The organism is Gibbsiella greigii (assembly GCF_039540155.1).
GTDB classification, from domain to species: Bacteria; Pseudomonadota; Gammaproteobacteria; order Enterobacterales; family Enterobacteriaceae; genus Gibbsiella; species Gibbsiella quercinecans.
This window is the reverse complement of record NZ_BAABEM010000010.1, coordinates 1-114,145: the sequence shown is the minus strand read 5'-3', so window position 1 is coordinate 114,145 and position 114,145 is coordinate 1. Positions and strand designations below refer to the sequence as shown.

Below are 114,145 nucleotides of genomic sequence, written 5' to 3'. Positions count from 1 at the left end.
CTGTATGCGCCAGAGGATCTGGTTCTGGCTCAGGCCGCAGATAGCCGCTGCTTCCAACTGCCCGGCGCTGATGGCGGCGAAGCCGCTTTTTAGTATCTGCGACTGGTATGCCGCAGTGTTGAGCGTCAAGGCCAGCACTGCGGCAAAAAAACCGGAAATATCCAGCCCCAATTGGCCCGGCAGGTAAAAACACAGCAGTAACTGCGCCAGCACCGGCGTGCCGCGAAACAGGCTCACCCATCCCTGGGCAATAATGCGCCAGAGCCGGCGCTGGCTGGCAGACATTCGCCACACGCCAATGCCGACGAAAAACCCGGCAATCATCGCCACCAAGCAAAGCGTGGCGGTGGTGACGGCGCCATTAGCCAGCATGGGCAACCACGCGATGAACTGTGTGATAAAGGTCGGCATTTAACGGCGTCTCACAGGTTAGGCGCGGGCATGGCGTCTGCCGGCACGGCCATGGTGAAGCCAAACCATTTCTGTTGCAGGGCCTGCATCGTGCCGTCGCGGTTTGCTTCCGCGATGCCATCGCTGAACAGCTTCACCAGCGAAGCGCTGTCTTCATCCTTGCGCCCTACCCAGCCAAAATAGGTGGTTGGGCCGAGCATGGTCGGCAGGGTCGCGAATACTCCCGGGCGGGATTTGATTAACGGGCCAAGGTTTGAGAGCGACTGGGCCACGCCATCCAGACGCTTGGCGGCAAGATCGGCATAGGCTTCATCGAAGGCGACGTACTGTTTGATCTCTTTAATGCCCGGTTTCCCGTCCGCCTTCAGTGAATTATCGAAGGCCTGCAGGATTTGCAACTGCCCGGAACCGGTTTGCGAGCCAATGACTTTACCGCTCAGATCGGCGGTTGTACCGATAGACGCATCGTCCGCGCGTTTGAGCAGCGCCACCGTGGATTCGGCAATCGGCGTGGTAAAGGCGAAGCGGGCGATGCGCTGTTTATTCACGGTGACGGCGGTGACGACGAAATCAAATTTTTTCGCATCCAGGCCAGGGAGGATCCCCTGGAAAGGCAGATCCAGCTGCTTCACGGCCACGCCCGGCAGCCGTTTTGCCAAAATGTGGTTCATCAAATCCACGTCATAGCCAATGATTTTGCCGTTTTCGACATACTCGAATGGCGCGTAGCGCGCCTCGGTGGCGACCGTAATCACTTTGGCGTCTTTGATGCGTTGCAGCAGATCGGCGCTGTGGGCCGCGGCGGAAAAAACGCCGGCGGTTATCAGGGCAGTCCAGCACAGGGGGGCGGCAAAAAGGCGTAGTTTCATGATTGGCTCTCTGAAAGTGTTTTGAATTTAAGTAAAGTTACTTGAACAAAATGATATGAGCATGAATCATGCCAACAGTGCTAACAGGCGGTATGTGCATTTAATTTGTTTTAAAAACAGATTATTACGGTATTTTTTTGTCTTGTTTGCTTTGTGCGTCTGGCGGGGATAGCGGTGTAAAGTGCGGTTATGCCGCACAACGGTAATGCATGTCGCTGCACGAATTTTGTGCATATACAGGTTGCCGGGGCCAGGCACTAAAGAGTGCACAAGCCGCCGGAGCTGGAACCGAGGGGGATCGCCAACGATCAGGGGGCGATGCGTATCACCACTTTGCCAAAAGGCCCGCGATCCAAATGCTGGAATGCGGCGGGAACGTCGTGAAAGCCATAAACGTGGTCTATGACCGGCCGAATGCCTTTGTGCGCAAAGGCATCCATCATTTTTTCAAATGCACGCCGGTGGCCAACGGAAATACCCTGAATAACGGCGCGCCGCAGCATCAGCGGCACGGCAGACAACGTTATATCGGGGCCGTTCAGGAAACCAATCTGGGCGATATGGCCGCCACCGGCCAGCGCGCTGACCGACTGGGTAAGGTTTTCCCCGCCGATGGTTTCAATAATATGCTCGGCGCCCCTGCCGCCGGTTAATGCCAGGACAGCTTGCGCCCATGCTGGCTGTTCCACGGTATTGATGGTCTCGCAATGCGCCAGCGTTTTAATGCGCGCCAACTTTTGTGCACTGCGAGAAGTCACAATCACCCTGGCGCCGAAGGCCCGGGCGATCTGCAGGGCAAACAGCGATACGCCGCCAGTGCCTTGGGTGACGACCGTTTGCCCTGTTTCGAGCCGCCCGGTTTCGATCAGAGCGAACCAGGCCGTCAGGCCGGCGATCGGTAGGGTGGCGGCTTCTTCATTCGTTAATGTGGGGGCTACCGCTACGGCGGCGTGCTCTTCCAGCAAGACGTATTCGGCCAGCATCCCGGGCAAGGGGCCCCCCAGGGAAAGGCCGTGGCGCAGCATCTCCGCGGGCGGTTCGCCGTCAACCCACTGAACCCAGAAATTACCGGATACCCGATCACCCTGTTTAAATCGCGTGACGTCACTGCCCACCGCCACCACGGTGCCCGCCATGTCCGAGGTCGGTACAAAGGGCATGGGCGGCTTTTCAGGCAGCAGTTCGCCTTCTATCACCAATTTATCGCGATAGTTCAGCGCGACGGCCGCCACTTTCACCAGCAACTGATGGTTCGCGGGGGTGGGGATGGGCACTTCAACCTGTTGCAGTTGGCCTATGCCAAATTGCTGCAATTGCCACTGTTTCATGGTGTTAGTCATGATGATACCTCCATTGTGAGCCGTATCGATCATGTTACTGGCGATGTTTTATCCTGTATCGCGATATGATGGCGCATCATTTCCGCCATAGAGTCTGTAATGCGATGAAGAATGGCCTTCACTCCCGGTTGCAGGATATCTCCGCGTTTGTTCATACCGTAGAAGCCGGCAGTTTTACCGCCGCTGCGGCGCGGATGGGGGTATCGACATCCGCGCCGGGCAAAAGCGTGGCGCGCCTGGAAGCGCGGCTGGGGATAAAGCTCCTGAACCGAACAACGCGCAGCCTGAACCTGACCCAAGAGGGGCATGATTATTATCACAGTTGCCTGCGGGTGCTGGACGAGCTCAACGCGGCGGAATCCAGGCTTGCCTCGACAACCCGCCGGGTTACAGGCCGGGTGCGGATAAACTTGCCGGTGTCTTTTGGCCGGCTGCGCATTATGCCGGTGTTGAAAGCGGTGGCGAAGCAATACCCGGATCTGGAAATGGATGTCGCTTTTACCGATCGCAGAATTGATCTGGTCGAGGAGCGGGTTGATTTGGCCGTGCGGCTTGGCGATCCGGGGAACTCCGCCAGCCTGAATGCCCGCAGCCTGGGCTTCCAGCATTCGGTTATCTGCGCGGCGCCTGAATATTTGCTCACGCACGGCCTGCCGCATTCGGTGGAGGATCTGGGCCGTCATCGCTGCCTGGGGTTCGCCAGGCAAGGGCGGGCGCTCCCCTGGCTGATGGGCCCGGCGGGGCTGGTTAAAGCTTACGATCTGCCCTATCGGCATATCATCAGTAATGGCGAAGCCTTGCTGGATGCGGCAATCAGCGGCATGGGGGTGGCCTGTTTGGCGACGTGGCTGGCGGCAGAAGCAATACATCGTGGGGAATTAAAGGTGCTCCCGGTTGCCACGCCGCCAAACGATGTCCCCATTACCGCGCTTTGGCCGCGCTCGCGCGAGCTGGCGCCAAAGGTGAGGGTGGTGGTGGATGCGCTGATGGCGGCTTTGCTGCCGGTAGCGCCGTGGGATCATTTGTTGACGGGTAAAGCAGAAGATCCTTTGTGAGGATCTTCTTTGGGAGGGATAAAGGGGTGTTCATACCGCCGTTGCGGGCCAGCAACCGGAGCCACGGTTAGCGTGACAGCTGCCTTGCCACCGCCGGCAACGCTTTTTTGGCGTCGTGCGGGAAACAGATTGCCGCAGCCAGGCTTATTGCCGAAACGGCAAACATATAATACGCAGGTGCAGGGGCGCCCCAACCATGCGACAACCAGGCAACAATAAACGGTGAGAAACCGCCGAAGGTCATGGTGGCCAGGTTATAGCTAATGGATAAAGAGGTCACCCTGTTCTCAACCGGGAACAGTAATGTCAGCATGGTCGGCATTGTTGCGAACTGCGCCGCCAGGCATAGCCCCAGAACTGACTGCATAACGAGCATATGGCTAATTGTTGGCGAATGAATCACCCAGGTAAACAGCGGCAACACCATAACAAAATAGCCGATGGTTGAGATGAGAAAGACAAACTTCCGCCCTATTTTATCTGCCAGGATGCCGAACAGAGGGATGATAGCGGCCATCAGGCTGACGATGCAGATTTGGATCGTCAGCACGCTGGTTATCGGCATCCCCAACTGTTTGCTGGCAAAGCTCGGCATATTAATCAATAAAACGTAGAAGCCCACCGTACCGCTCACCACCAGGCAAAACCCAAGGATGATCTTTCTAAAATCCAACCCCGTTTTATTGCCAGGCTGTTTTTTCTCGGCTTGTTGATTAATAAACTCGTCAGATTCAGAGAGATTATTTCTTATCCATAGCCCGACCGGGCAGATAACCAGGCCGACGGCGAACGCAATTCGCCAGCCCCAGCTTTCCAGGCTGTCGCTAAACACTTTGAAGATAATCATAGAGATAATTGACGCCAGCACCACCGCTAGGCATTGGCCAAATAGCTGCCAGGAACCATAAAAAGTTTTCTTGTTATCGTCCGAACCTTCCACCAGATATGACGTTGAGCTGGCATATTCGCCACCGGTGGCAAACCCCTGGATAAGGCGCGCGATCACGATCAATATGGGGGCGGTGATACCTATATGGTGGTAAGACGGTGTTACCACAAAAATCGTCACCGCAATAAACATCAGCCAGATAATCAATTGTAGGGCTTTCTTTCTGCCATATTTATCCGCATAGACGCCAATGACTAGCCCCCCGATTGGCCGGGTGAAGAAGCCAACGCCAAATGTTGCCAATGAGATCAGCAGTGAGCTGTATTCGTCATGGGCTGGAAAAAACTGCTTGGAGATAACGGCAGCGAAAAAACCATAAATAAGGAAGTCATACCATTCGAGTATATTACCAATGGTACCCGCTATAATTTTCTTATGGCTGCTCATTTTCATCCCCCTCGGGTGAATAAACTAAAGTAAATAGTGAGTTAATTCGCTTTCTTTGATCGCGCCAGGTTTGTTTTTCGCGGTCCATTGCGTGGCTTTTTCATAAGCATGAGCCAGACGAAGCACAGCCATATCACACTGGGGCTTCCCTATTATCTGGATGCCTGTTGGTAACCCTGATTCATTAAACCCGGCCGGGACATTGGCAACGGGGCAGCCAGAAAGGCTGCCTAATATCGTTACCTCCATCCAGCGGTGATACGTATCCATTGCCCGGCCTGATATTGCTTCAGGCCAATGACTCTTTTTATCGAAGGGGAAAACCTGCGCGCTGGGCAATATCAGGTAGTCCACTTCCTCAAAAAGCCTAATAAGCTTCTTATAAAGCAGGGTTCTTACCGCCGAGGCTTGCATCAGTTGCATTGCGCTTAACCCTAAGCCATTTTCTATTTCCCAGATGGCTTCAGGCTTAAGCCATTTCCGTTTTTCGGGGGAGGAATAAAGAGGCTCAAGGCTGTGCGCGACGGAAGTATGCCGGAGGGTACGCCACGCATTCCATACCGTTTCAAAATCGATATCTATGGCGACCTGGTTAACTTCACAGCCGAGTGCTGAAAATGTATTTAGCGCTTTTTCACACAGGGGAAGAATACCGTCTTCGAAGGGTAAATGGCCCTGTAGATCCCCAAGCCAGCCGATCCGCTGGTGAGTACAGTCAATGGCCAGCGATTCGGTAAATTGATCGCCAGCGCCGGTAAGCGAAAGCGGCGCGCGGTCGTCCCGGCCGGCCTGCGTGGCCAACAGCAGGGCGACGTCCTTGACGCAGCGCCCCATCGGGCCTTCATACGCCATCTGGTTAATGAACAGTTCGTTGCTTTCCGTAAAGGGAACACGGCCCAGGGATGGGCGAAAACCCATCACGTTATTGAAGGCGGCAGGGTTGCGTAAAGAGCCCATCATGTCGCTGCCATCCGCTACCGGGAGCAGATACAGCGCCAGGGCAGCGGCAGCGCCGCCGCTGCTGCCCCCGGCGGTGAGCTGATGGTTATACGCGTTGCCCGTGGCACCGAAAACCGAATTATAAGTCTGGGAGCCAAGCCCAAATTCAGGCGTGTTGGTTTTGCCGATGATGATGGCGCCGGCTTGTTTGATTCTTTCCACTATTAATGAGTCCCTGTCGGGAACATCATTTGCGAAAATTTGTGAACCCCGGGTGGTGGCAATACCTTGTGTTAATGCCAGATCTTTAACGGCAAAAGGTATGCCGTGCAGCCAGCCCTGATAATCCCCTTTCGCTAATGCAATATCCTTTTTTTGCGCCTCTTTAAGTAGCTGGCTTTTATCCCGCATGCTGACGATGGCATTAACGCGAGAGTTAAAAGATTCAATATGGTCGAGATAGATTTCCATGACTTCACGGCAGGATATTTCTTTATTCCTGATCAGGCGTGAAAGTTGATGGGCCTCGAGAAGAACAATACTTTTTTTATCAAACATAGCTTGGCCTTCTATTTTTCTTCATTTAATACAATGCGGCCAATAACCTGGAATTTTTTATTATCAAAAAGCTTGAACCAGGTTGCTATAGCCGCACCAATGACAAAACTGGATAACACAATCCACGGTATGGCTTTATAGAACAGTGTATTTGCCGCTGAACCTGCTGCGAAATCCATATTGGCAAAAAGCAGATAGACGACGTACACCATGCCTATTCCACCCATTAACGGTGCCAGGAACGTTTTAAACCAGTGGCTGTGTTTACGGTTTTCTGCATTCGCGTGGAAATAGAAAATCACGGCAAAGGCGCACAGTGCCTGAACGATCATGATCCCCATGGTGCCGAGTATGGCCAGCAGTGTGTAAATATCTGCATAAGGGTCTTTTCCTGCCAGCAGGAAAAGAACGATGATCGTGCAGGCAATCAGGGTCTGAACCGTTGAGGCTACGTGGGGTGAACCATGTTTGGGATGAGTAAGGCCCAGGGTTTTACCCGATAACGGGAACAGGTTTTCCCGGCCCAGGGCATAGATATAGCGTGCGGCACAGTTGTGGAACGCCATCCCGCAAGCGAAGGAACCGGTGATCACCAAAATTTTGAATACCGCCACCGCCCATTCGCCCAGATATTGGCGCGCCGGGCCGTAGAAGATTTCTGCGGCCTTGTTGGGATCTTGCGCCAGCGCGATGGCTTTTTCTGGCCCAGTTCCGGCAATGGCCATCCAGGAGATGAATACATAGAAAAGCCCAATGCCAATCACGGCCAGCAATGTCGCCAGCGGAATGATTTTCTTTGGGTTTTTGGACTCTTCGCCATACATCGCCGAGGATTCAAAGCCCACCCAGGACCAAAAGGCGAAAAACAGGCCAATGCCCGCGTTAGCACCCGGCACGCCCAGTGCAGGAGTAAAGGCGTGCAACGGGTTGATCGACTCAGGGACGAAGCCCCGCGGCCCACCGCCATGCACCAACACTGCGCAGGCGACCACGGTAAGAATGATAATTTCCAGCACCAGGCAACAACCCAGCACTTTCGACGTAAGTGAAATATCAAAATAACTGAGCACGCCGTTGGCAATCAGCATGCCCAACGCAAAGACAATCCAGTGGATATGCATACCGGAAAGCCCGTGGATTAAGTCTTCGCAGAAGAAGGCGAAAATCCCAACTAGCGCGGCCTCAAACACAATATAGGTCAGTGTGACCGCAACCCCGGCCGCCATACCGATGATGCGCCCCAGCCCATGAGAGATGAAGCCATAAAATGCGCCGGTGGCGGTAATGTACTTCGCCATCTGGGCATACCCGATGGCAAACAGTGCCAGGATGATGGTCGCCACCAAGAAACCCGCTGGCGCATACTGCCCGTTACCGCTACCTACCGCGATGGGCACATTACCCAGCATGGCGGTAATCGGCGCGGCGGTCGCTACCGTCATAAACAGTACGCCGGTTAACCCTACGGCGTTTGGGCGCAGGCGCTGGATCGTCGATGTGCCGGTTTCATCTCCGGCAGGGTTAGTAATGATCTGATTACTCATGTTATTACCGCTCCGTCAGGAAATGCAGGAAGATGATTCGGGGAGGATCTGACCGCCATCCACAATCAGCGTTTGCCCGGTGATGTACCCGGCTGCCTGAGAGGCAAAAAACAGCGCGGCGGCGGCAATGTCGTCAACGCTGCCCAGGCGCTGCAGCGGGACAGATTTCGCCATGGTGGCAATGTAGTCGTCCCCCATGCCCGCCAGCCCTTCAGTGATAATGTTGCCGGGAAGAATGGCATTGACGGTGATGTTATCTTTGGCCAGTTCCAGTGCGGCAGTGCGCATGAAACCCAGTTGCGACGCTTTGCTCGAGGCATAGTGCGCCCAGCCGGGGTAGCCGGTGACAGGGCCAGTGATGGAAGAGGTAAGGATAATGCGGCCATGGCTGGCTTGTTTTAACCACGGGATTGCTGCCTGTACGCACAGGAATGTGCCTTTGCTGTTTACCGCATGCACATCATCCCAGTCACTTTCCGTCATATCGCTCAGAGCAGCCGAAGGAAAGACGCCCGCGTTGCAGCATAGCACGGCCAAACCGCCGTGTTGTTCCGCGCAAAGACCAACGGTCTCTTTCACCTGTTGAGCAATGCTGACGTCACAGACGTAGCCCTTTATAGTCAACCCTTGTGCGCTGGCCCTGGTGATAGCGGCTTCCAGCTTGGCGGCATTTCTGGCGGTGATCGCAACATTGGCGCCATGGCGAGCAAAATTTAGTGCTAGCCCCAGCCCAATGCCGCTGCTGCCACCGGTGATCAGTATGCTTTTACCTTCTATATCTTCGTACATGTGTTTCTCCCCGCTTATGCCATGAATCGTCAACACACCAGTTTTTCGCCGATGCCGTCTGGAAACGAGCCACTATTTCGACAAAGAATAAGCATGTAAATGTTGAGTGATCAACATTATTTTGTTGATTTTTCCACTAAATAAAATGCTTCTTTATGGTGAGCGATTGTGGTGCAGGTGTTAATTGTTTAGCTGATTGATATTTAGGATTATTATTTTGTTTTTTTTGACGTTTTTTAGGTGGATTTCCCTCTGTAAGCGGAGTGTGCCCTGTTACGGGGCATTTGGCTGTTGGTTTTAATGTTTTTCTGTTAATTTATTGAAAATAAAAACTAATATTGTGTGGTTTTATCGGCGGGTAAATATTTTTATCTTTAATCTTGCAAAAAAGACGATGCCAACATAAAAATGTTGTACTTATGTCATTTTTTGGATACTTGCGATGCTTTATCACGATATGTACATAGAGAAAATCGGTGGGTTATTACGCGCTGCACTGCCCCGTTGGGGCGTGAGTGAAAGATCGGAACTGTCGTTGCTCACTTTTTCGGAGAACGCCACTTTTCTGGTCACCGACGTGGCAACCAAACGCCGTTTGGTTTTGCGCGTACATCGCCCGAATTATTGCCGTCACGCGGAAATTATTTCGGAGCTGGATTGGCTGCTCTCCCTGAAAACCAGCGGCGTTATCAACGTTGCGGCACCGATTCCACAGCTTAACGGAGAGCGGGTAGCGCGGCTGGAAGATGAGGCGTCCGTGACTTTTGTTGTTGCGTTTGAATTTATTGCCGGTGCTGAACCGGATAGCGCATGCGATTTGTCTTCCTGGTATCGCAGGCTTGGGCAAATCGCCGCTCGCCTGCATCTGCACAGCCTCGGTTGGCAAAGGCCGCCGGCATTCACCCGCAAGATCTGGACGTTTGACACCATCATCGGCAAACAGGCGCTCTGGGGAGACTGGCGTAGCCTGAGCCAGTTTGCACCGGAAGACATCTCGCTTTTGGAACAAACTGAGAAATTGCTCAAAGCGCAGCTCGACGAATATGGTTGTTCCCCAGAGCGCTTCGGGCTGGTTCATTGTGATATGCGCCTAGCTAACCTGCTGGTGGATGGTGAGAAAATGACCGTTATCGACTTTGACGATTGCGGTATTTGTTGGTTTGGCTGGGATTTTGCGACCGCGGTGAGTTTTATTGAAGACGACCCGTTACTGGGCAATTACCAGGCCGCGTGGCTGGAGGGGTATCGCAGCTTCCGCCCGCTTAGCCGGCAGGATGAGGCTATGTTACCCGTGTTAGTGATGTTGCGCCGCCTTCAGCTCAGCGCCTGGATAGCCAGCCACGCGGAGACACCCACGGCGCAGCAACTGGCTGCCAATTACCCCGCAGGGACCGTGGCGCTGGCCAGGCAATATCTGCGTGAACATGCAATGAACGCAGCCCGGGCTGTGGCGCAGGAGAATCCGCAATGAAAGAAAAAAAACAAATTCTTGGCCTGAACCGCTTTGAGAAAAGCGATGGTGTAGCGCTGGATGCCGGGTTGGCCAATCAGATCGTTCGCCGTCAAAACACGCAGGGCGCTTCTTCGGTGTTGTTCTATCAGCAGCCGATTGAAATGGTCAGTGCGCGCGGTGTCTGGATGTATGACGCCGCAGGCGACAGCTATTTGGATATGTATAACAACGTGCCGAGCGTTGGCCATTGCCATCCGAAGGTGGTTGAAGCCATGTCCAGGCAGGCTGGCCTGCTCAATACCAACACCCGCTATTTGTTCCCGGTGCTGGAGCGTTATTCAGAAACCTTGCTGGCCACTTTCCCCGCGCCGCTCACCAATGTGGTGTTCACCTGTACTGGCAGCGAAAGCAATGATATTGCCCTGCGCATTGCCAGAATGGCAACCGGCAAACAGGGGATTATCGTCACTGAGAGCGCCTATCACGGCAATACAACGGCGGTGATGGAGGTTTCGCCATCAGGGCAGAAGCGGCAACAGTTGCCGCCTTATGTCCGCACCGTTCCTGCGCCTGATGCAAACACCCTGCAGCCAGGCCAGCAGGTGGCGGAGGTCTTTGCCGGAGCGGTGCAAGCGGCGATGGATTCGCTGGCCGCAGAAGGCTTTGGCTGTGCGGCCTTACTGGTGGACACCATTTTTTCAAGCGATGGCGTGTACGCCGATCCGGCCGGTTTTCTCGGTCTGGCCGTGGCACGCGTGCGGGCGGGCGGTGGCTTGTTCATTGCCGATGAGGTTCAGCCTGGTTTTGGCCGCACGGGGACGCATTACTGGTGCTTCCAGCGCCACGAATTGGTGCCGGATATCGTCACACTGGGCAAGCCAATGGGGAATGGTTTCCCGATGGCTGCCGTTATTACACGGCCAGATCTGCTCGACAGGTTTAGCCAGGAAACTGAATACTTCAACACCTTTGGCGGTAACCCAGTGGCGGCGGCGGTTGGCCTGGCTGTGTTGCAGGTTATCCAGGAAGAAGAGTTGCTTGCCAACGTCGAGCACTGTGGTCACTATCTCCGCGCCGGGCTGCGCAGCCTTGCCGACCAATACCCGGCAATCAGCGATGTGCGTGGCGCGGGGTTGTTCAATGCGGTTGAATTCCGGCAGTTGGGCAGCAAGGAACCGGATACGGCGCTGACGCAGCGGGTGATCAATGAACTGAAAGGTGAAGGCATCTTGATTGGTGCGGCAGGTGCGTATGGCAACAGTTTGAAGATCCGGCCTCCGCTGTGTTTTAGCACCAGTAATGCAGACTTCTTTATCGATAAATTCGCAACCGTTATGAGCCGGTGCCGGCGGCGTTAACCTGTGTGGCCGGGTGCAACAATCAGCGCTTGGCGTTTTGTTGCACCGCCCAGCCAGATATACTGGGGCACCGGTGATGTTCTTTCAGGAGAGGTGGCAGTTAATGTCAAAAAGAAAAACAGTACGTCAGCAGAACATACTGAGTGAAATCAGTGAGTCTCCCAGCTTACGTATTGTCGATCTGGCGCGGGCTCATCAGGTTTCTACAGAAACGATTCGGCGCGATCTGGATGAACTCACTCAAAAAGGTTTATTGAACCGCACCTATGGCGGCGCCGTGCGGGCAATGAACACCGAACCTACCGTGACAGAACGCCACCGTCTGTTTACTCAAGAGCGTGAACACATTGCCCGGGAAGCGGTGCGGCATCTGAGCGATGGCAAAATGTTTATGATTGGTTCGGGGGCGACGACGGTGCACGTGGCCAGGCGTATGGCGACCGATCTGCGGGATATCACGGTGATCACCCACTCGTTCGGTGTCGCCACCGTGCTGTCGATGAACCCTACGATCAGGGTTATCGTGGCGCCGGGAGATTACATCGCTTCCGAAGGGGCCATGGCGGGCGCGCAAACACTGAACTTCCTGCACCAGTACTCGGCAGATTATGCCATCATCGGGGCCAGCGGTGTGACGGATGGCGGGCCAAGTGAAGCGTTAATTGATTGCGGTATGATTTATAACACCATGATTCAACGATCAAACAAGAGCATGATTGTGGTGGACCACTCAAAATTCGATATGGTATTTCCTTCCAATTACGCCTCCTGGCAGGCCATTGATCGTATCGTCACGGACAGCCTGCCCGCGGATCACATACTCAATACCTTAAAAAAAGAAAACGTGGATATTTCCGTGTGTGAGTGAAGCGCGGCTGGTGGTTGGAAGAAGGGAATGCGGCACAAAGGGCGCTCTGTGCCGCATTTTTCTATCGCATTTGGCGATCGTCTATGTATTTGCGCTTATCCGAGGCCGGCGGGAAATACTGATACAGCCAGGTTTCGCTGATGGCCTCTCCCTGGCAGCGCAGGAACATGCGCATCTCCACCGGATCGGTGGCGTCTGAGGTTGGGTACCAGTCGAACAGGATGCGGTAACCGTCGAACGGCTCTACGTACAGGATCTCGATCTGTTTCGCTTCGCCGCTGGAAAGGGTAATTACCGGTTCAATTCCCTTCGGCGCCGCGGCTTTCAAATCGCCGCCGATAAAATCAATGGCGAAACGGCGCGACCATTGCTGCGGGAAATGTTCGCCCGGCGCCCAGCCTTCCGGGAAGCTGCCCATGCCGGTACGGGTGGCGTAGACTCGCGCCAGCGGCGTGTGCACCGGCGGCAGGCCGCTCCAGTACAGGCGATATTGGAAATTGAGGGTGTCGCCTGCCTTGACGGGGTTTTCCGGCTGCCAGAAACAGACGATGTTATCCAGTGTCTCGCCGGTGGTGGGGATCTCCATCAGCGAAACTGAGCCTTTGCCCCAGTTGTTGCGCGGCTCCACCCACAGGCTCGGGCGTTTATTGTACCAGCCCATCACGTCCTGATAGCTGTTGAAATCGTGATCCAACTGCAACAGGCCGAACCCTTTCGGATTGTCATCAGCAAACGCATTGAACTGGAGGCGCTGCGGGTTATTCAGCGGCCGGCAGATCCATTCGCCGTTGCCGCGCCACATGGCCAGGCGATCGGAATCATGGATTTGCGGATGAATGGTATCGCACATCCGCCGTTCGTTGGTGCCGCAACTAAACATGCTGGTCATCGGCGCCACGCCCAACTGCTGAATATCCTTGCGGGTGTACAGATGGTTTTCGATGTCCATCACCACCCGTTTGGCTTCGCAATGGATGGTGAATTTGTACGCGCCGGCGATGCTGGGGCTGTCTAGCAACGCATAGACCACAAACGTGGTGTCGCTGGCTTTCGGCGTTTCAAACCAGAAGGCGGTGAAATCCGGGAATTCCTCTTGGGTGTTGGTGTACGTATCAACCGCCAGCCCGCGCGCAGACAAACCGTACTGCCCAGTCTCGTCTACCGCGCGGAAGTAGCTGGCACCAAGGAAGGAGAGCACGTCGCGGCGAAACAGCTCAGGCGATTTAAACACTTTAAAACCCGCGAACCCCAGATCGGACTGCCCCTCCAACTGGTGGGTATCAATGCCGGCGTCGTGGTAGTTGAACAACTCTGGGCGGAAGTGGATTTCCTGCGCCTGGCGGGTTTTCGGATCGAGGGAGTACATCCGCACCCGGCGCTGGAACCCCATGCCGACGTGGAAGAATTGCACGTCCAGTTGGCGGCTATCGATGCCGTTCCACAGAGAGTGGCCGGCGTCGTACTGGATGCTGTTATAAGCCTGGGGCGTCAGGCTAGCCAGCGCCGTCGGCACCGGCTTCGCTGCGCCGCTCCATGGTTTTTGCGCCAGCTCGCGGGCCATGTTCTGAAGTGTGGAAAAATCAAAGGCCGTGGCGCGGCCATCGGCAATGCCGTCTTGGCCCCAGGCCGAGCGGGTAAACAGGGTTGCGAGTGTGGGAGTTCCGCAGGTAGCGGCAAGGGCGAAGGAAGCTTGGATAAAACGTCTGCGGTTCATGCCAGAAAAGTATCCTTTCATGTCGATGAATTTTTCCTCGCTTGCGCTAAGGCTGCGGGGAACAGAGTACAACCAAAAGTACACACTCTATTCAATAATGACGGTGAATTCTATTCTCACGGCGGTCAGGCGAGATTATTAAGACTAGGGAGCAATCCGCTTCGAAAGGGCAAGGCCCGGCGGTTTTCAGGATGGGAGGCTGGCGTTAAGCCGCCAGCGGGAATTGGGCACCGCACTGGCGATGAGAGTATTAGTTTGCTGGCGGCAACCCCATTTGTGCTATTTCGTTGGCATGATTTCTGTTCAGGTTTATCTGGCACTGATCAATGTAGGACTGATAATCGTAGGAATCTTCGTCCAGTTCAGTAGCCACAGACAGGCAGAGTTCATCCCGGTAGGCTTTCCATTTTTTTTGCGCATCCAGAAAACGGCGGCTGTATACGTTGCCGGCTGTTTCCGGGCTGTCTTCTTTGCCATTGAAGGGGCCAACATTGTTGGCCTTGATGCGCTTAACGGTTTCGGCTATGAGCGCATCCAGCTTTTTGCTGCTGGCGTCTTTTTGGGCCGACAAGCAGTTATAGGCAGCAGGGATGCTTTCATTTTGTTTAAAACAGGCGTCGCGCTCCGGCCCAGTGGAAAGCTCTGCATGTGCCGCTATAGGTGCCATCAGGGCGCTAAGGATGATGAGGACTTTTTTCACTGAAGATACCTTATTCTGTTTCTGTGGCTTTCAAATGACATGTAGGTGGGGGTGTTTCTGATATGAGCAATCAGGGCATTCTTTCCCTCAATAGAGGCTTGAAACAGCGCTCTGGCATTGTGCACGCCTTGATAAAAAATATCGATTATTACGTCCCTGATTTTTTGGTCTAGCTGTTCCCAGGCAGGCGCGTTTGGGATGGTGTGGGATATTCGCCCGTAGAGGTTTCGTGCTTCATTGAGTTTTACCTGATAGGCAAGTTCAAACAAACGGATTTGTTGCTCGTGAGTGATTTCACCTACAAGAGGGCCATAGACTTTCACGAATTGTTCTGCTTGGCGCCCTTTTAGGTGCGCTGCTTTCGAACATATTGCAGCTTTATATTCCTCAATGCCCGCTTGCTTGAGAGTGGTAAAAATCTCGCCACTGCTACGGTTCCCCATATCGTAACCGCGACCAAGTGTTACCCCTGAAGAGTTCGTAGGCGGCCACTGCAATATCCGAGAAAAATTGGGATAGCGCTTCTGGCGGAATGGCGCCACAGCGGTGATATAGTCCACGCCCTCTGCATCGAACGTGATTTGGCCTTGCTGAACCCGCAATGGCCCGCCGCTGTGTTTTGGCCGCCAGTGTGGAGCGCTGGCTTCGTTAAGCGCCTGCATAAACCAAGTATCAGTAGGCTGAATCAGGCCATTCGGTGACATGTTTAACAGGCGCTGATACCAGCGTATTGCCTCGGTGGTGGCTGTGTCGCAGCGACCATTTATGACTAACGTTTGTCCGGTGGCCAACTGATAACCAGCACGGTAGCTGTCAACGAAGTTGACACCCTTATTCGTTTTTATGCTGCCGTTTTCAGCCCAGTTTCTGGCTTCTCCGGATTCAACATCACCACCTCGACTCGCTGCCATTGACGGCATGAGGTTGACCATCGTTCCGGTCGGGCTTTTTGAGCCGTCTCATATAAGGCTTTTCGTTTTGCCAGCAGGCTTATATCTTCCCCTTGATGCCGTTGGTCCGGGGTCACATAACCGATGGCGCTATGCCGGTGCTCTTCGTTATACCACTGCCTGAACGCCTCGACCCAACGCCGCGCTTCATCCAGATCCAGGAAGCCTGATGACGGCCATGCCGGAACATATTTTAGCGTCCTGAACAGCGACTCCACATAGGGATTATCGTTGCTGACTCGTGGGCGACTGTGCGAGCCGGTGATATTCAGTTCTTCCAGTTTCGCTTTCAACGTCTGGGATTTCATTGGCGCACCATTGTCGGCATGCGGCACTAACGGATATCGGTAGCACCCTTCACGTAATACCGTGCGGTGCAGGAGCACGGCGGCCTGCTCGCCGTTTTCCTCTTCATGAACCTCATAACCGACGATTTTTCGGCTAAAAATATCTTCTATCAGATACAGATAAAAATAGCGGCCACGAACCCGTGAGGCTAACCAGGTGACGTCCCACGTCCACACCTGACGTGGCCCGAGAGCCTGATAGCTGGTCGGTTTCTTCACTTTCAGCGGTGCCCGGCTGCGGCCTTGATGATGTACCTGCCCGTGTCGCCGGAGCACCCGATAAAACGTCGACTCACTGGCCTGGTAGATGCCCTTGTCCGCCAGCCGTGGCACGATCTGTGCCGGTGGCAAGCTGGCATATTCCGGCTCGTTACATACCGCGATTATCTGGCGCTCTTCCTCAGCCATCAGTTTATTGGCTGGTACCGGACGCGCTGCCGTGGGGCGACGGTCTTCAGCCAGGCCGCGCCAGCGCCGCCAGGTGCTCAGGCTGACCCCCACTTCCCGGCAAGCGGAGAGCAGACGTGCGCCGGCGCGCATGGCTTCACCTGTCCATTGGATAAGCTGCGTGCGTTCATGCGCAGGGGTCAGCCGTCCTCGTCCTCCACACCGTAATAGTGATTCAGCTTTTTTCGCAAGACCAGCAACGCTGCCGCCTCGGCCAGGGCCTTTTCTTTGCGCGCCAATTCGCGCTCCAGCCCTTTGATTTTCTTTTGGGCCTGCTTTTGCGACTGGCGGGTATCAGCTTGTGGCGTCTGGAGAAAAGCCTGTTTCCACTGGGCGATTTGTTCAGGATAAAGGCCTTTGCGACGGCAGTATTCACTCAGTTCGGCTTCACTGAGTGTGGCGGTTTCGACGATGACCGCAAAGCGCGCTTCTGTCGACCAAAGGTCGGTGGTTTTGTTAGCTCCGGGCACCGGTTTTCCCTCCTGCCTGGCCTGGGTTCGCCAATGATAAAGGGTAGCTTCCGATATCCCTTCCTGTTGTGCAAGTGCGGTAACGGTCATGTTGTAGGGCGGCAGTAATTTGGCCAAAACGGCGGCTTTACGTTCCGGTGAATAGCGTTTCATAACAGGCTCCGTTGCCCCCATAGAGATTTTCAGTATGGGGTGTCAACCATCCTGCCAGAGGAGGTAATAACAAAAACGCCCTGAAAACAGGGCGTTGTGGCAGTCGGTGGTAGATCTGAATGTGGAGTAAGTGCTTAAATATTTTGATTTTATTGTATTTTTATTAATATTTCTTTCTATTAAGTACACACATAAGTACACGAGAAACGAATGTGTTCAATGAGTTGGGGCGAAATTGTCCATCAGCTCTTGTTAGTGTTGTTTTAAAAAATCGATTCAATAAGACAAACTAACAACTGCAGGCTGTTGGCATACTTTACACTTCGCAACTTTAAGCGAAGGTTCGATAAGGCCGCCTCCTTCCCATTCGGTATGAAAATGCTGGAAAGATCGCCCACTTTGCCAATGGGAGCCGCTCCATTAAATACCGGGACTAAACAGTTCAATGGTACAAAAAACAGTTACGGGACACAGCCTAGTATTGGCAGAGTTTCTACTATCACACAATTCGGACATTGTAGTGTATATGTCGTTTTATCTATGATTCCCAAAATGTCTTCCTCAGCCCGTAGTTTGATGATCACAGAGGTAGAACAGTGTTCAACGAATTCAGTTAGTTTGCTCCACCAAATTTCGTAGGTGTTGCGCTAATTGGCCAACGGTTTTCTCTCCCGTCGCAGCCTCTACCGTTAAGTTTTCCAGCGTGTTGTCAGTATCACGGATCCTGATATCGTTGCTGTAGAGAAAAGTCATGGTAACAAAAAATGCCGTGCGCTTATTTCCATCATTAAAAATGTGCCCACGGGCGATAGCAACCCAGTAAGTGGCGGCAAGTTCAAAAACATCTGAAACGCTTTCATCGTGTGTGCGGTTTTGCACTCGGTAAAAAAGAGTGCTCAATAATTGCCCCATGAGAAGGCGGTTATCGGGCTGGGGATGACCGATCTTCCCGGCGATCTAGGTGACTAACAGCGCTGTGTAAATATTCGGCAGTATAACAAACCGCTATCGTCGGATTTTACAGTCTTAGTTGCGCACATGCCGCCGCAATCCGTCGTCCTGCCTCAATCACGGTGGCGGTATCCGTGGCAATCGACAGGCGGAAGTAGGGCGATAGCCCGTAGGCGCTGCCTGCCACCCCCGAGACCCCGTTTTCCCGCAGGTAATCCAAGACATCGGTTTCATGCTCAATTTTCGCCCCGTCAGGACGGTAGCGCCCGATAAGCCCGGCGCAACGGGTGAAGACGAAAAACCCGCCCTGCGGCGGCGCCAGCTCAAGGCCATCGATACCGGCAAGAATACTGACCAACTCATCACGACGGTGTTGATAGGTTGCCACCTGCGGCGCAAGGAAATTCAGCTCGCCACGCCAGGCGGCCAGCGCCGCGGCCTGGCTGACCGAACTGGCGCCGGAGCTGATCTGCGACTGGACAACGGTCATCGCGGTAATAAGCGCTCGTGGCCCGGCACCGAAGCCAATGCGCCAGCCGGTCATGGCATAGGTTTTCGAGACGCCACCCACCAGCAAAGTTCGGTCCTGCAAATCGGCGGCGACGTTAAGTAAATTACGCCGCTCGCGGCCGTCGAAAAGAATATGCTCGTAGAGATCGTCGAGCATCACCAGCACCTGCGGGTGTTGTCGCAGCACATCCGCCAGCGCGGTTAACTCTGCCGCGGAGTAGACCGCGCCGTCCGGATTGCCGGGATGGTTGAGCACCAGCCAGCGCGTGCGTGGCGTAATGCTTGCCGCTAACTGCGCCGGCTGCAGTTTGTAGCCTTGCTCCAGATGACACTCCACCAGCACCGGTGTGCCGCCGTTAAAGCGCACGCTGTCCGGAAAGGTCGGCCAGTATGGGGCCGGCACAATCACTTCATCGCCGTCGTTCAGCGTGGCCGCAAAGGCATTAAAGATAACCTGCTTGGCGCCGTTGGCGATGATGAGGTTCTCTACCCCGAAGCGCAGTTGGTTTTCCTGCTGCAGCTTATTGCGCACCGCTTCCAGCAGCGCCCGGGTCCCTTGGGTTGCCGTGTATTTGGTTTCCCCGCGGGCGATGGCTTCATATGCCGCCTGCTTAATATGTTCTGGCGTATCGAAATCCGGTTCGCCGGTGGTGAGATCGAGAATATCGACCCCCGCTTTTTTTAGATCGTTGGTGCGTTGTTTCGCCGCCGCATTGGCCGAAAGCGAAACGCGCTGCACGCGCTGTGAGAGAGAAATGGTCATCCTGTTATCCTTGCGGGCCGATCGCCGGCAGGCCCAGATTTTCGCGTAGCGTGGTGAACTCATACTCATCGCGGAACAGGCCGCGGTGCCTCAGTTCGGGGAGCACAAGCTCAACAAATAGGGAAAGCTGCTCCGGCATAAAGGCAGGCATAATATTGAAACCGTCCGCGCCGCTTTGTTCCAGCCAGTGCTGGAAATCATCGGCGATATCCTCCGCGGTTCCCACCAGCACGCGGTGGCCCCGTGAACCGGCCGCAATCGCCGCCAGCTCGCGCAGGGTCAGATTTTCGCGATACGCCAGATCGGTCAGCAGTTTCACCCGGCTTTGATTCCCTTCCCCCGCCGGCACTTCCGGCACTGGGCCGTCGAGCGGGAACTGGCTGAGATCCATATTGAAGCGGGTGGAAAGCTGACAAATGCCGTTATCGATATCCACCAGGCTATTCAGCTCGCGCCACGTCGCGCGCGCTTCTTCTCGCGTGCGGCCGACAATAGGCATCACCCCCGGCAGGATAAGCACATGATCCGGATTGCGCCCCGCCTCCTGCACCTGCTGTTTCTGCGAACGGTAAAACGCTTGCGCTTCTTCTAGGGTGGCGGCGGCGGTAAAGACCACTTCGGCCGTTCGCGCCGCCAGTTTCTGCCCGTCGGCGGAGGAGCCGGCTTCGATAATCACCGGTCGCCCCTGTGGGGAACGCGTAATATTCAGCGGCCCCTGCACCTGGAAATATTTGCCTCGGTGGTTCACCGGCTGAATCTTCTCGTCCACAAAATAGCGCCCGCTCTCCCTATCCGGCTGCACCGCCCCTTCCTGCCATCCCTCCCACAATTTGAAGGCTACCTCGAGGAATTCATGCGCTACCGCGTAGCGCTCGGCGTGCATTGGCATATTTTCCCGACTGAAATTACGCGCCACGTCGGTGGAAAAGGAGGTCACCACGTTCCACGCGGCGCGGCCGTGGCTGATATGGTCGAGGGATGAAAAGCTACGCGCCAGATTAAACGGATCGCTGAACGTGGTGGAGGCCGTCGCGGCAAGACCGATATGGCGCGTCTGCACCGCCAGCGCCGCCAGCAGCGTCAGCGGTTCAAGGCGCGCCATGGTAGACGGTAGACGGTACACGCTGGTCGCCAGCGCATCGCCGATAAAGAACATATCGAACTTGCCTTCTTCGGCCTTTTTCGCGATCCACGTCAGCCATTCAATGTCGGTCGGCGATCCCAGCGTATCGGTTAAGCGCCAGCCGCTGACGTGGTGGCCGAGCGGCTGTACGAACAAGCCAAGGCGCAACTGCCGGGAAGTGGGGTGGCTCATCGTCTCTCCTTCTCAAAAAGTGTTTTTTTCGATCGTCAGCAGCGCATGTTCGAGATCTACAGCCGCGGTGGAGAATGGCAGATTCAGCGCCGCTTTCGCCGGAAACTTCACTTCGCGGGCAATGACGGCAAGGGCTTCCGCGCGGCTGCCCCCTATATCGGGCAGCGCCAGCGGCGCCCCGTAGCGACGGAGCAACGCCAGCAGTTCCGCTTCCGGCTGACCGTCGCGGCTTTCCAGCAGGGACTGGACCAGCAGGCCGAAACCGACTTTCTCACCGTGCAGCCAGCCGTGCAGTTCCGGCTGATGGGTCAAGCGGTTGTGGATCGCGTGCGCCACGCCCGGCGCCGGGTTCTCATCGCGCATACTGTTCGCCATCCCGGCGATCGCAATATTGGCATCGATCGTTTTGATCAGCGCCGGGGTGACCTCCTGGCGCTCATTGTCCCTTACCGCCTGCTCGCCGTACTTTTCGAAGATATCCACCGCCAGCCGCGCCGCTTGTACTTTCAGATTGAGCGCCAGGCTGTCGTCGCTTTTCTGCTGGTACGGACGGAATTCATACCATTTAGCCAGCGCATCGACGATCCCCGCTCTGAGATAACGCGCGTCGCTATGCGCAATCACTTCGCTATCGACCAGTACCATCAGTGGCATCAGCGACAGCGATTGGCTGCGGACGTGCCCGCCGTGCTCGTTATAGATAATACTGATCGGCGACCAGGCCGCGCAGGTCGCGGCTACCGTCGGTAGCGTCACTAGCGCGACATCCGCCAGCTGGCTGGCGATGGCTTTGCTGCAATCGAGTACCCGTCCGCCGCCAATCCCCAGTACAAGCGTCGCGTTTTGTCTGCGAACGCTGGCCAGGTTCGTCATAATCGCCGTATCGGTGCATTCCGTGGTCAGAAAATTCGTCTGCCAGACGATCCCTGCGTCACGCAGGCTGTTCTCCAGCTGCGGATTAACCGCTTTCCATGCCTGTGGACTGGTGATTATCGCGATGTCGGTCGCATGCTTGTGGAGAAGTTCCCCCACGCGGGCGCACAGCCCGGGCTGGTGATGATAGTTTTGCGGTGATTTAATAGCGAACACGTTAATAGCCTGTTTTCCGGTAAAAAAAGGGTATATCGCACTTTTTCCAGCACTTCTCCCGGAATAAATGAGAAATGGGTACCTGGATATATTTAAAGGGTTATTCCTCCATCGTACGAGAATGAAAAAAAGAAACAAAGCGCTGATTCGCAATCCTTATTCACTAATTCGCAATAGGATAGAAGAAATTTAGCTATCCCAATTAAAAATCTTGCATTATGCGCAGGATCAAAGAAATGATATGCCTGAATAGGGCTAATTTAATTTAACAATACCTAGCCACCTGGCAATGAAAATATTCAGGCGGTAATGCTTATTGTTAAAAAGTTAATTATCCCTTTAAATAACGAGATTATTATGGCGGCACATCCAATAGATTTTCTTTTACTGGGTAATAATTTTGGTACCGCGGAAATGCGGGAAATCTGGTCAGAGAAAAACCGTCTGGCCCAGCAAATACACGTTGAGGTGGCGCTGGCATTAGCCGAAGGTGAGCTTGGCGTAATCCCTGAGCAGGCAGCCCTCTCTATTGGTGAACTGGCTGACGCCGACAAGCTCAACATTGAAGAGATCGCTGCCTCCGGCACGCAGATGAAACATTCGCTGATGCCGGTCTTGACCGCGCTACAGCAGCAGTGCGGCGCCGCCGGCGAATACATCCATTATGGCGTCACGACACAGGATATCGTCGATACTGCCACCGTTTTACAGCTTAAACAAACTCTGGACGTTGTGGCGCGCGATAGCATCGCGGTGGCTAACGCGCTGAAAAAACTGGCCCACGAACACCAATACACGCTGATGGCCGGGCGCACGCATGGTATGCAGGCGCTGCCCACGACATTTGGCTTTAAGGCCGCGGTGTGGCTGGATGAGTTTATCCGCCATCTCGATCGCCTTGCGGCCATCAGGCCCCGGCTACAAACCGGCAATCTTAGCGGCGCCATAGGCACATACGCTGCGCTTGGCGAGATCGGCCCCGAAGTTGAGCGCCGAGCGTTGACGCGCCTGAACCTCAATTCGCCGACCATCAGCTGGCAGTCCGCCCGTGACCGCTTTTCGGAATATGCTTCGCTGGCGGCGCTTATCAGCGGCACCTTGGGCAAAATCGGTAACGAACTGTATAACCTGATGCGTACCGAAATTAACGAGATTGAGGAGCCGTTCAGCGCCGGTAAAATCGGTTCGACGACCATGCCGCACAAGCGTAATCCAGCGGCGATTGAGGGGTTGGCCAGCCTGACCGCTCCGCTGCTGCACAGCGTGGCCCTGATCCATCAGTCCATGCACGTTGAGCACGAGCGGGATGCGATGAGCTGGCGTGCCGAGTGGGTTGCGTTGCCGGAAATCTCTGTTTATCTCTCGGCGCAGTTGCAAAATGCCCATGCCATTTTATCTGGACTGACGGTGAACAAAGCCCGGATGGCGGCCAATCTGCAGATACAGGACGGCCTGCTGTTATCCGAAAAAGTGATGTTTGAGGTCGGTAAAAAACTCGGCAAGCAGAGCGCCCATCGCCTGGTTTACGACTGCGCCATGCAGGCCTTTGAACAGCAGTTATCTTTTAAAACCGTCCTGCTCGCCCATCCTGTTCTGGCCGCCAGTATCAGCGAAGAGGACCTGCAAAGCTGGCTGGACCCGGCAAACTATATCGGCTGTGCGCCGCAGAAGGTCGATGACGTTATCCGATTTGCCGAACGGTCCGGGCATTTATTTCCACCGGAGACGCACGCGTTATGACCCACCATTTCCGCCGGCTGACGCTGGACGACAGGCATGATTATCTGGCGCTGATGCTTGCCGCCTATGCGCCGATTAAGACGCTGGGCATTCATTTTGATGCCGCCACCGCCGATCTGGCGCAGGTGACTCAACACGTTACAGACCACGCGGTATTTGCCTTGTTTTACGACGAGCGGATGGTCTCCTCGGTTACCCTGCGTTTCCCGTGGGGAGTCCTGCCTGGGCCGTTTAACCTGCCGCATATCGGTTGGTTCGGCACGCACCCGGAGTTCAAAGGACAGAATCTTGGCGGGAAACTGCTGAGCTGGCTGGAACAGACCATCCTGCTGGGGGAACTGAAAGCGCCCGCCTATTCGCTCGGCACCGCGATCAACCATCCGTGGCTGCGCGATTTCTACCACAAGCTGGGGTTCGTCCCGATGTATCAAACCGATCTCGGCAAAGGCCATATCACGCTGTATATGAAAAAAGTTCTCGATGAATCAAAGCATGCCCGCTGGCTTGAACGACAGCCGCCAACAGGAGTTTGACATGCCCGATATCGCTATCCCTTTGGAACACCCGTCTCTGGCGACATTCCTGCAGGATTTTCGCCACCATCTGCATCGCCACCCGGAACTTTCTAATCAGGAATTTCAGACCACGGCGGACATCAAAGCCACGCTGGAAAAACAGCAGATCCGCATCCTCAATTTGCCGCTGAAAACCGGGCTGGTCGCTGAGATTGGTGGCTACCAACCCGGTGCGGTGGTGGTGCTGCGCGCTGACATCGACGCCCTGCCGATTGAAGAAAAATCCGGGGTGGATTACACCTCGCAGACGCCGGGGGTGATGCACGCCTGCGGTCATGATTTCCATACCTCCGCGGCGTTAGGGGCGGCTATTTTACTCAAAGCGCAGGAAGAGACGCTTGCCGGCACCGTGCGCATCCTGTTCCAGGCCGCGGAAGAGACCGGCCATGGCGCGCCGGCGCTGATAGCCACCGGCGCGCTGGACGACGCCGCCGTGATTTTCGGCATCCATAACGATCCGTCGCTCCCCGTTGGTACGCTCGGCAGCAAGGACGGCGCCCTGACCGCCGGCGTGGATCGTTTCGCCATCACCCTATCCGGCACCGGCAGCCACGCCGCCCGGCCGCATGAAGGCAACGATCCGATTATCATCGCCGGGCAGGTTATCAGCGCATTGCAGACGCTGATTGCCCGCAATGTGCCCTCTGACCATAACGCCGTGGTCTCCATCACCCAGGTGCACAGCGGAAGCACCTGGAACGTGATCCCCGATAGGGCCTGGCTGGAAGGAACGGTGCGCACCTTCAATCAGGCGACACGCGAACTGATCGAACGCCGCTTCCGTCAGGTGCTGCGGGGCATCGCGGAAGCCTTCGATGCGCAAATCGATCTTGACTGGCAGCCCGGCCCGCCTTCGGTGGTCAATACCGCCCGATGGGTGGATTTCGCCCTCGTCCAGGGCACGGCTTCCGGCTTTGAAGCGCGCCGCGTCGAGGCCAGCCCGATTGGCGAGGACTTTGCCTTTTACCAACAGAAACTCCCCGGTGCGTTCATTATGATCGGCTCCGGCGGCCCCTTCGCCCTGCATCATCCTGAGTTCCGTGTTGACGATCGCGCGCTGTTCCCGACCGCGAACTATCTTGCGCAGCTTGGCGCGCAGGCGCTGGAGACACTCCGCCAGCAGGAAACAGGAAAATAGCCTATGACCTTAACGCAGGCGCTGGCCGCCCTGATTGTTGATACATTGCCTTCTGCCAACGCGCGGGAGAAGGCCCGCGTGGGATTGCTGGATTTTCTCGCCGTCACGCTGCCGGTGACGCGTGGGGATATCGACGATTCCGGGCTGAAAAGTTTGCGCCAGGTTTTCCGGGCGGACGATGCCCAAAGCCGTGCGCTGCGGCTCGGTTATGCCGGTCATGCGCTGGATTTTGATGATTTTCATCCCGATTTTCGCGGCCATCCCTCTACCGTCATCCTGCCTGCGCTGCTGGCGCTGGCGGCTGAACGACAGGATATCGACGGCGATCGGTTTCTCAATGCTTATGCCATCGGGGTGGAAGCCGCCGGGCGCCTCGGGCTGGCAGCCGGGCCGCAGCATTACACTCTCGGCTTTCATAGCACCGCGACGCTCGGCACGATCGCAGCGGCGGCGGCCTGCGCGCGGCTGGTCGGGGCTGATAAACAGGACACCGCCGTCATTCTGGGGATCGCCGCCACTCAGGCCGCAGGGCTACGGGCGCAGTTTGGCAGCGCGGTCAAACCGCTCCACGTCGGCCTGGCGGCGCAGGCTGCGGTGAGCGCCACGCTGCTGGCGCTGGCGGGGTTTCACGGCCAGGCTGATAAGGTGCTGGACGCTTTTCTCGCCGCGTACTGCGCCGGCGCGCAGCAAACGGAAAAGCTAACTGCCGGCTGGGGTGCGCCGTGGCGCATTGTTCACCCTGGGCTGGAATTCAAACCCTGGCCTACCTGCGGCGGAACGCACGGCGCCGCCGATGCCGCGCGCGCTATTCGCCGGGCATGGCTGCAACGGGGAGAAAGCGTCGCGGCGCTGAAGCAACAGGTGGAAAGGATCGAAGTCGCTTTCCCGCCCGGCGGCGATATTGCGGCCTCGGTGCGCCAGCCGGCCAACGGCATCGAAGCCCGCTTCAGCCTGGAATATGTGATTGCCGCCAGCCTGCTACGGGAGACACTCCTGCTGGCGGACTTTTCGCAAGGGGGGCTGGATCCAGAGATTGCGGCGCTGGCGCAGACCGTTATCCGCTGCCCTGATGTGACCGCACCGCCGGACGAACTGAATCCGGCGGCCCGTTTTCACCAGGTCACGATCTTTCTGCGCGGTGGCGAAAGGTTGCAAAAGCGTTTTACCCGCCAGCAAAGCCTGGCCATTCCTTTTGACTTAGCGGGCAAAGTTCGTACCTGTTTATCTCACGCCACAGACGCGCAGCGGGAAGACATTGTTGCGCTGAGCCGGCTGGAAAGCCGTGATAGTTTGCTACGGCTGGGTGAATTACTTTTTACAGAACGGTAGACAGGAACTCCCGGACGCGGACGTTTTCGGCATCATCCAGCACCGTTTTGCTCGGCCCTGAGGCGACGATTTTTCCACCCTCCATAAAGACGATATTGTCCGCGACTTCTCGGGCAAAACCGATTTCGTGGGTGACGATAACCATCGTTATCCCCGAATGGGCCAGCTTTTTAATCACCTGCAGCACTTCGCCCACCAGCTCCGGATCCAGCGCGGAGGTGGGTTCATCAAATAGCATCACCGCTGGATCCATCGCCAGCGCGCGGGCGATCGCTACGCGTTGCTGCTGCCCGCCGGAAAGCTGCTGCGGCCAGTCGTCCTCGCGGTTGGCCAGCCCGACCTGCTGCAGTAGTGCGCGGGCCCTGCTCAGAACTTGCTGACGGTCTTGTCTTTTCACCCGCAGCGGCGCATCGGTAATGTTTTGCAGCACAGTACGGTGCGGAAACAGATTAAATTGCTGGAACACCATGCCAGTGCGGCTACGTTGTTCGGCGATTTTCCGGCTGCTCAGCTCATATAGCGCATTGCCTTTTTGCTGATAGCCCACCAGTTCGCCGCCGATGCGGATCGTGCCGCCGTCCAGCTTTTCCAGGTGGTTGATGCAGCGCAGCAACGTGGATTTGCCCGAACCGGAAGGCCCGAGGATCACGGTCACCGAACCGGCCGGAATATCGAGATTGATTTCATCAAGAACTGTATTTCCCGCAAAACGTTTTGTGACTTTACGAAATTCAATCGCCTCACCCATGGCTGGTTTCTCCTGAATTAAGCCTGACGGCGACGGTAGGCGGCCGGGATTTGCGTTTTGCCTTGCGATTGCGGTTGACGCTGCGGCTGAAATAACGTTCGACGTAATACTGAATCACCGAAAGCAGCGAGGTCAGCAGCAGATACCACAATGTGGCGACCAGCAGCAGCGGGATCACTTCATAGGTCCGCTGATAGATAATCTGCGCGGAAAACAGTACGTCCTGCAGCGATATTACCGACACCACCGCCGTAGTTTTCAACTGACCAATTACCTCATTGCCGGCCGGAGGCAGGATGGCGCGCATCGCCTGCGGTAACACGGTGTGGCGGAAGATCTGCGCCGGGCGGTAGCCGAGCGCCCGCGCGGCTTCCACCTGGCCGACGCCGACGCTCTGAATACCGGCGCGAATGATTTCCGCCGCATACGCCGACTGGTGCATCACCAGCGCAATCACCGCCGCGCTGAACGGGCTGATGAGCGAATTGGCAGATGCGCTCCAGATTTCTCCTACCCATGGCAGCGAGAGTGAAATGGTTGGGTAGAGCGCAGCGATGTTGTACCAGAGGAACAGCTGAACCAGCATCGGTACGCCGCGGAAAAACCAGGTGTACCCCCAACTGACGGCTACCAGCACCGGATTGGCGGAGAGGCGCATCAGCGCCAGCACGGTGCCGCCAGCAAAACCGAAGATCACCGAAATGGCCGTGAGCTGTAAAGTCATCAGCACGCCCTGAAGTATCGACGGCCCGGTAAAGTTTTCGGCGATCGTCGACCATTCAAAACGCGGGTTGTGAAGCATGGAGTTCGCGATAGCCAGCAGCGCCAGCACCACGATCAGGGCGCTGAACCAGCGCCCGATATATCTTTTACTGACGATCCGCAGCGCCTCCGGCTGCCGATCGCGGGTATCGCTGCTCATCCGAAAATCTCTTCGTTACGTTTTGACTCTTTGACAGCGCCGAACCCGATTGACCATTTGTCGAGAATCTTCTGATACGTACCGTCTTTAATCAGCGAGTTGATTGAGGCCTGGATCGCCTCTTCCAGCGGCGACTGTTTCTGCAGCGCGATGGAGACCGGTGCGTCATTAACGTGAATCGTTCCGCTCAGCGCCAGCGCTTTCACCTGGCTTACCTGATAGGTCAGGCCTTCATATGGGCCAAAGAACATCGGCACCCGGCCGCTGACCACCGCCTGGACACCGGATGGGCGATCGGGGAAGACGGCGATTTTAATCGGCTGTTTGCCGGCATCCGTGCAGGCTTTGCTGGCCGCTTCGAGCCGGGCGATTTGCGTGGTGCCTGCGCCGGCGCCGATTTCCGCGCCGCAGACCGCGTTAAAAGAGGTGAACGGTGCGACATTGGCGTCTTTACGCGAGATCACGCCAAGACGCGAGGCGTCGTAATAGCTGACGAAATCAACCTGTTCAAGGCGCTTTTTGGTGGCGTTGATGTTGGCCAGCGCCACGTCGTAGCGCCCAGATTTGAGGCCGGGGATAATGTTGTCGAAACCGCCGGTATCCTGCCAGCGAACCGCCACCCCGAGACGCGCGGCGACGGCATTCATCAGATCGATCTCGCGGCCGGCCAGCGTTTTATTGTCTTCCTGAAAAAAGGTGGTCGGCGGCGTATTGGGGTTCGTCCCTGCCACGATATACCCGCGTTTTATAATGTCCGCCGGCAGCTTGCTTTTCAGCGCTTCATCCGCGGTCACTTGAAACGTCGTATAAGAGGGTACATTTTGCTCGGCAGCCCAGACGGTAGATAAATTCCCAGCAATCAGCGCCGGGAGCAGTAATTTGAATAACTTCATGGCGAGACCTATTCGTGGTTGCAAAATCCTGGAGAAAAACCGCGCTAACGTCGCGGCTAAAGAGACAAGGCCGTACCGTTTTTATTTGATGCTTAAAGTTACGCCTGGCCTGCCTTAGAACTAATTCTGCAAGGACTGACCTTTTACTGACAAATGACAAAATAAGCTAAGGATTTCACAAATATGGCTAATGAGCCCATTGGGCCTCATTAGCCATATTTTTCCGAAAAATGTTAGCAGCTTTGGAATTGTGGGCGCTCCCCAACTTGGACGGAGGAAAATTGATGAAACTTTTTTGTGAACCTGTTTAGGATTTTGGCGCAGTAAATTGTCAGTGTTACACCACTGCTGCAAGCAGCACTTCACGTTGCCACGACCTTCAAGGCAAGGCTCAGAGTACAATCAATGTGGTCGATTTCCAACCTCAGCGAAAATCGGCTTAACGAGGTCTGCCAGTTTTACAATGCGCTTCCCGCTTTTCCTCAAAGTAATCATACTGATCGTCAAAACTTTCAACGCCTTTCAGCTTAATCGTTTTAACGATCAGATTGTCTTCCTAAGGTATCCCGCCTGCGCCCGTCAATCGTGGCTTGCGCGAAAAAGCAGTAGACGTTGATGGAAAAAATTCCATGAAAACATGGTGTTGTGGCGGCTGGTGGGATTATGTCTGTGATTGCGGTGGTTTACTATCCGATGTACTACCCGTTTGGAGTAGGATATTTATAGGCCTGTAGAGTCGTTATCTGGCTTCATGGGTTAAGGAATTTAATTGGCGTCTGGCTTCAATTCGCTCTGATGGTCGACTCAGTGCCAGGAGCGGACGTAAAAACTGCCTGTGCTAATTATTAGGTAATAAATCGCATTTTATTATCCCCTTTACATATTCAGAAGGCTTATTCAAAAGATCCAATTGATGTAGATAATTAGTGGTTGAAAAGATGGCAGGAATGACGGAAGAATATGCCAATATTGCTGAGGTTTAAATGGATTGAGGGGCAAGAAATGGGATCGTCTGAAACAGTAAAGAAAATCGTTATGTTGACCATTGTGGTCAGTCTGGCCGCGGGATGCGCGCCGTTACATCCTTCCGGCTGCCATAAGACCACAGCAACGGGTAATTGTAGTTCAGGACGTTGGGATGATCAGGATAAATGGGGTTCACAAGCGCGGGCAATTAGGGAGGCAATAAATGCCAAACTTGATGAACCGAAAAACTGGAAAGGGAAGAAATGCAGGTTGCATATGGAATTTTCTCAGGATGGAACGGCTTTAAAAATATCAACCAGCAACGGCAACAAAGCCTATTGCGAAGCGATAAAATCAGCAGCCCATAAAGCCAAATTCCCCGCCTTCAACAATCCGGAGGTCTATAGAGATTTTCAAAAATCCGGCTTCGACATGCGCGGTTAACCACCCTATGACTATCTAAACGCCGGCTTCTCGCTCAGAGCCGACAGTGGGCTGGTCATTGCCGGAAGCGGGCATGACTAACACTACGGTTAAAACGCGGGGGAGCATATCAGATCTATGCGTCAACCCTTATGCCACACCGCTTTCCGGCGCGACCTGTCATCTGACGCACCTTTCCTGCGCCAATTCTCATCAACCACTTGCCAAAGGAGAGCTGAACCGATAACTGAGGCAGGTTTTTAGCCTGAGGGGATTGCGCTGCTGATGCAGGCGGCTACACTGAGATCAGGTGCCTGATCAACGAGCTGTTGTCCTACGCTGAAAATAGCTTTAACTAATCACTATCCCCCTGTTTACTCAAGTTATTTTATCGACACCATATGAGTTCCCCGAACGCTTACTTTACGCCTGATGCGTATTTATGTTTATGTGGTTTACATTACTGTTAATATTATTATTGTCTTATGGTTCATAATGACTATTTTCTGACAGGCTTGGATGAATCATATTAATTTCATTTATTCTTGCATTATTCATGTTGAGAAAACATGCTAACAATATTTCCCCATATTCGTGAGTATCCTGAGCACCGGTACTAACTATCTGACAATATTGATTTCGATAAGATAACCATTTTTTTTGGTTATCAGTAAAAAAACTAATCATGTCATTTTTTTGATCTTCTGTACCATTTTTCCATTTTGAAATGTTGAATGATTTAATTTCATTTATTTTTTTATTATAATTATCAGTAACAGCACTATCTGACTTATCTTTTAAATCGGAAAAGCATTCATCACTATCATCGCCGTATTTTTTTTGACAACTTTCTATTTGCGCATTGTAAGTTATATCCGTCGTCTTCTTCCCATGTGACGGAGACACCATCAGGAGGGAAAGAAATACTAAATTAAAATACTTAATGTTTATCATTGTAGTGCCCTTACTCTTATATTCAATCGTCGCTTATCACCCATTTGTGCAGGGTCATTTTTAATAAAGTTTATCATGTCGCTTTTGGTTGCACCATTAGCTATGATTTTTGCCATTTCACCAGTGGATACGACACCTTGGTATATAGAATCTATATAAACTTCAGCAATTTTGGGATCTATGTTTTCCCACTTGACGGGATCGCTTACATTTTTAATATGTCTGTTATAAACACCTCTGGCATATTGTTTTTTATCACTATAAGTAATCTCGAATAGTTTTATTTGCTGTTCGTAAGTTATTTCGCCAACCAGGCGCCCATATGCTTTTACAAAATTTTCTGCTTGCCGGCCTTTTAAGTAAGCTGCTTTAGAACAAATTACCGCTTTGTATTCTTCGATGCCCGCATGCTTTAACGTTGTATAAATCTCACCAGGGCTACGCTCTTTCATGTCATATCCCCTACCAAGCGTTACACCTGAACGGTATGTTGGTGGCATTTGAAGTACTCGGGAGAAGTTAGGCATACGTTGGGCCTGGGCAAAAGGTTCTACAGCAGTGAGATAGTCTTGCCCTTCCGCATCAAAAGTAACCTGACCTTCCCATACATGTAGTGGCCCAACAGTATGAGGCCTCCATTGTGGCGGGAGAGCCTTGCTGAACATGGTAAAAAACCAGATCTCCTGGGGATGAACTAAACCAGAAGGTGACATGTTCAGTAAGCGTTGATACCAGATAATCGCTGCCTGCGTCTCCAGATCACAACGGCCTGTCGCACGAAGATGGTTTCCGTCGATGTGGTTATATCCGGCATGAATAATCAGCTGTTGGAATGTTTTTACATCTTCGGGATTGTTATTGCCACATGCTCCAATAGAACCACTAGGGCGAAACACCCGTGGGGGATGGTACGACACATTAATACTCCTTTTTTCGTTACCGAGTAACAGGCGCTACCCTGTTTCGCGGTTTCCCCTGTTAGTTTCACCTAGATACTGACGGCAGATGCTATGTACTGACATTCTGCCGTCAGTATCGTAGCGCGGGCAAAGTTGCTTGTTGCTGATATAGCATTACGTCAGGTAATGCTAATGACTGGCAGAAAATCATACCTAAACGCTCAGAAAAACTTACAACAGTCATCGATACCTTATCAAGGTGATCTTCTTACCTAGCGGTGCATCTGCTGCGGCGAGGGTGTTTGCCTGTGTTTCAGCTAGGCATACCCACCACTACGTAGGCATCCAATACCCGGTCCAGGCTTTCACTGAGAATTCCGCCTGATGCTGTTGCACAAATGCATACTTCACTTTCAGGCGTGTAATTTTTGTTGCCTGCTGCTCATGTAGTGACTTGTAAATCTAGGGGATTGCTCACCCGGCAGTGGGTTTAGGTTGTATGTGGTGGCCGCCGATACAAAAACGCCCTGAAAACAGGGCGTTGTGGCAGTCGGTGGAACAGAGTGGAAATTATTCGATATTTTGGATCTGTTCGCGCATCTGCTCAATCAGCACCTTCAGCTCAATCGCTGAGGTGGTGACGTCGGCATTAATCGATTTAGACGCCAGGGTGTTCGATTCGCGGTTGAATTCCTGCATCATGAAGTCGAGGCGGCGGCCGACGGCTTCTTTCTTTTTCAGGATGTTGTGCGTTTCTTTTACGTGCGCTTCCAGGCGGTCCAGCTCTTCGGCAACGTCGATCCGTTGCGCCATCAGCACCAGCTCTTGTTCCAGGCGGGTGTTTTCCAACTGAACCTGCGCTTCTTCCAGCTTGCTTACCAAGCGTTCGCGCTGCCACTGCATCACGTTTGGCATTTGGGCGCGCACTTTGGCCACTTCCGCCAGCACGCCATCCAGCCGCTGCTCAATCAGCGTTTTCAGCGCGGTGCCTTCGCTTTCACGGGCGGCGATAAAGTCATCCAGGGCGCCGTCCAGCGCCTGCATCAGATCGGCGCTGATGGCATCCAGATCCTGTTCCTGGGCAGACATCACGCCCGGCCAGCGCAACACGTCGATGGGATTGATTTCCCCTTCGTCGCTTTGCATTTTCACCCAGTTGGCGGCTTCCACCAGCTGTTTTGCCAGTTTCTCGTTCAGAATGAGTGAGCTTTGCGCGCTGGGATCCAGATCAAAACGCAGGTTGCATTCAACCTTGCCGCGGGTTAAACGGGCGCGGATGCGTTCGCGGATCACCGGCTCCAGGCTGCGGAACTGCTCCGGCAGGCGGATATAGGTTTCAAGATAGCGTTGGTTAACGGAACGCAGCTCCCAAGCTGCGCTGCCCCATTCACCCTTGATTTCACGCCGGGCGTAGGCTGTCATGCTGCGGATCATCGTGCGTACCCGTAAAGTCAGTTAAAGATGACTCGATTATAGCGTTGTGCCGGCGGGCAGGATAGGCATAACGTCGTGAAGCTCGTATAATGCGCAGCCAATCATAGATGAATGAGAAGCCGGAGAAACCCATGCGCCCAGCAGGCAGAGCAGCACAACAAGTTCGCCCCCTGACATTAACCCGTCACTATACGAAACACGCTGAAGGTTCAGTGCTGGTTGAGTTTGGCGATACCAAAGTCTTGTGCACCGCCACCGTGGAAGAGGGCGTTCCCCGTTTCCTGAAAGGCCAGGGCCAGGGTTGGATCACCGCGGAATACGGCATGCTGCCGCGTTCCACCCATAGCCGTAACGCCCGCGAAGCGGCCAGGGGCAAGCAGGGCGGCCGCACGCTGGAAATCCAGCGCCTGATCGCCCGTTCACTGCGCGCCGCGGTGGATCTGAAAAAACTGGGTGAATACACCATCACCCTTGATTGCGACGTTTTGCAGGCAGACGGCGGCACCCGCACCGCGTCCATTTCCGGGGCCTGCGTGGCACTGGCGGATGCGCTCAATACCCTGGTTGCCAACGGCAAGCTGAAAGCGAACCCGATGAAAGGGCTAGTGGCGGCGGTTTCCGTCGGCATCGTCGGCGGCGAAGCGGTTTGCGATCTGGAATACGTGGAAGACTCCGCGGCAGAAACCGATATGAACGTGGTGATGATGGAAGATGGCCGGATGATTGAAGTGCAGGGCACAGCAGAAGGCGAACCGTTCAGCCATGAAGAGCTGTTAGCCTTATTGGCACTGGCCCGGGGCGGTATCGAAACCATTTTCCAGGCGCAGAAAGCCGCGTTGGCAGAGTAATTTTTAAGGCGGCTGAGAAGTCGCCTTTTTTGTGCCCGGCCTTCGGGCAGCGTACGCGTAATAATCAGACGAGGAGATGCAGTAATGAAAGCCTACCAGCGCCAGTTTATCGAGTTCGCGCTTAACAAACAGGTTTTGAAGTTCGGTGAATTCACGCTGAAATCCGGCCGCACCAGCCCGTATTTCTTTAACGCCGGCCTGTTTAATACCGGGCGCGATCTTGCGTTGTTAGGGCGTTTCTATGCTGAGGCGCTGGTGGATTCCGGCATTGATTTCGATCTGCTGTTCGGCCCGGCGTATAAGGGCATCCCGATCGCCACCACCACCGCGGTGGCATTGGCGGAGCACCACGAGCGCGACGTGCCTTACTGCTTCAACCGCAAAGAGGCCAAAACCCATGGCGAAGGCGGTAACCTAGTGGGCAGCCCGCTGCAGGGCCGGGTAATGCTGGTGGACGATGTGATCACCGCCGGCACCGCTATCCGTGAATCGATGGAGATCATCAATGCCAGCGGCGCCAGCCTGGCCGGGGTGCTGATATCGCTCGATCGCCAGGAACGTGGCCTGGGCGAGATTTCCGCGATTCAGGAAGTGGAACGTGATTATCACTGCAAAGTGATTTCCATCGTCACGCTGGAAGATCTGATTACTTACCTGGAAGAGAAGCCGCAGATGGCGGATCGCCTGGCGGCGGTGCGTGCCTATCGCCAACAGTACGGCGTGTAAAACCATTACGCCGGGCTTGGCCCGGCGTAATATTATTGCAACTGCGTTGCCAGCAGCGCCCAGCGGCCGTCGAAATCTTGCGTCGGGCGGTAGCGGAACTCCGAGCGCACATAGCGCGAAAGCATGCCCTCACAGAAAGCCAGCAGTTGGCTTGCCAGCAGCGTCTCATCGGTGATAAAGCCTTTTCCTTCCCGCAGCTTGCGTTCCTTTAATACCTGGCGAAGCTGGGCTTCTATCCGCTCAAACAGCTGGTTGATGCGGCCCTGCAAGCGATCCTGTTCGAACATCAGCGCGTGGCCCGTCATAATGCGGGTCAGGCCGGGGTTGCGTTCAGCGAAGCCCAGAATCAGCAACAGAATCAGGCGCAGGCGGTTCAACGTCTCTTTCTCATCCTGCAGGATCAGGTTGATGCGCGTGATCAGGCTGTCTTCAATAAACTCGATCAGGCTGTCAAACATACGTGTCTTGCTGGGAAAATGCCGATAAAGTGCGGCTTCAGAGACACCGACGTTTGCCGCGAGTTTGGCTGTGGTAATACGCTGGCTGCCATCGCTGGATTCCAGCATCTGGGCCAGTGCCTGCAATATCTCCTCGCGCCGATTCCTTTTGGTATTTTCTTTTTCTGCCATGTCAGATTAGACCCTTGCTAAAACAGCTTAGACTTCCAAACCCAGGCACCGGCCGCTGCAGGGGAACCCTGAGCAGCTTATATAATTGCTTTTGACGGTGTAGGGGCTGCGGCCTGTTGGCCTGTTTTTCCGCGCTATCTGGCGTGCGGTGTTTTTATTACCGGATAAACCCTACCGTGGGGCACAGCCCTGCGCCCTGGGGATAGGGATTTGCAGCATTCCCTGCCTTTTCACTGCTGGGCGTGTCAGAGGCGGCCAGAGTGGCCGAAGCCGCCTTCGCCACGTTCACTGTCGCCAAATTCCTCAACCAGGTTGAATTCGGCCTGCACCACGGGCACGAAGACCATCTGTGCGATGCGCTCACCCGGCTGGATGGTAAAGGCCGTCTGCCCACGGTTCCAGACGGAAACCATCAGTTGGCCCTGGTAGTCGGAATCGATCAGGCCGACCAGGTTGCCCAACACCACGCCGTGTTTGTGGCCAAGGCCGGAGCGCGGCAAGATCACCGCCGCCAAGCTAGCGTCGGCGATGTGGATTGCCAGGCCGGTAGGCAGCAGCGTCGTGGCGCCAGGGGCCAGCTCAACGGCGTTGTCCAGACAGGCGCGAAGATCAAGACCGGCTGAACCTGGTGTGGCGTAAGTCGGTAAAGGGAAATCCTGACCGATACGCGGGTCGAGAATCTTAACGTCGATTTTTTTCATCATAGCGGCTGACTATCTCGTCTATTAAACGTTGGCCAAGGAGCGCCTTATCGCTGAGCGCCAGGCGTTTGTCCCCATCATGCCAAAAAAGGTGCAGTGCGTTGGTATCGCTGTTGAAACCGTGCCCTGCAAGCGTTACATCATTGGCGCAAATTAAATCCAGTTTTTTACGCGCCAGTTTTTGCCGCGCGTATTCTTCCACATTCTGGGTTTCGGCGGCAAACCCGACGACAAACGGACGATTTTTCACCATCGCGGCGACGCCGGCGACAATGTCGGGGTTTTTTACCATTCTCAGGGTGATTTCATCACCCTGTTTTTTTATTTTTTCGTCGGCAATCTGTTCAGCGCGGTAATCCGCCACGGCGGCACAGGAGATAAAAATATCTTGGGCCGCGGCCTGCGCCTGCACCGCCTGCTGCATTTCCAGCGCACTGGTGACGTCGACGCGGGTTACCTTCGGCGGCGTCGGCTGATTGACCGGCCCGGCGATCAGCGTCACCTGCGCACCGCGCGCGGCGGCGGCGCGCGCAATGGCAAACCCCATTTTGCCTGAGCTGTGGTTGCTGATGAAACGCACGGGATCCAGCGCTTCGCGCGTCGGGCCGGCGGTAATCATCACCTTAAGATGTTGCAAATCTTGTGGCGCAGCAAAGTAATTGTGCGCCAGCTCGACGATAGCCAGCGGATCCAGCATGCGGCCGGGGCCGACATCGCCGCAGGCCTGGCTGCCGCTGTCCGGGCCCCACAGCATCATGCCGCGCGCCTGCAGGGTTGCCAGGTTCGCCTGGGTTGCCGCTGCGCGGTACATCTGTTGGTTCATAGCCGGGGCTGCGGCGATGGGCGCATCGGTCGCCAGGCAAACGGTGGTGAGCAGATCGTTAGCCATGCCGGCGGCGGCCCGCGCCAGCAGATCGGCCGTGGCCGGAGCCAGAATAACCAGATCCGCCCATTTCCCAAGCTCAATGTGGCCCATTGCGGCTTCCGCCGCGGGATCGAGCAGATCGTCCGCCACCGGGAACCCGGAAACGGCCTGTAGCGTCAACGGTGTGATAAAGGCTTTTGCCGCACTGGTCATGACCACCCGCACGTCGGCGCCCCTGTCGCGCAGGCGGCGCACCAGCTCCGGGCATTTGTAGGCGGCGATACCGCCGCTGATGCCAAGCACAATATGTTTGCCGGAAAGTCCCGTCATCATCATTGTCCGATTGAAAGCTGAAAGATGCGGCATTTTAGCATAACCGCCAGCCAGGTGAGCGCTTCGTCCGTGCCCCGCAGCAGATTGCGAACAACTCCGCAATGTTATCAATCACCTGTCGTGCCATCACGGCCGGTGTGGCATGCTCCAGCATATTCAGGGAGGGACGATGAACAGCCAGGAAATCTCGCCGTGGCCAGGGAATCTGGCGCCACGGGAAAAATTATTACGCGATGGCGCTGCGGCGCTTTCGGATGCCGAACTGCTGGCCATTTTTTTACGCACCGGCTTGCCGGGCCTGCATGTTATCCGTTTGGCAGAGCAACTGCTGGCGCAGTTTGGTTCGTTGCATGGCCTTTTGGCCGCCGACTTTGCGCAGTTCAGCAGCCATAAAGGGCTGGGCGCCGCCACCTATGCCCAGTTGCAGGCGGTTTCGGAGCTGGCGTTCCGATTTTTCTCCGGCCATCTGGCGCAGGAAAATGCCATGCTGAACCCAAAAGTGACCCAGCACTATCTGCATAGCTTGCTGGCTCACCACGAACGGGAGGTTTTTCTTGTGCTGTTTTTGGACAATCAGCACCGGGTTATTCGCCACCAGGAGATGTTTGTTGGTACTATCAGCAGCGTCGTCGTACACCCGAGAGAAATTGTGCGTGCTGCGCTGAAGGCTAATGCAGCCGCCATCATTCTGGCGCATAATCACCCCTCGGGTAAGGCTGAGCCCAGTCGTGCCGATCGTCTGATTACCGAGCAAGTAGTGAATGCATGCAGGTTATTGGAGATCCGCGTGCTCGATCATTTGGTTATCGGCCGGGGGGAATGCGCTTCTTTTGCCGAGCGCGGATGGCTTTAAGCAACTTTTTCGCGATCCTTGAGGGATCTTTAGCTGTTCGGGACTTGAGCACTTACGCTTCAGAGCGTATACTACGCCACCTTTGAGAATCTTGGGTTTGGCGTTAAGAGCCTATCTCAGCAGGTTTCTAACCTGGTGTGCGGTTTCTGACCTGATGACGAGAGTCTCCTCAGTAGGAAGTTTGCTGAGATGGGCTCTAAAGCCTGACGAGGCGGCCATACCCTATACGAAGCTCGAGCTGATTTGATTTTTGGAGAATAGACATGTCCCGAGTCTGCCAAGTTACTGGCAAGCGCCCGGTGAGCGGTAACAACCGTTCCCACGCACTGAACGCGACCAAACGCCGTTTTCTGCCTAACCTGCACTCTCACCGTTTTTGGGTTGAGGGCGAGAAGCGCTTTGTAACTCTGCGCGTATCTGCTAAAGGTATGCGTGTTATTGATAAGAAGGGTATCGAAGCGGTCCTGGCCGATCTGCGTGCCCGTGGTGAGAAGTATTAAGGAACTGAATCATGGCTAAAGGTGTTCGCGAGAAGATCAAGCTGGTTTCTTCTGCTGGTACTGGTCACTTCTATACCACTACGAAGAACAAGCGTACTAAGCCGGAAAAACTGGAACTGAAGAAATTCGATCCAGTTGTCCGTCAACACGTGATCTACAAAGAAGCTAAAATCAAGTAATTTTAGTGGATTAAGTAAAACCCGGCTTCGGCCGGGTTTTTTGTATTATAGCCAATGGGTTCCCGATGCGGGCCGGCGTGAGCCCATTGGCTATAAGATGACGGGGAGCGCAGCATGCCTGAATTACCAGAAGTTGAAACCAGCCGCCGTGGCATCGAACCTTATCTTGTCGGCCACAGTATTCAATACGCCGTGGTGCGCAATGCCCGTTTGCGCTGGCCGGTGTCGTCGCAGATCCAGGCGCTGAGCGATCGCCCGGTGCGCAGCGTGCAGCGCCGCGCCAAATATCTGCTGATCGAGCTGGATACGGGCTGGATTATCGTGCACCTGGGCATGTCGGGCAGCCTGCGGATGCTGGCGGAGGAAACCGAAGCTGGCAAGCACGATCATGTCGATCTGGTGATGAGCAACGGTATGATCTTGCGCTATACGGATCCGCGCCGTTTCGGCGCCTGGCTGTGGTGTGAGGATCTTGCCGCCAGCAACGTGTTGGCTCACCTTGGGCCGGAACCGCTGAGTGAAGTCTTCAATGGTCGTTATCTGTTTGATAAATCGCGTAATAAACGCACGTTAATCAAACCCTGGCTAATGGATAATAAGCTGGTGGTGGGTGTGGGGAATATTTATGCCAGTGAATCCCTGTTCAGCGCCGGGATCATGCCCGATCGGCCGGCGGCCTCGCTGAGCCAGGCTGAAGCGGATCTGCTGGTGGCGACCATCAAAGCGGTGCTGTTGCGTTCGATTGAACAAGGGGGCACTACGCTGCGCGATTTCCTGCAGTCGGACGGCAAGCCCGGCTATTTTGCGCAGGAACTGCAGGTGTATGGCCGGGCAGGGGAGCCATGCCGGGCGTGCGGCGCGCCGATAGAGGCGGCGAAACACGGGCAGCGCAGCACCTTTTTTTGCCGCCGCTGCCAGCGTTAATTACTGCTCGGCGAGTTTCTTCAGTAGCGCCTGGGTGACGGCATCCGGCAGGAACGGGGCGATGTCGCCGCCGTGGCGCGCCACTTCCTTCACCAGTGAAGAAGAGATAAACGACCACTCCTCGGAAGGCATCATAAAGACGCTTTCCAGCGTCGGCATCAGGTGGCGGTTCATGTTCGCTAACTGCAACTCATACTCAAAGTCGGATACCGCGCGCAGGCCGCGCACCAAGATATTGGCGTTCTGATGGGCGGCAAAATGGGCCATCAGCTCACTGAACCCCACCACTTCCACATTTTTCAGGTGCGAGGTGACGGCGGCCGCCATCGCCACACGTTCATCCAGCGAAAATAACGGCTTTTTCCCCGGGCTGGCGGCAATGGCCAGCACGACGTGATCGAACATCAATGACGCACGCGTCACCAAATCCAGGTGGCCGTTGGTCATGGGATCGAACGTTCCGGGATAGATGGCTTTTCTGGTCATGGTTTATTTCTCTGAATAATGGCGGTTCATGGCCCACAGCGCGGCGTACTTGTTAAACGTATACTGCGCGTTGACGACGGCCAGCAATAGCCCCTGTTTGCCGTCCAGGAACCCTGCGCGCAGCAGCCAGGTTTTGCAGAAGGCGCCCAGCGTGTGGGTCAGGATGGAAAGATATCCGCAGCGCTTACCGGCCTGATGGCGCTGAGTGGCCCACTCCTGAGCATAGTGCAATTGTTTACGCTGGAAAGCGAAAAAATCCCGGCAGGTCAGGTGCAGCAGATCGCCATGCAGCGCGATCGCTTTCGCGCCGTTGGTATTCAATGACTCATGCACCAGATCATCGTTATAGCGGTAGCGCTGCCTGGCGTATAAGCGGTTGACGCGGTCCGGGTACCAACCGCTGTGGCGCATGAAGCGGCCCAGGAACAGGTTGCGGCGGCCAAGGCTGTAAACGGCGTTGTCGTCGGGCGCCGTGAGCACCTGCTCGATGGCCTGGCGCAGCTCCGGCGTCACCCGTTCGTCGGCGTCGATCATTAACACGTAATCGCAGTTGGCGTGGCTTTGCGCCCGTTGGCGCTGTTTGCCGAAGCCCTGCCAGTCGGTATGGGTGAAGACCTGGGCGCCCAGGTCAGCCGCGAGGGCGGCCGTGCCGTCCGTGCTGCCGGAGTCCAGCACGATGATCTCATCGGCCCAGGCGACTGAAGCCAGGCACTCGGCGAGCAGGCCGGCTTCGTTTTTGGCGATCATCACCACCGACAGGGTTTTACGCTGGCGCATTTATTGGCTCCGTGGCGGCAGGTGGGGCTCCAGCAATTGCAGCAGGCGCTGCAACGCCCCCTGGTTCTGATACAGCACTTCCACCGCATGCCGGCCATAATAGCGGCGGTAGTCTTCATCGGTCAGCAGGGTGCCGATTTCCCTGACCAGGGCGTCGGCGTCGTTGACGGTGATTAACCCTTCGGCTTCAGCCAGCTTGCTGCAGATATCCTTGAAGTTAAAGGTATGCGGCCCCATCAACACCGGGATGGCGTGGGCGGCGGCTTCCAACGGGTTATGCCCGCCGCGTTCCACCAGGCTGCCGCCAACGAAGGCCAGATCGGCAATGCCGTACAGCAACATCAGTTCGCCCATGGTATCGCCGATCACCACTTGCGTGCTGCCGGTCGGCACATCGCCGCTGCTGCGGGTGATGTAGCTAAAGCCGGCTTTCTGCGCCAGCTCTTTGGCGGTTTGGAAGCGCTCCGGGTGGCGCGGCACTAGGATCAGCAGCAAATCCGGATGTTTTTCCAGCAGTTTGCCATGTGCTTCCAGCAGGATGGCCTCTTCGCCTTCATGCGTGCTGGTGGCGATCCAAACCGGCCGGTGCGGCGCCCATTGGCGGCGCAGCGTCAGCGCACGGGCCGCCAGCTCCGGGGTTACCGAGATATCAAACTTTAGGCTGCCGGTTATCGCCAGCTGCGAGCGTTTCAGGCCCAATGCCAGAAAGCGATCGCCATCCTCCTGATTCTGTGCGGCAATCAGGGTGATACGGCGCAGCATATCACGCATGAAGCCGCCGATTTTCTGGTAGCCGGCGGCGGAGCGCGCAGAAAGCCGCGCATTGGCGATCACCAGGGGGATTTGGCGCTGATGCAGTGCATTAATCAGGTTCGGCCACAGCTCGGTTTCCATGATGATGACCAACTTCGGGTTCACCTGATCGAGAAAGCGGCGCATTGAGCCGGGCAGATCATAGGGCAGATAAACGTGGTGAACATCTTTGCCAAAGGCCGACTGTACCCGTTCTGAACCTGTCGGGGTCATCGTGGTCACAGTAATCGGCAAATGGGGGTAGCGGTGGCGCAGCGCGCGCACTAATGGGATCGCGGCGAGGGTTTCACCAACGGAAACAGAATGCAGCATGATACCGCCAGGCGCGACTTTCCCGGCGCAGAAGCCGTAGCGTTCGGCCCAGCGCTTGCGATAGGCTGGCGCTTTACGGCTGCGCAATAATAAACGTAGCCAGATCAGGGGTTGGATAAGGTAGAGTAATACCTGATATAAACGCAGTAACATTCTATCAATTTCATTTATATGGGTTATTCAGAATAGTATCATATCTGTATGGGAAAGGGCGCTACTTTGGTAGTCCGGGTGTCAGTTTCAGGCAACAGGCGGGGGTTTCGCCTAAAGGTTTGGCATGAAGAATATTTTAATTATTCGCCGCGATAATATTGGCGATCTTGTTTGTACGACACCGTTAATCGAAGGGCTAAAAATAGCCTATCCAGAGGCCAAGCTTTATCTGTTGATCAATAAAGTCAGCCAGGACGTGGTGAAAAACAACCCGCATCTTGAACAGGTCTTTATCTATAAAAAAGCCAAACATAAAGCCAAAAATGAAACCTCGCTCGGGGTGTATTGGCAGCGGCTGATGATTTTTCTGCGGCTGCGGAAAATAACCTTTGATGCGGCGATCCTGGCAAACCCGGTGCCGTGTAAATACAGCCTGCGGCTCGCCAAAATGGCGGGGGCCAAACATATTATCGGCGCCGATCTGGGTAATGGCGACATCGATCGCCCATTCACCGCGGCTGATTTTCACGGCCAGCATCAGGTCGAGCGAACCTTCAGCTATCTTTCGGCGCTAACTGATAACCCTCCGCCGATACCCGATGTGCGGGTTTATTTAACGGATGAAGAGCTCCGGCAGGCGGCGCAAAGGGTGCAGGCACTGTTGCCCGGCGCGCAGCGGATTTTTGCCGTGCACATCAGCAGCCGCAGCCCCAAGCGGCGTTGGCCGGTCGAGCGCTATGCTGAAATCATTCGCCGCCTGGCGGAAAACGGCGTTTCGGCGCTGATTTTCTGGTCGCCGCAGGGCACGCTGGCCCCCGATGATATCGGCGATCAAAAACGCGCCGAGCAATTGCTGGCGCAGTGCCAGGGGGCGCCGGTTGCTCTGTACCCCACGGCATCCGTGCGTGAGCTGTTGGCGGGTTTTGACCGGTGCGAAGTGGTGTTATGCAGCGACGGCGGGCAAATGCACCTGGCTTCGGCGTTGAATAAAACGCAGGTGGTGCTGTTCGGTGATACCGACCAGGCCGCCTGGCACCCGTGGTCGGGGGAGTACCACATCTTGCAGACGCCTTCTGGCGATTGCATTGATGTTTTGGTGGAAGACGTCTGGCAGAAAATGCAGCAGTTGCATTAGCCGATGCCCCGGTGGGGCATCGTGCCGCCGGTTAGCAATCTTTCAGCGCAAGGTATTGGCGGCATATAGCGTCCAGGCCATAGCTCATTAAGTGTGGCCGATTAATCGGCGGCGGGTCGCGGTAGATGGCCGCCATTTTCTCCCCGAGCGACTGTTCATTCAGTTCGGCCAGCGCCAATCCCATGCCGGCTTTTTCCAGGATTTCGGCCGGCCCGCCCGGGCAGCGGGTGCTGACCACCGGTGTGCCGCACAGCAGCGCTTCCACCAGCACGTTACCAAACCCTTCGCTATCGGAGCTAAGCACCAGCAACGCCGCCTGTTTGATGTACGGGAAGGGGTTAGCCTGGAAGCCAAGGAACAGCACGCGTTCGGCAATGCCCAACTGTTCGGCCAACTGCCGGGCCTCCGCGATCCGGCTGTCGCTTCCGGTGCCGATCAACACTAGCGGCGCCTGGATGCCCGACAGCGCATAGGCTTTCAGCAGGCGATCATGGCGCTTTTGCGGGTGGAAACGCCCAACGTGCACCAGATAGTCTTTCCCGGCCAGATCGCAAGGGGCGGCTGCCAGCCGTTCAATCTCGGCAATATCAAACGGGTTGTTGATTACCGCCAACTGCTTGGGCTGAATCGCCAGGTTTTGCCGCAGATCATCCTCCACCGCCTGGGAAACAGTCACGATATTCTGCCGTTGGTAAACCCGGGCAATCTTGCGCTGTTTCAACCAACGATCCAGCCCCTTGCGGTGGCTAAGATAGGAAGTGGAAAGAATACCGTGGATGCAGAACCACAGCCGATCGGGCGCCAGCACGCGGCTGCGCCGGACGATACGGTCGGTTTTATGCAGGTTGGAAAACACCAGGTCGTAAGCGCCATGCTGTTGTTCCTGCGCCATCACGGCGCGGTCAAGCTGCGCGGCGCGGCGTGAAAGTTCGGTCAGTTTGCGCCAGGGTTTGCGGCAGCGATCGGCCACCACCTGGTAATGGATGCCTTGCGGTATCGCGTAATTGCAGACGTCGCTCAGGGAGATCAGGCTGATGCTATGGCCCATGTTCAGCATGCCCTGGCACAGGGTCAGCACCACCTTTTCGGCACCGCCGCCCGGCAGGCCATCGATAATCATCAGGATACGCATAATCAGTCCAGCAAGCGGTTATAAAGTGAAATCAGCTGTTGCGACAGGTGCGCCGGCGTGGCCGACATAATGCGCAGCCGCGCCGCTTCACCCATGGTTGAGCCCAGCGCCTGCGGGGGCAAGACGTGGATGGCGTCGGTCAGCGCGTTGACGTCCAGCGCGTCGGCGACAAAGCCGTTTTGCCCCGGGGTGATGAACTCCGCGCCGCCGCAGGTGGTGCTGGTGATCACCGGCAAGCCGCACGACATGGCTTCCAGAATCACGTTGGGGAACGGATCGTACAGCGTCGGCAGCAGCAAGGCGTCCGCCGCCTGATAAAATGGCAGCGTTTGTTGCTGCACGCCCATAAAGCGCACGCGCTCGCCGCAGCCCAGCGATTGCGCCAATGCCCGATAACGTTTTTCGGCCTTGTCTTTGCCCACCACCAGCAGGTAGCTATGGGTGGGGGCGATGGCGCGGATTGCCGCCGCCAGGCCTTTGCGTTCGAAGCCGGAGCCGACGAAAATCAGGCAGTGCGCCGCCTGTGGGATCTGATACTGCTGGCGCAGCTGGTGGCGTAACGCCTCGCTGGCCGGCAGAAACTTTTGGTTATCAATAGCATTGTAGATCACGGTGATCTTGTCGGCCGGCACGCCAAAATCGGCGATGATCTCTTGTTTGATCATCTCGGCGTTGCAGATCACCGCTTTTAGCTCAGGGGCGGCGTACATGGCGCGTTCGGCGCACATGACATAGCGGTGAAAACGGTTGGAGAACAGAAATTTGCGCCGCCATTCAGGCAGCAGGCGCGCGCGCTGCAGCAGCCAGCGGCGGTGCACACCGTCGCCTGCGCGGTAGATATCGCAGCCTGGAATGCGTTCATGGCTTTGCACCAGATCGAACTTTTCCGTCTGCCATAGCATGCGTGCCGCTTCGGCAAACCCACGTTCCCGGCTGATACGGCCGAATTTCATCGGGTCGCACAAGTGGATATGCCAGTTGGGGTTGGCATCACCCTGCCATTCACGGGTGATGACGTTCAGTTCAAGGTCTTGCTGTTCCAGCGCTTCCAGAGCGCGGGAAACAAAACGTTCGGCACCGCCGTCCGGGCGGTATTTTTGGCGCACTATCGCTAAACGACATGCTTTCATAGGAGCTGGCTCCGCGCGGCGGCGATCACCGCGTCTGCAGGAATAAGGTCGAGGTAACGCTGTTCGGTGCCGGTATCAATATCATCCGGATCGGGCAGGGGGCCGTAATCGCCGGCCCAGATAACCTGGCCGATCGCCTGCCAGGGGCGCCAAAAGGTCAGCTTTGACGGGCCGAACAGCGCGATACAAGGGGTTTGCAGCGCGGCGGCCATATGCATCGGCACGGAATCCACGCCGATAAACAGGCGGGCATGGTCAATCAGCGCGGCAAGCTGGCGCAGGGTCAAACGGCCGGCCAGGGAAACTACGCCCTGGGCCGGGCAGTGCGCCAAAATCTGCTCGACCATCTTTTGCTCTTTGGTATCGGGCCCGGCGGTGAGCACCAGCGTGTGGCCGTCGGCCTGCAGCGCGCTGATAGTTGCCGCCATTTTTTCTTCGCTCCAACATTTGAAGAACCAGCGGGAGGTGGGCTGCACCACGATATAGTCGCCGTTGACCCCCTGTTCCCGCAGCAGCAATTCGCTGGCCTGCCAATCTTGCGGCGTGTAGCTCATGGTGACCTGCTGGCTGGTGGTGGCCAGCCCCAATGGTTGCAGCAGCGAGAGGTTTTGTTCCACGGTGTGCATGGCGCCGTGCCCGTCGACCGGCACCAGTTGGGTGTGGCAGTGGCGCCAGAGGAAGCCGCGCCGTTTAGGGAAGTCAAACCCAAGGCGGATACGTGCTCCTGTCATCCGTGTGACGATGGCGCTGCGCCATTGGTCAGCCAGGTTGACGACCAGATCGTAACGCTGCGCCCGCAGTTGGCGAATCAGCCGCCATTCGTGGCCCAGATGGGCTTTGGCGCCCAGCTTTTTCCATTGGCGATCAATGGCGAATACCGTTGATAGTGCCGGGTTGCTGGCCAGCATATCCTGCGTTTCCTTATACAACAGCACGTCGATTTTCGCCTGGGGATAGTTGGCCCGCAGGGTATTGATCACCGGCGTGGTCAACAGCATATCGCCGTGGTGGCGTAATTTTATCAATAAGATACGTTGTATGGATGCTGCTGGAACTGGGGCTGGCGCTTTATTCATGATGGGCTGTTTTCCGTATGACCAACCGTTGATTCTAAAGGACGTGATAGCATGTGGCTACTATTGCCCGGTTTTCTTGCTGCGCCGTGAAAAAAAGCGCGCCGCGGGGTGACAAACGCCGGCCCACGTTGTCCAATGCTGGTAGCAAAGTCGTTTGCCCTGAACAAACGGGCTGCGTAACATATGCACTCTGTTGATATCAGGCTAGATATTTATGACCAAACCGGCGTTTCTCATCACGATTGATACCGAAGGCGATAACCTGTGGCAAAACCACGATCGCATTTCAACTGAAAATACGCGTTTTCTGCCGCGCTTCCAGGCGTTGTGCGAGAAGTATGCGTTCAAGCCGGTTTATCTCACCAATTACGAGATGGCATCGGATGCCGGTTATGTCGAGTTTGCCCGCGATGTCATCGCGCGCGGCACCGGCGAAGTGGGCATGCACCTGCATGCCTGGAACAGCCCGCCGTTGGCGCCGTTGACCGAAGACGATTGGCGCTATAAACCGTATCTGATTGAATACCCGGCAGAGCAAATCCGCGCCAAGGTCGATCACATGACCAAGCTGCTGGAAGATGCGTTCCAGACCAAGATGCTTAGCCACCGCGCCGGGCGCTGGGCGTTTAACGAATATTACGCGCAGCTGCTGTTGGAATATGGCTACCGGGTAGACTGCTCGGTCACGCCGCGCGTCAACTGGCAGTATTCGCCCGGTAACCCGCAGGGCAACGGCGGCACCGATTACCGCCACTTCCCGGCGCACGCTTATTTTATCGATCCGCAAAACATCGCCCGCCCAGGCCAGTCCGCATTGCTGGAGGTGCCTGTCAGCATCCAGTACCGGCACTCCGGGCTGATGAACACCCTCAAGCAAGGGTACGATCGGCTGCGTGGCAAACGGCGTTCGCCTTCGGTGCACTGGCTGCGCCCGACCGGCAATAATCTGGATAAAATGAAGCGGGTGGCCGAACGTTGCCTGGCGGAAGGCAATGACTACGTTGAATTTATGCTGCACTCCTCCGAGTTTATGCCGGGCGGCAGCCCGACATTTAAAAACGCGCAGGATATCGAGGCATTATACCGCGATTTGGAACAGCTGTTTGCCTGGCTGCAGCCGCGCACGGTCGGCATGACCCTGGCCGAGTATTATCAGACCAAGAAGAGCTGAGCATAGATGAAGAAAAGCAAGATTGATTCTGTCAATCGTTTCCTGAAGGTATATACCCGGTTCTTTGGCAATATGAAGCCTATTGCCGGTTTAAACGCCAAGCTCGAGTTCAGCAGCATCGTGATTTATTCCAGCACTGCGCTTGGCGATCTGATGTTTAATACGCCGGCGATCCATGCGCTGAAACAGCGTTACCCTAACGCCAGGTTCACGCTGGTATCAAGCGAGAAAAACCGCCAATTGGTGGCGGGCAGCGATTATTTTGACGAAGTTATTTATTGGGACAACAAGGTTAAGAATATTTTCAGCCTGGTTAGCCGCCTGCGCAAAATGAAGCCTGAACTGTCGGTGATCCTGCACTCCTATATTCCTTATGACGTGTTGAGCGCGGTGCTTTCCGGTAGCCACTACATCATCCGTGACAACTACAACTGTGACGGTGATTACATGAATCAGTGGGTTTATTGCCATCAGGGCAGCTATGAAGGCCACCTGATTCAGCGCAAGCTGGATTTACTGCAGGTGCTTGGCTGCGATAATCGCGATACCCATATGCGTATCCCGGTGCGGTTTAATGCGCTGCCGGCGATTACCAACAAGACCCTGATCGGCTTCCAGATGGGGGCTTCAGAAGAACAACGTTGCTGGCCGCGGGAGAATTTTGTCGGCCTGGCACGCAAGCTGTTTGCGCTGGGTGAGCAATACCACATCGTGCTGATTGGCAGCGGCAAGGAAAAAGAGCTGGAACGCCAATTCCTGGCCGCGCTGTCGCCCGAAGAGCAACAAAGGGTCACCAGCTATATTGGCAAAACCACGCTGCGGCAACTGCTGGCGATCATTGAGCAACTGAATGTGCTGATTACCGGCGATACCGGGCCGTTGCACTTGGCCGTTGCGCTGCAAACGCGCACCGTCAGCCTGTTTTACACCGCCAATCCGCGGCATACCGGGCCGTATCAGGATCCTGAGCTGCACCGGATCCTGTATATCAACCCGGATGATAAAGACAAGGCGCCGCGCGATCCGCGCTTCCCGTTAAGCGTGATTGAGGTGGATCAGGTGTATGGGCTGCTGCGGGAAATGTTGCTTTAGCGCAGCAGGCTGAAGCCGTCTAGGCGGGTAGTGGCAGGCCCCTGAATGGCAATTCAGGGGCCTGTTTGTTTTACGCTTTCTGGCGCAGCGCCGGCAGAGACAGCGCCAGCGTCATTACCACCACCAGTGCGGTATGGCTTTGTATCAGCACCACGTCGGTGATGCCAAATACCATTACCGGCGCCATCACAAAAAAAGTGCTTCTGTTGCTGATAACGTTTTTTTTCAGTGAAAACCACAGGCCGGAGAGGTAAAAGCACAGTAGCGCCAGCAGGCCGAATATTCCCTGCAGCGAAAGGGTTTCGAGCATGTCATTATGCAGATGGTAGGCCAGATTCCGCGAAGCCTCCGGGTTGCCCCTTTCATAGCGGTTTACATATTCTTCCACTTTCTGATAGCGCAGGTCGGGGTTTTGCCCCAGAAAGCGCGGAGCGACGCTGTACCAGCCGGATTTCCAAATCGAGAAACGCGATCCTATCGAGGTGTCGTTATTCGTGTGGTACTGCGCGATATCCGTTTGGATTTGCGCCACGCGATCCCAGGCGCCATAAAGCACCAGGGCGGCGCCGGCGAGCATCACGGCGGCCAGCATGGTCTGTATATGCTTACTGATATGGCGGTAATAGGTGAGGAAGAAAACGATATATAACACCGGGGTGAATAAAATGGCGGCCCGGGTTTCGGTCATCAGCACCATGGCCATATTGATGATAAAGATCGCCAGGAACAGCGCGACCGACACCTTGGACGCCTGAAAGCATTTGCGCACCAGCACGGCGGCGGCCATGGAAATAATCACGGCCACATAGGCGCCGGTGGTCGCCGCATCGGTGGTCCATTTCACGCGTGAATCTTCAAGGGTCGGGCGGGAGGCATAGCCCAGCCACAGCGCCGCAAACAGCCCGATAAACAGAATCACTACGCCGAGTTTCAATACGTTTTTATTCAGCAACGTGCGGCATTGGTAAAAGTAAAACAGCACAAAGGCGGCCAGCAGAAAGCGTTTCCCGACGGTATGGTAGTTATCCCTGATGTCCGTGAAATGGGTGTTGTGGAACAGCTCGGCCCAGATTAACTTGCTGGCGCCAAACAGCAGCAGAGAAACTAGCAGGCAAAGCAACGCCTTGTTTTCCAGCAGGCTGCGCGGGTTTTTAGAGATATGCACCACACTGTAGATCACCGCCACATAGCTGGTGAGATAAAAAATCTTCTCTGGATACCCCTTGATCGCCAAGAGCATCGCCAGGGAAGTGATCAACGCTAAAAAACAAAGATTAAAAATGATCAATGTGTTGCGTGATTCGTTCGGCACTTTGCTTCCTCATTTACCGTAGCGCAAGATGAAATAACGGATATACCAACGTAAACCCGAAAGGTATTTCTTTTCGCGGAAAAGCCGCTTATACATTTTTTTTGCCTGCTGATCGTGCCGTGGCAAATCAAAAGGCCATGCTGCCCAGGGCGATGTTTGGTAAATATCCGTATAAAAACGGCAGCCAAGTTGTTTATTCCACTGCTGCCAGGGTTTATCTGCACCGGCATAATGCAGGAATACCGTGTTATTCGCCGGCATCTTGGCGTAGCCTTTCTCGTTATGCTCCAGCATGAAAATCGTATTGTATTTTCGATCTATAAATTTAACGTTGCCTTCCAAGACAATATTCAGCGCATCCTGATCCATATACTCGAAATGATCCCCGCGTTCCTTCAACACCGCGAGTACCTTCTCGCTGATGGCGGCCTGCAACCAGCGCTGCACGTCGATCAGCAGCATGCCGGAGTTGAAATAGCGCGTGCCGCGCAGGCCAATCTTGCCGGCCAGGCCCGGCGCCAAAGGTGCATCCTCACTCACCACACAGGCCACTTCCGGCGTAGCGGTTAGCTGTTGATAAATCGTGATAAACGGGTTGATGCAGACGATATCGGCGTCCAGGTAGAGCAGAGTTTCTTGCTGCTCAAGCAGATAGGGCGCCAACAAGCGGTAGTAAATGGCTTTGGTGAACAGCGCCGTGGCCGGCAGGTTGGCAAAAAGCGTCTCCGGAAGCTGGTGGATGTGGATACCGTGATCGGTGCCGGCCACCAGCGCCTGCAGCTTGTCCGCCACGTCGGCGGTATCTTCCGAGGTGATCAGATGGAAGCGAAGTTGTGCAGATCCCGCCTGGGCGATCAGCGATTGAATGGCGATACTGGCGTGGCGGATGAAGTTGCCGTCAACGCCGAAGGCGATAGGGTAGCCGCCAACTGCTGATTGGCCTTCTCGGCCCGGATACCGGGTTTCCTTAATGCCATGCTCACTGCCGGGCGCTAACCCCAGCAGTTGGCTTATCCGGCTATTTCCCATGTCTGGCCTGTAGATATTTTCTTTTAAAACTCAACCGGATGGCCGGATCCAACAGGAAAGACAGCGGGCGGATGCTGTTGATTCGCGCGATAATCCGCTGGCGGTTGCGCGAATCGGGCAGCGTTTCCCCATAGCGCTGGTAAATCTTAAGCCAGTGACAGGCGATCAGGTTGGCGTACTGCGGGCCAAAATCCCGGTCCATCTTGGCGGTGGCTTCAACCAGCAGATTGATCTTTTGCTCGTCAATCTGGCTGGAAAGGCTATTGCCACGTTTGAAATACAGATAGTGCCCGCGCGGCGAAAAAATAATATTGCGGCAGTGGTTCAGGATCGTCGGGAACAGGTAGGCGTCTTCATAGCACTTGAACTCGGGGAACGGGTGAGCCGCCAGCAGCGCGCGCCGGATAAACTGGCCAATAAAATGCGCCTGAAAATCTTTGTGGATCAGGAACGTTTTGATGGCCGCCTGCTGCGTCAGCGGCTTTGGCTGCAGCCCACCCCACGTTACCGGCTGCTTACTGTGGGGGTAGATTTCATTCAGCCCGGTCAGCAACAGATCGGGCTTGGTGGCGGCCAGATAGCGCATGATATCAGCCAGTGAGCCCGGCAAGACCTGATCGTCACCGTCAATCATAGTGACGTACTCCCCGCTGCATTGCTGGATAGCGAAGTTCCGCACTTTGCCAATATTACGGAATTCAACCTGGAACACCTGTGTATGGGCGTTATCGCTGGCGAACCGCTGCAGCATTTCTGCCGTGCGATCGGTGGATGCATCGCTAATCAGGATAATTTCATAACCTTCGGCCATCCCGCCTAACGCATGTTTCAGGCTGCTCAACGCATCGTTCAGATAGGCCTCGCAGTTATGCGCGGTGAGAACAATACTGAGTATCTTCCTCGTTGCCATGGTGTGATTCCAGGTCTCTAAAACCGGTTTACAGTATCTTGTACTGCTCCAGCAGGTGGTAAACCTGCTGGGCGTGAATATCCGCCATCTTATTGCCCGCATCTGGCCGGCAGGCATACTGATTTTTCCCGTACCCGCCTATCAACCCTGGATCCGTCGGGCCGAACAGCGTGATGTTTGGGCGATCGAGCGCGGCGGTCAGGTGGCTGAGGCCGGTGTCTACCGAAACCACCCCTTTGGCACCGGCCAGCACTTCGGCAACCTGCTGCAAACTGAGCTTCGGCAGCACCTCAACATGGGGATAACCTTCGGCCAGCCGCACCGCACGCTGGTGCTCGTGCTCGGCGCCCCAGGGAAGTTTGATTTTCAACCCGGTGGGGGCTATCAGCGCGATCAACTGGCGCCAGTTTGGTTCCGGCCAGTGCTTTTCATCCCGCGTGGTGGCGTGCAGGAACACCAGATACTGACCCGCATCTGCCGGCGGCTGGCTGAGAAAGCGCGCCGCAATGGCGTAATCGCCCTGGGTCTGCGGTTTTTCGTAGCCCAGGCTTTTGGCGAACAGCTCACGGGTGCGCTCCACGGCGTGCTGCTGCTTACCGATGTCATAGCGGTGGTCGTAAAACCAACTGGCAAAGGGTTCGCGTGCGCTTTTGCAATCTTGGCCGTGCTTACTGCCCTTGGCGATGCGGGTGATCAACGCTGCGCTTTTCATCAGCCCCTGTGCGTCGATCACCGCGTCGTAGGTGCGTTGCTGCAATTGGCGTTTGAAGTCACAGCGCTGTTGGCGCGTTTGTGCGCCAAACCAGTTTTTGCGCCACCGGCGGATGGCCACCGGGATCACGCGGTCTACCGCAGGGTGCCAAGTGGGGATCTGGCTAAAGCCTTCTTCCACCACCCAGTCAAAGCGGATGCCGGGCAGCGCCTGCATCGCATCGGTCAGTGCCGGTAGCGTGTGCAGCACGTCCCCCATCGAGGAGGTTTTAACGATCAGCACATGCATGATTATTCCTCGCTGGCGGCAAGCAATGGTGTCAGCACATCCAATACCTGCTGCGGCTGAATATCGATCAGGCTTTGATGATAGCCTTGGTCAGCATCGCCTTTGCGAATTTTGTGGTAACCGCTGATTAACCGGATCACTTTGGCCTTGTCGGATAACGGCGGCGTGAAATCCGGGCTGCTTGGGCCATAGAGCGCAATCAGCGGCCTGTTGAGCGCGGCGGCAACGTGCATCAGCCCCGAGTCATTGCTGACCACCGCACGGCAGGCGGCAAGCAGGATCACCGCCTGCTCCAGCTGGGTTTGCCCGGCTAAATTGAGGCAAAATTCGCGTGCGTTTTCCGCCAGCGCCGCGCGGATCTGCTCGCCGGCCGGGTGATCTTTGGCGGAGCCGAACAGGGCAATCTGGTAACCTTGGTCGATCAGCTTCTGCGCCAGATCGGCGTAGTGATAATGCGGCCAGCGCTTGGCCGGCCCGAATTCGGCGCCGGGGCAGAACCCAATCATCGGCCGCGCGTCGGTAAGGTTGAACGAGGAGGTGGTTTCCGCAATCTCTTCATCGCTGACCCGCAGTTGCGGCCACAGCAGCGGTTGCGGCAAATCCCCGGCGCTACGGATGCGTTTTTTGTCATACGCCAGCGCCACATAGCGCTGAACCATCAATGGAAAGGCAGATTTATCCAGCGTCCGGATATCATTAAGCAAACCGTAGCGCATTTCGCCGCGCCAGCCGGTGCGCTGCGGCACCTGGGCGAAGAACGGCACCAGCGCAGATTTAAACGAGTTGGGCAGCACATAGGCGCGATCGTAACGGTTGGCGCGCAGGCTGTGGCCCAGGCGGCGGCGTTCGCCGAGCGCCAGGGCGCCATGGCCGAGCGGCATGGCCAGCGCCTGGTTGACTTCCGGCATGCGCGCCAGCAACGGGCGGCACCAGGCCGGAGCCATCACATCGATCTCTGCGGCAGGGTGTTCAGCCTTCAGGGTGCGGTAGAGGCTTTGCGACATCATCATATCGCCAACCCATGAAGGGCCAATGACCAGTATTTTCATACCGTATATGTATTCCCTTAAGCCTGATCGGCGCGGTTTAACCAGGCCATGTACTCTTTCACCCCTTCAGCGACGGTTTTGAACGGCGCATCATAACCCGCTGCACGCAGCTTGGTGAGATCGGCCTGGGTGTAAGCCTGGTAGCGCCCTTTGAGTTTTTCCGGGAACGGAATGTATTCCACGGCGCCGGTCTGATGGAAATCAACCACCGCGTCGGCAACGGCCTGGAAGGTTTCCGCACGGCCGGTCCCGCAATTGAAGATGCCGGAAGCGCCGTTTTTCCAGAACCACAGGTTCACGGCCGCCACATCGCCGACATAGATGAAATCGCGCTTGAAGTTTTCGCTGCCGGCGAACAGTTTTGGATTTTCGCCGCGCTTGATCTGGTTGTTCAGGTGGAACGCCACGCTGGCCATGCTGCCTTTATGGCCTTCACGCGGGCCGTAGACGTTGAAGTAACGGAAGCCGCAGATTTGCGAGTCGGCCTGCGGCAGGATCTCACGCACGTACTGATCGAACAGGAATTTGGAATAGCCGTAAACGTTCAGCGGTTGTTCGTACTTGCGCTCTTCAACGAAGTTTTCGCTGCGGCCGCCGTAAGTGGCGGCGGAAGACGCGTACAGGAACGGGATTTCACGCTCCAGGCAGTAGTGCAGCAGCTCTTTGGAGTACTGATAGTTGTTTTCCATCATGTATTTGCCGTCCCACTCGGTGGTGGCGGAACAGGCGCCTTCATGAAAAACGGCGTCGATATCGCCCAGATCGTCACCGGCCATGATGCTGCCGATAAAGTCTTCCTTGTCCATGTAGTCGGTGATGTCGAGATCGACCAGGTTGACGAATTTGGTGCCGTCTTTCAGGTTATCTACCACCAGGATATCGCGATACCCGTTATCATTCAGTGCTTTAACGATATTACTGCCGATCATGCCGGCGCCGCCAGTGACGATAATCATTGGGTTTACCCCTTTTAATCTGCCGGTGGTGCACAACGCCCCACGCTATATGTTGCCTATAATAGCATTTCGTATCGTTGCGAACATCGGCAGGCTCCTAATATCCCACACGTCAGGTAGTGTTGAATCGGCGCTATATTCGGATTTTCTTGGGGTAATATGGCGCAAGGGCAAGGAATACTAACGGTGAGGAAAATCCTCGGCCGGGGCCGGCCGAGGGGCAACGGGCGCTTATCAAACGGGTGAGGTGAAAGCGAACCCTGTTTCTTTGTTTATTCTTTCTTACCGGCCCAGCGTTGCCACTGCTGTTTGATAAACACCCCTGCCGGCGATTGCGCCAGGCTTTCGCTGATCACGCCGAGTGCGGTGGCCGCGTTCACTTTTTCTTTCGGCAACACGATCTTGCACTGTTTGATCGCCCCTTTGAACGGGTTCTTCGGCTGTGGTTTTTGCGGTTTGGCCGGCGGCACATAGCCGCCGCTATGCGCAACCTCGTTGAGCAGGGCACTCGGCTTAACCAGCACGATATCGGGCGGCAGCGTCGCTAGCATTTGCTGCAGCACTTTCACCGTCGCCGGCCGTGGGTGGCCGATGGCGATCGCCGAGCCGTTGCGGCGAGCCAATTCCACCGCGCGGTTGAATTGGCGGCGGATATCCGCTTCGTTGGCGGTATCATCCAGAAACACTTTGCGCTTGATGACTTTGACGCCGGTGCCTGCCGCCGCGTTGGTGGCCTGGCTGCTGCCGATGGTCATACTGTCGAGGAAATACAGCAACTGGTAGCCGGCCAGCGTCTGCATGACCTTTTGCATCGCCGGCAGGCTGGCGGTCATGGCGCTGCCCATATGGTTGTTCATGCCAACCGCGTAGGGCACGTTATTGACTGCGTTGTGGATAATGCGCTGAATCTCTTCGCTGCTCATGGAAGGCTGCAGCGTATCGCGCTCCAGCGGCTGTTTGCTGAGCGGCGCCATGGGCATGTGGATCAACACTTCACGCCCCTGGCTGTGCGCGCGGGTCGCCATCAGCCGGGCGTGCGGCGCATTGGGCAACACGGCGACGGAGATCGCCACCGGCATTTGCAGCACGGCGTTTTCTTCATGCGGGCGGTAGCCCACGTCATCAATGACAATCGACAGTTTGCCGGCCTGTGCGGAGCAGGCCAGCAGCAAAGCGGCCGTGAGTACGGCAACGCGTGTTTTGATATCGTGCAAACCTATCTTCCCAACCACGGTAGTGGGTTAACCGCCTGGCCCTGACGCCTGATTTCGAAATAGAGCGACGGCGTTCCCTGGCCGCCGCTGGTTCCCACCAGGGCGATTGGCTGGCCGGCGCGCACCTGCGCACCCACGTTGACCAGTGCGCTCTGGTTGTAGCCATACAGGCTCATATCGCCTTTCCCGTGTTCAACCACCACCACCAGGCCATAGCCTTGCAGCCAGTCCGCCATCAATACGCGGCCATCGGCAATGGCTTTCACGTCGCTGCCTTCCGGGGCGGAAATCACCATGCCTTTCCAGCGCAGCTCGCCTTGCAGCGCTTCGCCGAAGCGGTGGATGATGCTACCGCGCACCGGCCAGATGGCCTGCCCGCCTGGGCGGCCCAGGCCGCCGGTACGCGCCATCAGTGAACGTTCGCTTTCGGTCGGTTTATAGCTGGAGCCGGTTTTCTTCGCCTGCTGTTCTTTGGCGCGCACCTGTTCACGCACCCGGGCGGCTTCGCGGGCCTCACGTTCGGCGCGAGCCCGGGCTTCGCGCTCGGCGCGGGCGATCTGATCGCGCAGGCGCGTTTCATTCTGGCGCAGTTCGACCAGCCGCTGTTGATCTTTTTCCAACGAACTTTCCAGCGCCGACAGGGTTTTCTTCCGGGCGCTGCGCGCCTGCTCCAACTGCTGCTGCTGGGTTTGCTGAGCGCTGAGCAGCGTTTTTTGCTGCCCCTGCTTGGCGACCAGCGTGGTTTTCTGGCTGGCCAGTTCGGCACGGGTTTGTTTCAGCGCTTCGATGTTTTTTTGCCGCGCTTCGTTCAGATAGCCGAAGTAGGCCAGAATGCGTTCACTACGCTGGCTTTCTTCACCGCTGAGAATTAATTGCAACGCGCTGTGCTGCCCCTGCCGGAAGGCGGCGTCAAGCTGCCTGGCGAGGATGTCCTGTTGCGTGGCCTGCTGCTTTTGCAGCCTGGCGATAGAGGCATTCAGGTTGGAAATATCTTTAGCCAGCGCACCGAGCGTATTTTGCGTATCGCGTAGCGAACGGCTGGCCTGCGCAATACTCTTTTCTTGGGTTTTGAGTTGCTCTTGCAGCGCGCTGCGCTGTTTTTGCTGCTGCTTAACGGCTTTTTCTTTCTCTGCAATGCTTTGCTGAATGTCTTTTAGCTGGGATTTATTGTCTTCCGCCGCACGGCCGGATAGCGGAAACAACAATGCGCCAGCGCATAACACGCTGGCGCACAGGATGGTCAACGTCCGTGGCGCGGTACGGGCAGGCAGCAACTGGCTGCCTGCGTTTGCGCTTCGGGTTACCCTTGATAGTGCAAAATACGCCTTCTCCCTCATGGAGAAGGATTATTCCACGATGAACAGCGGCTTACCAGTCATCTCTTGCGGGATTTCCATGCCCATCAGCGACAGCATGGTCGGTGCGATGTCGGAAAGCTTGCCGCCGTTGACCGCTTTGGCCGGCTTGCCGATGTAGATCAACGGTACCGGCAGGTTGGTGTGCGCCGTGTGGGCCTGGCCGGTGGCCGGATCGCGCATCTGTTCGGCGTTGCCGTGGTCAGCGGTGATCAGCAACTGGCCATCAACGGCTTTGACTGCTTCCACAACCTGCGCAATACAGCTATCCAGCGTTTCCACCGCTTTCACCGCTGCATCATATACGCCGGTATGGCCGACCATGTCGCCATTCGGGTAGTTACAGATGATGGCGTCGTACTTGCCGCTATTGATCGCGCTCAGCAGCTTATCGGTCAGTTCCGCCGAGCTCATTTCCGGCTGCAGATCGTAAGTGGCCACTTTCGGGGAGTTGATCAGCACGCGGTCTTCGCCTTTGAACGGCTCTTCCACACCGCCGTTATAGAAGAAGGTCACGTGGGCGTATTTTTCGGTTTCGGAAATGCGCAACTGGGTTTTGTCGTGCTTCATCAGCCATTCGCCGAAAGTATTCACCAGGGCCGTCGGCGGATACGCGCAGGCGGTTTTGATATCGGCGGCGTATTCGGTCAGCATGACGAAATCGCAGAATTTCACCACTTTGGCGCGCGGGAAGCCGTTAAAGTCCGGTTCGACAAAGGCGCGGGTAATCTGGCGCGCGCGGTCAGCACGGAAGTTCATGAAGATCAGCGCGTCGCCGTCGTTCATTTCTGCGCTGGCTTCGCCTGGCGCTTGGATCACGGTAGGTTTGACGAATTCGTCGTTTTCATCGCGGGCATAGGCTGCCTGCAAGCCGGCGACGGCGTTGGCGGCGGTGAACTCGCCCTTGGCCTGGGTTAACAGATCATAGGCCAACTGCACGCGATCCCAACGGTTATCGCGGTCCATTGCGTAATAGCGGCCAATCAGGGAGGCGATGCGGCCGGCGCCCAGTTTGGCGAATTCATCACTGAATCGTTTCAGTGATTGCTCAGCACTGCGCGGCGGGGTGTCGCGCCCATCCAGGAAAGCATGCAGGTAGATGGCCTTCGCGCCACGCTGCGTGGCCAGGTTGACCATCGCCAGGATGTGCGCTTCGTGGCTGTGTACGCCGCCCGGTGACATCAGGCCCATAATATGCACCGCTTTGCCGGCCTTGACGGCTTTATCTACGGCGGCGGTCAATACTGGGTTGGCAAAGAATTCGCCGTCTTTGATTTCTTTGTCCAGGCGGGTGAGATCCTGATACACGATGCGCCCGGCGCCCAGGTTGACGTGGCCGACTTCCGAGTTGCCCATCTGGCCGTCAGGCAGGCCGACATCCAGGCCGGATGCGGCAATCAGCGTATGCGGCTGCTGTTGCCACAGGCGATCCATAACCGGCGTTTTTGCATTCAGAATGGCGTTGTCCTGCTGGTCTTCCCGATGGCCGTAACCATCCAGAATCACCAGTACCATAGGCTTTTTATTGCTCGACATTGCACTAACCTCGTTATTATTACTTAAGTTATGAATAGCCCGCCGTCCGCACCGGGTGGCGGGCTATTCATCCTCGTTTTTCGCGGGAATTTTACCGCGGGCCAGCTCAAAAAGAGCCCAGAGAGATCAAAGTTGCGTTGAACAAAGGTTAACTTTCTTGGCCGCAGACAGGGATTTTTCCATTGCACCGCGCAGTTTCTGCAATCGTGCTCGCTTATTGGCTGTATTTGCTCAATTCGGCAGGTATACTCTGGAGCCTTGATTTATTTTTCCCTTAACTTAACGGGAGTTGTTACCCCCCATGCTGCAAGAAATTATGCCATTCGTTAGCCGGCATCCGATACTGAGCCTGGCCTGGGTTGCCTTGCTGGTTGCCGTGATCGTGATGACCTTCAAAAGCCGTTTTTCCAAGGTTAAGGACATCACCCGTGGCGAGACGACACGCTTGATCAACAAAGAAGACGCCGTGGTTGTAGACACCCGCAGCCGCGAAGATTTTCGTAAGGGCCATATCGCCAATGCGATTAACCTGACCGCCAGTGAAATTAAAAGCGGCAGCCTGGGCGAGCTTGAAAAACACAAGGCACGCCCAATTATCGTGGTATGCGCTAACGGCACAGCATCACGTGAGCCGGCAGAGAACCTGAGTAAAGCCGGTTTTGAAAACGTATCCACCCTGAAGGAAGGTATTGCCGGCTGGATCGGCGACAATCTGCCTTTGGCGCGCGGTAAATAATTTATTAACCTGTTTGAGGTGGTGATTCATGGCTAACATCGATATTTATACTAAGGCGACCTGTCCGTTCTGCCATCGCGCCAAAGCGCTGCTGAAAGAGAAAGGCGCTGCGTTTAATGAGATTGCGATTGACGGCGACAACGTAAAACGTGAAGCAATGATTGCCCGCAGTGGGCGCACCACCGTGCCTCAAATTTTCATTGATGGCCAGCACATCGGGGGCTGCGATGACTTGTATGCACTCGATGCTCGTGGCGGCCTGGAGCCGCTGTTGTAAACAAACGGGCGGGTTCGGTTGCTGAACATCCAATAAGGACGTTTAACTAAGGGTATTACACACATGTCAGAACAAAACAGCACAGAAATGGCGTTCCAGATTCAGCGTATCTACACCAAGGATATCTCTTTCGAAGCGCCAAACGCGCCGCAGGTTTTCCAGCAGGAATGGCAGCCAGAAGTTAAACTTGATCTGGATACCGCGTCCAGCCAACTGGCGGAAGACGTGTATGAAGTCGTGCTGCGTGTCACCGTTACGGCGAGCCTGGGTGAAGAAACGGCATTTCTGTGCGAAGTCCAGCAGGCCGGTATCTTCTCCGTTTCCGGCATTGAAGGTACGCAGCTGGCGCATTGCCTGGGCGCATACTGCCCGAACATCCTGTTCCCGTATGCCCGTGAATGCATCACCAGCCTGGTTTCACGCGGTACGTTCCCGCAACTGAATTTGGCACCCGTCAACTTCGACGCGCTGTTCATGAACTATCTGCAACAGCAGGCTGAAGGCGAAGGTGCCGCACCGCATCAGGATGCCTGATGGACACGGTAAAAGCTTCAATGACCGTCATCGGTGCCGGCTCGTACGGTACCGCTTTGGCCATTACGCTGGCGCGTAATGGCCATACTGTCGTGCTGTGGGGCCACGATCCCCGGCAGATAGAGAAAATGCAGCAAGAGCGCTGCAACCAGGCGTTTTTGCCCGGTGTGGCCTTCCCTGATACCCTGCATTTAGAGGCCGATTTGGCCCGCGCGTTGGCGGCCAGCCGCAATGTGCTGGTGGTGGTTCCCAGCCACGTTTTTGGTGAAGTGCTGCGGCAATTAAAACCGCTGCTGCGCCAGGACGCACGTGTTGTTTGGGCCACCAAGGGGCTGGAAGCGGAAACGGGCCGCCTGTTGCAAGACGTGGCGCGCGAAGCGCTGGGGGATGTTATCCCGCTGGCGGTGGTTTCCGGGCCAACCTTCGCCAAAGAGCTGGCGGCGGGGTTGCCGACGGCGATTGCGCTGGCCGCTACCGACGCGCAGTTTGCCGAAGATTTACAGCAATTGCTGCACTGCGGCAAAAGCTTCCGTGTCTACAGCAACCCGGATTTTATTGGTGTGCAACTGGGCGGCGCGGTGAAAAACGTGATAGCCATCGGCGCAGGGATGTCGGACGGTATCGGCTTCGGCGCCAATGCGCGCACGGCATTAATTACCCGCGGCCTGGCGGAGATGAGCCGCCTGGGCGCTGCGTTGGGGGCAGAGCCTTCCACGTTTATGGGGATGGCCGGGCTGGGCGATTTGGTGCTCACCTGTACGGATAACCAATCACGCAACCGCCGCTTCGGGATTATGCTGGGGCAAGGGGTCAGCGTGGAGCAGGCGCAGGCGGATATCGGCCAGGTAGTTGAAGGTTACCGGAATACCAAAGAAGTGCTGGCGTTGGCGCAGCGCCACGGTGTGGAAATGCCGATAACTGAACAGATTTATCAGGTGCTGTATTGCCATAAGGACGCGCGCGAAGCGGCTTTAAGCCTGTTGGGGCGCACAAGAAAAGATGAAAAGCACAGCGCCTGATTTTGTATCATCAGTGGGGCATCGTCGCCCCGCGGCGTAACGTTGGTTGCGCGCGGCAGTTTGATTAAGCCCTTTGCTAGGCCCTGGCAAGGGGACTTTTGCAATGCTGAGAGGAACGTGATGTCGTCAGAAGAGTTGGAAAAGGTCTGGAGTAACATAAAGACAGAAGCGAGAACGCTGGCTGATAGTGAACCGATGCTGGCCAGCTTTTTCCATGCGACATTGCTCAAACATGAGAATTTGGGCAGTGCGTTGAGCTACATTCTGGCGAACAAGCTGGCGAACCCGATCATGCCGGCCATCGCTGTGCGTGAAGTTGTGGAAGACGCCTACCATGCCGACGGGCAAATGATTATTTCAGCGGCGCGCGATATCCTCGCCGTGCGCCTGCGCGATCCGGCTGTGGATAAATACTCCACCCCGCTGCTGTATTTAAAGGGCTTCCATGCGCTACAAGCCTATCGCATCGGCCACTGGCTGTGGCTGCAGGGGCGCCGGGCCTTGGCCGTTTATCTGCAAAACCAGATCTCCGTATCGTTTGGCGTGGATATTCACCCGGCCGCGACTATCGGCTCCAGCATCATGCTCGATCATGCAACCGGCATTGTGATCGGTGAAACCGCCGTGGTGGAAGACAACGTGTCTATTCTGCAGTCGGTTACGCTCGGCGGCACCGGCAAAACCACGGGCGATCGCCACCCAAAAATCCGCGAAGGCGTGATGATTGGCGCCGGCGCTAAAATCCTTGGCAATATCGAAGTGGGCAAAGGGGCGAAGATTGGCGCGGGTTCGGTGGTATTGCAGCCCGTGCCGCCGCACACCACCGCAGCCGGTGTGCCGGCCCGCATCGTTGGCCGGCCGGAAAGCGACACGCCATCAATGGATATGAACCAATACTTCAATGGCATTAACCACGGCTTTGAATACGGCGACGGTATCTGATTTCACGGGCTGCCTGATTATTCCTGCGTAGCCTGCCTTTAAGGCGCACTTTCATCGCGCCGTCTTATCTTACCTGCCGTGCTCGCGGCTATTCCTTGATTAACGCGCCGGCGTAGCCCAACTGGCGCCAAGCCTCATACACCACCACCGCGACGGCGTTGGACAGGTTCATGCTGCGGCTTTGTGCCTGCATGGGGATGCGGATCTTTTGCTGTGTGGGCAGGGCATCGAGAATGCTGGCCGGCAGGCCGCGGGTTTCCGGGCCAAACAGCAGGTAGTCGCCGGCCTGATAGCTGACCGCGCTGTGTGCCGGGGTGCCTTTGGTTGTCAGCGCAAACAGCCGCTGGGGGTTTTCGCTGGCAAGGAACACGGCGTAGTTGGCATGGCGCTTAATGTTGACGAATTCATGATAATCCAGCCCGGCTCGGCGCAGCCGCTTGTCGTCCCAGGGGAAGCCCATCGGTTCGATCAGGTGCAGTTGGAAGCCGGTATTGGCGCACAGGCGGATGATATTGCCGGTATTCGGTGGGATTTCGGGTTCAAATAAAACGATATTCAACATGTAAAGCCCCTCATAACGAGGGGCGCAGGATAGCAAAATCTGGCTGCCCAGTCACACTGCGGATTTACGCTGGTGCAGCGGCAGCCATAGCACCAGCCGCAGACCGCCCAGCGGGCTGTCTTCGGCTTTTACCCAGCCGCGGTGCTGGTTGATCGCCGCTTCAACGATCGCCAGCCCCAGGCCGGTGCCGCCGGATTGGCGGTCGCGGGCTTCATCGGTGCGATAGAATGGGCGGAAAATTTGCTCGCGGTCTTCGGCGCTGACGCCTGGGCCGTCGTCGTCCACCACAATGGTGATCCCCTGATTATCCGCGCTGAACGCCACGGCAATGCGCGTATGCGAGTAACGCAGGGCATTACGCACGATGTTTTCCAATGCGCTGTCCAGCGCGCTGGCATTGCCAAACAGCGCCCATGGGCCGGGGGGCGAGGTCACCTCCAGATGTTTGCCCATCTGTTCGGCTTCAAAGCGGGCATTATCCAGCACGTCTGCCCACAGATCGTTGGCCTTGAGCATTTCACGCGCCAGCTCGCTTTTTTGCTGGCCGCGCGACAGCGCCAACAGATCGTTGATCATGGAGTCCAGCCGCTGTGCTTCGGTTTCGATACGCGCCAATTCGTGCCCTTCGCCGTGGCGGCGGCGCATCAATGCGGTCGCCAACTGCAAACGGGTGAGCGGCGTGCGCAGCTCGTGCGAGATATCAGAGATTAAACGCTGCTGGGCGGTCATCATCCGTTCCAACGCGCTGACCATCTGATTAAAGCTGGCGCCGGTGGCCAGGAATTCCTGCGGCCCGGCTTCCAGTTCGGGGTGCTGTTTCAGGTTGCCGCGCGCCACGTCGTCCGCCGCATTTTTCAGCTTGCGCGCCGGTTTTGCCAGGCTCCAGGCCAGCCAAAGCAGCAGCGGGGCGCTGATCAGCATGGTGACGATCAGTAACAGGAATGGGCGATCGAACATCAGGTTGATGACGTCGGACTGCGGGCTGTTGGCGGGGCGGATCAGGTACAGTTGGTAATTGTCTTCACCGTCGCGCACTGAAAAAGGGCCGACCAGCTCCACCCGGCCGTACTTTTTCTTCTTCGGATGGTCTGCGTTGTCTGACTGGCCGATAAAATTGCGCACGATCTGCATTTCGTTGCGTTGAGCGCCGATAACCCGCCCTTCACTGGTGACTAGCAGCAGGCGCTGGCCCGGCGGAGCCCACTTGTCGATGGCGCGGAATAAACGCCGCCACCACATCAGATCGTTGGCCGGGTCTTGTTGCAACTCGGCCTCAATGTGCTGCTCGAGCATCAATCCCTGCCGCTTTTCGCTGTCCAGCAACGCGGTAATCTGGCGGGAGTCGAGTTTGGGCACCATCAACACCAACATTAGCACCAGGGCTAACGTAAACCAAAATATGGCGAAGATGCGTGCCGTTAAACTATTGATCATGCTGCAGATACCATCAAATAGCCGCGGCCGCGCAGGGTTTTGAACCACGGGTGGCCGTCTTTGCGCTCCGGCAGTTTACGGCGCAGGTTGGAAATGTGCATATCAATCGCGCGATCGAACGGCGTCAGGCGCTTGCCCAGCACTTCCTGGCTTAACAGCTCGCGGGAGACAACCTGGCCGAGATGCTGCGCCAGTAGGTATAACAGGGTGAATTCGGTGCCGGTGAGATCAAGCACTTGGCCGTCGAAGCTGGCCTCCTGGCGGCCGGGGTTGAGTTGCAACCCGTCAACATCCAGGGTCGGCGCCCCGGTATCCACATTTTGCTGCTGTTCGCTCCAGTTGGAGCGGCGCAGGATAGCGCGGATACGCGCCACCAGCTCGCGATCGTTAAAGGGTTTCGGCAGATAATCGTCCGCGCCCAGTTCCAGCCCCAGCACGCGGTCCAGTTCGCTGCCGCGCGCGGTTAGCATGATGACTGGTGTTTGGTGGTGCTGGCGTAATTCTTTAAGCGTGTCGATGCCGTTCTTTTTCGGCATCATGATATCGAGCAACAGCAGGTCTATAGAGCTGTCCAGCAGGGATAACGCCTGCTCGCCGTCATGCGCGACAACAATATTAAAGCCTTCCATTTCAAGCAGTTCTTTGAGCAGCGAGGTTAACTCGCGGTCGTCGTCAACCAGCAGAATCTTGTTCATTGTTATTTACCTCCTGACGCAAAATACGTCATCAATGGTCGGTATTCCATGACTTTACTTAGTTTTACATGCACTGACGCATGTTTGCAGGGGCAGCAGTACACTTTCCCACATTGATTCGCAAAGAGAGAAACGAGCGAGGAGTGAAAATGCGTAAGGTGACCGCAGTAGTTATGGCATCTCTGCTGGCAATGAGTTCTACCGTTGCCTTCGCTGCCGAGACTACATCGGAAACTGCACCAAAACTCCCTGCCGATGCGTTGAGCAGAACACCCGGCCAGCACCATATGTTTGATGGTGTCAGCCTGACAGAACAGCAGCGCCAGCAAATGCGCGATTTGATGCGCCAGACCCGCTACGATCTACCTATTGTCAATGTAGCTGAAATGGAAGCAATGCATAAGTTGGTCACTGCAGACCGATTTGATGAAGCCGCCGTGTACGCCCAGGCGGAAAAGATGGCTCAGGAACAGGTTAAACGCCAGGTCGAAATGGCCAGGGTACGTAATCAAATGTATAACCTGTTGACGCCAGAGCAAAAAAGAGTTTTAGACCAGAAACATCAGCAACGAATGCAGCAGACGCTGCAGCAGATTTCTGGTTTGCAGCAGACCTCTGCCCAGAGGTTGAGTACGACCGAGTAGTTCCCTGTTTTTCCTTGCCATAGACACCATCCCTGTCTTCCCCGCCATGATGGCGGGGTTTTTTTTGCCTCTTTTTTACCGTTGCCCTTAACCGTGCTTTTTCAAGAAGCGTTCGCGCCAGGGCTTCAGCACCCACAGCGCCAATGCCGCGGTGATGAAATCCAGAGAGATCGCACAGCCAAACACCACATGCCACCCTTGGGTGCTTTGATAGAGCAGTGCCGCCAGCGGCCCGCCGAAAATCGCGCCAATCCCCTGTGACATATACAACCAGCCGTAATTTGCCGTCGCATTTTGCGTGCCGAAGGTATCCGTTAGCGTAGAAGGGAACAGCGAGAAAATCTCACCCCAGCCGAAGAATACAACGCCGGAGAGCAAGACGAACAGCATGGGATCTTCACGGCACATCAGCCACAGCGTCATGGCGCAGCCTTCGAGCGCAAAGGCGATGAACATGGTTTTTTCCCGGCCGTAACGATCGGAGATAAAACCAAACAGCGGGCGGGTTAATCCATTGGTGAAGCGATCGAGCGTTAACGCCAGCGGCAATGCGGCCATGCCGAACACCAGAGTATGGCTAATGCCGAAATCCTCTGCGAATACCGCCATTTGTGAGGTGACCATCAGCCCGGAGGTGGACATCATGGCCATCATCATGAACATCAGCCAGAACAGCGGCTGGCGAAGCATTTCTTTTGAGGTGAAGTGGCGGCTGTTGTTTTGCTTGACCACGGTGCTGGTGGGTAACGATGCGCTGTTCTGCGGTATTTTCAACCCCTGGCTTGCCAGGAAGCCGACAAGCGCAAAGATACCGCCAAACACGATCATCGTCTGTTCCAGGCCATAGCTCCCCAGGGAAAGTGTGATAGGGAAAGTGGTCAAAATGGCCCCCATGCCATACCCCGCGGCGACGGCGCCGGCGGCGAAGCCACGCTGCTGTGGGAACCAGCGGACCATCAAGCCAACCACCCCGACGTAAACAATGCCGGTGCCCAACCCGCCGATGCAGCCGTAAATGATATACAGCTGGGCCAGATCGGTCACCTGAGAAGAAAGCACCCAACTCAATCCAGAAAGCAGCGTGCCGATCGAGATTAATAACCGTGGGCCGAAACGGTCGATCAGCTTGCCCTGAAACGGGGAAAAGAACGTTTGCAAAATAATGAGCAAAGAAAATGTCACTTGCAATGCCGGCAAATCAACCCCGAGCTTTGCGGCAAATGGTTTGGTGAGTAGTGTCCAGACATATTGCGGGCTTGATATTGAAGCCATACAAACCAGGCCCAAAAATAGCTGCATCCATTTTGTGGTTTTTTCTACCGCCAGAGATTCCCCGAGTACCGTCATTGTATTCCCCTGTTGCTAATAATGTGAGCGTTTAGGAAAAGCCACGCGTTAAAAACGTTTTCATTTTTCTGTGTTATTGGCGCTATATCCGATAGCCATAAACCAGAGCGGCACCAAAATTGAGCGCACGCCACTGGTCCTGGTGTGGTGGCACGCATATTCCATTTCTTGCCCTGTCATGAATAAAACAGCAAAACTTGTGCCATATTTTATTTTTATAGAAGGCTAGTATTAACAGATAGATAACAAGCAGCGTGTGAGAATAAGTTTTTACGAAAATTAATGAGGAAAGAAAAATCGCACCAACTTGGTGACAATTAACTGGGCTGGTGCAGATATATTAATGAATTAAATAAACACACTTATTATAAAAATTTATAGATCTATTTAAATAGATGAAAATGACATCGCTACTGCAGATGCAGACTCTGCGGTAATTTAAAAGTGCGAGCGTTATCGCATGATGAACACGGCGGAAGGCCGCAGCGTTCTCTGTTCGCGCCATTCCGTTATACTTAAGCCTTGTAGTCAAAATGGGAAAAGTTATGGAACAACAATATGGTCGCTTGGTGAAGTCTGCAGCCATTGCTGCCACTGTGATGGCGTCGGTCCTTTTGCTTATCAAGGTGGTTGCCTGGTACATCACCGGTTCAGTGAGCCTGATGGCGGCGCTGGTCGATTCACTGGTGGATATTGCCGCCTCGTTGACCAACCTGTTGGTTGTTCGCTATTCGTTGCAGCCTGCTGATGAAGAGCACGCGTTCGGCCACGGCAAGGCGGAATCGCTGGCCGCGTTAGCGCAGAGCATGTTCATTTCCGGCTCAGCGCTGTTCCTGTTCCTGACGGGTTTTCAGCATCTGTATTCCCCCCAGGCGTTGCAGGCGCCAGGCGTGGGGATAATTGTCACCATCATTGCGTTGGTTAGTACCCTGATTCTGGTCACTTACCAGCGCTGGGTAGTGCGCAAAACCCGTAGCCAGGCCGTGCGGGCCGATATGTTGCATTATCAGTCAGATGTAATGATGAATGGTGCTATTCTTGTGGCCCTTGGGCTAAGTTGGTATGGGTTCCAGCGGGCCGACGCGCTGTTTGCATTGGGGATTGGTGTCTATATTTTATACAGCGCGCTGCGCATGGGCTATGAAGCCGTGCAGGCGCTGTTGGATCGCACCTTGCCGGACGACGAACGGCAGGCGATCATAGATATCGTCTCTTCCAGGCCGGGTATTAAAGGGGCGCATGACCTTCGCACCCGCCAATCCGGGCCAACGCGGTTTATCCAACTGCACCTGGAAATGGACGACGATTTGCCGTTGGTACAGGCGCACAGCCTGGCCGATCAGGTCGAGCTGGCGTTATTGCAGCGTTTCCCGGGTGCTGATGTGATTATCCATCAGGATCCCAGTTCAACGGTGCCGGCCGCGTTACGTGGGTGCTGGGAGCTATAATCGAAGTAGGGAAATGGGATAAAATAGCCGCGGCGGCGCGCATGCACCATTGTGTGGCAGAGCTTGGTGCCGTATGCATTTTTACCTCAAAATTGCCTGACATGAATCAATTCAGCCAGGCGTTTTTGATATAATATCTAGCAATATAGCCATAAAGCTGGTTTTCTGCCGCCGTGATGGCGCCAACGCGCTGTTGGCGGCGGGCAGGATTCTTAAAAAATTGCATTAACAGTTTAGAGGTAGTCATGATCAAGAAAATCGGTGTACTGACGAGTGGCGGTGATTCGCCGGGTATGAACGCTGCTATTCGTGGTGTTGTGCGTGCCGCTCTTACGGAAGGCCTGGAAGTTTTCGGTATTTACGATGGCTACCTTGGTTTGTATGAAGATCGCATGGAGCAGTTGGATCGTTACAGTGTTTCAGACATGATCAACCGCGGCGGTACTTTCCTGGGTTCTGCGCGTTTCCCCGAGTTCAGAGACGAAAGCGTACGCGCCAAAGCGATTGAAAACCTGAAAAAACGCGGCATTGATGCGCTGGTGGTTATCGGCGGTGACGGTTCTTACATGGGGGCGAAACGCCTGACTGAAGAAGGCTTCCCGTGCATCGGCCTGCCAGGCACCATCGATAACGATGTGGCCGGTACCGACTACACCATCGGTTACTTCACTGCCCTGGAAACCGTGGTTGAAGCGATTGACCGCCTGCGCGACACTTCTTCCTCCCACCAGCGTATCTCCATTGTTGAAGTCATGGGCCGTTACTGCGGCGATTTGACCCTGGCAGCGGCCATTGCCGGCGGGTGTGAATTTATCGTGCTGCCGGAAATTGAATTCAGCCGTGAAGATCTGGTTAGCGAAATCAAAGCCGGTATTGATAAAGGCAAAAAACATGCGATTGTGGCGATTACCGAGCATATCTGCGACGTCGACGAATTGGCGCATTACATTGAGCAGGAAACCCAGCGCGAAACCCGTGCTACGGTGCTGGGCCATATCCAGCGCGGCGGTTCCCCGGTGGCTTACGACCGTATCCTGGCTTCCCGCATGGGCGCCTACTCCATCGATCTGCTGCTTAAAGGCTATGGCGGCCGTTGCGTCGGTATCCAGAACGAGAAGCTGGTGCACCACGATATCATTGATGCGATCGAAAACATGAAGCGCCCATTCAAGGGCGACTGGTTGGAAACCGCCAAAAAACTGTACTGATTTAGCCGTGAGTTCCCGCCGTCTGTGGGAACCTGGGCTACAGTCGGCCAGTGTTGCTAAAAGCGCTCCTTTACAGGGGTGCTTTTGCTTTCTGCTACGCTAACCCCGCCAAACGGCTGGGTGGATTATCTTTGTTATATTCCATAAAAATCTAGGTAGAAATTTTTAATTCTTTAATTGCGCGATCAGTTTCTGGCAGGCTCTAAACCAACAAACAACCGCTTAAGGTTGTGATCATTCTGGGAGAACGAGCGATGCGGAAATGGGCTGTGGGTTTTACATTGATGCTGCTGGCGACGGGCGCCGTGGCGAAAGATATTCAACTGCTTAACGTCTCATACGATCCGACGCGTGAGTTCTATCAGCAATACAATGCGGCCTTCAGCAAATACTGGCAGCAGCAGACCGGCGACAAGGTGACCGTGCGCCAGTCTCATGGCGGTTCAGGCAAGCAGGCGACCTCTGTGATTAACGGCATTGAAGCGGATGTGGTGACGCTGGCGCTGGCTTACGATGTGGATGCTATCGCAGAGCGCGGCCGTATTGATAAAGACTGGATCAAGCGTTTACCGGACAACTCCGCGCCTTATACGTCCACCATTGTGTTCCTGGTGCGCAAGGGCAACCCGAAACAAATCCATGACTGGCCGGATTTGCTCAAGTCTGGCGTTTCCATCATTACCCCAAACCCAAAAACGTCCGGGGGCGCTCGCTGGAACTATCTGGCTGCCTGGGGTTATGCGCTGCATCAAAACAACGGCGATCAGGCCAAAGCGAAGGAGTTCGTTCGCGGGCTGTTTAAAAACGTAGAGGTGCTCGATTCCGGTGCGCGTGGCGCGACCAATACCTTTGTGGAACGTGGCATTGGCGACGTGCTGATCGCCTGGGAAAACGAAGCGCTGCTGGCGAAAAAAGAGCTGGGCAAAGATGATTTTGAAATCGTGACCCCGAGCGAATCGATCCTGGCGGAGCCCACGGTTTCAGTAGTAGACCGGGTGGTGGATAAGCGTGGCACCCGCGATGTCGCAACTGCCTATCTGAAGTATCTGTATACTCCGGAAGGCCAGACCATCGCTGCGGAAAACTACTATCGCCCGCGTGACGCCGCGGTGGCGGAAAAATACAGCGCGCAGTTCCCGAAACTGAAGCTGTTCACCGTGGATGATACCTTCGGTGGCTGGGCTGAAGCGCAGAAAGTGCACTTCTCCACCGGCGGCGTGTTCGATGAGATCAGTAAACGGTGATATCAAGCAATAAAAAACCCCGGCATGCCGGGGTTTTTTATTGCATGGCCTAGATGAATCAGGCTTTTTTCGCTGCGGCAGCGGCTTTAACGATCGCGGCGAAAGCATCGGCTTTCAGTGACGCGCCGCCAACCAGCGCACCATCGATGTCCGGCTGAGCGAACAGTTCTGCAGCGTTTTTGTCGTTAACGGAACCGCCGTACTGAATGATGATTTCAGCGGCAACGGCTGCGTCATGTTTAGCGATGTGATCGCGGATAAATTTGTGCACTGCCTGCGCCTGCGCAGGGGTCGCTGATTTCCCGGTGCCGATAGCCCAGATTGGCTCATAGGCGATGACGCTGTCTTTCAATGCAGGTGCGCCCAAGGTTTTCAGCACGGCGTCGATCTGGCGTGCGCAGACTTCTTCGGTTTTACCGGCTTCGTTTTCAGCTTCGGTTTCGCCGATGCACAGTACAGGAACCAGACCGGCTTCTTTCAGCACGGCAAATTTCTCAGCAATCAGCTCATCGCTTTCTTTGTGGTAAGTGCGGCGTTCAGAGTGGCCGATGATGATGTATTTTGCACCAACGTCTTTCAGCATGTTGGCGGAAACTTCACCGGTGAACGCGCCAGACAGGTTAACGTCCACGTTCTGCGCACCCAGGGCGATACGGCTACCGTCCAGCAGGTGTTTAGCCAGATCCAGGTACATCACCGGTGGAGCGATGGCAATGCCACAGCCATCAACGCTGCTTACTTCGCTACGCAGGGCGGCGACCAGCTCGTTAACCATATGAGCGCTGCCGTTAAGTTTCCAGTTACCCATAACTAATGGATGACGCATGTTTTTTTCCTCCAACAAGGGAACACGAAATAACTACTGCCGGACAGGCAGTTCATCTGCCCAACAGTATAGAGATCAATAAGCATAAAGGCTTTGCTTTTTGTCATTAATTACCGGGGTTATCAAGGGTCGGATAGCGCGAGCTTAATCGGTTCAACCGCGAAAGTTATCCCTTGATCGCCATTATCCGCCACCACGTAGCGGATGGCGCCTATCTGCTGTTGATAAAAGTGCTGGCCTTTGCCCTTTTCCAGCAGGTTATTCACGTTGATGATACTTTGCTCAACCGTCAGCGCCGGTTCAAACTGGCGCATCAGGGCCGCCATGTAGTTTACCGCGATGGCTCGGGCTGTTTTTTCCTCGTTGCCTTGCAGCGGCAAATGCGTCAACTGCAGCGTTTTGATTTTGCCGGTGCCTTTCTCCAGCGCCGTCGACGCGTAGAGATTTTCGTTCAGTTTGCTGGCGGCGCGGGTCAGCAGCGGGGAATCATCTTCTGAAGGGGGAACGACGCGGAATTCGCCGATCGGCAAGGTTGGATTATACTGGTTGTACTTTTCACGAAACTTCACCACCGTCAGATCAAATGTTGGCGCGCCGGCCAGCAAATAGGGCGCGGTCGGCGGTGCCTTGGCGGCCGAATCCGGCGGGTTGGCCCAGGCACAGGCTGTTCCTAACAGCAAACAGACGGCGGCAGTGACGTTTTTCAGCATGACATCCACGATATCAACATAAAATAGTGGTTCGATTAAAGCGGTAATCAGGGGGCGTTGTCAAAAATTCCGCGCGATCGCCAGCCTGCGCGGCAGGCATATTGGCGCCACACGGCCTGTGTTACACTGCCGCGTAAAATAAGCGGATGACGAGCCTGGGAAGAATGACCTTACAGCAGTGGTGCTTTTCATTTAAGGGGCGCATCGGGCGCCGCGATTTTTGGATCTGGATCGCGATATGGTGCGTGCTGATGGCGCTGGCATTTACGCTGGCCAACTATAATCTGGTTGCGATTCAGTCGGTGGCCTTTTTTATTGTTGCGCTGCTGTGGCCGACGGCGGCGGTGCTGGTGAAACGTCTGCACGATCGCGGTAAAGCGGGCGGGTGGGCGTTGCTGCTGATTTTGGCCTGGGTGCTGGCCGCCGGCAATTGGCATATGCTGGCGCCGCTCTGGCAGTGGGGCGTAGGGCGTTTTATCCCGGCGGTGATTTTTGTAATGATGCTGGTCGATCTTGGCGCGTTTGTCGGTACGCCGGGGAATAACCGGTTCGGCCCAGAGGCAGAACCGGTGCGGTTCCGTTGATTACCAGTAGTGCTCGCTGGTGATGTGGCCCGGCTTGCGGCGCAGGTGTTTGCGCATGCCGCGGCTCTCCTTCAGCGTTTGTTGGGTGTCGCGCACCATTTGCGGGTTGCCGCACAGCATCACGTGGCAGGTTTCGGCGTCAATGGGTAAACCAACCGCCGCTTCCAACTGCCCGTCAGCGATCAAGGCCGGTACGCGGCCGGTCAACGCGCCGGGAGCGTTTTCCCGGCTGACGACGCTCTGGATGCGCAGCTTGCCGTTGTAGCGCTGTACCAACTGCTGCATGCGCGGCAGATAGCTGAGATCGTTGGCGTAGCGGGCGGCGTGCACCAACACCAGATTTTTGAAGCGCTCCAGGCCGATGCCTTCTTCCAGGATCGACAGATAAGGGCCAATGGCGGTGCCGGTCGCCAGCATCCATAACGTCTCGCAGTCCGGCACTTCATCCAGCACAAAGAAACCGGCGGCTTCTTTGGTTACCAGAATGTCCGAACCTGGCTCTAACCGGCTTAGACTGGGGCTTAATTTGCCTTCCGGCACGGTGACCAGGTAGAACTCCAGGTTGGGGTTGCTGGGCGCATTGACATAAGAGTAGGCGCGCTGCACGCGCTCGCCGCCGACATCCAACGCCAGTTTGGCGTATTGCCCTGCGGTGAAGGTATCGACCGGTGCGTTGACGATGATGCTAAACAGCCCGTCGGTCCACCTTTCCACTTTGATAACTTTACCATTAACCCATTCAGCCATACTTTAATGCTCCCGTGGTCGAATCAAATATACCCTTCATAATTCAAGTTGCAGGTGTGTTGGCTTTATTACTCGGCCCATCCCTGGGCCTCGCCCCTATGGGGCCAGCGCTAGCGCTGTTCAAAAACGCTTTTGCGTTTTTGTCCTGCAACTCGAATTACTTTGGGTATAAACGCAATATTGTGGGCCGTAAGCCGCTTGGCGGCATTCGCCCTGATGGCGCCTTTTCCCGCACCCCTGCGATAGCGTTGTTCCGCAATAGATTCCGTTTTGATGTTGTTACAGGTGGGTTATTTTATTTCAGCCGGATAAAAACGATTATCGATTAAATGCTAAAGCGCTGTTTCACCCGGCAATTGCTAGATGAAACAGGGCTGGGGGATTACAGCAGGAACGTATGCAGCGCCGGATCTTTACGATCCAGATAGTGCGTGGAGCGGATACGGCGGATGGTGCGGGATTTGCCGCGGATCAATAGCGTTTCCGTGGTGGCCATGTTGCCCTTGCGGGTGATGCCTTCCAGCAGATCCCCTTGGGTGATGCCGGTGGCAGAGAAGATGACGTTGTCGTTGCGCGCCATGTCATCCAACAGCAGCACCTTGCCAGCCTCGATCCCCATCTCTTTGCAGCGCGCAAGCTCTTGTTCGCCGATGTGGCGGTTTTCCACGGTGTCGCCTTTTACCTCATGGCGCGGCAACAGGCGCGCCTGCATGTCGCCATCCAGCGCGCGGATCACTGCGGCGGAGACCACGCCTTCCGGTGCGCCGCCGATGCCGTACATCACGTCGACTTCGCTTTCCGGCATACAGGTCAGGATAGAGGCCGCCACATCACCGTCGGGGATGGCGAATACCCGCACGCCCAACTGCTGCATCTGCGCGATCACGCCATCGTGGCGTGGTTTCGCCAGCGTAATGACCGTCAGCTCCGCCAACGGTTTATCCAGTTGCTGTGCGATGTTGCGCAAGTTTTGCTCAAGCGGCAGATCCAGATTGATGGAGCCGCGCGCCTGTGGGCCAACCACCAGTTTTTCCATGTACATATCCGGCGCGTGCAGGAATGTACCGCGATCGCCGACGGCCAGCACGGCCAGCGCATTGGCTTGCCCCATGGCGGTCATGCGCGTGCCTTCGATAGGATCGACGGCGATATCTACCGCATCGCCCTGGCCCGTGCCAACCTGCTCACCGATATACAGCATCGGGGCCTCGTCTATTTCTCCCTCGCCGATCACGATGCAGCCATTGATATCCACTTTATTGAGCATAATGCGCATGGCGTTGACCGCCGCGCCGTCCGCCGCATTCTTATCGCCACGCCCCAGCCATTTATAGCCGGCCAGGGCGGCGGCTTCGGTTACGCGGGAGAATTCGATGGCTAATTCACGTTTCATGGCAAAACCTATTAGTGATAAATGGAAGAAAATATCGGCAAAGTTTATCACAGCCGGCCAGGGGCGGCGGGGCATGGCAAAAAAAACGCTGCCCGTAGGCAGCGTAAACAGGAGGAAATAACGGGGACTATTAGTCGTGCTCTTCCCACGCCTGCGCGCGCGCGACGGCTTTTTTCCAGCCTTCGTAGCGGAAGTTGCGCTCGGTGGTTTCGATGCTTGGGCGGAATTCGCGCTCAATAATCGCTTTGCTCTTCACTTCATCCAGATCGTTCCAGTAGCCCACCGCCAGGCCGGCCAGGTAGGCAGCGCCCAGCGCGGTGACTTCACGTACTTCCGGACGCTCCACGCGGGTACCAAGGATGTCCGACTGGAACTGCATCAGGAAGTTGTTGGCGACGGCGCCGCCGTCTACGCGCAACGATTGCAAACGCGTATCGGCATCGGCCTGCATCGCATCCAGCACGTCGCGGGTTTGGTAGGCGATGGATTCCAGCGTGGCGCGGATAATATGGTTGCTGTTCACGCCGCGGGTCAGGCCAAAGATGGCGCCGCGGGCATACGGATCCCAATACGGCGCGCCCAGGCCGGTGAAGGCCGGCACAACGTAAACGCCGTTGCTGTCTTTAACCTTGGTGGCGAAGTATTCGGAGTCCGGCGAGTCGCTGATCAGCTTCAGCTCGTCGCGCAGCCATTGAATAGAGGCGCCGCCGATGAACACGGCGCCCTCCAGCGCGTAGTTTACTTCGCCGCGGGGGCCGCAGGCAATGGTGGTCAGCAGGCCGTGGTTGGAGCGCACGGCTTCTGTACCGGTGTTCATCAGCAGGAAGCAGCCGGTGCCATAGGTATTTTTCGCCATGCCTGGCTGAACACACAGCTGGCCGTAGAGCGCCGCCTGCTGGTCACCGGCGATACCGGCGATAGGAATACGCGTCCCGCCTTTACCCCCGATGTTGGTTTGGCCATAGATTTCGGAAGACGGGCGTACCTTCGGCAGCATGGCGCGTGGAATATCCAGCACTTCCAGCATGCGCTCATCCCAGTCCAGTTCATGGATGTTGAACAGCATGGTGCGTGAAGCATTGGTATAGTCCGTGACGTGCACCCGGCCCTGGGTCATTTTCCACACCAACCAGGTATCAACGGTGCCGAACAGCAGCTCACCCCGTTTGGCGCGCTCACGGGCGCCTTCAACCTGATCGAGGATCCATTTCACTTTGGTGCCGGAGAAGTACGGGTCTACCACCAACCCGGTGGTGTGTTGGATATATTCTTCCAGGCCGTCGCGTTTGAGCTTTTCGCAGATTTCAGCGGTGCGGCGGCACTGCCAGACAATGGCGTTGTAGATAGGTTTGCCGGTGTCTTTTTCCCAGACGATGGTGGTTTCGCGCTGGTTGGTGATGCCAATACCGGCGATTTGATCGGAACGGATGTCGGCTTTCGCCAGCACTTCAACCAACGTAGAGCTTTGCGTGGCCCAGATTTCCATCGGATCGTGTTCAACCCAGCCGGCCTTGGGGTAAATTTGCGTGAATTCGCGCTGGGACACCGCGACGATATTGGCGTCATGATCGAGCACGACGGCGCGTGAGCTGGTGGTCCCTTGGTCGAGCGCGACGATGTATTTTTTTTCTGCTGTCATGATTTTATCCTGCTGTTGTTAACTCTTGAGGCCGGGGGTTACGCTTTGCGCTGCTGTGCCTTGGTGGCGGCGGTTTCTTCGCTTTCCACGCAGGTATCACAAGGCAAATGACGGCCGATCAGTGCACGGTAACCAAAGGCTCCCAGGCTGGCGCCGACGATCGGGCCGAAGATCGGTACCAGGAAGTAAGGAATATCGCGCGCACCGGTGAATGCCACTTCCCCCCATCCTGCCAGATAGGCGAACATTTTCGGACCCAAGTCACGCGCCGGGTTGAGCGCAAAACCGGTCAATGGTCCCATGGAGGCACCGATAACGGCAATCAGAATACCGATCAATAATGGCGCCAACGGGCCGCGAGGAATGCCGTTGCCGTCATCCGTCAGTGCCAGAATCAGGCACATCAGAATGGCGGTGATCACGGTTTCTACCAGGAATGCCTGAATGACCGTGATATGGGCGTTCGGGTAGGTTGAGAAAATGCCGGCCAGATCGAGGCTTTCTACGCTGCCGCGCACCATGTTATGGCTGGCTTCAAAATCATAGAACAGATTGTAGTAAAGCCCATAAACCAGTGCTGCGGAGCAGAAGGCGCCGGCAATCTGCGCGATGATGTAGGGAAGAACCTTACGGCGGTCAAAACAGGCGAACAACCATAGGGCGATGGTGACCGCCGGGTTGAGGTGGGCGCCGGAAATTGCCGCGGTCAGGTAGATGGCCATGGCAACGCCAAGGCCCCAGATGATACTGATTTCCCATTGGCCGAAGCTGGCGCCAGCCAGCTTCAGTGCAGCAACACAGCCAACGCCAAAGAAAATCAACAAGCCAGTACCGAGGAATTCTGCGATACATTGGCCTTTTAGGGTCGGACTAGTCGTTTGGCTCATAATGTTATTGTCCTGCAGACGGTGATTATTAGGGTATAGGCTGAAAGCGGGGTGAGGCCTTCGCCTATGGGGTACAGTTTTTTTTATATCGTCCTGTGATGCATTGCGAATCTAATGTGAATTTATCGTTAACGAACATAAACGAGAAATAGCGAAATCAAAATGTGTGTGCCATGTCATAAAATTGAGCGAATTCGCGTTGTTCAGGGTTCTTTTTGCGCAGGAAAAGTGTGATCTGACCAGTGGTTCGGTATCTGTTTGTTAACAATCGCCGGCGGCTAACCAGGTGGTTTTCAGTTTTTACTGATAGCGGCAGCGGGAAAATTGCAACAGACTGCGCGTTGGGCCGGTATGTTGCTAGACAGTAGGTGTTGGGCTACTTACAATCGTTTCATCGTGAAGAAGCGTTTTATCAAGACAGGCGCGTTTTAATAACGGTGCGTGTTACCTGGCGCGATGCATGTTCGCAGTAGCTGCAGCCGATGTTGTGGCCGCTACTTATAGATGTACGCCTTGCTATTCATAAGGGGACTGAAGAATGTCATTTGAAGTATTTGAAAAACTGGAAGCAAAAGTTCAGCAGGCGATTGATACCATCACTCTGTTACAGATGGAAATTGAAGAGCTGAAAGAGAAAAACAATAACCTGTCTCAGGAAGTGCAGAATGCTTCTGGTAACCAGGAAGCGCTGGTGCGTGAAAACCAGCAGCTGAAAGAAGAGCAGCACGTTTGGCAAGAACGCCTGCGGGCGCTGCTGGGCAAAATGGAAGAGGTCTAACGCCTTTCGCTTTTGCCGCACGCAAACAAAAAGGGCGCCTGATGGCGCCCTTTTGTGAATCGGGGATTATTCGAGATCGAGCGGGTCTTCGGAAAGAATAATACCGGTGTTGTCGGCATACAGATGATCGCCGGAAAAGAAGGTCACGCCGCCAAAGTTAACGCGGATATCGCTTTCGCCAATGCCTTCGCTCGGAGCCCCGGCCGGCGTCGCCGCCATCGCCTGGATGCCGATGTCGAGCTCTTCCAGATCGTCCACCTGGCGCACCGCACCATACACCACGATGCCTTCCCACTCATTTTGTACCGCCAGGCGCGCCAGTTCTGCGTTAATCAGCGCACGGCGCACCGAGCCGCCGCCGTCGACCAGCAGCACACGGCCAAGGCCGTTCTCTTCGAGCAGATCGAAAAGCAGGCCGTTATCCTCAAAGCATTTCACCGTGGTGATCTGACCGCCAAATGAAGTACGCCCGCCAAAATTGGAGAATAGAGGTTCAACGACGTTCACCTCTTCATGATAGATGTCGCAAAGTTCGGAAGTATCGTATTTCATAGGATTTTACGTCTGTTTGCCGCTGGAATAACCAGTATATCCCTTTAATCGCCCCGTTGGCAAAATCATCAGCGCCCAGATGTATTGAACGCTGATTTCGCCTATTGCCAGGCTAGCTAAGCACCACGCCGATGGCGAACAACACATTGGCCAGCAGCGCCGCCTTGACCATATCTTCCAGCATCGGGCGCATGGCCGCCGCCGTTTTGTTCCGCAACACGCGCGCGCCATGGCGCAGCAGCAGCGGGATGGCGAGCACGAACAGCCAGCCCCAGGCGCTGTGCAGGTTAAGCAGGGTAAACAGTGCAAAGCACACCACGGCCATGATCAGCAGCAGCGCATGATAGTAGCGGGCGTTGATCGGCCCCAGGCGCACGGCAAGGGTGTTTTTGCCGTTTTCGCGATCGCTGTCGATATCGCGCAGGTTATTGATGTTCAGCACCGCCGTCGCCAGCAGGCCGCAGGCGGTTGCCGGCAGCATGACGACACTGTCAAAACTGTGGGTTTGCAGGTAGTAAGTACCGGCCACGCTCAGCCAGCCGAAGAACACCAGCACGGAAATATCCCCCAGCCCCAGGTAGCCGTACGGCTTGTTGCCCACGGTGTAGGTAATGGCGGCGATGATCGCCAGTGCCCCCAGCACCAGGAAACCGATAATGTCGCTGGGCTGCTCGCAGGCCAGCGCAATCAGAGAACAGCCGGAGATTGCAATCAGCACCACCGTCAGTACCAGCGCGCGCTTCATCTGTGCCTGCGTGATTAACCCTTTTTGCATGCCGCGCAACGGCCCGATGCGGTCTTCTTTATCGCTGCCTTTGACGGCGTCGCCATAGTCGTTCGCCAGGTTAGAGAGGATTTGCAACAGGCCGGCGGTTAGCAGGGCCAATAGCGCCACGCCGGGTTTCAGGCTGTCTTGCCATGCGGCGATGGCGGAACCGACCACGATAGAGGCAAAGGCCAGCGGCAGGGTACGCGGTCGTAAACTTTCCAGCCAGGCTTTGACCGGCGTGGTGGTGGTTGATGAGCTCATTTTTCGCTTCGGCAAGTAAGTGGCTATATCCGCTGGAAATAATTGTGGGAGGCAATGCCTCCCACACAGATAACTGCCAGGACAATGATAGCGCGATTATAAGATAAAACGACTCAGATCTTCATCCGCTACCAGCGCATCCAGATGATTACCGACGTAATCAGCGTTAATGGTGATGGATTCGCCATTACTTTCACTGGCGCTGAAGGAAATATCTTCCATCAAACGTTCCAACACGGTGTGCAGACGGCGCGCACCGATGTTTTCCGTACGTTCGTTGACCTGCCATGCGGCTTCGGCGATGCGGCGGATACCGTCGGCGGTGAAGTCGATGGTAACGCCTTCGGTCGCCATCAAAGCCTTGTACTGCTCAGTCAGTGACGCATTCGGCTCGGTCAGGATGCGCTCAAAGTCTTCGGTACTCAGCGCTTGCAGCTCAACGCGGATCGGCAGGCGGCCCTGCAGTTCCGGGATCAGATCGGACGGGCTAGCCACCTGGAAAGCGCCGGAGGCGATGAACAGGATATGGTCGGTTTTCACCATGCCGTGTTTGGTGGACACGGTGCTGCCTTCCACCAACGGCAGCAGATCGCGCTGCACGCCTTCACGGGACACATCCGGGCCGGAAGCGTTGCCGCGTTTACAGATTTTATCGATCTCATCAATAAACACGATGCCATGCTGTTCAACGGCTTCGATCGCCAGCTCTTTCAGCTCTTCCGGGTTCACCAGCTTGGCGGCTTCTTCTTCCACCAGCAGTGTGAAGGCTTCCTTGATTTTCAGCTTGCGCGGTTTCTGCTTTTGCCCGCCCAGGTTTTGGAACATCGACTGCAGCTGGCTGGTCATTTCTTCCATGCCCGGCGGCGCCATGATCTCTACGCCCATCGGGGCGGCGGCGAGATTGATTTCAATCTCTTTATCATCCAGTTGGCCTTCACGCAGTTTCTTGCGGAAAGACTGACGAGCGGCAGACGGTTCCTGCTCTTCCGGCTGGCCCCAGTTGTTTTTCGCCGGTGGGATCAGTACATCAAGGATCCGCTCTTCCGCCATTTCTTCCGCACGGGTGCGGTTTTTCTCGATTGACTGCAGGCGAATCATTTTCACCGCGGCGTCGGTCAGATCGCGGATGATAGAGTCGACTTCTTTACCCACATAGCCCACTTCGGTGAACTTGGTGGCTTCGACCTTGATGAATGGCGCATTGGCCAGTTTTGCCAGGCGGCGGGCGATTTCGGTTTTACCGACGCCGGTCGGGCCGATCATCAGAATGTTTTTCGGTGTGACTTCGTGACGCAGCTCATCGTTGAGCTGCATGCGGCGCCAACGGTTACGCAGTGCGATAGCAACGGCACGCTTGGCCTGGCTTTGGCCGATAATGTAGCTGTCCAGCTCGCTGACGATCTCGCGCGGGGTCATTTCAGACATAGTATTCGGTCCTTACGCTTTGGAAGGCAATTCTTCAATAGTGTGGAAATGGTTGGTGTAAATACAGATGTCGCCGGCGATGCCGAGGGATTTCTCGACGATGTCGCGGGCGCTCAGCTCGGTATTTTCCAACAGCGCGCGGGCGGCAGCCTGGGCATAAGGGCCGCCGGAGCCGATCGCGATTAAATCATTTTCAGGTTGAACGACGTCACCGTTGCCGGTGATGATCAGTGACGCATTTTCATCGGCCACTGCCAGCAGCGCTTCCAGCTTACGCAGCATGCGATCGGTGCGCCAGTCTTTCGCCAGCTCAACGGCGGCCTTAACCAGGTGGCCCTGATGCATTTCCAGCTTGCGTTCGAACAGTTCGAACAGCGTGAAGGCGTCAGCAGTACCCCCGGCGAAACCAGCGATGACTTTGTCGTTATAAAGGCGGCGCACTTTTTTCACGTTGCCTTTCATCACGGTGTTACCCAAAGTGGCCTGGCCATCACCACCGATAACTACCTGGCCGTTACGGCGTACGCTTACAATTGTTGTCACGAGCAGACCCTCGTATAAAACGGAAAGAAGTCCCCGTAGCGGCTGCTTGCGCAACCGCTACGAGGCATATTGAGAATATAGATGGGGGGGGATTGGGACTTTTCAACCCCCAACGGCGAGGGGAATGCAACTTGACATGCCGATGCCCTTCAGGCGCGCCAGCGTTTTGTCTGCCGTGGCGCGGCTGCTGTAGGGGCCAAGAACCACGCGGTTCCAGCCGCCGCCGGCGGTGATACGGCTTTCAAGGCCTTCAAACGCCAGCTGCGCGCGCACGGACTCAGCCTGATCGGCGGCGCGGAATGAGCCACACTGCACCATCCAGCGTTGTTTCTGCTCAGGTTTCTCTTGCTTCGCCGTTTCCTGCTTCGCTTCCGGCTTGGGTTGCGGTTGCGGTTTTGGCGCAGGCGCAGGCGCAGGTTTCGCCGGTGCCGCAGGCGCCGCCGTGGTGTTACTGTTAAACGGATTACGCGGTGTATTCACCTGGGGCTGCGATTGCTGTTGCTGTTGAGCCTGCTGTTGCCGCTGTAACTGCTGTTGTTGCTGCAACTGCTGCTGGCGGCTGTGCTGCTGCGCCTGGCCCGGATCGTTATACGGCACTTCATTAAGCTGCGTTGGGCGCTGTTGCAGATCGGCCTGCATTTGTTCCAGCAGTTGGCGCTGTTCCGGCGTGAGCTGGGTTTGCGAATTGACTTCCCCGCCGGCAGAAGGTTCTGTTGGGGTTTGTACGCCAATCTGGCGGTTTTCCAGCTCTTTGATATAGCGCCAGCGTTCTTCCGGTTTCGGCGGCAGATTGCTGCCTGGGCGTGTGCTGTGCGCAGGCAACAGCGGCGCTTCATCCGGCTTATTGTGCGTAATAAAATAGAGGCCACCGATAAAGATCACCAGCAGGGCAACGGCAAGCGCCACCACGGTTTTGGATACCTTCGGAGAACTGCGTTTTTTACGGCTGGGGGTTTTGCGCCGCGCTCCTGAGCGCCCGCGGCTTACATAGTCTCTCTGTGCCACTATTTCCGCTATATCCTGATGGGTTAAGAGCCTATCCTCTAGGCTATTTTATTTGCCATTTTGAAGCCGGGCCGGGCACAAGCCCACTGGTAAGGTGTTTCTACACCGGCCGTCTTCACACTGTATATAACCAATAACGGTGCCCATTGCATCAGCGCCTGGCTCGTTATGTTACTGAACTCTAAAATATTTGACTAGCGTTTAGGCGCAGCCGTGCTACCCCTGATAACCAATTCACTTTCTAACAGCCGCGATTCGCTGGATACCGCCTGGCCGTGCAGTTGTTCCAACAGTAGCAGCATCGCCTGTTGGCCTATCTGGTAGCGCGGCTGCGCCACGGTGGTTAATGGCGGATCGCAATACTGCGCCAGCTTGATATCGTCGAACCCGACGATGGACAGATCCTGTGGCACGCGCAGCCCCAGTCTTTTCGCCTGCGACAGCACGCCAATCGCCATCACATCGCTGTGGCAGAAAATCGCCGTTGGCGGCTTCGGCAGCGCCATCAGGGCCGCCAGCGCTTGGGCGCCGGCCTCATAGGTGAAATCACCCCGGCTAATATAGCTGCTTTCGACGGTAATGCCATTACGGCGTAGCGCCTGGACGTAACCCTGCAGCCGATAATGGCTGAGCGGCATGTGCTCCGGCCCCGCCACACAGGCAATCTGCCGGTGGCCAAGTTGGTGCAGGTAATGCACGGCTTCAAATGCGGCGGTCAGGTTGTCGATGTGCACCGTCGGCAGTTCAAGTTCCGGGGCAAACTCGTTGGCCATGACCATCGGCGGCAGATTACGCTGTTCTTCCTTACTGGCGTCGAAGGGCAGATTGGAGCCGAGCAGCAGCATACCATCAATCTGCTTGGTAATGATCAGGTTAACAAATGTACGCTCCTGCTGATTTTGCTGAGCGCAGTCGCCGATCAGCACCAGATAGCCTTGTTGCGCGGCGGTTTGCTCGATCCCGGTGATCACGTCTGCGAAGAAGGGATCGCAGATATCCGGGACGATCACCAGGATGGTGCGGGATTCGTTGCGTTTTATGTTGCGCGACAGGGCATGCGGGGAATAGCCCACGGCCAATACGGCCTGTTCCACTTTCTGGCGCGTTGGCGTCGACACTTTTTCCGGATTCATCAGCGCACGCGACACAGTTGCCGTCGAAACGCCTGCCATTTCGGCAACGTCTTTCATGGTGGCCATCGGTAATTCTTTTTTGTGCTCCAACGCCTATCTCCTTGCGCCAGCCCCGTGCTAACGCGATGACTTCAATGTACTCACCTCGCCTGGCGTATGGGGGCGCGTTTGCACGCGGTGCCCACGATTGCGTGATAAAACGCCTGCGCTGACATTCTAAACAGATTGCGCGTTGCTTTTGTTACCTAATTTTCAGAAAAAAGGTGAGAACCGGAAGTTTTTTCGCGTTTGCTCGCAATTAGCAAGGGTAAACGCCAGCATTTGGCTGCCTGAATCGGACTTTTCCGGCTTAGCTGTCGATCGGATCGACATCCAGCGACCATTTTACTTTGCGCACTTGCGGCAGAGTGCCGACCAACGGCAGCGTGCTTTTCATCAGGTGCTGCAGGACGCGCCGTGACGGATGCTGCAGCAACAGTTGCCAGCGGAAACGGCCGCCGCGTTTTGCCTGCAGCGCCGGCACCGGCCCCATCACCCACAGCGCCTCGTCTTTCAGCGGGCTGGCTTCCAGCAGATTGCGCAACTGCTGGAGGAACTGCGGCGCCTGCTGGTTATCATGATCGTCCGCACGCACCAGAATATGGCTGGTGTAAGGTGGCAGGAACACACTATTGCGTTCCGCCAGCGCCTGGCTGGCAAAGGCGTCGTACCCCTGTTGCAGCAGGATTTGCAATAAAGGATGCTCAGGATGGTGAGTTTGCAGCAGCACCTCGCCCTGTTTGCCGGCGCGGCCCGCACGGCCGGACACCTGGGTATACAGCTGGGCGAAGCGTTCCGCAGAGCGGAAGTCGGCGGAAAACAACGCGCCGTCGACATCCAGCAGGGCAACCAGCGTGACGTCGGGGAAGTGGTGCCCCTTGGCCAGCATCTGGGTGCCGATCAAAATACGTGCGCCGCCGCGGTGAATCGCCGCCAGGTGCTGTTCCAGCGACCCTTTACGGCTGGTGGTATCGCGATCGATACGGGTAATCGGCACCTCCGGGAACAGCGGGGCCAACTCGTTTTCCAGTTGTTCGGTGCCGATCCCTACGGACACCAGGTTGGTTGAGCCGCATTGGGGGCATTGATGGGGCACTGGGCGCTGGCTGTCGCAGTGGTGGCAACGCAACTGGCGCTGGTTTTGGTGCAGCGTGTAGTAGCGATCGCAGCGCTGGCACTCGGCTATCCAGCCGCATTCATGGCACAAAAGCGCCGGCGCGTAGCCGCGGCGGTTGAGGAACAGCATCACCTGATTGCCGGCCTGCAGATGGTGGCGCATGCTTTTCAGCAACGGTTGCGAAAGGCCGAAGGTTAACGGCAGCCCTTTCAGATCGATCAGGTGCTGCGCGGCGGCCTTGGCGTTGCCGGCCCGCTGCGTCAGCCTGAGCTGGCGGTATTTGCCGATCCGCACGTTATGCAGGGTTTCCAGCGCCGGCGTGGCCGAGCCCATCACCATCGGCACATTCTCTTCGTGGGCGCGAAACACCGCCAGATCGCGGGCGTGATAGCGCCAGCCTTCCTGTTGCTTGTAAGAACTGTCGTGCTCTTCGTCAATGATGATCACGCCAAGGCGGGCAAACGGCGTAAACAGCGCTGAGCGGGTGCCGATCACGATCGCCGCTTCGCCGCTGCGGGCGCGTAGCCATACCGCCAGCCGTTCGCTGTCGTTAAGGCCGGAGTGCAGGACTTCTACCGGGGCGTTAAAGCGTTCGCGAAAGCGGGCGATGGTTTGCGGCGTCAGGCCGATTTCCGGCACCAGCACCAGCGCCTGTTTGCCCTTCGCCAGAATGTTTTCCAGCACACTGAGATACACTTCCGTTTTGCCAGAGCCGGTGACGCCTGCCAGCAGCCAGGCGCTGAACCGATCGTCTTCGCTACGAATAGCGCCCACCGCGGTGGCCTGTTCGGTGTTAAGCCGCAGCCGTTCGCCCAGCACGGCGAAGCCGGGCCGCCAGTCTTCCGCCGCTACCGTTTGGGCGCGCAGATCGGCCAGGCCTTTGGCCCGCAGCGCCTGCAGCGCGGGCTCGGTCAGATCCAACTCATTGACCTGATGGCGGTATATCGGCCGTTGCAGCAGGGCGGCCATTGCCTGCTGCTGTTTGGGTGCGCGTTTGAGGCTGGCGAGCGGCGTGGCTCTCCCCTGTTCGGTGGCGAACCATTGCCACAGCGGCGCGGCCTGTGCCGGTTTGCCCTGGCGCAGCAGAATGGGCAGGGCATGGAACAACACTTCGCCGATGGGGTGATGGTAGTAGTCGCTGGCCCAGCGTAGAATACGCCACAGGTGGTCAGAAAATAGCGAAGCGTGATCGAGCGTGCTGTCGATAGGCTTGAGCTTTTCCAGCGGCAGTTCGCTGGTTTCACTGTAACCGGTGACGATGCCAATGGCGCGTTGTTTGCCCCACGGAACGCAAACGCGCGCGCCAATGACCGGCTGCATCCCTGGCGGCAGCAGATAATCGAAGGTGCGGGCGAGGGGTACCGGTAATGCAACGTGAACAACGGGCATGGGGTCATCCAGGATGAAAAAATTGTCGGTTAGTTTACACGGATGGCTGCTGAATGTACGGATCCGATTGCGCGCCACTTTTTATTCTGTATAATTTGCCGCCTTTGGTATTGACAGGTTGCACTGCACGCTTGTAAGCCGCCTGGTATCAAAACCTTTTTATCAACCACGTGTGGTGTCTGGCGAACAGGGCTGGATAGCGACACGGCCTTAACTGAGGTTCTCCCATGAAACAAGGTATTCACCCAAAATACGAAGAAGTTACTGCTAACTGCTCTTGCGGTAACGTGATCAAAATCCGCTCTACCGTGGGCCACGATCTGAACCTGGACGTTTGTGGCGAATGCCACCCGTTCTACACTGGCAAGCAGCGTGATGTTGCTACCGGTGGCCGCGTTGACCGCTTCAACAAGCGTTTCAGCGTACCTGGTGCTAAGAAATAATCTTTCTTGCGATCAGATAAAAAGGCGCCGTCGGCGCCTTTTTTCGTTCTGCCGCCGGCATTCGCACCGCGGTAATCAATATTCCCAGGTATCGGGATCCACACCCAGCTCACGCATCAATATCTTCGCTGCTTCCGGTATTTCATCGTTGCGCTCTTTGCGCAGATCCTCATCGTTCGGTAGCGGCTGGCCGGTAAAGGCGTGCAGAAACGCTTCGCACAGCAATTCACTGTTAGTGGCATGCCGCAGATTATTGACCTGACGACGAGTGCGCTCGTCGGTGAGGATCTTCAGGACCTTCAGCGGAATGGATACCGTGATTTTTTTTACTTGTTCACTTTTTTTACCGTGTTCAGCGTAAGGGCTGACATACTCGCCGTTCCACTCAGCCATGGGACACCTTAAAATTTGTCAGAAAAATTACCATATTCTAAAAACCGGCCAATTATGCCCGATCTTCACTGCGCTCACTAATGAATGTCAATTCAACGCCGCCAAGGTTACTGTACGCGAGTGGTCGATAGACTCAAATTATGCGTATCACGTTAACACTGCGCCGTCACAATAAATCGCTATACCCTTCATACTTCAAGCTGCAGGTGCGTTGGCTCCCCAGTCACTTACTCCAGTAAGCTCCTGTGGATTTGCTGCGTTGCCACCTTCCTGCAACCCGAATTATTTTAGGTATATAATGTTAGCGGGTATTGCGCCTGCGCTCAATCTATACGCAAAGAAGTTTAGATGTCCAGATGTATTGACGTCTATCGTCACTACGATTAATCTTTAGGCTTCACTCACTCGCACGCCAAGAGCCGGATAATCAATATGACGCGTAAACCAGCCACGATCGCCGTACGCAGCGGCCTGAATAATGACGAACAGTACGGCTGCGTTGTCCCGCCGATTCACCTTTCCAGTACCTATAACTTTACCGATTTCAATCAGCCGCGAACCCATGACTATTCACGCCGCGGCAACCCCACGCGCGACGTGGTACAGCGCGCGCTGGCGGAACTGGAAGGGGGCGCAGGGGCGGTAATGACCGGCAGCGGCATGTCGGCTATTCATCTGGTTACCACCGTATTGCTGCAACCGGGCGATCTGCTGGTAGCGCCGCACGACTGTTACGGCGGCAGCTACCGTCTGTTTGACAGCCTGAGCAAGCGCGGCGCCTATCGCGTACTGTTTGTGGATCAGGGTGATGAAGCGGCGCTGGCGCAAGCACTGGCGCAAAAACCCAAGCTGGTGCTGATCGAAAGCCCCAGCAACCCGCTGCTGCGGGTGGTGGATATCGCCGCCATCTGTAAAGCCGCACATGCAGCCGGCGCGTTGGCGGTGGTGGATAATACTTTCCTCAGCCCGGCGCTGCAGCAGCCGATCGCGCTCGGCGCCGATCTGGTGGTGCATTCCTGCACCAAGTACCTGAACGGGCATTCAGACGTTGTCGCCGGTGCGGTGATCGCCAAAGATCCCGATTTGGCGGTAGACTTGGCCTGGTGGGCGAACAACATTGGCGTGACCGGCGGCGCGTTTGATAGCTATTTGTTGCTGCGCGGGATGCGCACGCTGGCGCCGCGTATCAAGGCGGCACAGCAAAACGCCGAAGCGATTGTCAATTATCTGCGCCAGCAGCCGCTGGTGAAAAAACTTTACCATCCTTCCCTGCCGGAAAACCCGGGCCATGAGATTGCTCGCCGCCAGCAGCGCGGGTTTGGCGCGATGCTCAGTTTTGAGCTGGATGGCGATGAAGCGCTGTTGCGCCGTTTCCTTTCCGCGCTTGAGCTGTTTACGCTGGCGGAATCCTTGGGGGGCGTTGAAAGCCTGATTTCCCATGCGGCCACCATGACCCACGCGGGGATGTCGCCGCAAGCGCGCGCCGCGGCGGGGATTTCCGAAAGTTTGCTACGGGTTTCCGTAGGGATTGAAGACAGTGACGATCTGATTGCCGATCTGGAACACGCATTCCAGGCTGCGGCAGCGAGGTAAGCATGAATGCAATTGTGACGGCAGGGGCGGAAAGAGGGCGCCAGCTGCATAAATTCGGTGGTAGCAGCCTGGCGGATGCGACGTGTTACCAGCGGGTGGCGGGCATTATGGCCGAATACAGCCAGCCGGGCGATCTGATGGTGGTTTCGGCCGCCGGCAGTACCACCAACCAATTGATCAGCTGGCTGAAGCTGAGCCAGAGCGATCGTCTCTCCGCCCATCAGGTGCAACAGGCGTTGCGCCGCTATCACAGTGAGTTGATCGGCAGCTTGCTGCCGCCGGAAATGGCAGAACCGCTGATCGCTGCGTTTATCCACGATCTGGAACGCTTGGCCGTGGTACTGGACGGGCGAATTGACGACGCGGCCTATGCGGAAGTGGTCGGGCATGGGGAAATCTGGTCGGCCCGGCTAATGGCAGCGCTGTTGAATAAGTTGGACATGCAGGCTGCTTGGCTGGATGCGCGGGATTTCCTGCGCGCGGAGCGCACCGCTCAGCCCCAGGTTGACGAAGCGCGCTCCTCTCCGCTGTTGCAACAACTAATGGCGCAGTATCCGGGCCAACGCCTGGTCGTCACCGGGTTTATCTCGCGCAACGATGCCGGCGAAACGGTGCTGTTGGGGCGCAACGGCAGCGACTATTCCGCAACTCAAATCGGTGCGCTGGCCGGGGTGTCGCGCGTGACCATCTGGAGCGATGTGGCCGGTGTTTACAGCGCCGATCCGCGCAAGGTGAAAGATGCCTGCCTGCTGCCTTTGCTGCGCCTGGATGAAGCCAACGAGCTTGCGCGCCTGGCGGCTCCGGTGCTGCATACGCGCACGCTGCAGCCGGTTTCCGGCAGCGATATCGATTTGCAACTGCGTTGCAGCTACCAGCCGGAACAAGGCTCTACGCGCATTGAACGCGTGTTGGCTTCCGGCACTGGCGCGAAAATCGTCACCAGTCATGATGATGTGTGCCTGATTGAACTGACCGTTGCCCCACAGCATGAGGTTAAACAGGTGCAGCAAGAGCTTGATCGCGTGCTCAAGCGCACCCAGGTTAAACCGTTGGCGGTCGGGCTGCACCCGGATCGCCACCTGATCCAGCTTTGCTACACCTCGGAAGTGGTGGGCAGCGCGCTGCGCATCCTGCAGGAAGCCGCCTTGCCGGGCGAGCTGCAACTGCACGAAGGCCTGGCGCTGGTGGCGCTGGTGGGCGCTGGCGTGTGCAACAACCCGCTGCACAGCCACCGTTTTTATCAGCAGTTGAAAGACCAGCCGGTGGAGTTTATCTGGCAGGCGGAAGACGGCATCAGCCTGGTGGCGGTGCTGCGCCAGGGGCCGACCGGGCTGTTGATTCAGGGGCTGCACCAAAGCCTGTTCCGCGCCGAAAAACGCATCGGCCTGGTGCTGTTCGGCAAGGGAAATATCGGTTCCCGTTGGCTGGAGCTGTTTGCGCGCGATCAGGAAAGCATTTCGGCCCGCAGTGGTTTTGAATTCATCCTGGCGGGCGTGGTGGATAGCCGGCGCAGCTTGTTGAACTATGATGGGCTGGATGCCAGCCGCGCGTTGGCGTTTTTTGAAGAAGAAGCGCAGGATCTGGACGAGGAATCGCTGTTCCTGTGGATGCGCGCTCACCCGTACGATGATCTTGTGGTGCTGGATGTCACCGCCAGCGAAAACCTGGCGCAGCAGTATCTGGATTTCGCCAGCTACGGTTTCCATGTCATCAGCGCCAACAAACTGGCGGGGGCTTCCGGCAGTGATAACTATCGCCAAATTCGCGATGCGTTTGCCAAAACCGGGCGTCACTGGCTGTATAACGCCACCGTCGGCGCGGGCCTGCCGGTGAACCATGCCGTGCGCGATCTGCGTGATAGCGGCGACAGCATTCTGGCGATCAGCGGTATTTTCTCCGGCACGCTGTCTTGGTTGTTCCTGCAGTTTGACGGCACTGTGCCGTTCACCGAGCTGGTGGATCAGGCATGGCAACAAGGGTTGACCGAGCCGGATCCGCGAGTCGATCTTTCCGGCCAGGATGTGATGCGCAAGCTGGTGATCCTGGCGCGCGAAGCGGGTTACGACATCGAGCCGAGCCAGGTCCGGGTTGAATCGCTGGTGCCCGCCAGCGTTGAGCAGGGCTCCATCGATCAGTTCTTTGAGGATGGGGAAGAGCTGAACCAACAGATGCTGCAGCGTTTTGAAGCGGCCAGCGAGATGGGGCTGGTATTGCGCCACGTCGCGCGTTTCGATGCCCACGGCAAGGCGCGTGTCGGCGTGGAAGCCGTGCGCCCGGATCATCCGCTGGCGGCACTGCTGCCCTGTGACAACGTGTTTGCCATCGAAAGCCGCTGGTACCGTGATAACCCGCTGGTTATCCGCGGGCCGGGGGCTGGGCGCGACGTTACCGCCGGTGCCATTCAGTCAGACCTTAACCGTTTGGCCCAGTTGCTGTAATGCCTCTCAGGGCGCCCTTTGCGGCGCCCTGCTGCATCCCGCCATTCTCTTGCTGCCGAGCATCATGAAATTTTCTCGCGTGGTTCGTGAGGATAAATCATCGCCTATTCCCGGGTTTCCTGTTGACTGTCTGAGCAATATCCGGCATTTTCTATCTAGACGTCTAAACGTATAGACGCTTATCAAAAACAGCGATCGATAAGAGGCAGGGTATGAGTTTTTTTCACGCAAACCAGCGGGAAGCGCTGAATCAGAGTCTGGCGGAACTGCACGGCCAGATTAACGTGTCGTTTGAGTTTTTCCCGCCGCGTACCAGTGAGATGGAAGACACCCTGTGGCAATCTATCGATCGCCTGAGTAGCCTGAAGCCGAAATTTCTCTCTGTGACTTACGGGGCGAACTCCGGCGAGCGCGATCGCACCCACAGCGTGATCAAAGGGATCAAAGAGCGCACCGGGCTGGATGCGGCGCCGCACCTGACCTGCATCGATGCCAGCCCGGCGCAGTTGCGTGAGATCGCGACCGACTACTGGAACAGCGGTATTCGCCACATTGTGGCCCTGCGCGGGGATTTGCCGGCGGGCGGCGGCAAGCCGGACATGTATGCGGCCGATCTGGTGACGTTGCTAAGAGAAGTGGGCGACTTTGATATTTCCGTGGCGGCTTACCCGGAAGTGCATCCGGAAGCGAAAAGCGCCCAGGCGGATTTAATCAACCTGAAGCGCAAGATTGACGCCGGCGCTAACCGCGCAATCACGCAGTTCTTCTTCGATGTGGAAAGCTACCTGCGTTTCCGCGACCGCTGCGTAGCCACCGGTATTGATGTTGAAATTGTGCCGGGTATTTTGCCCGTGTCCAACTTCAAGCAGCTGCAGCGTTTCGCCACCATGACCAACGTGCGCGTGCCAAGCTGGATGACCAACATGTTTGAAGGGCTGGATAACGATCCGGAAACGCGCAAAATGGTCGGCGCCAATATCGCCATGGACATGGTGAGGATCCTGAGCCGCGAAGGGGTAAAAGACTTCCACTTCTATACGCTGAACCGCGCCGAGATGAGCTACGCCATTTGCCATACCCTGGGCGTGCGCCCGGTGGTTGCGGCCTGAGTTTATCCCTGCAATTTCCCCGCAGCGCTGTGCGATTGGCACGGCGCTTTTTGGTTTCTGGGCGTAGCCCGATTAAATACGGCTGGGTGAGGTTCCAAACAGCTGCCTGAAGGCGTAAATAAATGCCGAAGGCGTGGCGTAGCCAATCGCCAGGGCGACCTCGGTGACGGACAACCCCGATCGCAACAACGCCAGCGTGCCCAGCAGGCGCATACGCTGCCGCCACGTGTGGTAGGGCAGGCCGGTAGCACGCAGGAAATGGCGAGAGAAGGTGCGCGGTGACATGTGCGCAGCACTGGCGGATTGCGCCAGCGTATGCGGCAACTGCGGCGCTTTCTGGATCGCCAGGCAAACCTCCAAAAGCCTGAGAGCGGTTGGGAAGGGCAGGTTGAATGGGGCATCGGGCAGCGCTTGCAGTGAATCAAGCAGCACGCCTACCTTGCGGCCCTCCGCGCCTTGTTGGTCATAGCAGACCGGAAGCTGCGTACACGCATGGTGGATGAAGGCACGCACGAAATCATCCACCTTCACTACCCGCAGGCGGCGATCGGCCATGGTGATCGCCGCCTGTTCGATATACAGGCTTTCCAGCTCCACATTTTCCCCCACCCAGAGACTATGCTCGCACCCCGGCGGTAACCACATGCCGTAATCCGGGGGGAGGGTCAGCGCGGTTTCGCCGGCTTGCACTTGCATTAATCCCTTGCGGGCGAATAGGAACTGCCACCAGCGGTGCCGATGGCTTTCGATATGTGTTCCGGCCTCAATGTGGTAGGCGCGTAGATAAACGGGGCGCGGCAATGTCTTCAACGGTGAGGTGGAAGCAAGGCGCCACTCCCGGCGATTGGATCGTGGCGGTGTAGTGGAAGCAGTCATTTGGCAGTTAGTCGATGTCATTGGGCGATTTGTCGAAAGATTACACCCGATAAGCGCGCTAGCCTATTGCCATTTGGAACAGGGGAACGTGAGCATGGTGAAATATTCCACCTTATTGCCGTGGCTGATGGTTTTCGGCGCCGGCCTGTGCCTGCGTACTGGCATTTCATCGCTGGCGCCGGTGTTGGGCGCCATTCAGGAGCAACTCTTGATTGCCGGCGGCGCGCTTGGGCTGCTGACGGCGGTGCCGGTGATTTGCATGGGGTTGCTCTCCCCGTTGGGCTATATCGCCTATCGTCGGTTTGGCCTGAAGCGCGCGATGCTACTGGCCTTTGGCATCCTCATTCTGGGGCTTTCCCTGCGCCTGGCGGCGCAGAGCTATGGTTTGCTGCTGTTGACGGCGGCCTTGGTCGGTATCGGCGATGCCATCATCCGGCCATTGCTTAGCGGTTTTATCAAGGAAACGTTTCATGATGATAAGGCCCCGGCGGCGATGGGGCTGTACGCCACCAGTATGGGGGTGGGATCGGCCATTGCCGCCTATGCAACGCCGTTGTTGGCCCACATGGCCGGTGGTTGGCAAGCCGGGCTGGCTTTCTGGGCGATCCCCGCCGTTGCCGCCGCCGGCCTGTGGGCGGTTTGGCCTGCTGCGCGTGGGGCGGTAGCGTTGCCCACCGCTGCCACGCACCGGCCGAAGCGAAGGGTGGTGGTGTGGCTGGCCTTATTTTTCGGCCTGCAGGCTGGGATTAACTATACGGTGGTAGCATGGTTGCCCAGCCTGTATGTGGCTTCTGGCTTTACTCCGCATGCCAGTAGCGCGCTGATTGCGTTGTTTCTGGTGCTGCAAACGGCAACCAGCCTGTTCTTCCCCCTGCTCCTGCGTGGGGTGCGGGTGGGCGTTGTGGGCGCAATGGGGATATTCACCGCGCTGGTTATCGCCGGCACGCTGATGCTGTGGTGGTTACCGCAAACGGTGTGGGGCGCGGCGGTGCTACTTGGGCTGGGCACCGGCGGCTTGTTCCCACTCGCGCTGCTGTTGCCGTTGGCGTTTTCCGCATCAAAACACCAGGCCACGCGCCTGAGTGGGCTGACGCAGTCCGCGGGTTATCTGTTCGGTGGCATGATGCCATGGATTGCCGGCGCCGCTGCCGATGGTTTTGGTGTGGTATCGGGCGTGGCGGTTCTTGCGTTGCTGATGGGGTTGGGGTTGATCGTTGTTGTGGCGCTGGTGCGTGCAAGCTATCGCGAAAATAAAACGGCCCTGCAAGCAGGGCCGTAAAAGCAACGCAGCAATGGCTAGCCGGTATTGCGCATACCGGCGGCCACGCCGGCGATGGTGACCATCAGCGCCTGTTCCACGTTAGCGTCCGGGTGGTCCTCCTGCTGGCGTGAACGGTGCAGCAGTTCGGCCTGCAACACGTTCAACGGATCGGTATAGACGTTACGCAACGCGATGGATTCGGCGATCCACGGCAGGTCTTCCATCAGGTGATCGTCATTGGTGATGTCCAGCACGACTTTGATGTCGCTTTCCAACTGTTCGCGCAGCTGTTTGCCTAGCGGCCACAGCGTTTTATCCACCAGGCGCTGATCGTAGTATTCCGCCAGCCACAGGTCGGCTTTAGCGAACACCATTTCCAGCATGGCGATGCGGGTGGAGAAGAACGGCCAGTCGCGGCACATGGTTTCCAACTGATCCTGTTTACCGGCTTTCACCGCTTCCTGCAGACCGGCGCCGGCGCCCAGCCAGGCGGGTAGCATCAAACGGTTTTGCGTCCATGCAAAGATCCACGGAATGGCGCGCAGGCTTTCCACACCGCCGTTCGGGCGGCGTTTGGCCGGGCGTGAACCTAACGGCAGTTTGCCCAGCTCCAGCTCCGGCGTTGCCGCGCGGAAGTAAGGCACGAAGTCTGGGTTTTCACGTACGTAGCCGCGGTACATGTTGCATGAGGTTTCTGACAGTTCGTCCATCAGTTGGCGCCACTCTTTCTTCGGTTCCGGCGGCGGCAGCAGGTTGGCTTCCAGAATGGCGCCGGTATACAGCGCCAGGCTGCTGATGGTGACTTCCGGCAGGCCGAACTTGAAGCGGATCATCTCGCCCTGCTCGGTAACGCGCAGGCCGCCTTTCAGGCTGCCCGGCGGCTGCGACAGCAGCGCGGCATGCGCCGGCGCGCCGCCACGGCCGATAGAGCCGCCACGACCATGGAACAGCGTCAGCGCTACGCCGGCTTTTTCGCAGGTTTTGATCAGCGCATCCTGTGCCCGGTACTGCGCCCAAGAGGCAGCCATCACGCCGGCGTCTTTCGCCGAGTCGGAATAACCAATCATCACCATCTGTTTGCCCTGGATAACGCCACGGTACCAATCGATGTTCAACAGTTGGGTCATGACGTCGTCGGCATTGTTCAAGTCTTCCAACGTTTCGAACAGCGGCGCGACCGGCAAGATGAACGGGCAGCCGGCCTCTTTCAGCAACAGATGCACGGCCAACACGTCGGAAGGCGTACGGGCCATGGAGATGACATAGGCGGCAATGGAGCCTTCCGGGGCTTCGGCGATCACGCGGCAGGTTTCCAACACTTCGCGCGTCATTTCGCTCGGTTCCCACTTCAGCGGCACCAACGGGCGTTTGGAGTTCAGTTCGCGGATCAGGAAGGCCTGTTTATCGGCTTCTGACCAGCTTTCATAATCCCCCAGCCCCAGATAGCGGGTGATTTCGGCGATGGCTTCGGTATGACAGGTGCTTTCCTGGCGCACATCGATGCGCACCAACGGCACGCCGAAGCAGCGCACGCGGCGCAATGTATCCAGCAGTTGACCATTGGCAATGATGCCCATGCCGCAGGCCTGCAGCGACTGGTAGCAGGCATACAGCGGCTCCCACAATTGCTCGTTGCGCTCCAGCAGGTTTTTCGGCGCTAGGATGTTGGTGCCTTTCAGGCGGCCTTCCAGGTATGCCAGGGTATTGGTCAACTGGGCGCGCAGCTGCTTCATGAGCTCGCGATACGGTTCCTGCACCTCATCGCCGCCGGCCAGTTTGCGCAGCTCCGGGGTACATTCGGTCATCGATAACTCGGACACCAGCACCTGGATATCGCGCAGGAACAGATCGCAGGCTTTCCAGCGGCTCAGCAGCAGTGCGCGGCGGGTTACTTCGGCGGTGACGTTTGGGTTGCCGTCGCGATCACCGCCCATCCACGAGGTGAAGCGCACCGGTACGGCTTCGACCGGCAGGCTGTAATTGATGGAATTTTCCAACTGCTCGTTGAATTCGCGTAAAAAGGCGGGCACGCCTTCCCACAGGCTGTTTTCCACCACCGCAAACCCCCACTTCGCCTCATCGATAGGCGTAGGGCGGTTTTTGCGGATTTCATCGGTGTGCCAGGCCTGGGCCACCAGTTGGCGCAGGCGGCGCATGATTTTATTGCGTTCGTAGTCAGCCAGATCGTTGTGATCGAGCTGGCTGAGGCAGGTGTTGACCTCAACCAGTTTATGAATCAGGGTGCGGCGGGTGATTTCCGTTGGGTGCGCGGTCAGAACCAGTTCGATGGAAAGCTGATCCACGGCATTTTGCAGCTCTTTATTGCTGAGCTTTTTATCTTTTAAGCGGGTGAACAGTTTAGCCAGCTCTTCAGGGTTGCTGGCGGCTTCACCATGCGGCGAAATGCTGTGGTACTGCTCAGCGACGTTGGTCAGATTGAGGAACTGGCTAAAGGCGCGCGCCACGGGCAGCAGTTCATCGTTGGACAAGTTCTGCAGCGTATTGAGCAGTTCCTGGCGGTGTGCTTCATGGCCTGCACGTGAAGATTTGGAAAGCTTACGGATAGTTTCAACGCGATCGAGAATATGCTCACCCAGCGCTTCCTTAATGGTTTCGCCGAGCAGTTTGCCGAGCATACTCACATTACCCCGCATTGCCGAATATTGTTCGTTCATATAACCCCTGATCCAGTTTTCTGTATACCCTTTATCCTTCAAGTTGTAGCGGTGGAGGCGTTATGCCGGAGCCCTGGTGACTTGCAAAACTAAGCGCCCGGGCAACACGTTTGTTGCCTGGCTGCAACTTGGAGGTTATTGGATAAATGACTTTTCATTTTGTTTGTAAGTTAATTTCACGTGCCAAGCGAAGATCGCCCGTTTTATCTGGTCACGCTCCTGTCCAACTACCAATTGACACTATTTTTAGCAAAAAAACATCAAATTCTGCGTATTTTCTGAAATTTAATTACGGCACGCGGGTTATCAGTATGGCTTATCACATCCAGCCGGCGTGCCTAATCTCAAGGGATAATAAATGATTACCCCTATCTTTCATCATGATTTATTGGTGGCAAAAATGATCGATCAGTTGCCCCAGCAGCTTGCGCGTCGGTTCGATAAAGGCGGTATCGATGTACTCATCCGGCTGGTGCGCCTGGTTGATCGATCCCGGGCCCAACACCAAGGTTGGGCAAACGCGCTGCACGAAAGGCGCTTCGGTGCAATAGTTGACCACCTCGGTGCGTGAACCCAGCAATTTTTCAATCACGGCGACCATTTTGTGATCCGTCGGGCATTCATAGCCGGGGATCGGTGCATGCAGCTCGTCAATGGTCAGGCGGCCGGGCCAGCGTTCGCTGACCGGCGCCAGTGCGGTATGCAGCAACTCATTGATATTGTCTAACGTCATCCCCGGCAGCGGGCGGATATCCATATGCATTTCGCAGCAGGCGCAGATGCGGTTGGCTGCATCGCCGCCGTGGATATAGCCAAAGTTCATGGTGGGGTAAGTCACGGCGAACGACGGGCTGTTGTAACGTTCCTGCAGCGTTTTGCGCAGATCGATCAGGTGGCCGATGGCTTCATGCATCAAATCAATGGCGTTTACGCCGCGCGCCGGATCGCTGGAATGGCCGGACTGGCCGACGATGCGAATCGCGTTGGAAATATGGCCTTTATGCGCCCGCACCGGCTGCAGCGAAGTCGGCTCACCGATAATGGCGAAGTCCGGACGAATTTGGGTGGAGGCGGCAAAATAGCGTGCGCCGGCCATGGAGGTTTCTTCATCCGCTGTCGCCAAAATATATAGCGGTTTATTCAGTTTGGTCACATCAATATCGCGCAACGCATCTAGAATAAAAGCAAAAAAGCCTTTCATGTCGGCGGTGCCCAGGCCGTACAGCTTGTTGTCGTGTTCTGTCAGGGTGAAGGGATCGCGCGTCCAGCGGCCGTCGTCGTAAGGAACCGTGTCGGAGTGCCCGGTCAGCAACAGGCCGCCGCTGCCTTCGCCGATGCTTGCCAACAGGTTGAATTTGTTACGGGAACCGGGAACCGGCTCAACGTCAACGCGAAAGCCCAAATCGCTGAACCAACCGGCGAGCAAGTTGATTAATGCTTCATTACTTTGATCGAGGGCGCTATCGGTGGCGCTGATCGACGGTGTGGCGATCAACGCCCGGTACAGCTCAATAAATGGAGGTAATTTCATCTTCACTGTTGACAGCCTTTAGTTAGGATAGTATCAATATTCATGCATTTATTTTGAATAAAAATACAGTAAGCTGGAGCGGAAGGGAACCCGATACCCGGATGTTTATAAATCCATCAACGCTCCATCTCGTGGGTGAACGGCGCAACAACGCGGCCAAGCCCTGTTACCGAGGTCTACACGACCACACTGAAAGTTTAGAAGGTGAAAGGCCACATGTTGAATACGCTGATCGTTGGTGCCAGCGGTTATGCCGGAGCTGAGCTCACGGCTTACCTGAATCGCCACCCACACATGAACATAACCGCTTTAGCGGTTTCAGCGCAAAGTGCAGATGCAGGAAAGTTGCTTTCCGATTTGCATCCCCAGTTGAAAGGCATCGTCGATCTGCCGCTGCAACCCTTGGTTGACGTCGCGCAGGCGGCCCAGGGTATCGACGTTGTATTCCTTGCCACCGCTCATGAAGTCAGCCACGACATTGCCCCAGAATTTCTGGCGGCGGGTTGCGTGGTCTTCGATCTGTCCGGCGCGTTCCGCGTGCAGGACGCTGATTTTTACAGCCAGTATTACGGTTTCACGCACCAGCATGCAGACTGGCTGGTGCAGGCGGTATACGGCCTGGCGGAATGGCAAGATGAAAAAATCAAACAGGCGCAGCTGATCGCCGTGCCGGGCTGTTACCCCACCGCCGCGCAGCTGGCGTTGAAACCGCTGATTGACGGCCAACTGCTGAATCTGGAGCAGTGGCCGGTGATTAACGCCACCAGCGGCGTCAGCGGCGCAGGGCGCAAGGCCAGCCTGACCACCAGCCTTTGCGAAGTGAGCCTGCAGCCCTACGGTATCTTCACCCACCGGCACCAGCCGGAAATCGCTGCGCACTTAGGCGTGCCGGTCATCTTTACCCCGCACTTGGGTAACTTCCCGCGGGGGATTCTTGAAACCATCACCTGCCGCCTGCAGGCCGGCGTAACCGCCCAGGACGTGGCGGCGGCTTATCACGCTGCCTACGACGACAAACCTCTGGTGCGGTTGTACGATAAAGGCGTGCCGGCGTTGAAAGCGGTGGTGGGGTTGCCGTTCTGCGATATCGGCTTTGCCGTGCAGGGCGAACACCTGATCGCCGTCGCGGTGGAAGACAACCTGTTGAAAGGCGCGGCAGCCCAGGCGGTGCAATGCCTGAATATCCGTTTTGGGTTCCCTGAAACCCTGTCACTGCTTTAATGTAAAACTGCGTGGGATGTGAACCGTGATGAACCCGTTAATTATCAAATTAGGTGGCGTGTTACTAGACAGCGAAGAAGCGCTCGCGCGTTTATTTACCGCGCTGGATGTTTACCGCCAGCAGCATCAGCGCCCGCTGGTGATCGTCCACGGCGGTGGCTGCGTGGTGGATGAGCTGATGAAACAGCTTTCTTTGCCGGTTGTGAAGAAAAACGGCCTGCGCGTCACGCCGCCCGACCAGATCGATATCATCACCGGTGCCTTGGCCGGCACCGCCAACAAAACCCTGCTGGCTTGGGCGGTGAAATACCAGATTAACGCTGTTGGCCTGAGCCTGGCCGATGGCGGCAGCGTTAGCGTCACCCAGTTCGATCCGGAGCTGGGCCACGTGGGCAAAGCTCAGGCCGGCTCGCCGCAACTGTTGAATACCTTATTGAACGCCGGTTATCTGCCTGTCGTGAGCTCTATCGGTATCACGGCCGAAGGCCAACTGATGAACGTCAACGCCGATCAGGCCGCGACGGCGCTGGCGGAGACATTGGGCGCCGATCTTATCCTGCTGTCTGACGTTAGCGGTATTCTGGACGGCAAGGGGCAACGTATCGCCGAAATGACGGCGCAAAAAGCCGAACAACTGATTGCGAAAGGGATTATCACCGATGGTATGGTGGTGAAGGTGAACGCGGCGTTGGATGCCGCCCGTACGCTCGGCCGCCCGGTGGATATCGCCAGCTGGCGTCATGCCGATCAGCTCCCGGCCCTGTTTAATGGTGTGTCGATTGGCACCCGGATCCTCGCTTAAATTTAGAACGACAAGGAATAAAACCATGCAAGACCAAGGCATCAAAAAAATCGTATTGGCGTACTCCGGTGGCCTGGATACCTCTGCCATCATTCCCTGGCTGAAAGAAAACTACGGCGGTTGTGAAGTGGTCGCCTTTGTGGCCAACATCGGCCAGGATCCGAGCGATCTGGACGGGGTGGAAAAGAAAGCCCTGCAATCTGGCGCTTCTGAATGCCACGTGGTTGATCTGCGTGAAGAATTCATCCGCGACTACGTTTACCCGGTGCTGCAGACCGGCGCGCTGTATGAAGGCAGCTACCTGCTGGGCACCTCTATGGCCCGGCCGATTATCGCCAAGGCTCAGGTTGAGCTGGCGCTGAAGGTGGGCGCAGACGCGCTGTGCCACGGCGCAACCGGTAAAGGTAATGATCAGGTGCGTTTTGAAACCACCTACACCGCGCTGGCACCGCAGCTGAAAGTGGTGGCGCCATGGCGTGAATGGAACCTGCGTTCCCGTGAAGCCCTGCTGGATTACCTGAAAGAGCGTAATATCCCGACGACTGCTTCGCTGGAAAAAATCTACAGCCGTGATGAAAACGCATGGCATATCTCCACCGAAGGCGGCGTGCTGGAAAGCCCGTGGAATGCATCTAATAAAGATTGCTGGGTATGGACTGTCGATCCGCAAGAAGCGCCGGATCAGCCGGAGCAGGTTTCGGTTACCGTTGAGCAAGGCAACGTGGTGGCGGTAAACGGTGAAAAACTCAGCCCGTACCAGTGCCTGGTTAAACTCAACGATCTGGGTGCCAAACACGGCGTTGGCCGTATCGACATCGTAGAAAACCGCCTGGTGGGCATCAAATCCCGCGGTTGCTATGAAACCCCAGGGGGCACCATCATGGTTGCCGCGCTGCGTGGCGTTGAGCAACTGGTGCTGGATCGCGACAGTTTCAAATGGCGCGAACAGCTGGGCCTGGAAATGTCCTACGTGGTGTACGATGGCCGCTGGTTCGCGCCGCTGCGCCGTTCGATTCAAGCTGCGGCGGCAACGCTGGCGGCCGACGTTAACGGCGAAGTGGTGTTGAAGCTGTACAAAGGCCAGGTTAGCGTGATTCAGAAAAAATCCGACAACAGCCTGTACTCTGAAGAGTTCGCCACCTTCGGTGAAGATGAAGTTTACGATCACAGCCATGCCGGCGGCTTTATTCGCCTGTTCTCGCTGTCTTCCCGCATCCGTGCGCTGAACGAACAGAAGAAAAAATAACGTCAGTTGGCGTCAATTGTCGGGGGCGCAGCGTGCTGCGCCCTTTTGCATAACATTCAGGAGTAGATTATGGCACTTTGGGGCGGGCGGTTTAGCCAGGCGGCAGATCAGCGGTTCAAACAATTAAACGATTCTCTGCGTTTTGACTATCGCTTGGCGGAACAGGACATCACGGGTTCCGTCGCCTGGTCAAAAGCATTGGTGACCGTGAATGTGTTGACGGTGGAAGAGCAACAGCAACTGGAAGCCGCGCTGGGCGATTTGCTGCAGGAAGTGCAGGCTGATCCACATTCCATCACCGCCAGCGACGCCGAAGATATTCATAGCTGGGTGGAGCAGAAACTGATCGAGAAAGTGGGCGATCTGGGCAAAAAGTTGCACACTGGCCGCAGCCGTAACGATCAGGTCGCGACCGATCTGAAACTGTGGTGCAAGCAACAGGTGGGCGAACTGCATCAGGCGATCGTGCATTTGCAACAGGCGCTGGTGGAAACGGCCGAAGCCAATCAGGATGCCGTCATGCCGGGTTATACCCACCTGCAGCGCGCCCAGCCGGTGACTTTCGCGCATTGGTGCCTGGCATACGTTGAAATGCTGGCACGCGATGAAAGCCGCCTGCTGGATACGCTGAAACGCCTTGACGTTAGCCCGCTGGGCTGCGGCGCATTGGCCGGCACCGCCTACCCGATCGACCGCGAACAGCTGGCCGGCTGGTTGGGCTTTGCTTCCGCCACCCGCAACAGCCTGGACAGCGTCTCGGATCGCGATCACGTGCTGGAGCTGTTGTCCAACGCCGCCATCAGCATGGTGCACCTGTCACGCTTTGCCGAAGATCTGATTTTCTTCAACAGCGGCGAGGCGGCGTTTATCGATCTTTCTGACCGTGTGACCTCCGGCTCTTCTCTGATGCCGCAAAAGAAAAACCCGGACGCGCTGGAGCTGATCCGCGGCAAGTGCGGCCGCGTGCAGGGCGCGCTGACTGGCATGATGATGACGCTGAAGGGCCTGCCGTTGGCCTACAACAAAGATATGCAGGAAGACAAAGAAGGGCTGTTCGACGCGCTTGATACCTGGATGGATTGCCTGCAAATGGCTGCGCTGGTGCTGGAAGGTATTCAAGTGAAGTGCCCGCGTTGCCAGGAAGCGGCGGAGCAAGGCTATGCCAACGCCACTGAACTGGCGGATTATCTGGTTGCCAAAGGCGTGCCGTTCCGTGAAGCGCACCACATTGTCGGCGAAGCGGTAGTGGAAGCCATTCGCCAGGGGAAAGCGCTGGAAGCCTTATCGCTGGTGGACCTGCAGAAATTCAGCAGCACGATCGGCGAGGATGTTTATCCGATCCTCTCGCTGCAATCCTGCCTGGATAAACGTGCTGCCCAGGGCGGCGTGTCTCCGCAGCAGGTTGCCAGCGCCATTGCGGCGGCGAAAGCACGTTTGGCGTAATCTGCAGCGCTGTGGCAATAAAAAAGGCGGGCTAAAGCCCGCCAAAGCACATATCGATATTTGTTATTGATTGTTATCAGGCTGACAGGAAAGTTTCCAGGTCATCGCTGCCGCCGATGTGGCGGCCGCCAATGAACACCTGTGGTACCGTGGCGCGGCCGCTGACGGCGCGCAGGCTGACGGTGGTCGCATCTTGGCCCAGGACGATTTCTTCATACTGAATGCCACGCTCTTGCAGCATTTGTTTGGCCTTGGCGCAGAACGGGCAGCCCGGTTTGGTGAACACGGAAACCGATTCCTGCACTTTGAATTCCGGTGCCAGGTACTTCAGCATAGTGTCGGCATCAGACACTTCAAACGGGTCGCCTGGTTTGTTCGGCTCAACAAACATTTTCTCAACCACGCCGTTGCGCACCAGCATGGAATAACGCCATGAACGTGGGCCAAAGCCCAGCTCTGCTTTTTCCACCAGCATATTCATGCCTTTGGTGAATTCCCCGTTGCCGTCCGGCACGAAGGTGATATTTTCAGCATGTTGGTCTGCTTTCCAGGCATTCATCACGAAAGTGTCGTTGACGGACACGCACAGGATGCTGTCTACGCCGTGCTGGCGGAACACGCTGGTCAGCTCGTTGTAGCGCGGCAAGTGGCTGGAAGAGCAGGTTGGGGTGAACGCGCCTGGCAGGGAGAACACGATCACGGTTTTATTTTTGAACAAGTCATCGGTGGTGACATCAACCCAACGATCGTCCTGGCGGGTGTGGAAAGTAACCTGTGGGATCTTTTTGCCTTCTTGACTGGTAAACATTCAATAATTCCTTAATCAGTAATGAATAATTCTTTATTTTGGCGCGTTGCCCTTTTGTTGGGGGATATTATTCATGCTGGGGGTTGATAGATCTAATCACTGATTGCTATCTTATCTATCGCCATGGGCTATCGTGGCTTGGAGGGAAACAATGAATATTCGTGATTTAGAATACCTGGTAGCACTGGCTGAACATCGCCATTTTCGGCGCGCGGCGGACTCTTGCCACGTTAGCCAGCCGACGCTCAGTGGTCAGATTCGGAAGCTGGAAGATGAACTGGGCGTGATGTTGCTTGAACGCACCAGCCGCAAGGTACTGTTCACCCAGGCAGGGCTATTGCTGGTGGAACAGGCACGCACGGTGCTGCGTGAAGTCAAGGTGTTAAAGGAGATGGCCAGCCAGCAGGGCGAAACCATGTCCGGGCCGTTGCATATCGGCCTGATCCCCACCGTGGGGCCTTATCTGCTGCCGCAAATTATCCCCACGCTGCACAAGACATTCCCTAAACTGGAAATGTACCTGCATGAAGCACAGACCCAACAACTGTTGGCGCAGCTCGACAGCGGCAAACTGGACTGCGCCATCCTGGCGTTGGTGAAAGAAACCGAAGCCTTCATTGAGGTGCCGCTGTTTGATGAGCCGATGAAGCTGGCCGTGTATGCCGATCACCCGTGGGCGCACCGCGAACGCGTGGCGATGCCGGATCTGGCCGGGGAGAAACTGCTGATGCTGGAGGACGGGCACTGCCTGCGCGATCAGGCGATGGGGTTCTGTTTCCAGGCCGGTGCGGATGAAGATACCCATTTCCGCGCCACCAGTTTGGAGACGCTGCGTAACATGGTTGCGGCAGGCAGCGGTATCACACTGTTGCCGTCTTTGGCGGTGCCGCATGAGCGGGAACGCGACGGCGTGTGTTACCTGGACTGCTACAAACCGGAACCGAAGCGCACCATTGCTCTGGTGTATCGCCCCGGTTCCCCTTTGCGTAGCCGTTATGAGCAGTTAGCCGAAGCCATTCGCGAGCATATGCAGGGCTACATTAACAATGCAGCGTTAAAACAGGCGGTTTAAGCCGTTCAATGCCGCTACCCGATAGGCTTCGGCCATGGTCGGGTAGTTGAAGGTGGTATTGACGAAATACTCAATGGTGTTGCCGCCGTTCTTCTGTTCCATGATCGCCTGGCCGATGTGAATGATCTCCGCTGCACGTTCGCCGAAGCAATGGATCCCGAGGATCTCCAGCGTTTCGCGGTGAAACAGGATCTTAAGGCTGCCGACGTTCATGCCGGCGATTTGCGCCCGCGCCAGGTGCTTGAACTGGGAACGGCCCACTTCATACGGCACTTTCATCGCCGTCAGCTCCTGCTCGGTTTTGCCGACGGAGCTGATTTCCGGGATGGTATAAATGCCGGTTGGGATATCTTCTATCAGGTGCCCGCTCACTTCTTCCGAGGAAATCGTGCGTGCGGCAATGCGCCCCTGATCGTAAGCGGCGGAAGCCAGGCTCGGGTAGCCGATCACATCCCCCACGGCGTAGATATGCGCAAGCGCGGTCTGATACAGGCTGTTGACTTTCAGCAGGCCGCGGCTGTCCGATTCCAGGCCGATGCCTTCCAGGCCCAGCGAGTCAGTGTTGCCGGTGCGGCCGTTCGCGTACAACAGGCAATCCGCCTTCACTTTCTTGCCGGACTTCAGGTGCACGATGACGCCGTCATCCATGCCTTCAATCTTCTCGAACTCTTCGTTGTGGCGGGTGACCACGCCGCTGTTCCAGAAATGGTACGAGAGCGCGTCTGACATTTCCTGATCGAGAAACGCCAGCAGGCGATCGCGGGTGTTGATCAGATCCACCTTCACATTTAGCCCGCGGAAGATCGATGCATACTCACAGCCGATGACGCCGGCGCCGTAGATAATCACGTGGCGTGGCTCATGGTTCAGCTCAAGAATGGAATCGCTGTCGTAGATCCGCGGATGGTTGAAATCTACGCTGGGCGGATGATAGGGGCGCGAACCGCAGGCGATCACGATGTTTTCGGCGCGGAGGGTGTCCTGGGTGCCGTCCGGGTAGGTGACGCTGACGGTATGGGCATCAAGAAAGCGTGCGTTGCCGGCAAATAGCTGGCAGTGATTGCGTTCATAAAACCCCTGCCGCATACGGGTTTGCTGATTGATGACGCTATCGGCATGGCGGAGGATATCCGGGAAAGTGGCGCTTAAGGTACGGGAACCATTGTATAGCGGGTTCTGGTTGAATTCGATAATGCGGCTGACGGTGTGGCGCAGGGCTTTGGAGGGAATGGTGCCCCAGTGTGTACAGCCGCCGCCCACGTTGTTGTAACGCTCGATCACGGCGACGCGAGCGCCGCGTTTGACCAAACCCATCGCTGCCCCTTCGCCGCCGGGGCCTGAGCCGATAATAATGGCATCAAATTGAGAGTGTTGCTGCATGTGAGATCGTCCTGCTCCGATACAAAACAATAACGATAATTTAACATCATATCTCAGCGCGTCTCATCAACATTAGGCTTTTTTAGGCAAACTGCGACGGGCGTCGGCCCGAAGTGTGATAGAACGTGTTCGGATAAATGTTGTTGCAATAAAATTTGCTATATTGCCTGTTCTACGGCGTTAGACTGGGCAAATGGGACTTATCTGGATATGCATATGGGCGTCAGAGCACAACAAAAAGAACGGACTCGTCGTTCGCTGATCGAAGCGGCTTTCAGCCAGCTAAGTGCCGAACGCAGTTTTGCCAGCCTAAGCTTGCGCGAGGTGTCGCGTGAGGCGGGGATCGCGCCGACCTCATTTTATCGCCACTTCCGTGATGTGGACGAACTGGGGCTGACCATGGTTGACGAAAGCGGCCTGATGCTGCGCCAGTTGATGCGCCAGGCGCGCCAGCGTATTGCGAAAGGCGGCAGCGTGATCCGCACCTCCGTCTCCACTTTTATGGAGTTTATCGGCAATAACCCCAATGCTTTCCGGCTGCTGTTGCGTGAACGCTCCGGCACCTCGGCGGCATTCCGCGCCGCCGTGGCGCGCGAAATCCAGCATTTTATCGCCGAATTGGCGGACTATCTTGAATTGGAAAACCACATGCCGCGCAGCTTTACCGAAGCGCAGGCTGAAGCCATGGTGACGATTGTGTTCAGCGCCGGTGCGGAGGCGCTGGATGTCGATATTGAACAGCGCCGGCAGTTGGAGGAGCGGCTGGTCTTGCAACTGCGGATGATCGCCAAAGGCGCTTATTACTGGTATCGCCGTGAACAAGAGAAGGCATCCGTATCCCACGTATAAGAAAAGGTGAAAGTGATGGAAAAACCAGGCCGTGAAAATGGCACTTTGCTGCTGGCGTTGATTGCTGGCCTTTCAGTAAACGGTTCATTTTGCGTGTTGTTCAGCTCGGTCGTGCCGTTTTCGATTTTCCCCCTGATTGCTCTGGTGCTGGCGGTTTACTGCCTGCATCAACGTTACCTTAACCGTGCGATGCCGGACGGCATACCGAAGCTGGTTGGGGCCTGTTTCCTGCTGGGGCTATTGCTGTATAGCGCGATCGTGCGCGTGGAGTACCCGCAGATTGGCTCTAACTTCCTGCCATCGATTATCTGCGTGGCGCTGGTGCTGTGGATTGGCGCGAAGCTGAAAGCGCGCCGGGCGCAAACGCAGGAGAGTGAGCACCAGTAAGCCATCGGGCAGGCTCGGCCCTTAGCCGAGCCTGTGGCGTCAGGCGCGTTTTTCCAGCAGCACGCCGCATTCCATGTGATGGGTATAGGGGAACTGATCGAACAGCGCCAGGCGGCTGACGTTATGAGTCGCCTGCAGCGTTTCCAGGTTGGCGCACAGCGTCTCCGGGTTGCAGGAGATGTATAGAATGCGTGGGTAACCCTGCACCATCTTCACGGTTTCCGCATCCAGGCCGCCGCGCGGCGGATCGACGAAAATCGTTTCACAGTTGTAACTGCTCAGATCGATGCCCTGTAGACGGTTGAAGCTACGCACGCCGTTCATCGCCTGGGTGAATTCTTCGGCGGACATACGAATAATCTGCACGTTGTCGATGCGGTTCGCCGCAATGTTATATTGCGCCGCCGCCACCGAAGGCTTGGCGATTTCGGTAGCCAGCACGCGCTCGAAGTGGCGGGCTAGCGCCAGCGAAAAGTTGCCGTTGCCGCAGTACAGCTCCAGTAAATCCCCCTGTGAACCGGCGGTGACGTTCAGCGCCCACTCCAGCATTTGCACGTTCATCGCGGCGTTGGGCTGGGTGAAGCTGTTTTCCACCTGGCGGTAAATCATGTCTTGGCCGGCGACTGGCAGCACTTCGTCGACAAAGTCTTGATCCAACACGATTTTGGTTTTAGACGCGCGGCCGATCAAGTGCAGATCAAACCCCTGGGCGCGCAGATCGTCACGCAGCTTTTGCGCAGCGGCGAGCCAGTCGTCGCCCAGCTTGCGGTGGTACAGCAGCGAAGCAATGATTTTGCCGCTTTGGGTGGACAGGTAGTCAATCTGGAACAGTTTGTGGCGCAGCACCGGCTGTGGCTTGAGCGCCGCCAGCAGCGCATCCATCAGGCGGTTAATCAGCTGGCTGGCCGCTGGGAAGCGGTCTACGCGGATACGCTGCTTGGTGTGCTGATCAAACATGATGTGGTACATATCGTCGCCATCATGCCAGATGCGGAATTCTGCGCGCATGCGATAGTGGCTCACTGGCGAGCGGAACACCTCCGGCGCGGGCGCATTGAACGGCGCCATCATTGCCTGCAGGCGGGCGGTTTTTTCCGCCAGTTGGTCGTCGTAGCGTTCAATGGGCAATATCTCGGGCGTCATGGTTCTTCTCGTCAGGCTGATTGAATCAGCGGGGATTGTAGGATATCAGCCCGTGAAGTCCAGCGTTGTGTCGTTTATTATTTGTAACATTAGTAGCAGTCTAGACATCCATTTACATTGATCGTAGCATGGCGATCCGGCCTCAAGCAGCGAGTGAAAAGGGAATCCGGTGTGAACCCGGAGCTGACGCGCAGCGGTATGGGGAAGTCACGGCAATAGCGTGTTGCACGCAGACACTGCCTGTTATTACGGGTGGGAAGTCATTGCCCGGTGCCGGTTGCCTGCAACCTGCACATCCCGAGCCCGAAGACCTGCCGGTGATACGTCGCAATGCCCATGGTTGTCGCGAACTAACAGCCATGCCCTGCGGCATCCGCCAATTCAGTTTGGATGCTTTTTCCATGACAATGATAAAAAATATGCTGCTGGCGGCGGTCTCGTCCGCTACGGCCTTTTCTGTTTGTGCGCAAGACAATACCACCACTAAAAGTGAAGAAACCATGGTGCTCACCGCTAACCGCTTCCCGCAGCCGGTTTCCTCGGTACTGGCGCCGGCGACGGTGGTGACTCGTGATGATATCGATCGTTGGCAAGCCAAGAGTCTGGTCGACGTTATGCGCCGTTTACCCGGAGTGGATGTGGGCCAGAATGGTGGCCTGGGGCAACAAAGTTCGCTGTTTATCCGCGGCACCAACTCCAGCCATGTTTTGCTGCTGATCGACGGTATTCGCCTGAATCAGGCCGGTGTCAGCGGTGCTTCCGATCTCAGCCAAATTCCTTTATCGCTGGTGCAAAAAATCGAATATATTCGCGGCCCGCGTTCAGCCGTCTATGGCTCCGATGCGATCGGTGGGGTAGTCAACATTATTACTACCCGTGAGAATAACGGCACTACGCTCTCCGCCAGCGTGGGTTCCAATGGCTATCAGGCCTATGACGGCTCTACCCAACAGCAACTGGGCGACAGCACGCTGGCGACGCTGGCGGGCAACTATACCTATACCAAAGGGTATGATGTGGTGGCCAATTTGCCGGATAATTATGGTAACCCGGCGCAGCCAGATCGTGACGGCTTTATGAGCAAGTCATTGTATGGCACTGTGCAGCATCAGTTTAATGACCATTTCAGCGGTTTTTTCCGCGGTTTTGGCTATAACAACCGCACCGCCTATGACGGTAATTACAGCTATACCGATCTTTCGCACCTTGATGCACTGCCTGATACGCGCAAGCTTTATAGCCAAACCTGGGACAGTGGCCTGCGTTATCAGGAGGGGATCTACGCCACTCAGTTAGTCGGCAGCTATAGCCGCAGCAAAGACTATAACTATGATCCCAAATATGGCCCTTATTCTGCTTCCGCTACTCTGGATGATTCCAGGCAATACAATATCCAATGGGGAAATACCTTCGAGATTGCGCAGGGTAGCATCAGTGCAGGTGCCGATTGGCAAGAGCAAAAAATTGAACCTGGCACCGCTTATATTACCAGCGGCAAGAGCCAGCGTAACACCGGGCTTTATCTGACAGCGCAACAGCAAATTGACACCCTTACCTTTGAGGGCGCGGTGCGCAGTGATGATAACTCGCAGTTTGGGTGGCACAGCACCTGGCAAACCAGCGCCGCTTGGGAGTTTGTGGATGGCTACCGTGCCATCGCATCCTACGGTACGGCGTTCAAAGGCCCCACCCTTGGGCAGCTGTACGCCGGCAGTTGGGGAAATCCGAACCTGAAGCCGGAAGAAAGCAAGCAGTGGGAAGCCGGTTTTGAAGGGCTGACTGGCCAGATAACCTGGCGTATTAGTGGCTATCGTAATGAGATTGATAACCTGATCGACTATGGATCAGACTATGTTTACTACAACATCAATAAGGCACGGATTAAAGGCATTGAGGCAACGGCATCGTTTGACACTGGCCCGTTGAGCCACCAGATTTCGTATGACTATGTCGATCCTCGTAATGCGGATACCAACAAGGTGTTGGCGCGTCGTTCAAAGCAACAGGTAAAATACGAGTTGGATTGGCAGGTATACAACTTCGATTGGGCGGTCACGTATCACTATTTGGGGCAGCGTTATGATACTGACTATAACGCGCCTTCTTCTGCGCAAACGGTCAAACTCGGCGGCGTTAGCCTCTGGGATCTCGCAGTTTCATATCCGGTCACCTCTCACCTGACGGTTCGTGGTAGAATCGCTAACCTGTTTGATAAAGATTATGAGACGGCATATGGCTACGTTACTCCAGGAAGGGAGTATTACCTCACTGGAAGCTATACCTTCTAATCCCCCCGTGCTTCCACGCCCGACGGTGCTGGTTTTTGATTCCGGCGTCGGCGGGTTGTCGGTCTACCAGGAGGTTCGGCAGTTGCTGCCGGATCTCCACTATATCTATGCTTTCGACAATGTGGCCTTTCCTTACGGTGAGAAATCCGAAGAGTTCATCATCGCGCGCGTGCTGGAGATCGTCGGTGCGATACAACAGCGCCATCCGTTGGCCCTTGTGATTATCGCCTGTAATACCGCCAGTACCGTTTCACTGCCGGCTTTGCGTGAGCGTTTTAACTTTCCGGTGGTTGGCGTGGTGCCGGCGATTAAGCCGGCTGCCAGGCTAACGGCTAACGGCATCGTGGGCTTACTGGCGACGCGCGGCACCGTTCAGCGCGCTTATACCCATGAACTGATCGCCCGTTTCGCCACGGACTGTAAAATTGAGCTGCTGGGCTCTTCAGAACTGGTCGAGCTGGCGGAGGCTAAACTGCATGGCGAAACCATCCAGTTAGCGGCGCTGAAGCGCATTTTGCATCCTTGGCTGAGCATGCGCGAACCGCCGGATACGGTTGTGCTGGGCTGTACGCATTTCCCATTGTTGGCGGAAGAATTAATGCAGGTATTGCCGGAGGGCACTCGGCTGGTAGATTCTGGTGCCGCCATTGCGCGCCGCGCCGCCTGGTTGATCTCTACCCAGGAAAATCTGGCATTAACCCAGGAAGAAAATCTGGCCTACTGTTTGGCCTTTTCCGCAGATACAGATGCATTATTGCCCGTTTTACAGAGCCACGGCTTTAATTCGTTGAAAAAACTGCCGCTTTAAGCGTGTTTTGCCTAAATATACAGNTTGACTCTTCGGGCGAAAAGCGTAGTATACGCAGCCCACGCCAGCGAGTTTATCGCCGGCGACGCTCTTTAACAATTTATCAGACAATCTGTGTGGGCACTCACAAGACGATATCCAGCACCTTCGGGTGCAAAAAATATCAAGTCTTGAAGAGTGACTAACTGAAGTAAAATTCATGCAGTAAATCTTCGAGCAGCTATTAACTTAGCAAATCAAGCTTTTAATTGAAGAGTTTGATCATGGCTCAGATTGAACGCTGGCGGCAGGCCTAACACATGCAAGTCGAGCGGCAGCGGGAGGAAGCTTGCTTCCTCGCCGGCGA

The 114,145-nt window shown here is 56.1% G+C and carries 107 protein-coding genes, 1 rRNA gene and 1 riboswitch (1 of these 109 cut by a window edge); of the genes, 45 read left to right on the top strand and 63 right to left on the bottom strand.

Annotated elements, in window-relative coordinates; translation table 11 throughout:
* The 3 genes from AC559G_RS10905 to AC559G_RS10895 form a co-directional block, all read right to left on the bottom strand.
* Positions 1-411, bottom strand: the 5' portion of a protein-coding gene (locus AC559G_RS10905) for an amino acid ABC transporter permease (protein WP_498912571.1). The gene continues 249 nt to the left of window position 1, outside the view; the window shows 411 of its 660 coding nt (coding positions 1-411); its start codon is at positions 409-411; its stop codon lies off the left edge, out of view.
* Between the two features lie 11 nt (positions 412-422).
* Positions 423-1,280: a type 2 periplasmic-binding domain-containing protein gene (locus AC559G_RS10900; protein ID WP_498912570.1), complete on the bottom strand. Its 858-nt coding sequence runs from the start codon at positions 1,278-1,280 to the stop codon at positions 423-425.
* Between the two features lie 308 nt (positions 1,281-1,588).
* On the bottom strand, positions 1,589-2,620 hold the full coding sequence (locus AC559G_RS10895; RefSeq protein ID WP_498912569.1) for a zinc-dependent alcohol dehydrogenase family protein: 1,032 nt from the start codon (positions 2,618-2,620) through the stop codon (positions 1,589-1,591).
* A gap of 104 nt (positions 2,621-2,724) precedes the next feature.
* Between AC559G_RS10895 and AC559G_RS10890 the strand changes: the two genes are divergently transcribed.
* Entirely contained in the window at positions 2,725-3,675 is a 951-nt protein-coding gene (locus AC559G_RS10890) for a LysR family transcriptional regulator (RefSeq protein WP_498912568.1), read from the top strand.
* A 67-nt stretch (positions 3,676-3,742) separates the two neighbouring features.
* Here the strand turns inward: AC559G_RS10890 and AC559G_RS10885 are convergent, their stop codons facing one another.
* Genes AC559G_RS10885 through fabG form a run of 4 tightly spaced genes read right to left on the bottom strand, consistent with a single transcriptional unit; the run spans position 3,743 to position 8,841 of the window.
* On the bottom strand, positions 3,743-5,011 hold the full coding sequence (locus AC559G_RS10885) for an MFS transporter (protein WP_498912567.1): 1,269 nt from the start codon (positions 5,009-5,011) through the stop codon (positions 3,743-3,745).
* A 24-nt stretch (positions 5,012-5,035) separates the two neighbouring features.
* A complete protein-coding gene (locus AC559G_RS10880) occupies positions 5,036-6,508 on the bottom strand; it encodes an amidase (protein WP_498912566.1) in 1,473 nt (490 codons plus the stop codon).
* 11 nt (positions 6,509-6,519) lie between these two features.
* A complete protein-coding gene (locus AC559G_RS10875; protein ID WP_498912565.1) occupies positions 6,520-8,052 on the bottom strand; it encodes an APC family permease in 1,533 nt (510 codons plus the stop codon).
* A gap of 15 nt (positions 8,053-8,067) precedes the next feature.
* Positions 8,068-8,841 (bottom strand): SDR family oxidoreductase, encoded by a 774-nt coding sequence (gene fabG / locus AC559G_RS10870; RefSeq protein WP_498912564.1) that lies wholly within the window; start codon positions 8,839-8,841, stop codon positions 8,068-8,070.
* Positions 8,842-9,283: 442 nt separating this feature from the next.
* On the opposite strand from fabG, the gene AC559G_RS10865 reads away from it, so the two are divergent.
* The 3 genes from AC559G_RS10865 to AC559G_RS10855 all read left to right on the top strand — a co-directional run bounded on the left by AC559G_RS10865 (position 9,284) and on the right by AC559G_RS10855 (position 12,520).
* Positions 9,284-10,312, top strand: coding sequence for a phosphotransferase enzyme family protein (locus tag AC559G_RS10865; RefSeq protein WP_498912563.1), 1,029 nt, complete (start codon positions 9,284-9,286; stop codon positions 10,310-10,312).
* The gene (locus AC559G_RS10860; protein ID WP_498912562.1) at positions 10,309-11,652 is read left to right on the top strand and encodes an aspartate aminotransferase family protein; all 1,344 of its coding nucleotides are present in this window, start codon (positions 10,309-10,311) and stop codon (positions 11,650-11,652) included. Before AC559G_RS10865 ends, AC559G_RS10860 begins: the two co-directional genes overlap by 4 nt.
* A 103-nt stretch (positions 11,653-11,755) precedes the next feature.
* Complete coding sequence (locus tag AC559G_RS10855) at positions 11,756-12,520, top strand: DeoR/GlpR family DNA-binding transcription regulator (protein ID WP_498912561.1); 765 nt, start codon at positions 11,756-11,758, stop codon at positions 12,518-12,520.
* 61 nt (positions 12,521-12,581) lie between these two features.
* Here AC559G_RS10855 and AC559G_RS10850 read toward each other — a convergent pair whose 3' ends face one another.
* From AC559G_RS10850 to AC559G_RS10815, 8 genes are all read right to left on the bottom strand, one after another.
* Positions 12,582-14,234 (bottom strand): glucan biosynthesis protein D, encoded by a 1,653-nt coding sequence (locus tag AC559G_RS10850; RefSeq protein ID WP_498912560.1) that lies wholly within the window; start codon positions 14,232-14,234, stop codon positions 12,582-12,584.
* Positions 14,235-14,484: 250 nt separating this feature from the next.
* Positions 14,485-14,934 carry a lysozyme inhibitor LprI family protein gene (locus tag AC559G_RS10845; RefSeq protein WP_498912559.1) on the bottom strand — a complete coding sequence of 150 codons (450 nt, stop codon included), beginning with the start codon at positions 14,932-14,934 and terminating at the stop codon, positions 14,485-14,487.
* Complete coding sequence (locus AC559G_RS10840; protein WP_498912558.1) at positions 14,931-15,854, bottom strand: DUF8812 domain-containing protein; 924 nt, start codon at positions 15,852-15,854, stop codon at positions 14,931-14,933. The genes AC559G_RS10845 and AC559G_RS10840 overlap by 4 nt, the downstream gene beginning before the upstream one ends.
* Positions 15,776-17,301, bottom strand: a protein-coding gene (locus tag AC559G_RS10835; RefSeq protein ID WP_498912557.1) for an IS3 family transposase whose coding sequence is annotated in 2 segments (ribosomal slippage) — positions 15,776-16,866 and positions 16,866-17,301 — 1,527 coding nt in all. Because the reading frame shifts where the segments join, the coding sequence is not laid out codon by codon here. The genes AC559G_RS10840 and AC559G_RS10835 overlap by 79 nt, the downstream gene beginning before the upstream one ends.
* Before the next feature lie 609 nt (positions 17,302-17,910).
* Complete coding sequence (locus AC559G_RS10830) at positions 17,911-18,246, bottom strand: type II toxin-antitoxin system death-on-curing family toxin (RefSeq protein WP_498912588.1); 336 nt, start codon at positions 18,244-18,246, stop codon at positions 17,911-17,913.
* Between the two features lie 73 nt (positions 18,247-18,319).
* Entirely contained in the window at positions 18,320-19,525 is a 1,206-nt protein-coding gene (locus tag AC559G_RS10825) for an aminotransferase class I/II-fold pyridoxal phosphate-dependent enzyme (RefSeq protein WP_498912556.1), read from the bottom strand.
* A gap of 4 nt (positions 19,526-19,529) precedes the next feature.
* Positions 19,530-20,840: an LLM class flavin-dependent oxidoreductase gene (locus AC559G_RS10820; protein ID WP_498912555.1), complete on the bottom strand. Its 1,311-nt coding sequence runs from the start codon at positions 20,838-20,840 to the stop codon at positions 19,530-19,532.
* 12 nt (positions 20,841-20,852) lie between these two features.
* Entirely contained in the window at positions 20,853-21,929 is a 1,077-nt protein-coding gene (locus tag AC559G_RS10815; RefSeq protein ID WP_498912554.1) for an iron-containing alcohol dehydrogenase family protein, read from the bottom strand.
* A gap of 357 nt (positions 21,930-22,286) precedes the next feature.
* Between AC559G_RS10815 and purB the strand changes: the two genes are divergently transcribed.
* Genes purB through AC559G_RS10795 form a run of 4 tightly spaced genes read left to right on the top strand, consistent with a single transcriptional unit; the run spans position 22,287 to position 26,711 of the window.
* Positions 22,287-23,669 (top strand): adenylosuccinate lyase, encoded by a 1,383-nt coding sequence (purB, locus tag AC559G_RS10810; protein ID WP_498912553.1) that lies wholly within the window; start codon positions 22,287-22,289, stop codon positions 23,667-23,669.
* Positions 23,666-24,202, top strand: coding sequence for a GNAT family N-acetyltransferase (locus tag AC559G_RS10805; protein ID WP_498912552.1), 537 nt, complete (start codon positions 23,666-23,668; stop codon positions 24,200-24,202). The genes purB and AC559G_RS10805 overlap by 4 nt, the downstream gene beginning before the upstream one ends.
* 1 nt (position 24,203) lies before the next feature.
* On the top strand, positions 24,204-25,382 hold the full coding sequence (locus tag AC559G_RS10800; protein WP_498912551.1) for a zinc-binding metallopeptidase family protein: 1,179 nt from the start codon (positions 24,204-24,206) through the stop codon (positions 25,380-25,382).
* Between the two features lie 3 nt (positions 25,383-25,385).
* Complete coding sequence (locus tag AC559G_RS10795; RefSeq protein ID WP_498912550.1) at positions 25,386-26,711, top strand: MmgE/PrpD family protein; 1,326 nt, start codon at positions 25,386-25,388, stop codon at positions 26,709-26,711.
* Here the strand turns inward: AC559G_RS10795 and AC559G_RS10790 are convergent.
* The 3 genes from AC559G_RS10790 to AC559G_RS10780 are packed head-to-tail and all read right to left on the bottom strand — an operon-like array spanning position 26,698 to position 29,274.
* Complete coding sequence (locus tag AC559G_RS10790) at positions 26,698-27,459, bottom strand: amino acid ABC transporter ATP-binding protein (protein WP_498912549.1); 762 nt, start codon at positions 27,457-27,459, stop codon at positions 26,698-26,700. The genes AC559G_RS10795 and AC559G_RS10790 overlap by 14 nt on opposite strands.
* Positions 27,452-28,381, bottom strand: a complete 930-nt coding sequence (locus tag AC559G_RS10785) for an amino acid ABC transporter permease (RefSeq protein WP_261154474.1) — start codon at positions 28,379-28,381, stop codon at positions 27,452-27,454. The genes AC559G_RS10790 and AC559G_RS10785 overlap by 8 nt, the downstream gene beginning before the upstream one ends.
* Positions 28,378-29,274, bottom strand: a complete 897-nt coding sequence (locus AC559G_RS10780) for an ABC transporter substrate-binding protein (protein ID WP_261154475.1) — start codon at positions 29,272-29,274, stop codon at positions 28,378-28,380. Before AC559G_RS10780 ends, AC559G_RS10785 begins: the two co-directional genes overlap by 4 nt.
* A gap of 966 nt (positions 29,275-30,240) precedes the next feature.
* On the opposite strand from AC559G_RS10780, the gene AC559G_RS10775 reads away from it, so the two are divergent.
* Positions 30,241-30,684, top strand: a complete 444-nt coding sequence (locus AC559G_RS10775; protein WP_498912587.1) for a cell envelope integrity TolA C-terminal domain-containing protein — start codon at positions 30,241-30,243, stop codon at positions 30,682-30,684.
* A 462-nt stretch (positions 30,685-31,146) separates the two neighbouring features.
* On the opposite strand, the gene AC559G_RS10770 is transcribed toward AC559G_RS10775, so the two are convergent.
* The 3 genes from AC559G_RS10770 to AC559G_RS10760 all read right to left on the bottom strand — a co-directional run bounded on the left by AC559G_RS10770 (position 31,147) and on the right by AC559G_RS10760 (position 33,950).
* Positions 31,147-31,617, bottom strand: coding sequence for a lysozyme inhibitor LprI family protein (locus tag AC559G_RS10770; protein WP_498912548.1), 471 nt, complete (start codon positions 31,615-31,617; stop codon positions 31,147-31,149).
* Positions 31,614-32,534 (bottom strand): DUF8812 domain-containing protein, encoded by a 921-nt coding sequence (locus AC559G_RS10765; protein ID WP_498912547.1) that lies wholly within the window; start codon positions 32,532-32,534, stop codon positions 31,614-31,616. Before AC559G_RS10765 ends, AC559G_RS10770 begins: the two co-directional genes overlap by 4 nt.
* A 552-nt stretch (positions 32,535-33,086) precedes the next feature.
* Positions 33,087-33,950, bottom strand: a complete 864-nt coding sequence (locus tag AC559G_RS10760) for a YicC family protein (RefSeq protein WP_498912546.1) — start codon at positions 33,948-33,950, stop codon at positions 33,087-33,089.
* Between the two features lie 131 nt (positions 33,951-34,081).
* Here AC559G_RS10760 and rph point away from each other — a divergent pair, with 131 nt between their 5' ends.
* Together rph and pyrE are read left to right on the top strand one after the other, a co-directional pair.
* Positions 34,082-34,798, top strand: coding sequence for a ribonuclease PH (gene rph, locus AC559G_RS10755; RefSeq protein ID WP_095846586.1), 717 nt, complete (start codon positions 34,082-34,084; stop codon positions 34,796-34,798).
* Between the two features lie 84 nt (positions 34,799-34,882).
* The gene (gene pyrE, locus AC559G_RS10750; protein ID WP_095846587.1) at positions 34,883-35,524 is read left to right on the top strand and encodes an orotate phosphoribosyltransferase; all 642 of its coding nucleotides are present in this window, start codon (positions 34,883-34,885) and stop codon (positions 35,522-35,524) included.
* A gap of 32 nt (positions 35,525-35,556) precedes the next feature.
* On the opposite strand, the gene slmA is transcribed toward pyrE, so the two are convergent.
* The 3 genes from slmA to coaBC all read right to left on the bottom strand — a co-directional run bounded on the left by slmA (position 35,557) and on the right by coaBC (position 38,052).
* Positions 35,557-36,153 carry a nucleoid occlusion factor SlmA gene (gene slmA, locus AC559G_RS10745; RefSeq protein ID WP_438596876.1) on the bottom strand — a complete coding sequence of 199 codons (597 nt, stop codon included), beginning with the start codon at positions 36,151-36,153 and terminating at the stop codon, positions 35,557-35,559.
* 245 nt (positions 36,154-36,398) lie between these two features.
* Positions 36,399-36,857, bottom strand: coding sequence for a dUTP diphosphatase (dut, locus tag AC559G_RS10740; RefSeq protein ID WP_095846589.1), 459 nt, complete (start codon positions 36,855-36,857; stop codon positions 36,399-36,401).
* Complete coding sequence (gene coaBC, locus AC559G_RS10735; protein WP_498912586.1) at positions 36,835-38,052, bottom strand: bifunctional phosphopantothenoylcysteine decarboxylase/phosphopantothenate--cysteine ligase CoaBC; 1,218 nt, start codon at positions 38,050-38,052, stop codon at positions 36,835-36,837. Before coaBC ends, dut begins: the two co-directional genes overlap by 23 nt.
* Positions 38,053-38,221: 169 nt before the next feature.
* On the opposite strand from coaBC, the gene radC reads away from it, so the two are divergent.
* The 4 genes from radC (at position 38,222) to mutM (ending at position 40,508) form a co-directional block, all read left to right on the top strand.
* Positions 38,222-38,905 carry a JAB domain-containing protein gene (gene radC, locus AC559G_RS10730; protein ID WP_498912545.1) on the top strand — a complete coding sequence of 228 codons (684 nt, stop codon included), beginning with the start codon at positions 38,222-38,224 and terminating at the stop codon, positions 38,903-38,905.
* Between the two features lie 263 nt (positions 38,906-39,168).
* Positions 39,169-39,405 (top strand): 50S ribosomal protein L28, encoded by a 237-nt coding sequence (gene rpmB / locus AC559G_RS10725; RefSeq protein ID WP_095846592.1) that lies wholly within the window; start codon positions 39,169-39,171, stop codon positions 39,403-39,405.
* A gap of 11 nt (positions 39,406-39,416) precedes the next feature.
* The gene (gene rpmG / locus AC559G_RS10720) at positions 39,417-39,584 is read left to right on the top strand and encodes a 50S ribosomal protein L33 (RefSeq protein WP_004392084.1); all 168 of its coding nucleotides are present in this window, start codon (positions 39,417-39,419) and stop codon (positions 39,582-39,584) included.
* 114 nt (positions 39,585-39,698) lie between these two features.
* Positions 39,699-40,508 carry an Fpg/Nei family DNA glycosylase gene (gene mutM, locus AC559G_RS10715; protein WP_498912544.1) on the top strand — a complete coding sequence of 270 codons (810 nt, stop codon included), beginning with the start codon at positions 39,699-39,701 and terminating at the stop codon, positions 40,506-40,508.
* Here mutM and coaD read toward each other — a convergent pair whose 3' ends face one another.
* Genes coaD through waaA form a run of 3 tightly spaced genes read right to left on the bottom strand, consistent with a single transcriptional unit; the run spans position 40,509 to position 43,049 of the window.
* Complete coding sequence (gene coaD / locus AC559G_RS10710) at positions 40,509-40,994, bottom strand: pantetheine-phosphate adenylyltransferase (RefSeq protein ID WP_438596879.1); 486 nt, start codon at positions 40,992-40,994, stop codon at positions 40,509-40,511.
* Positions 40,995-40,997: 3 nt separating this feature from the next.
* Positions 40,998-41,771: a glycosyltransferase family 2 protein gene (locus AC559G_RS10705; RefSeq protein WP_498912543.1), complete on the bottom strand. Its 774-nt coding sequence runs from the start codon at positions 41,769-41,771 to the stop codon at positions 40,998-41,000.
* Complete coding sequence (waaA, locus tag AC559G_RS10700) at positions 41,772-43,049, bottom strand: 3-deoxy-D-manno-octulosonic acid transferase (protein WP_498912542.1); 1,278 nt, start codon at positions 43,047-43,049, stop codon at positions 41,772-41,774.
* Positions 43,050-43,173: 124 nt separating this feature from the next.
* On the opposite strand from waaA, the gene AC559G_RS10695 reads away from it, so the two are divergent.
* Positions 43,174-44,184, top strand: a complete 1,011-nt coding sequence (locus tag AC559G_RS10695) for a glycosyltransferase family 9 protein (protein WP_498912541.1) — start codon at positions 43,174-43,176, stop codon at positions 44,182-44,184.
* 31 nt (positions 44,185-44,215) lie between these two features.
* Here the strand turns inward: AC559G_RS10695 and AC559G_RS10690 are convergent, their stop codons facing one another.
* The 3 genes from AC559G_RS10690 to rfaQ are packed head-to-tail and all read right to left on the bottom strand — an operon-like array spanning position 44,216 to position 47,525.
* Positions 44,216-45,316: a glycosyltransferase gene (locus tag AC559G_RS10690; protein WP_498912540.1), complete on the bottom strand. Its 1,101-nt coding sequence runs from the start codon at positions 45,314-45,316 to the stop codon at positions 44,216-44,218.
* A gap of 2 nt (positions 45,317-45,318) precedes the next feature.
* Complete coding sequence (locus tag AC559G_RS10685) at positions 45,319-46,446, bottom strand: glycosyltransferase family 4 protein (protein ID WP_498912539.1); 1,128 nt, start codon at positions 46,444-46,446, stop codon at positions 45,319-45,321.
* Entirely contained in the window at positions 46,443-47,525 is a 1,083-nt protein-coding gene (rfaQ, locus tag AC559G_RS10680; RefSeq protein WP_498912585.1) for a putative lipopolysaccharide heptosyltransferase III, read from the bottom strand. Before rfaQ ends, AC559G_RS10685 begins: the two co-directional genes overlap by 4 nt.
* A gap of 211 nt (positions 47,526-47,736) precedes the next feature.
* Between rfaQ and AC559G_RS10675 the strand changes: the two genes are divergently transcribed.
* Positions 47,737-48,693, top strand: a complete 957-nt coding sequence (locus tag AC559G_RS10675) for a polysaccharide deacetylase family protein (RefSeq protein WP_498912538.1) — start codon at positions 47,737-47,739, stop codon at positions 48,691-48,693.
* Between the two features lie 6 nt (positions 48,694-48,699).
* Positions 48,700-49,785 (top strand): glycosyltransferase family 9 protein, encoded by a 1,086-nt coding sequence (locus AC559G_RS10670; protein ID WP_498912537.1) that lies wholly within the window; start codon positions 48,700-48,702, stop codon positions 49,783-49,785.
* Positions 49,786-49,855: 70 nt separating this feature from the next.
* Here the strand turns inward: AC559G_RS10670 and AC559G_RS10665 are convergent, their stop codons facing one another.
* The 9 genes from AC559G_RS10665 to gpmM all read right to left on the bottom strand — a co-directional run bounded on the left by AC559G_RS10665 (position 49,856) and on the right by gpmM (position 60,146).
* A complete protein-coding gene (locus AC559G_RS10665) occupies positions 49,856-51,097 on the bottom strand; it encodes an O-antigen ligase family protein (RefSeq protein ID WP_498912536.1) in 1,242 nt (413 codons plus the stop codon).
* 9 nt (positions 51,098-51,106) lie between these two features.
* A complete protein-coding gene (locus tag AC559G_RS10660; protein WP_498912535.1) occupies positions 51,107-52,126 on the bottom strand; it encodes a glycosyltransferase family 8 protein in 1,020 nt (339 codons plus the stop codon).
* Positions 52,116-53,036: a glycosyltransferase family 2 protein gene (locus AC559G_RS10655; RefSeq protein ID WP_438596632.1), complete on the bottom strand. Its 921-nt coding sequence runs from the start codon at positions 53,034-53,036 to the stop codon at positions 52,116-52,118. The genes AC559G_RS10660 and AC559G_RS10655 overlap by 11 nt, the downstream gene beginning before the upstream one ends.
* Before the next feature lie 28 nt (positions 53,037-53,064).
* A complete protein-coding gene (gene rfaC / locus AC559G_RS10650) occupies positions 53,065-54,036 on the bottom strand; it encodes a lipopolysaccharide heptosyltransferase I (RefSeq protein ID WP_498912534.1) in 972 nt (323 codons plus the stop codon).
* Positions 54,037-54,038: 2 nt separating this feature from the next.
* Positions 54,039-55,085, bottom strand: coding sequence for an ADP-heptose--LPS heptosyltransferase RfaF (rfaF, locus tag AC559G_RS10645; protein WP_498912533.1), 1,047 nt, complete (start codon positions 55,083-55,085; stop codon positions 54,039-54,041).
* Positions 55,086-55,102: 17 nt separating this feature from the next.
* Positions 55,103-56,041, bottom strand: a complete 939-nt coding sequence (gene rfaD / locus AC559G_RS10640) for an ADP-glyceromanno-heptose 6-epimerase (RefSeq protein ID WP_438596635.1) — start codon at positions 56,039-56,041, stop codon at positions 55,103-55,105.
* Between the two features lie 272 nt (positions 56,042-56,313).
* Entirely contained in the window at positions 56,314-57,255 is a 942-nt protein-coding gene (locus tag AC559G_RS10635) for a divergent polysaccharide deacetylase family protein (protein WP_498912532.1), read from the bottom strand.
* Positions 57,256-57,257: 2 nt separating this feature from the next.
* Entirely contained in the window at positions 57,258-58,592 is a 1,335-nt protein-coding gene (gene envC / locus AC559G_RS10630) for a murein hydrolase activator EnvC (protein ID WP_498912531.1), read from the bottom strand.
* 9 nt (positions 58,593-58,601) lie between these two features.
* Entirely contained in the window at positions 58,602-60,146 is a 1,545-nt protein-coding gene (gene gpmM, locus AC559G_RS10625) for a 2,3-bisphosphoglycerate-independent phosphoglycerate mutase (RefSeq protein WP_498912530.1), read from the bottom strand.
* 301 nt (positions 60,147-60,447) lie between these two features.
* On the opposite strand from gpmM, the gene AC559G_RS10620 reads away from it, so the two are divergent.
* The 5 genes from AC559G_RS10620 to cysE all read left to right on the top strand — a co-directional run bounded on the left by AC559G_RS10620 (position 60,448) and on the right by cysE (position 63,654).
* Positions 60,448-60,882, top strand: coding sequence for a rhodanese-like domain-containing protein (locus AC559G_RS10620; RefSeq protein ID WP_438596639.1), 435 nt, complete (start codon positions 60,448-60,450; stop codon positions 60,880-60,882).
* 28 nt (positions 60,883-60,910) lie between these two features.
* Positions 60,911-61,159, top strand: coding sequence for a glutaredoxin 3 (grxC, locus tag AC559G_RS10615; RefSeq protein WP_095846611.1), 249 nt, complete (start codon positions 60,911-60,913; stop codon positions 61,157-61,159).
* A 63-nt stretch (positions 61,160-61,222) separates the two neighbouring features.
* Complete coding sequence (secB, locus tag AC559G_RS10610; protein ID WP_438596640.1) at positions 61,223-61,693, top strand: protein-export chaperone SecB; 471 nt, start codon at positions 61,223-61,225, stop codon at positions 61,691-61,693.
* Positions 61,693-62,712: an NAD(P)H-dependent glycerol-3-phosphate dehydrogenase gene (gene gpsA / locus AC559G_RS10605; RefSeq protein WP_498912529.1), complete on the top strand. Its 1,020-nt coding sequence runs from the start codon at positions 61,693-61,695 to the stop codon at positions 62,710-62,712. The genes secB and gpsA overlap by 1 nt, the downstream gene beginning before the upstream one ends.
* Positions 62,713-62,832: 120 nt before the next feature.
* Positions 62,833-63,654 (top strand): serine O-acetyltransferase, encoded by an 822-nt coding sequence (gene cysE / locus AC559G_RS10600; protein WP_438596641.1) that lies wholly within the window; start codon positions 62,833-62,835, stop codon positions 63,652-63,654.
* Between the two features lie 88 nt (positions 63,655-63,742).
* On the opposite strand, the gene trmL is transcribed toward cysE, so the two are convergent.
* Genes trmL through cpxR form a run of 3 tightly spaced genes read right to left on the bottom strand, consistent with a single transcriptional unit; the run spans position 63,743 to position 66,345 of the window.
* Positions 63,743-64,216 carry an RNA methyltransferase gene (trmL, locus tag AC559G_RS10595; RefSeq protein ID WP_498912528.1) on the bottom strand — a complete coding sequence of 158 codons (474 nt, stop codon included), beginning with the start codon at positions 64,214-64,216 and terminating at the stop codon, positions 63,743-63,745.
* Positions 64,217-64,267: 51 nt separating this feature from the next.
* Positions 64,268-65,650, bottom strand: a complete 1,383-nt coding sequence (gene cpxA, locus AC559G_RS10590) for an envelope stress sensor histidine kinase CpxA (RefSeq protein ID WP_121553431.1) — start codon at positions 65,648-65,650, stop codon at positions 64,268-64,270.
* Positions 65,647-66,345 carry an envelope stress response regulator transcription factor CpxR gene (gene cpxR, locus AC559G_RS10585; RefSeq protein WP_095846617.1) on the bottom strand — a complete coding sequence of 233 codons (699 nt, stop codon included), beginning with the start codon at positions 66,343-66,345 and terminating at the stop codon, positions 65,647-65,649. The genes cpxA and cpxR overlap by 4 nt, the downstream gene beginning before the upstream one ends.
* Before the next feature lie 149 nt (positions 66,346-66,494).
* On the opposite strand from cpxR, the gene cpxP reads away from it, so the two are divergent.
* Positions 66,495-66,989 carry a cell-envelope stress modulator CpxP gene (gene cpxP, locus AC559G_RS10580; protein WP_095849013.1) on the top strand — a complete coding sequence of 165 codons (495 nt, stop codon included), beginning with the start codon at positions 66,495-66,497 and terminating at the stop codon, positions 66,987-66,989.
* A gap of 87 nt (positions 66,990-67,076) precedes the next feature.
* Here cpxP and oxlT read toward each other — a convergent pair whose 3' ends face one another.
* Complete coding sequence (oxlT, locus tag AC559G_RS10575; protein WP_498912527.1) at positions 67,077-68,336, bottom strand: oxalate/formate MFS antiporter; 1,260 nt, start codon at positions 68,334-68,336, stop codon at positions 67,077-67,079.
* Between the two features lie 545 nt (positions 68,337-68,881).
* Here oxlT and fieF point away from each other — a divergent pair.
* The 3 genes from fieF (at position 68,882) to AC559G_RS10560 (ending at position 72,236) form a co-directional block, all read left to right on the top strand.
* Positions 68,882-69,784: a CDF family cation-efflux transporter FieF gene (gene fieF / locus AC559G_RS10570; protein WP_438597746.1), complete on the top strand. Its 903-nt coding sequence runs from the start codon at positions 68,882-68,884 to the stop codon at positions 69,782-69,784.
* Positions 69,785-70,029: 245 nt separating this feature from the next.
* Positions 70,030-70,992, top strand: a complete 963-nt coding sequence (pfkA, locus tag AC559G_RS10565) for a 6-phosphofructokinase (RefSeq protein WP_438597745.1) — start codon at positions 70,030-70,032, stop codon at positions 70,990-70,992.
* A 254-nt stretch (positions 70,993-71,246) separates the two neighbouring features.
* On the top strand, positions 71,247-72,236 hold the full coding sequence (locus AC559G_RS10560; protein WP_095846621.1) for a sulfate ABC transporter substrate-binding protein: 990 nt from the start codon (positions 71,247-71,249) through the stop codon (positions 72,234-72,236).
* 58 nt (positions 72,237-72,294) lie between these two features.
* Here AC559G_RS10560 and tpiA read toward each other — a convergent pair whose 3' ends face one another.
* Positions 72,295-73,062, bottom strand: coding sequence for a triose-phosphate isomerase (gene tpiA / locus AC559G_RS10555; RefSeq protein WP_438597744.1), 768 nt, complete (start codon positions 73,060-73,062; stop codon positions 72,295-72,297).
* Between the two features lie 122 nt (positions 73,063-73,184).
* Entirely contained in the window at positions 73,185-73,772 is a 588-nt protein-coding gene (locus AC559G_RS10550; protein ID WP_498912526.1) for a YiiQ family protein, read from the bottom strand.
* A gap of 164 nt (positions 73,773-73,936) precedes the next feature.
* Here AC559G_RS10550 and AC559G_RS10545 point away from each other — a divergent pair, with 164 nt between their 5' ends.
* On the top strand, positions 73,937-74,356 hold the full coding sequence (locus tag AC559G_RS10545) for a DUF805 domain-containing protein (protein ID WP_498912525.1): 420 nt from the start codon (positions 73,937-73,939) through the stop codon (positions 74,354-74,356).
* Here AC559G_RS10545 and fpr read toward each other — a convergent pair whose 3' ends face one another.
* On the bottom strand, positions 74,357-75,103 hold the full coding sequence (gene fpr, locus AC559G_RS10540; protein ID WP_095846625.1) for a ferredoxin--NADP(+) reductase: 747 nt from the start codon (positions 75,101-75,103) through the stop codon (positions 74,357-74,359).
* Positions 75,104-75,159: 56 nt separating this feature from the next.
* Here fpr and AC559G_RS10535 point away from each other — a divergent pair, with 56 nt between their 5' ends.
* Complete coding sequence (locus AC559G_RS10535) at positions 75,160-75,432, top strand: hypothetical protein (protein ID WP_498912524.1); 273 nt, start codon at positions 75,160-75,162, stop codon at positions 75,430-75,432.
* A gap of 53 nt (positions 75,433-75,485) precedes the next feature.
* Here the strand turns inward: AC559G_RS10535 and glpX are convergent, their stop codons facing one another.
* From glpX to AC559G_RS10520, 3 genes are all read right to left on the bottom strand, one after another.
* Complete coding sequence (glpX, locus tag AC559G_RS10530) at positions 75,486-76,496, bottom strand: fructose-bisphosphatase class II family protein (RefSeq protein WP_498912523.1); 1,011 nt, start codon at positions 76,494-76,496, stop codon at positions 75,486-75,488.
* Positions 76,497-76,626: 130 nt separating this feature from the next.
* Positions 76,627-78,135 (bottom strand): glycerol kinase, encoded by a 1,509-nt coding sequence (glpK, locus tag AC559G_RS10525; RefSeq protein WP_498912522.1) that lies wholly within the window; start codon positions 78,133-78,135, stop codon positions 76,627-76,629.
* Between the two features lie 38 nt (positions 78,136-78,173).
* Entirely contained in the window at positions 78,174-79,022 is an 849-nt protein-coding gene (locus AC559G_RS10520; RefSeq protein ID WP_438599639.1) for an MIP/aquaporin family protein, read from the bottom strand.
* Between the two features lie 538 nt (positions 79,023-79,560).
* On the opposite strand from AC559G_RS10520, the gene zapB reads away from it, so the two are divergent.
* Complete coding sequence (zapB, locus tag AC559G_RS10515) at positions 79,561-79,800, top strand: septal ring assembly protein ZapB (RefSeq protein WP_279022906.1); 240 nt, start codon at positions 79,561-79,563, stop codon at positions 79,798-79,800.
* Positions 79,801-79,866: 66 nt separating this feature from the next.
* On the opposite strand, the gene rraA is transcribed toward zapB, so the two are convergent.
* The 7 genes from rraA to priA all read right to left on the bottom strand — a co-directional run bounded on the left by rraA (position 79,867) and on the right by priA (position 88,033).
* Positions 79,867-80,352, bottom strand: coding sequence for a ribonuclease E activity regulator RraA (gene rraA, locus AC559G_RS10510; protein ID WP_121553423.1), 486 nt, complete (start codon positions 80,350-80,352; stop codon positions 79,867-79,869).
* 112 nt (positions 80,353-80,464) lie between these two features.
* Entirely contained in the window at positions 80,465-81,382 is a 918-nt protein-coding gene (locus AC559G_RS10505; protein ID WP_498912521.1) for a prenyltransferase, read from the bottom strand.
* A 96-nt stretch (positions 81,383-81,478) separates the two neighbouring features.
* On the bottom strand, positions 81,479-82,807 hold the full coding sequence (hslU, locus tag AC559G_RS10500) for an ATP-dependent protease ATPase subunit HslU (RefSeq protein WP_498912520.1): 1,329 nt from the start codon (positions 82,805-82,807) through the stop codon (positions 81,479-81,481).
* A gap of 12 nt (positions 82,808-82,819) precedes the next feature.
* Entirely contained in the window at positions 82,820-83,350 is a 531-nt protein-coding gene (gene hslV / locus AC559G_RS10495; protein WP_095846633.1) for an ATP-dependent protease subunit HslV, read from the bottom strand.
* A 102-nt stretch (positions 83,351-83,452) separates the two neighbouring features.
* Positions 83,453-84,355: a cell division protein FtsN gene (gene ftsN / locus AC559G_RS10490; protein WP_498912519.1), complete on the bottom strand. Its 903-nt coding sequence runs from the start codon at positions 84,353-84,355 to the stop codon at positions 83,453-83,455.
* A 194-nt stretch (positions 84,356-84,549) separates the two neighbouring features.
* Positions 84,550-85,578, bottom strand: a complete 1,029-nt coding sequence (cytR, locus tag AC559G_RS10485; protein ID WP_438599643.1) for a DNA-binding transcriptional regulator CytR — start codon at positions 85,576-85,578, stop codon at positions 84,550-84,552.
* A 259-nt stretch (positions 85,579-85,837) separates the two neighbouring features.
* Positions 85,838-88,033, bottom strand: coding sequence for a primosomal protein N' (gene priA / locus AC559G_RS10480; RefSeq protein ID WP_498912518.1), 2,196 nt, complete (start codon positions 88,031-88,033; stop codon positions 85,838-85,840).
* A 227-nt stretch (positions 88,034-88,260) separates the two neighbouring features.
* On the opposite strand from priA, the gene rpmE reads away from it, so the two are divergent.
* A complete protein-coding gene (gene rpmE, locus AC559G_RS10475; RefSeq protein WP_012147462.1) occupies positions 88,261-88,476 on the top strand; it encodes a 50S ribosomal protein L31 in 216 nt (71 codons plus the stop codon).
* A 75-nt stretch (positions 88,477-88,551) separates the two neighbouring features.
* On the opposite strand, the gene metJ is transcribed toward rpmE, so the two are convergent.
* Positions 88,552-88,869: a met regulon transcriptional regulator MetJ gene (gene metJ / locus AC559G_RS10470; protein ID WP_438599645.1), complete on the bottom strand. Its 318-nt coding sequence runs from the start codon at positions 88,867-88,869 to the stop codon at positions 88,552-88,554.
* 432 nt (positions 88,870-89,301) lie between these two features.
* On the opposite strand from metJ, the gene metB reads away from it, so the two are divergent.
* The 3 genes from metB (at position 89,302) to metF (ending at position 94,009) form a co-directional block, all read left to right on the top strand.
* Positions 89,302-90,462, top strand: coding sequence for a cystathionine gamma-synthase (metB, locus tag AC559G_RS10465; RefSeq protein ID WP_438599646.1), 1,161 nt, complete (start codon positions 89,302-89,304; stop codon positions 90,460-90,462).
* 2 nt (positions 90,463-90,464) lie between these two features.
* Positions 90,465-92,900, top strand: coding sequence for a bifunctional aspartate kinase/homoserine dehydrogenase II (locus AC559G_RS10460; RefSeq protein ID WP_438599647.1), 2,436 nt, complete (start codon positions 90,465-90,467; stop codon positions 92,898-92,900).
* A 212-nt stretch (positions 92,901-93,112) separates the two neighbouring features.
* A complete protein-coding gene (metF, locus tag AC559G_RS10455; RefSeq protein WP_346083088.1) occupies positions 93,113-94,009 on the top strand; it encodes a methylenetetrahydrofolate reductase in 897 nt (298 codons plus the stop codon).
* 72 nt (positions 94,010-94,081) lie between these two features.
* On the opposite strand, the gene AC559G_RS10450 is transcribed toward metF, so the two are convergent.
* Positions 94,082-94,885, bottom strand: coding sequence for an AraC family transcriptional regulator (locus AC559G_RS10450; protein WP_498912517.1), 804 nt, complete (start codon positions 94,883-94,885; stop codon positions 94,082-94,084).
* Positions 94,886-94,979: 94 nt separating this feature from the next.
* Here AC559G_RS10450 and AC559G_RS10445 point away from each other — a divergent pair, with 94 nt between their 5' ends.
* The gene (locus AC559G_RS10445) at positions 94,980-96,164 is read left to right on the top strand and encodes an MFS transporter (protein ID WP_498912516.1); all 1,185 of its coding nucleotides are present in this window, start codon (positions 94,980-94,982) and stop codon (positions 96,162-96,164) included.
* A gap of 17 nt (positions 96,165-96,181) precedes the next feature.
* On the opposite strand, the gene ppc is transcribed toward AC559G_RS10445, so the two are convergent.
* Positions 96,182-98,821 (bottom strand): phosphoenolpyruvate carboxylase, encoded by a 2,640-nt coding sequence (gene ppc, locus AC559G_RS10440; RefSeq protein ID WP_438599650.1) that lies wholly within the window; start codon positions 98,819-98,821, stop codon positions 96,182-96,184.
* A 385-nt stretch (positions 98,822-99,206) separates the two neighbouring features.
* Complete coding sequence (argE, locus tag AC559G_RS10435) at positions 99,207-100,352, bottom strand: acetylornithine deacetylase (protein WP_095846641.1); 1,146 nt, start codon at positions 100,350-100,352, stop codon at positions 99,207-99,209.
* Between the two features lie 216 nt (positions 100,353-100,568).
* On the opposite strand from argE, the gene argC reads away from it, so the two are divergent.
* The 4 genes from argC (at position 100,569) to argH (ending at position 105,064) form a co-directional block, all read left to right on the top strand.
* Complete coding sequence (argC, locus tag AC559G_RS10430; protein ID WP_498912515.1) at positions 100,569-101,573, top strand: NAGSA dehydrogenase family protein; 1,005 nt, start codon at positions 100,569-100,571, stop codon at positions 101,571-101,573.
* Positions 101,574-101,598: 25 nt separating this feature from the next.
* A complete protein-coding gene (argB, locus tag AC559G_RS10425) occupies positions 101,599-102,375 on the top strand; it encodes an acetylglutamate kinase (protein ID WP_438597817.1) in 777 nt (258 codons plus the stop codon).
* Between the two features lie 25 nt (positions 102,376-102,400).
* Positions 102,401-103,621, top strand: coding sequence for an argininosuccinate synthase (locus tag AC559G_RS10420; RefSeq protein ID WP_095846644.1), 1,221 nt, complete (start codon positions 102,401-102,403; stop codon positions 103,619-103,621).
* Between the two features lie 69 nt (positions 103,622-103,690).
* Positions 103,691-105,064 carry an argininosuccinate lyase gene (gene argH / locus AC559G_RS10415; protein WP_498912514.1) on the top strand — a complete coding sequence of 458 codons (1,374 nt, stop codon included), beginning with the start codon at positions 103,691-103,693 and terminating at the stop codon, positions 105,062-105,064.
* Between the two features lie 76 nt (positions 105,065-105,140).
* Here argH and AC559G_RS10410 read toward each other — a convergent pair whose 3' ends face one another.
* Positions 105,141-105,872, bottom strand: a complete 732-nt coding sequence (locus tag AC559G_RS10410; protein ID WP_498912513.1) for a glutathione peroxidase — start codon at positions 105,870-105,872, stop codon at positions 105,141-105,143.
* A gap of 151 nt (positions 105,873-106,023) precedes the next feature.
* Between AC559G_RS10410 and oxyR the strand changes: the two genes are divergently transcribed.
* Positions 106,024-106,944 (top strand): DNA-binding transcriptional regulator OxyR, encoded by a 921-nt coding sequence (oxyR, locus tag AC559G_RS10405; protein WP_462614749.1) that lies wholly within the window; start codon positions 106,024-106,026, stop codon positions 106,942-106,944.
* Here the strand turns inward: oxyR and sthA are convergent.
* The gene (sthA, locus tag AC559G_RS10400; protein WP_498912512.1) at positions 106,927-108,324 is read right to left on the bottom strand and encodes a Si-specific NAD(P)(+) transhydrogenase; all 1,398 of its coding nucleotides are present in this window, start codon (positions 108,322-108,324) and stop codon (positions 106,927-106,929) included. The two genes, oxyR and sthA, sit on opposite strands and share 18 nt — an antisense overlap.
* Before the next feature lie 216 nt (positions 108,325-108,540).
* Between sthA and fabR the strand changes: the two genes are divergently transcribed.
* Both fabR and AC559G_RS10390 read left to right on the top strand, forming a co-directional pair.
* Positions 108,541-109,173 carry an HTH-type transcriptional repressor FabR gene (gene fabR / locus AC559G_RS10395; protein WP_095846649.1) on the top strand — a complete coding sequence of 211 codons (633 nt, stop codon included), beginning with the start codon at positions 108,541-108,543 and terminating at the stop codon, positions 109,171-109,173.
* Between the two features lie 15 nt (positions 109,174-109,188).
* Positions 109,189-109,560: a YijD family membrane protein gene (locus AC559G_RS10390; RefSeq protein WP_438598023.1), complete on the top strand. Its 372-nt coding sequence runs from the start codon at positions 109,189-109,191 to the stop codon at positions 109,558-109,560.
* Between the two features lie 39 nt (positions 109,561-109,599).
* Here the strand turns inward: AC559G_RS10390 and trmA are convergent, their stop codons facing one another.
* The gene (trmA, locus tag AC559G_RS10385) at positions 109,600-110,703 is read right to left on the bottom strand and encodes a tRNA (uridine(54)-C5)-methyltransferase TrmA (RefSeq protein WP_498912511.1); all 1,104 of its coding nucleotides are present in this window, start codon (positions 110,701-110,703) and stop codon (positions 109,600-109,602) included.
* A 120-nt stretch (positions 110,704-110,823) separates the two neighbouring features.
* A riboswitch (cobalamin riboswitch) is annotated at positions 110,824-111,036 on the top strand.
* Between the two features lie 68 nt (positions 111,037-111,104).
* Between trmA and btuB the strand changes: the two genes are divergently transcribed.
* The 3 genes from btuB to AC559G_RS10370 all read left to right on the top strand — a co-directional run.
* Entirely contained in the window at positions 111,105-112,991 is a 1,887-nt protein-coding gene (gene btuB, locus AC559G_RS10380) for a TonB-dependent vitamin B12 receptor BtuB (RefSeq protein WP_498912510.1), read from the top strand.
* Entirely contained in the window at positions 112,936-113,799 is an 864-nt protein-coding gene (gene murI, locus AC559G_RS10375) for a glutamate racemase (RefSeq protein ID WP_498912509.1), read from the top strand. Before btuB ends, murI begins: the two co-directional genes overlap by 56 nt.
* A gap of 245 nt (positions 113,800-114,044) precedes the next feature.
* Positions 114,045-114,145, top strand: a 16S ribosomal RNA gene (locus tag AC559G_RS10370); the annotation flags it as partial.

Excerpts from the sequence above, each read along its gene's own strand:
- AC559G_RS10900 (WP_498912570.1), bottom strand. The coding sequence starts at position 1,280 with ATGAAACTACGCCTTTTTGCCGCCCCCCTGTGCTGGACTGCCCTGATA.
- AC559G_RS10895 (WP_498912569.1), bottom strand. The coding sequence starts at position 2,620 with ATGACTAACACCATGAAACAGTGGCAATTGCAGCAATTTGGCATAGGC.
- AC559G_RS10890 (WP_498912568.1), top strand. The coding sequence starts at position 2,725 with ATGAAGAATGGCCTTCACTCCCGGTTGCAGGATATCTCCGCGTTTGTT.
- AC559G_RS10885 (WP_498912567.1), bottom strand. The coding sequence starts at position 5,011 with ATGAGCAGCCATAAGAAAATTATAGCGGGTACCATTGGTAATATACTC.
- AC559G_RS10880 (WP_498912566.1), bottom strand. The coding sequence starts at position 6,508 with ATGTTTGATAAAAAAAGTATTGTTCTTCTCGAGGCCCATCAACTTTCA.
- AC559G_RS10875 (WP_498912565.1), bottom strand. The coding sequence starts at position 8,052 with ATGAGTAATCAGATCATTACTAACCCTGCCGGAGATGAAACCGGCACA.
- fabG (WP_498912564.1), bottom strand. The coding sequence starts at position 8,841 with ATGTACGAAGATATAGAAGGTAAAAGCATACTGATCACCGGTGGCAGC.
- AC559G_RS10865 (WP_498912563.1), top strand. The coding sequence starts at position 9,284 with ATGCTTTATCACGATATGTACATAGAGAAAATCGGTGGGTTATTACGC.
- AC559G_RS10860 (WP_498912562.1), top strand. The coding sequence starts at position 10,309 with ATGAAAGAAAAAAAACAAATTCTTGGCCTGAACCGCTTTGAGAAAAGC.
- AC559G_RS10855 (WP_498912561.1), top strand. The coding sequence starts at position 11,756 with ATGTCAAAAAGAAAAACAGTACGTCAGCAGAACATACTGAGTGAAATC.
- AC559G_RS10850 (WP_498912560.1), bottom strand. The coding sequence starts at position 14,234 with ATGAACCGCAGACGTTTTATCCAAGCTTCCTTCGCCCTTGCCGCTACC.
- AC559G_RS10840 (WP_498912558.1), bottom strand. The coding sequence starts at position 15,854 with ATGCCGTCAATGGCAGCGAGTCGAGGTGGTGATGTTGAATCCGGAGAA.
- AC559G_RS10825 (WP_498912556.1), bottom strand. The coding sequence starts at position 19,525 with ATGACCATTTCTCTCTCACAGCGCGTGCAGCGCGTTTCGCTTTCGGCC.
- AC559G_RS10820 (WP_498912555.1), bottom strand. The coding sequence starts at position 20,840 with ATGAGCCACCCCACTTCCCGGCAGTTGCGCCTTGGCTTGTTCGTACAG.
- purB (WP_498912553.1), top strand. The coding sequence starts at position 22,287 with ATGGCGGCACATCCAATAGATTTTCTTTTACTGGGTAATAATTTTGGT.
- AC559G_RS10805 (WP_498912552.1), top strand. The coding sequence starts at position 23,666 with ATGACCCACCATTTCCGCCGGCTGACGCTGGACGACAGGCATGATTAT.
- AC559G_RS10800 (WP_498912551.1), top strand. The coding sequence starts at position 24,204 with ATGCCCGATATCGCTATCCCTTTGGAACACCCGTCTCTGGCGACATTC.
- AC559G_RS10795 (WP_498912550.1), top strand. The coding sequence starts at position 25,386 with ATGACCTTAACGCAGGCGCTGGCCGCCCTGATTGTTGATACATTGCCT.
- AC559G_RS10790 (WP_498912549.1), bottom strand. The coding sequence starts at position 27,459 with ATGGGTGAGGCGATTGAATTTCGTAAAGTCACAAAACGTTTTGCGGGA.
- AC559G_RS10785 (WP_261154474.1), bottom strand. The coding sequence starts at position 28,381 with ATGAGCAGCGATACCCGCGATCGGCAGCCGGAGGCGCTGCGGATCGTC.
- AC559G_RS10780 (WP_261154475.1), bottom strand. The coding sequence starts at position 29,274 with ATGAAGTTATTCAAATTACTGCTCCCGGCGCTGATTGCTGGGAATTTA.
- AC559G_RS10770 (WP_498912548.1), bottom strand. The coding sequence starts at position 31,617 with ATGATAAACATTAAGTATTTTAATTTAGTATTTCTTTCCCTCCTGATG.
- AC559G_RS10760 (WP_498912546.1), bottom strand. The coding sequence starts at position 33,950 with ATGATCCGCAGCATGACAGCCTACGCCCGGCGTGAAATCAAGGGTGAA.
- rph (WP_095846586.1), top strand. The coding sequence starts at position 34,082 with ATGCGCCCAGCAGGCAGAGCAGCACAACAAGTTCGCCCCCTGACATTA.
- pyrE (WP_095846587.1), top strand. The coding sequence starts at position 34,883 with ATGAAAGCCTACCAGCGCCAGTTTATCGAGTTCGCGCTTAACAAACAG.
- slmA (WP_438596876.1), bottom strand. The coding sequence starts at position 36,153 with ATGGCAGAAAAAGAAAATACCAAAAGGAATCGGCGCGAGGAGATATTG.
- dut (WP_095846589.1), bottom strand. The coding sequence starts at position 36,857 with ATGATGAAAAAAATCGACGTTAAGATTCTCGACCCGCGTATCGGTCAG.
- coaBC (WP_498912586.1), bottom strand. The coding sequence starts at position 38,052 with ATGATGACGGGACTTTCCGGCAAACATATTGTGCTTGGCATCAGCGGC.
- radC (WP_498912545.1), top strand. The coding sequence starts at position 38,222 with ATGAACAGCCAGGAAATCTCGCCGTGGCCAGGGAATCTGGCGCCACGG.
- rpmB (WP_095846592.1), top strand. The coding sequence starts at position 39,169 with ATGTCCCGAGTCTGCCAAGTTACTGGCAAGCGCCCGGTGAGCGGTAAC.
- rpmG (WP_004392084.1), top strand. The coding sequence starts at position 39,417 with ATGGCTAAAGGTGTTCGCGAGAAGATCAAGCTGGTTTCTTCTGCTGGT.
- mutM (WP_498912544.1), top strand. The coding sequence starts at position 39,699 with ATGCCTGAATTACCAGAAGTTGAAACCAGCCGCCGTGGCATCGAACCT.
- coaD (WP_438596879.1), bottom strand. The coding sequence starts at position 40,994 with ATGACCAGAAAAGCCATCTATCCCGGAACGTTCGATCCCATGACCAAC.
- AC559G_RS10705 (WP_498912543.1), bottom strand. The coding sequence starts at position 41,771 with ATGCGCCAGCGTAAAACCCTGTCGGTGGTGATGATCGCCAAAAACGAA.
- waaA (WP_498912542.1), bottom strand. The coding sequence starts at position 43,049 with ATGTTACTGCGTTTATATCAGGTATTACTCTACCTTATCCAACCCCTG.
- AC559G_RS10695 (WP_498912541.1), top strand. The coding sequence starts at position 43,174 with ATGAAGAATATTTTAATTATTCGCCGCGATAATATTGGCGATCTTGTT.
- AC559G_RS10690 (WP_498912540.1), bottom strand. The coding sequence starts at position 45,316 with ATGCGTATCCTGATGATTATCGATGGCCTGCCGGGCGGCGGTGCCGAA.
- AC559G_RS10685 (WP_498912539.1), bottom strand. The coding sequence starts at position 46,446 with ATGAAAGCATGTCGTTTAGCGATAGTGCGCCAAAAATACCGCCCGGAC.
- AC559G_RS10675 (WP_498912538.1), top strand. The coding sequence starts at position 47,737 with ATGACCAAACCGGCGTTTCTCATCACGATTGATACCGAAGGCGATAAC.
- AC559G_RS10670 (WP_498912537.1), top strand. The coding sequence starts at position 48,700 with ATGAAGAAAAGCAAGATTGATTCTGTCAATCGTTTCCTGAAGGTATAT.
- AC559G_RS10660 (WP_498912535.1), bottom strand. The coding sequence starts at position 52,126 with ATGGGAAATAGCCGGATAAGCCAACTGCTGGGGTTAGCGCCCGGCAGT.
- AC559G_RS10655 (WP_438596632.1), bottom strand. The coding sequence starts at position 53,036 with ATGGCAACGAGGAAGATACTCAGTATTGTTCTCACCGCGCATAACTGC.
- rfaC (WP_498912534.1), bottom strand. The coding sequence starts at position 54,036 with ATGCATGTGCTGATCGTTAAAACCTCCTCGATGGGGGACGTGCTGCAC.
- rfaF (WP_498912533.1), bottom strand. The coding sequence starts at position 55,085 with ATGAAAATACTGGTCATTGGCCCTTCATGGGTTGGCGATATGATGATG.
- rfaD (WP_438596635.1), bottom strand. The coding sequence starts at position 56,041 with ATGATTATCGTCACTGGCGGCGCCGGCATGATCGGCAGTAATATCGTT.
- envC (WP_498912531.1), bottom strand. The coding sequence starts at position 58,592 with ATGAGGGAGAAGGCGTATTTTGCACTATCAAGGGTAACCCGAAGCGCA.
- gpmM (WP_498912530.1), bottom strand. The coding sequence starts at position 60,146 with ATGTCGAGCAATAAAAAGCCTATGGTACTGGTGATTCTGGATGGTTAC.
- AC559G_RS10620 (WP_438596639.1), top strand. The coding sequence starts at position 60,448 with ATGCTGCAAGAAATTATGCCATTCGTTAGCCGGCATCCGATACTGAGC.
- grxC (WP_095846611.1), top strand. The coding sequence starts at position 60,911 with ATGGCTAACATCGATATTTATACTAAGGCGACCTGTCCGTTCTGCCAT.
- secB (WP_438596640.1), top strand. The coding sequence starts at position 61,223 with ATGTCAGAACAAAACAGCACAGAAATGGCGTTCCAGATTCAGCGTATC.
- gpsA (WP_498912529.1), top strand. The coding sequence starts at position 61,693 with ATGGACACGGTAAAAGCTTCAATGACCGTCATCGGTGCCGGCTCGTAC.
- cysE (WP_438596641.1), top strand. The coding sequence starts at position 62,833 with ATGTCGTCAGAAGAGTTGGAAAAGGTCTGGAGTAACATAAAGACAGAA.
- trmL (WP_498912528.1), bottom strand. The coding sequence starts at position 64,216 with ATGTTGAATATCGTTTTATTTGAACCCGAAATCCCACCGAATACCGGC.
- cpxA (WP_121553431.1), bottom strand. The coding sequence starts at position 65,650 with ATGATCAATAGTTTAACGGCACGCATCTTCGCCATATTTTGGTTTACG.
- cpxR (WP_095846617.1), bottom strand. The coding sequence starts at position 66,345 with ATGAACAAGATTCTGCTGGTTGACGACGACCGCGAGTTAACCTCGCTG.
- cpxP (WP_095849013.1), top strand. The coding sequence starts at position 66,495 with ATGCGTAAGGTGACCGCAGTAGTTATGGCATCTCTGCTGGCAATGAGT.
- oxlT (WP_498912527.1), bottom strand. The coding sequence starts at position 68,336 with ATGACGGTACTCGGGGAATCTCTGGCGGTAGAAAAAACCACAAAATGG.
- fieF (WP_438597746.1), top strand. The coding sequence starts at position 68,882 with ATGGAACAACAATATGGTCGCTTGGTGAAGTCTGCAGCCATTGCTGCC.
- pfkA (WP_438597745.1), top strand. The coding sequence starts at position 70,030 with ATGATCAAGAAAATCGGTGTACTGACGAGTGGCGGTGATTCGCCGGGT.
- AC559G_RS10560 (WP_095846621.1), top strand. The coding sequence starts at position 71,247 with ATGCGGAAATGGGCTGTGGGTTTTACATTGATGCTGCTGGCGACGGGC.
- tpiA (WP_438597744.1), bottom strand. The coding sequence starts at position 73,062 with ATGCGTCATCCATTAGTTATGGGTAACTGGAAACTTAACGGCAGCGCT.
- AC559G_RS10550 (WP_498912526.1), bottom strand. The coding sequence starts at position 73,772 with ATGCTGAAAAACGTCACTGCCGCCGTCTGTTTGCTGTTAGGAACAGCC.
- AC559G_RS10545 (WP_498912525.1), top strand. The coding sequence starts at position 73,937 with ATGACCTTACAGCAGTGGTGCTTTTCATTTAAGGGGCGCATCGGGCGC.
- fpr (WP_095846625.1), bottom strand. The coding sequence starts at position 75,103 with ATGGCTGAATGGGTTAATGGTAAAGTTATCAAAGTGGAAAGGTGGACC.
- glpX (WP_498912523.1), bottom strand. The coding sequence starts at position 76,496 with ATGAAACGTGAATTAGCCATCGAATTCTCCCGCGTAACCGAAGCCGCC.
- glpK (WP_498912522.1), bottom strand. The coding sequence starts at position 78,135 with ATGACAGCAGAAAAAAAATACATCGTCGCGCTCGACCAAGGGACCACC.
- AC559G_RS10520 (WP_438599639.1), bottom strand. The coding sequence starts at position 79,022 with ATGAGCCAAACGACTAGTCCGACCCTAAAAGGCCAATGTATCGCAGAA.
- zapB (WP_279022906.1), top strand. The coding sequence starts at position 79,561 with ATGTCATTTGAAGTATTTGAAAAACTGGAAGCAAAAGTTCAGCAGGCG.
- rraA (WP_121553423.1), bottom strand. The coding sequence starts at position 80,352 with ATGAAATACGATACTTCCGAACTTTGCGACATCTATCATGAAGAGGTG.
- AC559G_RS10505 (WP_498912521.1), bottom strand. The coding sequence starts at position 81,382 with ATGAGCTCATCAACCACCACCACGCCGGTCAAAGCCTGGCTGGAAAGT.
- hslU (WP_498912520.1), bottom strand. The coding sequence starts at position 82,807 with ATGTCTGAAATGACCCCGCGCGAGATCGTCAGCGAGCTGGACAGCTAC.
- priA (WP_498912518.1), bottom strand. The coding sequence starts at position 88,033 with ATGCCCGTTGTTCACGTTGCATTACCGGTACCCCTCGCCCGCACCTTC.
- rpmE (WP_012147462.1), top strand. The coding sequence starts at position 88,261 with ATGAAACAAGGTATTCACCCAAAATACGAAGAAGTTACTGCTAACTGC.
- metJ (WP_438599645.1), bottom strand. The coding sequence starts at position 88,869 with ATGGCTGAGTGGAACGGCGAGTATGTCAGCCCTTACGCTGAACACGGT.
- metB (WP_438599646.1), top strand. The coding sequence starts at position 89,302 with ATGACGCGTAAACCAGCCACGATCGCCGTACGCAGCGGCCTGAATAAT.
- AC559G_RS10460 (WP_438599647.1), top strand. The coding sequence starts at position 90,465 with ATGAATGCAATTGTGACGGCAGGGGCGGAAAGAGGGCGCCAGCTGCAT.
- metF (WP_346083088.1), top strand. The coding sequence starts at position 93,113 with ATGAGTTTTTTTCACGCAAACCAGCGGGAAGCGCTGAATCAGAGTCTG.
- AC559G_RS10450 (WP_498912517.1), bottom strand. The coding sequence starts at position 94,885 with ATGACTGCTTCCACTACACCGCCACGATCCAATCGCCGGGAGTGGCGC.
- AC559G_RS10445 (WP_498912516.1), top strand. The coding sequence starts at position 94,980 with ATGGTGAAATATTCCACCTTATTGCCGTGGCTGATGGTTTTCGGCGCC.
- ppc (WP_438599650.1), bottom strand. The coding sequence starts at position 98,821 with ATGAACGAACAATATTCGGCAATGCGGGGTAATGTGAGTATGCTCGGC.
- argE (WP_095846641.1), bottom strand. The coding sequence starts at position 100,352 with ATGAAATTACCTCCATTTATTGAGCTGTACCGGGCGTTGATCGCCACA.
- argC (WP_498912515.1), top strand. The coding sequence starts at position 100,569 with ATGTTGAATACGCTGATCGTTGGTGCCAGCGGTTATGCCGGAGCTGAG.
- AC559G_RS10420 (WP_095846644.1), top strand. The coding sequence starts at position 102,401 with ATGCAAGACCAAGGCATCAAAAAAATCGTATTGGCGTACTCCGGTGGC.
- argH (WP_498912514.1), top strand. The coding sequence starts at position 103,691 with ATGGCACTTTGGGGCGGGCGGTTTAGCCAGGCGGCAGATCAGCGGTTC.
- AC559G_RS10410 (WP_498912513.1), bottom strand. The coding sequence starts at position 105,872 with ATGTTTACCAGTCAAGAAGGCAAAAAGATCCCACAGGTTACTTTCCAC.
- oxyR (WP_462614749.1), top strand. The coding sequence starts at position 106,024 with ATGAATATTCGTGATTTAGAATACCTGGTAGCACTGGCTGAACATCGC.
- sthA (WP_498912512.1), bottom strand. The coding sequence starts at position 108,324 with ATGCAGCAACACTCTCAATTTGATGCCATTATTATCGGCTCAGGCCCC.
- fabR (WP_095846649.1), top strand. The coding sequence starts at position 108,541 with ATGGGCGTCAGAGCACAACAAAAAGAACGGACTCGTCGTTCGCTGATC.
- AC559G_RS10390 (WP_438598023.1), top strand. The coding sequence starts at position 109,189 with ATGGAAAAACCAGGCCGTGAAAATGGCACTTTGCTGCTGGCGTTGATT.
- trmA (WP_498912511.1), bottom strand. The coding sequence starts at position 110,703 with ATGACGCCCGAGATATTGCCCATTGAACGCTACGACGACCAACTGGCG.
- btuB (WP_498912510.1), top strand. The coding sequence starts at position 111,105 with ATGACAATGATAAAAAATATGCTGCTGGCGGCGGTCTCGTCCGCTACG.
- murI (WP_498912509.1), top strand. The coding sequence starts at position 112,936 with ATGGCTACGTTACTCCAGGAAGGGAGTATTACCTCACTGGAAGCTATA.